Origin of the sequence: Mucilaginibacter sp. (assembly GCF_035492695.1) — a bacterium.
Taxonomy (GTDB): Bacteria; Bacteroidota; Bacteroidia; order Sphingobacteriales; family Sphingobacteriaceae; genus Mucilaginibacter.
On sequence record NZ_DATJJC010000002.1, the window covers coordinates 1 to 108,026 of the forward strand.

The window sequence follows — 108,026 nt, forward strand, 5'->3', positions numbered from 1 at the left end:
CTTTTATCTATAATAAGGAAAACGAGCTTAAACTCGGCATAAGCCCAATCCAAACCACCGCTCACAGGACCACACTCAATATCACCGCAACCGATCAAAACAATAAAGGCAAACAAGGCACCTTTTCAGTAGCCGTCATCAGCGAAAGCAAAGTACAGCCCGATGAAAACGAAGAAAGCACCATCATCAACAACCTGCTGCTCACCTCGGAACTAAAGGGCTATATCGAACAGCCCAACTATTATTTTACCAATACCAATGAACAAACCAGAGCAGCTTTAGACAACCTGATGCTGACCCAGGGCTACCGCAGATATGAATGGAAACAAATACCGGATACCGCCAGCAATACAACAATCAAATATCAACCCGAACGGAGCCAGGAGATCAGCGGCATCCTGACCGCCCCCGGCGGTAAACCGGTACCTAACGGCAAAGTTACCCTTGCCGCTATCAAGGAAAAGATATTCAGGGACACCACGGCCGATGAAAAAGGACACTTCACTTTCAACAACCTGTACATCAGCGATACCACCACGCTGGTACTACGGGCACGGAAGGCCAACAAAGGCAGCAATGTACTGATCAAAGCCATACCACCGGATTACCCGGGGTTAGAACCCACGAACAACATAGAAACAATTGCTAATACCGATACCCTAAAAGCACAGCAACAATACAAACTATATCAGCAGGAGCAAAAAGATTATATCTACAGGAATGGCAAGACCTTGAACACTGTTACGATAAAAGGTTTAAAAAAGAAGAAGGAGCCTGACCTGCAATTTTCTTCTAACCTGAATGGAGCCGGCCGTGCGAACCAGGTGATTATGTATGATCAACTGGGAAATTGTATTGATCTGGCCGACTGCCTGAACGGAAAATTGTTAGGCGTAACTTTTACTACAGATGGACACGCCCGCAATTTGCGTAGTAAAAGTCTTGGCAAATCTCCAAATATGTCCATTATTATTGATGGGATCACGTTGGATGCAGATAATGCATCTCTGAATGACATAAATCCCAACGATGTATATAGTATTGAAGTATTGAGGAGCGGAGCATATTTAGCCATTTACGGTTCAAATGCGCCTGGTGGCGCCTTAGTGATAACCATGAAACACGGCAATGTAGGCACCGCCTACTTTAGCCAAACGCCGCCTAATGGTATTGTAACCATAAAGTATGGTGGCTTTCACAAAACCAAAGCTTTTTACCAGCCAAAATACGCACCAAAAGCCGATAGCCCCGAGAGTGCCCGCACTACCATTTACTGGAACCCCAATATGCTTACCGATAAAGATGGCAATGCATCGCTTGAATATTTTACGCCGGATGTAAAAGGAACTTACCGGGTGGTGATAGAAGGTATTGATGACGATGGTGATTTGGGCAGACAGGTGTATAAATACGAGGTAAAATAACAATAATATCATTTTCGTTTTGAAAATGGAGTTATATATTTTGACACTTGCGTACGGGCAATTTTATATATTTGTCGCAGAAGTTGCCATACTTTGAACAAGGAGTGGTAACCTTATTGCCGAAATAGCTCAGCTGGTAGAGCAATTCATTCGTAATGAATAGGTCGCAGGTTCGAATCCCGTTTTCGGCTCTTTTTATTTACTTGTTATTAGCCTGCAATCGCTTGCTCTTTAGTTTGCTGGCTTACAGTATTCGCTGCATCAGCTGATGGCAGCGTAAAAAAGAAGTTGCTACCCTTTCCTGGTTTGCTGGTCACCCAAATGGTGCCGTTGCTTTTTTCGATAAGGTCCTTGCAAAATAATAGCCCCATACCTGTGCCCGATTCATTGTGCGTACCGGTTTTGCTGTTTACCTTGCTTTTGAAAAGTTTTTTGGATTGTTCGGCCGTCATTCCCTCACCGGTGTCTTTGATGCTGATGAGGACGTTATCCCCGTCGCGTTTTGCCGAAACTTCGATCACATCCTTATCTCGCGAGAATTTGATAGCATTGGTGATCAGGTTACGCACCACTATCCTTACCGAATCCGGGTCGGCACAGGCATTCAGTTCCTGCGGAACGCTGTCTATCAGCGTTATCCCTTTGCCCTGCGCCTGTTCATAATAATGTTCAGTTTCGCGCGCTACAATTTCTTTCACCGGGAAGCATTTTGCGGCACGGTCAAAGTTCTCCATCTGGCTGTTGATCCAAAATAACAGCGTATCGAGGAAATCAGATGTGTAATCCAGTTTTTTCAATACATCAGGTATCATGCTCAGCATTTCTTCATGCGAGATCGAATCGTCCTGCAGTAAGCCAAACAGTCCCCGCAAGGTGCTCAGCGGAGCCCGCAGATCATGCGCAAGTATAGCTATCAGCCTGTCTTTTAAGATGTTCAGGTCATTAAGCTTAGCCGCCTGGGTATCCATGTCGGCTTTTTGTTGTAATATTTCGGAGTTCTTGTGTGCAAGTACCGAACTTACCCGCTGCTGTTTCCGCTTTTCGTTATAATAGATGCCTGTGATAACTACCATTGCCATGATCACAACCAGGAAGATCATAATAGTAAGTCGCTGTGCGCGCGAATTTTGTTTGTACAGCAGATCTTTTTCGTGCTGCTGTTCGGCCAGCAAACGCTGTTTAACAGCAAAGCTAAGTTCGAAATTGTAAGAGGTAAGTTTTTGTATGCTTTCGTTGTCCTTCAGCTTAGTTTTCAGATCAAGATACTCATTCAGTGCCTTATAGGCGTCGTTTATTCTGCCCAGGCCCGCCAGCGTTTTATTAAGTTCCAATGCAGCGTTTACCCTGATGGACAAGTTGCCCAGTTTGACGCCTATCTGCTGCCCTTTAACCGCGTAAGGATAGGCCGTCCGGTAATCCTTTTGCATGTTGTATACCGTTGCAAACCCTATAATGGCATAAGCCTGGTTGTATACTATTTTATATTTCTCGGCTATACGCAACGAGGTGTCCAGGTAGCTTAGCGCTTTTGGAAAATCCTTTTTGTAAGCATAACACAAACCAAGATCGGTATATACGGAACTCAGGCCGTCCTGGTCGCTTTGTTTCTTTGCTATGTTATTTGCTTTGTTAAGATAAACGATTGCTTTTTCATAATTATGCTGGGCAACTAAAACCTCGCCTATGTTTTCGTTCAAAATTCCCAATACCTGTAAATGATCGGTTCCCTCGTACATAGCAAGCGATTTTTTGTAATATTCAAGTGCATTGGGATACACCTCCATATTCTGTAGTATTACCCCGATATCGTTATACAGATCAGCCGAAAACTCACGATAATGGTTCTTCACGGCTATAAAAAGACCTTTGTAATAATAGTCAAGCGCCTCAGACAGTTTTCCCTGGCTAAAATAAACGATGCCGATATTCTTGTAACTATCGGTTAAGGCGTACTCATCATTTGCCTGCTTATTAATGGCCAGCGCCATGTTCAGGTATTTCAGCGCTTGCGAATAATCAGCCAGGATATTGCACATGCGCCCATACTGCAGGTAACACGCTGCTAAACCCGCGTTATTGTTTAATTTCTTATAGATAGCGATCGCCTCATCAAAACATTTGACAGCCGACTCCGACTTGCCCCTTACGTAATCCACATGGCCTGCCTGCACCAACCCGTCGGCAATGCCGGTTTCGTAGTTTATTTCCCGGGCTATGTTTATTGCCTGGTTGGCGTAATAAAATGTAGTATCCGGGTCGGATGAGAAGCGCGCAGCGGCAAGTTTGTTTAGCCGGTTTACGGTCGACGTGTCATTTAATTGTTCACCTGCGGCGAAACCGCTGGTTACCGCAAGCATCAATAATAACGATATAAAATATTTCAATACAGCCATCAATTTGCAATTCCTTTATACGATGGCATGGCTCATTAAGTTTACAAATATTTAATAATATGGTGTACAAAAATAGCGGCGGGACGAATCATAGGTGCTGGTTCACAAATTGTTGCAATACCAGGGCGTGGTTGTGTTCGGTGTCGCTGGCAGCAAATAACAAAGTTACTGTATCGTGCTTGCGGGTATCCGATAAAAGCTCGCCGATGGCAGGCGATCTATTTAATTCAGCGAGATAAGCCGGTACAAATTGCGCCCATTTTTCGGGCTGGTGATTAAATCGTTTCCTTAATTCGGTAGATGGCGCCACCTCTTTCATCCATTTATTTATATGCGCATTTTCTTTTTTTATTCCGCGTGGCCACAGGCGGTCAATCAATATACGGTAACCGTCGGATTCTGAGTAAGGATCATAGATCCTTTTTATATTGACATTTGACATACTGAACAGATCAATTTGTTAAATTTACAACTAACGATATTAATTTTGCTGATTTTGTACTGAAACCGATGCCAAAAGAAGAAGTAAACGACCTTGTGAAGTTTCTGCTGCCTTACCCCGACAAGGTAAAGGCCGCGGCGCTATGGCTGCGCGAATTTGTATGGGACCTGTATCCGCAAACCAACGAATTGATCTACGATAACTACAACGCGGTAGCTTTTGGCTGGTCGCCTACGGACAAGGCGGGGGATGTTTTTTGCAGCATAGCGGTTGCAAGCGATCATGTGAATTTTGGCTTCAATCGCGGTGTGGACTTCCCCGATCCGCAAAAGGTTTTAATCGGCAATGGCAATCAATACCGCTACCTGCAGGTTAGGGAAAAAGATGATTTCCCCGCAGCGTACATAATACAATTGCTTGATTCTGCCTATCAGAATTCAATAGCAAGAATGAAACCACAGAAAAAGCCAATTAGCGGACAAACTATTGTAAAATCGATCTCACCTGTAAAAAGAAGGCCAGGATTTAGTTAACCAGTGATCGGTCGATCAGTGGTTAGTTGTTTCCTAAAGAAAAAGAATGTTATTTAGCATATCATTATACCAGTTAACTAATCACCAGTTAACTAATCACTAACCCCATGGACCTCGAATTCAATAAAAATGAAGATATAAATAAACAGCTTGTTTTTGAGCTGAACACGCGCCTGAAAAAGGTTTATGAAGGTGGCGGGGAAAAAGCAGCGGCTAAACAAAAGGAAAAAGGCAAAATGCTTGCCCGCGAGCGTGTTGCTTATCTGATAGACAATGATAAACCATGGCTTGAGGTAGGTGCGTTGGTAGCCGATGGTATGTATGCCGAGCACGGTGGCTGCCCTTCGGGCGGTGTAGTATGTGGTATCGGTTATGTTTCGGGCAGGCAATGCGTAATTGTGGCCAACGATGCTACCGTAAAGGCCGGTGCCTGGTTCCCCATCACCGCTAAAAAGAATTTAAGGGCACAGGAAATATCCATAGAAAATAAACTGCCTATTATTTACCTCGTCGATTCGGCCGGGGTTTACCTGCCCATGCAGGACGAAATATTCCCGGATAAAGAGCACTTCGGCCGCATTTTTCGAAACAATGCCATCATGAGCAGCATGGGTATTGTCCAGATAGCCGCTATTATGGGTTCCTGCGTGGCGGGCGGGGCCTATCTGCCCATCATGAGCGACGAAGCCATGATTGTTGAAGGTACGGGTTCAGTTTTCCTGGCGGGATCGTATCTCGTCAAATCGGCCATTGGAGAGGACGTGGACAACGAAACACTTGGCGGCGCCACCACACATTGCGAAATATCGGGGGTAACCGATTACAAGCAACCCAATGATAAGGCCTGTCTCGATTCTATCCGCAATATCATGAGCATGACCGGCCATTCCCCGGAAGCGGGTTTTGACCGCATCAAATCTGCGGCCCCAAAGCTGGATGAAAAGGATATCTATGGCATATTGCCCGATACCCGCGACAAGCCTTATGATATGCACGATATTATCCTTCGCCTGCTGGATGATTCGCAATTTGAAGAATATAAAACAGGCTACGGTCAATCTATCATCTGTGGTCTCGGCCGTGTGGATGGCTGGGCGGTGGGTATTGTGGCTAACCAGCGCAAGGTACTGAAATCGAAAAAAGGCGAGATGCAGTTTGGCGGGGTGATCTATTCCGATTCGGCGGATAAAGCCACCAGGTTTATTATGAATTGCAATCAGAAGAAAATACCCTTAGTTTTCCTGCAGGATGTTACCGGCTTTATGGTCGGCAGCCGCTCCGAGCAGGGCGGTATCATTAAGGACGGCGCCAAAATGGTGAATGCGGTTTCCAATTCCGTTGTGCCGAAATTTACTATTGTTATTGGTAACTCCTACGGCGCAGGCAACTATGCCATGTGCGGCAAAGCTTATGATCCACGTCTCATCTACGCCTGGCCCTCGGCCAAAATAGCGGTTATGGGTGGTTCGCAAGCGGCCAAAACCTTGCTGCAAATACAGGAATCAGCGATGAAAGCAAAAGGCGAGGTGGTAGACCCCAAAAAGGAAGCCGAACTGCTAAAACAAATAACAGATCGTTACAATTCCCAAACCACGCCATATTATGCTGCGGCCCGGCTTTGGGTTGATGGTATTATCGATCCCCTCGAGACCCGAAAAGTAATATCGATGGGCATTGAAGCAGCAAACCATGCACCGATAGAGAAGCAATTTAATGTGGGGATAATACAGACGTAGATTAGTAATCAGTTAACTGGTGATTGGGGTTGATATAGTGCTTAAAAGTGAGTATTTATCCCAAAATCTTTTTGATCCGCTTAACCACGGTTCAAATTCGTTAACTTCATTCCTTCATTCAATACCCGTGTATGCATCACCACATCTATCGTGAATTGATCACTGCAATAGGAGGGCTGCTTTTTATTATGATCGGCATTACCCGCCAGCGAGAACGTATGCGTTTGATACGCTCAGGCAAAAAGGCTGAAGGGGCCTTGCTGTACACCACGCTTATCATTGCCGGGATGTGCCTGCTTGTTTTTGCTGTAGGCCTTTTCATTTACGAATCGGGTCATTATCACGTTTAAATTAAATTTCTATCTTTCCGCTTATGAAAAAATTGTTGTTGCTTTCTTTTCTGCTGCTTCATATAGCTGTCTATGGGCAAAAAATACTAAAAGTTGAAAAAGTTACTGACGCTTGTACACATATCACCGGTAATAATTTTATTGGCGTAATTTTTTCTAAAGAATACTCTCATCAATATTTGAGTCCAATAAGGTTCTCAGGAGTGATTTATGCGGAAGATGATAATGTTTCTAATAGAGATGTTCTTGATAAATATCAAAGATTTTCAGCAGATACTTCCGATATTCTTTTGAGTGAAACTTTACTTCAGGCGAACTTAAGGAAGGTAAATAAAAAATTAGGTTCACCCAAATATTGGCGAGGGCCGATAGTGTACAAGCATTTGGAAAAATATGCAAGACAATATTTCGGATTCCTTAATGAAAGAAACGAAAAAGTAATTTTTATATATTCTTACTGGGACTATGAAAAGAACGAAAAGCCTTATTTTGACGACACCTTTCATTTCGTTTTTGATGGTGGAAGCTATTTTTGGCAAATTAAAATCAATTTAAAAACGCACCAATTGTATGATTTTGGTGTTAACGGATCAATATAAAATCGATAGTTTTCACCATGAAAAAACTGCCACTGCTGCTGCCGCTGCTGCTAACCTTAACGGCATCTGCCCAAAACGCCAAACAGATACACCAAAAAGCTATCCTGGTGGATACCCACAACGATGCTTTATCCAACGAACTTATCACGAAGGCCGACCTGACCAAAAGGCAATCCACCGGCAACCTCGACTTGCCGCGTGCTAAGGAAGGCGGATTGGATGTGCAGGTGTTTTCTATTTGGTGCGGTGGCGAATATGGCAAAGGCAGGGCCTTCAAAATGGCCAACCGCGAGATCGACTCGCTATATGCGCTCATAGGCCGTAGTAAAGGAAAAGCGGTACTGGTGCGCAATGCTTATGAACTGCAATCTGCCGTAGCTAAAGGTCAGTTTGCTGCCATGATAGGCGTAGAAGGCGGCCACATGATAGAAGACAGGATGGATTACATTGATGCCCTTGCCAAACGCGGCATGAAGTATTTGACTTTAACGTGGAACAACAGCACATCGTGGTCCACCTCAGCCGCTGATGAGACGCATCATATGGATTCACTCAAACGCGCCGGGCACGTAGGTTTAAGCGATTATGGCAAGCAGATCGTTCGTCACCTGAACGACTTGGGTGTGATGGTGGATGTATCGCATGTAGGCGAACAAACTTTTTACGATGTTATCGCCACAACCAGCAAGCCGGTTATCGCCTCCCATAGCTGCGCCTACACGCTTTGCCCAAACCAGCGTAATATGAAGGACGCACAGCTAAAGGCGCTGGCCAAAAATGGCGGCGTAGTATTTGTGAATTTTTACAGTGGTTTTGTGGACAGCGAGTACATGCACAAGGAGAGCCAGTTTTTGCGCGACCACCGTGCCGAGCTCGACTCACTTGAAAAAATATACCACGACGCCGACCTGGCCAAGATAAGGCTGGACGTGATCTACCAGGCCGCGTCGGACAAGATTCGCCCGCCGCTGAGCCTGTTGATAAAACATATCGATTATATTGCAAAGCTGATTGGGGTCGATCACGTGGGTATAGGTTCAGATTTCGACGGCGCCGAATCCTATCCTTTGGGTATGAACGACGTAACCGATTATCCGAAGATAACTGACGAACTATTAAAGCTGCACTACAGCGAAGCTGATATTGATAAAATATTAGGTGGCAACTTTATCCGCGTGTTGAAAGCAAACACAGGCAAATAGTGTTTACAACTATGTGTGCTGTGCAGAACTTTACGGCTGCCTGACTAATAAAATCTGCTTTTTTAGTAAATTTGTACTCATTTTTAAATTCTGATGTCACAAGAGAACGAACACGTAAAATGCCTGATCATAGGTTCTGGTCCCGCGGGTTATACAGCGGCCATTTATGCCTCCCGCGCCGATCTGAAGCCTGTTTTATATACTGGCCTGCTTGCTGGCGGACAGCTTACCCAAACTACCGAAGTGGAAAATTACCCCGGTTACCCTGATGGGATAATGGGCCCTGCTATGATGGAGAATTTCGAAAAGCAGGCTGCACGCCTGGGCACCGATATCCGTTTCGGCTATGTAAGTTCAGTTGATTTTTCTAGCACACCGCATAAGGTAGTTATTGACGATACAAAAACCATCCTGGCTGACACCGTGATCATTTCAACGGGTGCCTCGGCCAAGTGGCTGGGTTTGGAGTCCGAACAAAAATATAATGGTTTCGGCGTATCGGCTTGTGCCGTGTGCGATGGTTTCTTTTTCCGTGGTCACGATGTAGCCATCGTTGGTGCCGGCGATACCGCTGCCGAAGAAGCCACCTACTTAGCTAAATTGTGTAAAAAGGTATATATGCTGGTAAGGCGCGACGAATTCCGCGCCTCCAAGGCCATGATGCACCGGGTAATGCATACACACAATATCGAGGTGATCTACAATACCGAAGCAAAAGAGATCATCGGCGACGGCCAGGTAGTGACAGGTGTGAAAGTGTTTAACAACAAAACTAACGAAGAAAAAGTATTGGATGTAACCGGTTTCTTTGTGGCTATCGGTCACCATCCTAACACCGAGATTTTCAAAGGCTGGATAGATATGGACGAGAATGGCTACATTATTACCCAACCCGGTTCAAGCAAAACCAATATCGAAGGTGTTTTTGCCTGCGGCGATGCACAGGACCATGTTTACCGCCAGGCGGTAACCGCGGCAGGTACCGGTTGCATGGCTGCTATAGATGCCGAGCGTTATTTAGCTGCGAAGGAACATGCTATTCCCGCATAATTAGGTTTTGGAACATATAGTTTGTAATTTTATAAAAAACATTAAACTATGGGAAAAGGTGATAAGAAATCAAGGAAAGGTAAAATTGCAATGGGTTCGTTCGGTAAAAGCCGGCCGCACAAGCTGAAAAAGCAGGAAGAAGCAAAGCCTGAAAAGAAATAAGCGACAAGCCACTCGCATTGCACGGGTGGCTTTTTTGTTTCGCTTTTTTTACAATAGATGAAACACTATTTTTTCAAAATCCGTTAACTTCACCACCTTGATTAAAAAACTGGTAGCCCGCTATGTATAAAACTATTTTTGCCCTGTTCCTAACCTCTCTCGCATTTACTAATATAACCGCCAATGCGCAGGATAACGACCCGAATATGGGTATTGTTCCCGCACCTGTTTCGGTAAAGAAAGCTACCGGCCAGTTTGTGCTGAGCCAGGAAACGGTATTGTATGCAGATAGTAATACCAAAGCGGTAAGCTTTTTTACCGATTATATTCAAAACAGGCTTAACTTGCGCACACAGCTTAAAATAGGCGATGCGGGCAGCGCAGCCAACAGCATAGTACTTACCGCAAAAGGGACTGAAGGCCTGCCCGAACAGGGCTATCGTTTAACCATCACCCCGCAGCAGATCATTATTGCCGGGAAAGGCGCAGGCTTGTTTTACGGCATTCAAACCGTATTGCAATTGATACCTGCCGAAAGGACCGCCTCCATCAAAATACCTTGCGCGACGATAGAAGACTATCCGCGTTTTGGTTACCGCGGTTTGATGCTGGATGTTTGCCGCCATTTCTTTTCAGTCGAGTTCGTTAAGAAGATGATCGATGTAATGGCCTATTACAAGCTGAACAATTTTCATTGGCATTTGACCGACGACCAGGGCTGGCGTATCGAGATCAAAAAGTATCCGAGACTGACTGAAATAGGCAGCCAGCGCGCACAAACTGTTATCGGTAATTATCACGACCGCACCCCGCAGCAATTTGATAACACCCCTTATGGCGGTTATTATACACAAGATCAGATTCGCGATGTGGTAAAATATGCCGCCGACCGCTATATCAATATCGTTCCGGAAATAGAAATGCCCGGTCATTGCATGGCTGCACTGGCTGCTTACCCCGAGTTAAGCTGTGATCCGTCCAAGGCGTATAAAACCTATGAAACCTGGGGCGTGGTAAAGGACGTTTATTGCCCGTCGGATAAAACTTTTGATTTTTTACAGGATGTGTTGACAGAGGTGATGGACCTGTTTCCCAGCAAATACATCCACATCGGCGGCGATGAGGTACCCAAGGATGCGTGGAAAAATTCTGCCTTCTGCCAAAAACTGATCAAAAAGTTGAAGCTGAAGAATGAGGAAGAACTGCAAAGTTACTTCATCCAGCGGGTGGAAAAATTTGTGAATTCCAAAGGCCGCAGTATCATAGGCTGGGACGAAATATTAGAAGGCGGATTATCGCCAAACGCTACAGTAATGAGCTGGCGCGGCGAAGCAGGCGGTATCGCGGCAGCAAAACAAAATCATAATGTGATCATGACACCTGGGAGTGGTGGTTTATACCTCGACCATGCGCAGGCGAAGACCGGCGAACCGGTAGGTATCGGTGGTTTTACGCCATTGAGCAAAACCTACAGCTACAATCCTACACCCGCCGCGCTGACGCCCGATCAGCAAAAGTATATTGAAGGCGTACAGGCCAACCTATGGACAGAATATATCCCGACAGAGTCGAAGGTAGAATATATGTACTTCCCCAGGGCGCTTGCGCTGGCCGAAGTAGCCTGGACACCGCTTGCGAATAAAAACTTTAAGGATTTCTCTGAGGTGCGACTTCCGGCACAGTTAGCCTTTTTAGATAGGAATAATTATGACTACCGGGTTCCCGCAGCTATAGGCGCTTGCGATACGGTTACATTTGGTTCACAAATGAGCGTTCAATTAAAACCATCCGTAGCCGGTGCCAAAGTATTTTATACGATAGATGGCTACGCTCCGCGCGAAACAGATATGGAATATCGAATGCCAATGACTTACGATGTGCCGGCAGGCCAATACCGCGACCTGGAAACGATCGTTATCACTCCTTCAGGAAAACGCAGCCGTGTCACGCACTCGGTGATGTATAACAAAGCGGCCCTGGCGCCTGTGGCTTACCAGGGTACAACGCAGGGGTTGAAATATCAATTACTTCAGGGCACGTTTGACAACACGGGCGAATTTAAAGACGCGGCAGTTATTGACAGCGGCGTGGCCAAAAACTTTAATATTGCAGAATTGCGAAAGAATAAACCGTCATTCGGCGTAATATATAATGGATATTTGCGTATAGATACCGACGGTGTCTACCAGTTCTCGACCAAATCGGACGATGGCTCGGTCTTAACCATCGACGATCAGCCAATTGTAAACAACGATGGAAAGCATCCGTTAATGGAACAGGGTGGCGCCGTAGCATTGCAAAAAGGCTATCATAAATTTACTTTGAAATATTTTGACATAGGTTCGGTTAGGGTGTTGAAGGTATACATGACCATGCCCGGTAAACCCAAAAGTGAGTTGTCTCCCGAATCGATGTTTAACTAAAATATAATATGACTGCAAAGTTCTGCTTATCGGGGTTAACAGGTTTTTTGCTGATAGCCGCCGGCTGCACCCATCAAGACCAAAAAGCGGAAACGCCGCCTGTGCCCGCCAAAAAGCCCGATTATGTTGCGCCTTTTCGCTACCATAAGCTGGTCGAGGTTTCGCCTGGCCAGGATTATGATATATTAACCTGGGGCAGAGGATCGGCCACCGCAGGTTCGTTCCTGATCCTGCACTCCGATTCATCAGGTAAAAAATACACAACCACTACCGGTGATATTGATGGAACTATTGTCGACGTTTATAATTCAGATATGGACCTCGATGGTAACCCCGAGATACTGATACACGCACGCGGCACCGACAGTACCAACTACGCCACTATTTACGCCTTCGAATTTAGTGGCAGTAGAGCCAATAAGCTTGATTTTCCGAAGCTAACCAAATCGCAGAGAAAGGGTTATAAGGGGGCCGACAACTTTTATATCAAAGAAGGAAAATTCATGCGCGAATTCCCCATCTTCGACGGCACCGGAAACGATGCCAAAGCTACCGGCGCAAAACGCGTACTGGAATACGGCTTGCGCAATAACGACTTCACTGTAAAACAGTTAAGCAAGGATTCGGCAGATAATAAATCCAATAGCCCGACTCCGGTTGCTGCAAAAACCAACTCCGATCAAAAGAAAAACAATTCTTCCAAATCAGAGAAAAAATCGTCGAAGAAGAAAACCACTGAAAAGTCGGGGAAAAAGAAGAAAAAGCATCATTCGTGACGGATACATTGAATTTCGTACTTACCGGCAGATGTGCCGAAGGGCAAACGGATTATGGTGACTCAATAGAGTTCAACCAATCATCTCCGTCATCTCTTTCGCGTTCCAAACCCCAACGGCATCATAGTCATTGTTAAAATAAAACCAGCCCTCTCTTTCTTTTTTGTCGCCCTTAACCGCCTCAACAACTTTCTGCAAAAAATCTTTTGAGTACGGCGAACGATACAAAACCGGCACACCGTGAAACCGGTAATAAACCGACGGCGTATTTTTGATCACATCATCCGGCAGCAAAGGATGGCTTTGCCCGCAAAAGGTGATGTTATGTTCGGCTAAAGTTTGATAAACATCCTTACGCCACCAGCTTTCATGCCTGAACTCTGTTACATTGTTAAACGATGGGTTTAGACTTTTGATAATACGATCCAGCCGTTCTTCATTATAACTAAACCTTGGTGGCAACTGGAATAGTACCGGTCCCAATTTTTCCTGTAACCCATCGTTTATAGTTCCATAAAAATCGGATATCATCCGTGCGGTGTCGTGAAACTGTTTGAAATGGGTAATAGCTTTCGGGGCCTTTACCGAAAAACGAAAGTCGGCAGGTGCTTTATTATACCAGTTTTGCAAAAAGGACAATTGCGGAAAACGGTAAAAAGTGACATTCAACTCTATTGTTTTAAAATGTTCACAGTAATAGCCAAACCAGTTTTTAATGGCCATTTTCTCTGGATAAAACTTCCCGCGCCAATCCTTATAATGAAACCCCGAACAACCGATATGCCATTCCATGTGAAATAAATAGAATACCTGTATCGTTTGTTTTATTTGATATGCATTTGCACATTTGCATATCTGCACATTCGCACATTAATAAATGCAATTCCTATATCCGGCCTTCCTTTTTGCACTCGTTACCCTTGCTATACCGGTTATCATACACCTGTTTAATTTCCGCAGGTATCAAAAGGTATATTTCAGCAATGTGCAGTTTTTAAAAGAGGTTCAGGAACAGCAGGCATCCCGCCGAAACCTGAAAGAACGACTCATACTTGCCTCGCGTCTATTGGCACTTTTATTCCTGGTATTGGCTTTTGCCAGGCCATTTATTCCGGGTAAAAATGTAGCGAATGCCGGAAAGCAGCATGTGGTCAGCATCTTTGTCGATAATTCTTACTCCATGCAGGCGCTCAACCGCGAAGGCAGCCTTATCGACGAAGCCAAACGCCGCGCCAAGGAGATCGCGTCGGCATATAGTATAAATGACAGGTTTCAGTTGTTAACGCAGGATTTTGAAGGGAAACACCAGCGTTTATTAAGCCGCGACGAGTTTAACGACGCGGTGGATGCCGTAAAGATCAGCCCTGAAAGCCGGGGCTTGCAGCAGGTGGTGGACAGGCAGCAAAATTTGCTTGACGAGCAACACGGCGCCGTTCGTTCGGCTTATATCATATCCGACTTTCAAAAAAATATATCGGGCGATAAGACGGTTAAAACTGATAGTTCGGTTCATTACAGTCTTGTTCAGCTAAAGGCAAGCGAATTGCCCAATGTGGCGGTCGACTCGGTTTGGCTGCTTGCTGCGGTACATCGCCCCGGCGATGGCGAAAAGCTGGTTGTGAAGCTGCACAACTATGCGGGTGAGAAGGCGGAAAAGATCCCGCTGAAACTTGTCATCAAAGGCACTCAGAAAGCATTGGGTAGCTTTTCTGTCGATGCCCGTTCGGTACAAATAGATACCCTGTCCTTCTCAGGCTTGCAAAGCGGCTGGCAACAGGGCGAGATACAACTGCAGGATAACCCGGTCACCTTTGACAACCAGTTCTATTTCACCTTTAATGTGACGCAGCAGTTGCCAATCCTTTTGATCGATGGCGGCACGGTAAATCCTTTTTTGAAAGCTGTTTTTGATACCGACCCCTTTTTCGCCGCAAAAAGAGTTACAGACGGAAACGTTGACTACGCCGCGCTGAACACTTACCCGCTTATCATTATCTCCGATGTGAAAACACTGTCAACAGGGTTGGCACAGCAATTAAAAGCTTATGTGTCAAAAGGCGGTACGCTGGCGATGTTCCCGGCCGCTGATGCAGATTTAGTTAACAACAAAGCCTTTCTGCAATCCGTAAATGCGGCCTGGCCTGACAAATTGGTAGAAGGGCAGGTGAAAATTTCGGCCATCAATCTGCAAAACCCGGTATTCAAAAATATCTTCGAGAACTTCCCCCAAAATCCGGACTTGCCTTCTGCGAATAAGTACTACCAGTTAAGCTCAACCGCAAGGGGCGAAAGCCTGATGCAATTGCCTGGCGGACAGCCGTTCTGGTCGGGCTTTAGCAACGGTAAAGGCAAAGTGTATGTGTCGGCGGTTCCGTTGGACAACGATTACAGCAACCTGCAGCGTCATGCGCTATTTGTGCCTATCATGTTTCGCATAGCCCTTTTAAGCGGACACGATCAGCCCCTGTTCTATACATTAGGGAGTGATGAAAGTATTGCTGTGCCGCCGGTGCAGCTGAGTGAAAAACAATTGCTGAAGTTGACAAAGGGCGATCAGTCCATAATTCCCGATGCACGGCAGCAGGGGGGAGGCACCGTTTTATTTATATCGGATCAATTGCAGGAGGCCGGCAATTACGATTTGAAAAAGCAGGATAGTACCATTGCCGTGCTGGCGTTTAATAATAACCGAAGCGAGTCGGACATGAGCTATTTAGCCTCATCCGATCTGAAAGCTTTATTCCCGCAGGCTGGCAGTGTTTTGCAGCCGGGACAAGCCTCGTTAAAGGGCCAGGTGGCCGAAATAAATTTTGGCCTGCAATTATGGAAACTTTGTATAATTTTGGCATTGATCTTTCTGGCTGCGGAAATATTACTTGTCAGGTATTATAACCCTGGTAAACAGCGGTTTCCGCAAACAGCGTAAGTCAAAGTATATTCCATCCCAAAACAGCGCAAATGAATTTGCTTATTAAATCCGCGACCATCTCCGACCCGGGTTCACCCTTTTACCAGCAAGTTGCCGATGTATTGATCGAAAAAGGGCAGATCGTGAGGATCGCCAAAAAGATCAGTGCAGACGTTGAAACTTTTGACGCCCGGGGAAAACATCTTTCACCGGGTTTTTTTGACCTCAATTGTAATATCGGCGAACTTGGCCTCGAAACCAAAGAGGATCTGAAAACCGGTACCCAGGCTGCGGCGTCGGGCGGGTTTACCGGCATCGCCCTTATGCCTAACACACAACCCCCGGTACATTCCAAGGCCGAGATCGAATATTTAATGAATAGGGCTAAAAACAATCTTGTAGATGTGTATCCCCTGGGCGCAATATCGCACAAAAGGGAAGGCAAGGACCTGGCCGAGATGTACGATATGTACCAAAGCGGTGCAAAGGCGTTTACAGATGGCAACCGCCCGGTACAGGATGCGGGCCTGATGGAGCGTGCACTGCTTTACACCAAGGGTTTTGAGGCGCTGGTGCTATCCTACCCCGAGGATACCGCAATAGCAGGTAAGGCCAAAGTGCACGAAGGCGAAGTAAGCACGCTGCTGGGTATGAAGGGGATCCCTTCGCTGGCTGAGGAACTGATGGTGGCCCGCGACCTTTACCTGGCCGAATACACAGGTTCAAAAATACATTTCACAACCATATCCACCGAACGGTCAGTTTCGCTGATCAAAGAAGCGAAGAAAAAAGACTTGCCTGTAACCTGCGATGTTGCGGTACACCACCTGCTGCTTACTGATGAAGCCCTGATGGGCTTTGATAGCCAGTATAAAGTAAAGCCGCCGCTGCGTACCAAAAAAGATGTGAAGGCGCTGCTTGCGGGCCTAAAAGACGGCACCATTGATGCCATTACCTCGCAGCATACACCGCACGAAGTGGAATTTAAAAATGTAGAGTTCGAGGTAGCTGAATTTGGGATGATAGCCTTACAAACAGCCTTTTCTATTGCGCTGGCGGCTGGGCTGTCTGTAGATGCCATTATTGAGAAGATGGCCATTAACCCGCGAAAGATATTGGGTTTGGATGTGCCGGTGATAGCCGAAGGCAGCGAAGCTAACCTGGTTATTTTTGATGAAAGTGCGGAATGGACGTTTGATAAGACGAATAATCGATCAAAATCATATAATTCTCCCTTCATGGGGCAAAAACTTAAGGGTTCAATTTTGTTAACTATAAATAACAACAAGCTATTTAAATCCTAAAACAATGATCGACCCAAAAATTGAGTCAGCCATACAGGCAGCCCTGGCCGCTTATTCAAAATACAATGATTTTGACGCTACCAAATTGAGCCGCAATTTTTTCGAAGTATTTTCTTCGCCGGAAGATTTTATGCGAAAAGTTGATATGCTTGACGAGGTTTTTGATGAAAACCCTCAGTTCGAAGCTATGCGCGAGGTGTTCTTTGACCTCTTGCTGATCAATTTCTTTAGTGAGGATGTAAAAAAGCTCGAAGATGATTACTTGGAAACCAAGGAGTGGGAAAAGATCGAAGAGCAAACACTCGACCGCGGTACGGAGTTGCTGAACTTGCTGCTATATTTAAATGAATGCGAAGACGAGGACATTGAGCCCGAACTGGAAGATTACCTGAAAGAGTTTTTACTGGTTGATGAGGACGAGTTCCAGGACGAGCACCGCATTTACGAACCGGTGATCGTAAACCAAGTACTGATGGAAAGCCCGGTGGCTGAAATTGGCCGCGTGGCGCAGCTTTTGCCTGCCGATTCGGAGATAAAGGAAATATTTTACCCGATGATGTGTTTTTTCCAAAATACAGCGCCGTCAGCCGCCGACAGGGACGAGATCGCAAAAAATGCTGTTGATAAGGGCTTTGATATGGCAGTAATTGGTATATTAGGGTCGTTCATATAAACCTAAAACACGATAAAATGGAACAGCTAAAACCAAATCCCACAAAAGTTGCAACTAAATGGGCGCTTATTAACCTCCTTGTGTCAATTGTACTTACCTACATTATACAGTTCGTAAGTACCGATCCTAACTCGCCGTTAAAGTACTTAGGGTATCTGCCTTTTATCATCTTTTTAATACTGACACAAAAGGAATTCAGGGACCAGCAGTCTGGCTATCTAACCTTTGGAGAAGGCTTTTCTGCTGGCTTTAGGTATGCCGTGTTCACCAGCATTTTACTGGCACTGTTCACATATGTATACCTGGCCTTTTTAAGTCCTGAGATCATGCAAAAGGCTGCAGAGCAAGCACGTGCACAGATGGAAGCCAAAGGGATGTCGAGCGAAGATATTGACAAGGCGATAGGTTATACCATCAAGTTAGGGCCGATAATTGGAGCATTTGTCTTGGCTATAATAGATACCATCATCGGTATTGCTGTTGCCCTGGTGGGCGCGGCTATCTTTAAAAAGGAACGTTCAGCTTACGACCCCGAGCCTCCTGCCGACCCAACAGTTTAATGTGAGATAAAACTCATAAAAAAAGACGCCGTGAAATAACCGCGGCGTCTTTTTTGTTAGTGGATATTTTACTTATTTATGAAAGCTCTTTAAAATATCATTGCCGAAGGCAAAAACCATTAAGCCTATCAGCAGCACAAACCCGACGATCTGTGCCTTCTCCAGGAACTTATCGCTTAAGGGTTTGCCTTTGATCATTTCTATGATCAGGAACACCGCATGCCCGCCATCCAGCGCAGGTATTGGCAACAGGTTCATCAGTGCAAGCACCATCGAGATAAAACCAGTTAAACTCCAGAATTTATACCAGTCAAAGTAACCTCCATATAATTTGGCAATACCTATTGGACTCGAAACGGCATTCTGTGCTTTCACTTTGCCGGTAAATATTTTTTTCAGGCCCTTCGCATTATTGGTAAAGTTTGTCCAGGCCTTTGACGCTCCGACCGGTAATGAAGCGAAAAAGCTGTAATTCAGGGTGTCTTCCTTCGGAAACAATTCTTTTATCGGCCTGTAAAAACCTACGCGGCCGTCTTTGTCAACCACGATTGGCAGTTGCATCGTGTTATTCGCACGTACCACTGTTAATATTACCTTCTTATTTTTGTTCGAATCCAGTTTGTCGCGAAATTGGTCAAAGAAGACTACTTTCTGTCCATCAACTGCTGTAATACTATCTCCCTTTTGCAGCCCGGCTTTTTTTGCATTGCCGATAACAGAATCAACGCTAAACTTACTACGGGGCAACATGCTGATAAAATCTTCGATGCCTGCCTGCCCTTTTGCCGATATATCGTTCAATATATCTCCCGGCACCGTAATGTTCAATCGCTCTGTGCCACGCTGGATGTTCAGTACAGTATTGTCAAGAAATACTTTTGGGTTAGTCAACTCCTCGAAATGCTTTACGGGCTTTCCGTTGATTGATATAACCTGGTCTCCCGCTTTAAGCCCAATTTTCTTTCCGATAGACCCCGGCACTATGCCATATTTCGCACTGCTCATCGGGATATAAGTATCACCATATTTGATCGTCAGCATCCAGAAAATAAATATACCGACGAATATATTTACGGTGATGCCCCCAAGCATAACGATCAAACGCTGCCATGCCGGTTTCGAGCGGAATTCCCAGGGTTGCGGCGGGCCTGCCATCTGCTCCTTATCCATCGACTCGTCTATCATGCCCGCTATTTTAACATAGCCGCCCAGTGGAAGCCAGCCCACTCCGTATTCTACACCTTTATAATTGAATTTGACCAGGCTAACGCCCCATGCATCAAAAAACAGGTAAAATTTTTCGACCTTAATGCCAAACGCACGCGCCGCCAAAAAGTGTCCAAGCTCATGTAAAATAACCAAAATTGAAAGGCCCAGCAGCAGCTGCCCCACCATTATCACTATGCTCATCCTTTATTTATATCAATTTGTAAAAGTCCTTAACGGTATTTTATCTATTAAATTTTGCGCAAATATGCGCGTTTCCTTATCAGTATTCAAATAGTCGCTTAGCGATGGATCGGTTTTAAAATCAATCCGCTTCATGCACGCTTCAATTATGTCGCTCATCGCCAGGAAGCCTATTGCGCCTTTCAAAAACCCGGCCACGGCTATTTCATTGGCCGCATTGACAATGCAAGGCATGTTTCCGCCCTGTTTTATCGCCTCAAAAGCTAATCCCAGGTTGCGGAATGTCTTTATGTCAGGCTTTTCAAAGGTCAGGCTCGGGTATTGCATAAAGTCGAACCGTTTGAAATTGTTCCTGATACGGCCGGGGTAAGCAAGCGCGTATTGTATGGGCAGCTTCATATCCGGCAAACCCATTTGCGCCTTTATCGACCCATCGTGAAACTGTACCATCGAGTGCACAATTGACTGCGGGTGCACCACCACCTCTATCTTTTCCGGCTCAATATCAAAAAGCCACTTGGCTTCTATCACCTCCAAACCCTTATTCATCAGCGAGGCCGAATCGATGGTGATCTTCGAACCCATAACCCAATTTGGGTGCTTTAAAGCTGCTTGCGGCGTAACATCACCCAAAAACTCCAGGTTACGCCCCCTGAACGGCCCGCCCGAGGCGGTCAGTATCAGTTTTTCTATTGTATTACCCTCTTCACCCTCAAGACACTGGAAAATGGCCGAATGTTCCGAATCAACCGGTAATATGTTGATCTTATTTTCCCTGGCTAATCCTGTGATCAACTCCCCTGCAACAACCAGCGTTTCTTTATTTGCTAACGCGATGTCCTTCCCTGCCTTTATCGCATTAATAGTAGGCTCTAATCCGGCAAAACCAACCATGGCCGTCAGCACCATATCTATTTCCGTATCGGTAACTATTTCCTTTACAGCTTCGATACCTGATAAAACCTTTACCTCAGTCCCAAGCAACGCATCTTTGACGCGTTCGTAATACTTTTCGTTACAAATAATGGCATAAGCAGGCCTGAATGTTAAGGCCTGTTGTATCAATAGTTCTGCATTGTTTTGTGCGGTAAGTACATAGGCGCGGAACAGCGTTGGGTTTTCGCCGATCACTTCCATGGCCTGCGTACCAATGCTGCCGGTAGAACCTAATATTGCTATGTTTTTGATGGCCATAAATCAAGTTGTCATTGCGGGGAGGGACGACGAAAATCCCTTAGCTGTGCATCCGAAGTGATTGCCGCGCTATCTCTCGCAATAACAAGTGTTTAAATAATGTATTGTTTCAGTTCTTCCGCTATCTTCCTGTCATTAGAAAGTCTCGGAACCTTATTCTGTCCGCCCAATTTACCCTGCGCACGCATGTAATTAATAAATGCGTCTTTTTGAAGGCTTTGGATGATCAAAGGTTGCAAAATGTTACCTTCTGCAAGGTCAAAATAATAAATATTTTTCTTTTGCAGGGCCTTATCCACTTTTAATGCAAACGCCTTCATATCCGCAGGTTTTTTGCCAAACTCGATGAACCACTCATGGTAGGGCAGTTCGCCTTTCGGCGGATTTACCTGTGGCGCTACCGTGAACTCCACTACATCTACACCTTCTTCATTGGCAACGCTCATTAGTGCCTGTTCGACTTCTTCGCCTATCACATGCTCGCCAAAGGCAGAGATATAATGCTTGATGCGCCCGGTAACCAAAATACGGTAGGGGTTTTTAGATACAAATTTGATCGTATCGCCAATACTATATCCCCACAACCCGGCAGTGGTGTTCAATATTAATGCATAGTTTTTGTTCAATTCTATTTCTTCCAGCCACAGCCGGTCAGGATTGTCGTTAAAAAACTCGTCTGCAGGTATAAATTCATAAAACATGCCCGCATCGGTGAGCAAAAGCAGGCTTTTATCTTTTTGCGAATCCTGGAATGCGATAAATCCTTCCGAAGCAGGGTAGGTCTCGATGGAATCAATACCAAAGCCGATACTTTCCTCTATCCGTGCGCGGTATGGCTCGTAATTTACGCCGCCATAAACAAATAGCTTAAAGTTGGGGAATATGTCTTTGACCTTTTTACCTCCCGTTTTTGCACTCAACCGGTCAAAATACATCTGGCACCAGGGCGGTATGCCGGATATGAGGGTCATATCCTCTTGCAGTGTTTCTTCTACAATGGCATCTACCTTTTGCTCCCAATCCTCGATGCAGTTGATCTCGAAACTTGGCAGCCTGTTCTTTTGCAGGTATTTTGGAACCAAGTTAGCCACTATGCCCGATAGCCTGCCGACAGAAATTCCCGCTTTCTTCTGCATCACCGGGCTGCCCTGCAGGAATATCATTTTGCCGTTCACAAAATCAGACTTCCCGGTTTCATGAATATAATTGAGCAACGCATTCCGGGCAGCTTTTATATGTTCGGGCATGCTTTCTTTTGTAATGGGGATATATTTAACGCCAGAGGTAGTGCCCGACGTTTTAGCCAGGTATTCAGGTTTGCCCGGCCAAAGAATGTTTTCTTCGCCTGCTGTTATGCGGTCGATATAAGAGCGCAGATCCTCATAGTCCCTTACGGGAACATTTTTTTTAAAGTCCTCATAATTTTTGATGCTGCCGAAATGATGATCCTTACCAAAGACAGTATCTTTTGCCTGAGTAATAAGATAGTCAAAAGTCTTTTGTTGCAGCGCAACGGAGTCGACGCGGACGCGGTCGATATCCCTGCTCACCCACGACGCAAAAACCCGGCTCAATGCAGCTTTTAAACCCATAATTATTTTGTTTCGGCCAGGTCGTCGTCCACGTCCTGGTGACTGTAAATGAGTTTACGGTAGGCAACAACAAGTATAATGTTTACGAAAGGAATTACAAACAGCATTCCTACCAGCGTAATAGAACCTATGAATACCATAGCCTCTATAATGACAAATAACAGCAGGTATTTTAAAAAATTGCCTCTTATCAACTGGAAGCTCTGGATAACTGATTCGAATGCACCAGACGAATCATCTACAATGAAACATGCGCAGATAGGAAAATAGAAAAGGAAAAAGAACTGGAAAAAGCCACCAACTACAATGCCCAATATATTCTGTGTCCATCCCTCATCCAATGCTTTTATCGCATTGGTAAGCAATACCGAAAGTGTGCTCACCATAATAAGCAACAGCAAATAACTGTATTGCATACGGATCGTTGGTACAATATCACTAAACTCAAAATCATAGTACTCTTTATCGATAAGCTGAAAGATCAGCTTAACAAACCCTAAAAAAATAAAGCTGACGCCGATAAGCAACACGACTATTCCAATTGACGTTGCCAGGTTCCCGTTCAGAAAAACATAAATAATAAAGGCAAGTGCAACTACACCCAAAAAACCGAGCAGCGCAAAAATAGAAATAACTGAAAAATTCTTTCTCAGAAGATACCAGGCAGTTTTTAAGGTGTCTGAGACAGAGAAGGGATGGTACATACTCAGCTATGATCTTTTTAATATAACACGCTTCCAAAAATCCTGCATAAATCCTAATCCGTAGGCTATCAGTTGAGTAAAGGCAGCAATGACGCTCAAAAATGCAACTTTTAACGTTTTGTTTTTCAACCACCCATGAAAAAATATCAACAAAGTGAATATGACGTAGATAATATCAAAGGCAATGCCCAGCGGCAAATAGAAAACATTTAAAATCAAAGTGACCGCAATGCCCAGCGAAAAAAGGGCGGGGAAGAAGTGAACCCATTTTAGCTCCTGCGGGAAGAATTTGTAAACATTGATACGCGCCCGGCCAAAAAAGTGAAGCTGCTTATAAAACTGCAAAAAATTGGTGCGCCGTTTATGGTATACTTTGGCATCGGGTATCAGGCCTATCTTGAAGCCTGCGGAATGGATGCGTATGCTGTATTCAATATCTTCGCCCGATCGGGTGATGATAAAGCCTCCCACAGTTTCCCAAACCTTGCGCGATACGCCCATGTTAAAGCTGCGCGGATGAAATTGCCCGATACCTTTTTTATTACCCCTGATGCCACCTGTGGTGAAAGGAGAGGTCATGCTGTAGCTGATAGCCTTTTGTACCGGGGTGAAAGAAGAGTGTGCATCATCCGGTCCTCCATAGGCATCCAGCCAATTGGTTTGCAGGTGTTGGTTAACAACTTCAAGATAATTCTCCGGTATCAGGCAATCCGAATCGAAAATGACAAAATAATCGCCTTTGGCGCGTTCGAAACCAAAGTTCCGGGTAAAGCCCTGTCCCTCGTTATGTTTCTTAAAATAATGGACATCTAATTTGCCGGAAAAGCTTTTGACGATCTCCTCCGCATCATCCTTTGAGCCATCCTCTATTACCAGTACTTCAAACTGCTTATAAGTTTGCCGTGTAAGTGTTTCCAGCAATTCCTTGATTTCCTGCGGTCGGTTGTATAATGGGATGATGATGGAGAATAGCATTTCAGATGTGCAAATTAGTAGATGTGCAGATGTGCAAATATGCTAATTGCTTAGTTTTTTTGATCAAGTAAATTGAAAGTTATGAGTTGATGTCAACATTGACATATTCATCCGCACATCAAATCCTCTCTTCAACCTGGTAATGATTGCGTTCGTGCGAGTTGCGCGAAACCAGTTCGGCTATAAAACCGGTCAAAAACATTTGTGAACCTATGATAATTGCTACGATGGCGATATAAAATAAAGGCTGTTCTGTAACATCACGGGTTATTTTGATGTGGTGCGATATGTCATAAAGCTTTTGCCACAATAACCAGATGGCAATGATCAAACCTGTAAGGAAACTGAGAGTGCCCAGTGTGCCAAAGAAATGCATGGGTCTTTTGCCGAATTTTCCCACAAAAAATATCGAAAGCAGATCGAGAAATCCATTTACAAAGCGACTCATCCCAAACTTGGTTTTGCCGTATTTGCGGGCACGATGCTCCACTATTTGTTCGCCGATCTTTGTGAAACCAGCCCATTTGGCTATCACGGGGATATAACGGTGCATTTCGCCATACACCTCTATGTTTTTAACTACAGTTTTACGGTAAGCTTTCAATCCGCAGTTAAAATCGTGCAGGTTTTTTATGCCCGACATCCGGCGGGTGACCGAGTTAAAAAGCCTGGTCGGTATTGTTTTGGTAATAGGATCGTAGCGTTTGGCTTTCCATCCCGATACCAGGTCGTATTTATCCTCCGTAATACGGCGATACAATGCTGGTATTTCATCTGGACTGTCCTGCAGGTCGGCATCCATAGTGATCACTACATTGCCGTTAGCAGCCTCAAAACCCACATTAAGCGCAGCCGACTTACCATAATTGCGGCGGAACCTGATGCCTTTTATAAAAGGGTTGTTTGCCTGTAATTTCAGGATCATATCCCATGAACCGTCGTTGCTTCCGTCATCCACCAGGATGATCTCGTACGTAAAGCCATTATCAAACATCACTTTGCTTATCCACGATGTCAGCTCGGGCAACGATTCTACTTCGTTATAAAGAGGTACTACTACTGATATGTCCATTTACTGTGACGAGGAGTTTTTCCAAATCAACCGCAAAAATATAAAATTAAGTTGATTGGCTACAGTCCGAAAGTCCGCAAAGACCGGAAGTCTGCATAAGTCCGAAAGAATCAGAAATACTTTCGGACTTATGCAGACTTTCGGACTTTCCGACTAAAATTTTTATCTTGCCCTTCAATTAAAAATCTTCTCAAAAAATATGAAACGGAATAAGATCGCCTTATCACTCCTGTTGTGCGGCTGCGCATTGGTTGGCCAGGCACAAAACGACAACAAGGATGCCGGCAAATACGACCAGCATAAAGTTTTTAACCCTTTGTTTTACTTCGGTAAAAACGACGAGTACCGTACGGCTGCGGGTGCGCCCGGCGCAAAATACTGGCAAAACCGTGCCGATTATAAACTGAATGTAACACTGGACACTGCTAAACACCGCGTTAGCGGCACAACGCTCATCACCTATACCAATAACAGCCCGGATGCCCTGGGTTTTTTATGGCTGCAGGTCGACCAGAATATTTACAAGGAAAATTCGCGGGGCGAAGCCACCAGCCCGGTAGAATCGGGCAGGTTCAATAACAAGAGTTTTACCAATGGGGATGAAATACAGGGAGTTTATATTGTAACCAAAGATAAAAAAGGCGAGAAAACTGAAAAGGTGGATTATATTGTGACCGACACCAGGCTTCAAATAAAGCTGAAAGACGCCTTAAAAGCCGGTGGATCTGTTATCAGGATCAGGATCGATTATGCTTTTGATGTACCAGAATACGGAACCGACCGTATGGGCCGCCAAAAAACCAAAAATGGCTGGCTATATGAGATTGCCCAATGGTACCCTCGTATGGAGGTTTATGACGATGTTTCGGGATGGAATACTATCCCATACATGGGCGCCTCCGAGTTTTACCTGGAGTATGGCGACTTTGATTACACTGTTACCGCGCCGTCCAACCTCGTAGTTGCAGGCTCGGGCGAATTGCTGAACGCTAAGGAAGTGCTAACCCCTAAAGTGATAGCGCGTTTGGCCGTGGCTAAAGGCAGCGATAAAACGGTAATGATAAGGGATTCCGTTGATCTGAACGATGCCTCTTTTCACCCACAGAAAGCTAATCTAACCTGGCACTTCTTCTGCAAAAATTCGCGCGATGTGGCATGGGCTGCATCAAAAGCATTTTTGTGGGATGCCGCGCGCATTAACCTGCCGAGCGGCAAAAAGGCGCTTGCCCAGTCCATATATCCTATCGAAAGCAAGGGTATGGAAGCTTATAGCCGCAGTACCGAATACGTGAAAGGCTGTATCGAGCTTTATTCGAAGGAGTGGTATGAATATACATACCCGGTTGCTACCAACGTTGCCGGTATTGTTGGCGGTATGGAGTATCCGGGCATTGTGTTCTGTAGTTCAAAAAGCCGTTCAGGCGGGCTATGGGAAGTAACCAACCATGAATTTGGCCATAACTGGTTCCCGATGATCGTCGGCTCTAACGAGCGTAAATACGCGTGGATGGACGAGGGCTTCAACACCTTTATCAACAAGGTAGATACTAAAGTATTTAACAACGGTGAATACTACCAGCCGGAGGATGCAGAAAAAACTGCTCCGGCTATGTTCGCGGCCGACGCTGATGCTATTATGAACGTGCCGGACGTAATACAGGCAAATTACCTTGGTTATGCAGCTTATGAGAAACCGGCTATGGGCCTGACAATACTGCGTGAGCAGATATTGGGCGAAGAACGGTTCGATTATGCTTTCCGCACTTACATCAAACGCTGGGCATTTAAGCACCCTACACCATTTGACTTTTTTCATTCGATGGATAATGCAGCAGGTGAGGACCTGAGCTGGTTTTGGAACGAGTGGTTTATGACCACCTGGAAGGACGATCAGGCCTTGAAATCAATAGATTACGTGGATAACGACCCGGCCAAAGGCGCATTGATCACTATTGAGAATAAAGAAGAGATGGCCCTTCCCGTAACTATAGAGGTAAAGGAAGAGAACGGAAAAACATCACGGGTAAATTTACCTGCCGAGATATGGCAGCGCGGTGGTACCTGGACATTTACTTATAAATCAACGTCAAAGATCGTTTATGCATTGATCGATCCGGATCATGTCCTGCCGGACGTCGACCCGGAGAACAATGCCCTTAGCGGTGTTGCGATGGACAAAAACGTTACGGCTGCTGCTATAGTTAAGTCGTATTTTGATGCGGTAGGCGGCGAACAAAGGGTGAAAGATATTAAAGACCTGACAACCAATGCGGAAGGTGAAGTACAGGGCATAAAAGTGATAAGGGTTAACCGGTATAAAATGCCCGGTAAGTTTTTGCATGAAGTTACGGTCCCCCAGTTCAACAACCTGGCTCTTTTACATATTATGATCGATGGCGACAGCATCAAATATGTGCAGCAGGGGCGTGCGCAAAAAATTACAACTGAAAAGTCTGCTGTTAAAGCAAGATATAAGTTGTTCCCTGAGCTTGATTTTGATAAACCAGGCTATACGATGACGCTGGACGACAAGTACAGCGTTGTTGACGGAGCCCTTACCTATTTACTTACGGTGAAAGGGCCGGATGGCTTAAGTGTGAAATATTTTTATGATCAGAAGTCGGGCCTTAAGGTACAGCAATATGCAGATGCACCTAATGCTACCCACATGACGTTTAAAGACTATCGCGATATTAATACGGGCGTTAAGATACCATTCTCCGAATCGAACAATATTGTAGGCGCGCCTATAGTTTATAAACTTACCAGCGCGACCGCGAATACCGGGTTATCGGACGATATTTTTAAGTGATAATTTACAATTAATTAATGCAGCAAGACTTGCGAAGTTTTTAAAACTCCGCAAGTCTTTTTTTATGACCTTTATTCGTACCTCAAAGCCTCGATCGGGTCAAGTCTGGACGCTTTTTGTGCAGGATAGTAACCAAAAAATATGCCTGTTACTGCGCAAACACAAAACGAAAGCAATACTGATGATTCTGAAATAATCGTTGGCCATTTTAGCGTTAACGTTACGATCTGCGAGGACGCGATACCTAATAATACCCCGATAATACCCCCGGTTATACTTATCAGCACTGCTTCCATCAAAAACTGCATCAAAATATCCTTGCCTCGCGCACCGATGGACATGCGCAAGCCTATCTCTTTCGTTCGTTCAGTTACTGAAACGTACATGATGTTCATGATGCCGATTCCGCCAATTACGAGCGAAATCCCGGCTACTACAGTAAGCAAAACGGTAAGCAGCCCGCTTGTCGAACTTAGAGTCGCAATAAGTTCCTGCTGGGTGCGGATAGTAAAATCGTTATCCTCGGCGGCTGTGAGGCGGTGCGAGTCGCGAAGTATTTGTGTCATTTCTGCTACTGCGGCATCAGTAACATTTTCATTTGCTGCTGAAGTGTATATATTGCTGTAATAAATAGTGGCCAATATGCGCTTCTGCACGGTTGTATAAGGCGCTATCAGAATATCATCCTGGTCTTGCCCAAAAGCATTAAATCCTTTCGGGCTTAATATTCCGATAACCTGGAATGGTATCCTGCCAAAGCGGATCACTTTACCTATAGGGTTCTCGCCATTGGGAAACAGGTTATCCACAACGGTTTGCCCTATAAGGCATACCTTTGCGGCGGTTCTGACGTCGTTTTCTGTAAATGCGATACCGTCCTTTAAGGTCAGCTTGCGTATATCCAGGTATTCAGGCGCCACCCCAGACATTTGTGTAGGCCAGTTAAGCGCGCCATAAATAGCCTGTCCGCGAGAAGTTACCGCGGGTGATATCTCCGAAATATATTGTGCATTTGCTTTCAACGCCGTAATGTCTTTGATGGTAAGCGTTTGGAAACTGCTGCCGGCAATACGTACACCGCCATTCAGGTTGCTTGCGGGCTGCACGGTTATCATATTGGTGCCCATGTTGGATAATTGATCGTGTATGCTTTGTTTTGATCCCTGTCCTATAGCAACCATAGCAATAACAGAACCAACACCGATGATAATTCCAAGCATGGTCAGAAAGGCCCTCAGCTTATTTCGCTGTAGTGCCTTTAATGCTATTCTTATCAGGTTAATTAAACTCATAGTTCCTTATGCCTCTCAAATCACTAATTCAATAAATTATTAATTCAATAATTATCAATAGTCTTCCGTAACCGGCAAACTCTCCAATACTTCTTTGGCCGACCGTTTGTTCTCGTTCCTTGTATCCTTCTGAATATGTCCGTCGCGCAGTTGTATCGTCCGGTTGCTGAATGAAGCGATGTCAGGCTCGTGCGTTACAAAAACAATGGTTTTCCCCTGCTTTTCATTCAGTTCCTGCATCAGCGCCATTATTTCATACGAGGTGCGGCTATCCAGGTTACCTGTAGCCTCATCCGCCAGTATCATTACCGGCTCGTTTACCAAAGCCCGCGCTATGGCTACCCGCTGCTGCTGCCCGCCCGACAACTGGCTGGGAGTATGATCGTGCCTGTCGGCCAACTTTACTGATTCCAGTGCATGAATGGCCCGTTCCCGGCGTTCGGCTGCACTTACTTCCTTATTATACAAAAGCGGGAGCTCCACGTTTTCAAGTGCGGTTGTTCGCGGTAGCAGGTTATATGCCTGGAAAACAAAACCTATTTTGTGATTACGCAACTGCGCCAATTCATCGCGCGATAATTGTTTCACGTCAACCCCGTCGAGGAAATAATTTCCGATGGAAGGCTTATCGAGGCACCCGAGTATATTCAGCAAAGTAGTTTTACCCGACCCGCTGCTGCCCATAATGGTCACAAATTCGCCTGCATTTACATCGAATGATATGCCGCGCAAGGCGTGTACGGTTTCGCTGCCCATGACAAAATCGCGCCGCAGTTCTTTTATTTCCAATATTTTCTTGCTCATCGGCTTCGGCCTCCTCCGCCGCGCCTGCGTTGTGGCAGGAACGGACTGCCACCAGGCGAAGCTGATGCGTTTGCACCCGCTATTCCGCCACCGCTTATCCCGGTGGCCACGCTGTCCGCAGCGGTCAATCCCGATAACACCTCAACCTGCGTGTTGTCATTCAGGCCAATTTGTATCCTTTTTTGTACCAGCTTTTTGCCCTGCACCACCCATACCAATGCATGTTGTTTTGGCACGCCCGTGGTATCCTTGCGGCTTTTCGCCGTATGTGATACCTGGTTTGCTGCCGGATTGCCGGCGGTACCGCCGCCGGTGTTTCGTTTGCCTTTACGGGCTACCCTGCCTACTATCTGGTAATCCTTCATCAGGGATGAATCTGGTATAAAAGCGAGTGCCTTAGCGGGTATTAATAGTGCGTTGTTTACTTCTTTAGTATAAATAATAATATTGGCTGTCATTCCCGGCTTTAGTTTCATGTCATTATTTGGCGCATTGATAACCGTTGTATAAGTTACCACGTTGGCCGATACCGAGGGATGTAGCCTTATTTCCTTAACCGTACCCCCAAACTGGTCGTTTATAAAGGCGTCTACCGTAAAGCTGGACCTGTCGCCCGGTTTTACATCGCCAATATCTGCCTCATCTACATTAGCCTGTACTTCCATTTTTGTTATATCCTTGGCTATGATGAACAGGGTAGGGGTGTTAAAACTCGCTGCTACAGTTTGCCCCACACTGATATTCCTGTTAAGTATAACCCCATCGATAGGCGAATAGATGTCGGCATAGGAGAGGTTTTTTTCCGCCGACCGCAGCTGCGCCTTTACGCTTTCCACACTGGCTTTGGCAGCTGCGTAAGTATTTACCGCGCTATCGTAATCGGCCTTGCTTATCGCGTCCACCTTGTACAACTGGCTTTGCCGGTCGAAATTGTTTTTTTGGAAAACCAGCTGGCTCTGCGCATTTTGAAGGTTACCCTTGATCTGGTCGACCGTCGCCTGCAACAGCGATTTATCCAATTCGGCCAGTAATTGACCTTTCTTAACCTGCGAATTAAAATCCACATAAAGGTTTTTGATAATACCCGATACCTGCGAACCCACTGTTACCGTATCCTCCGGTTCTATTCTGCCGGTGGCGGTAACGCTTTGCGCAATATAGCCGCGGGTAGGCTTTTCGCTCACCAGTTTTACAGGCTCCCCGATTTTATGGAAGAAGAATATCCATACCAGCGCTGCCGCAATAACGATGATTAAAATAATTATGATCCTTTTATAGCTGCGTTTCATGATAGCCGTTGATTATAAGGTGACAGGTATGCCCCTGTAAAAGTCATATATCTTTTGTGTTAATAGTAAGTTGTATTTGGCCTGGATAACTGCCTGCTGCGCCTGCACGAACAGCGTTTTTTGCAATAGGAAATCGACCGTGTTCGAGGCGCCGATCTTCAGCTGCTCATTGGCGATACGGTAACTTTCCTGGTTGAATTTGTATTGTTCCTGCGCAGCGTCGTACTGGCTCTGTGCATTCTGAACGTTAATATATGCACGCTCGACATTTTGCGATAGCACTACCTTGGTATTGTCGAAATTCAATTGTGCCTGGTCTGCATTGATCTTTGCTTCCTCCACCTGTGTCTTTACCTGCCGCCTGGTAAAAATGGGTACCGATAGTGTAACCCCCAGTTGTTGGTAAAAATTACTGCCGAGTTGCGAAAAGTAGCCGTTGCCACTGGTGTATTGCGACCCTAACCCTGCACCTGCGCTAAGCGTTGGCAAATAACCGGCTTTTGCTTTTTTTACATCATATTGCGCTATTTGTAAGCCTAACTGGCCATTCTTTATTTCAGGTCGGTTTTTAAATGCCGTATCCTGCGCAGCCTGCAATGGAGCCAGGCTGGTGTTAAATACTACGGTATCTGGTTTGGCAATATCAAAATCGGCATTTGTTGGAAGCAGCAGTAATTGTTTTAATGTCAGCAGATCAGTTCTTTCCGTATTGATGGCCGATGTCAGGTTGTACTTATCGGTTGAATTTTGCGCCTGCAACTGTATCAGGTCCTTACGTGCCACACTACCCACGTTGAAGCGCTGCTGTTCCAGCTTTACCTGGGCAGTTGATGTATTGACCACCGAAGTATCTGAGATGATATTTTCCTTGTCAAGCAATACAGTCAGGTAAGCCTGGGTTATTTGCAGGGTGATATCATTTTCCTGCTGGATGATATTCAGGTTTGCCGATTCGACCTGCAGATTCTTTTGAATAATATCGTTATTAATGTACCCCCCGTTAAAAAGGGTAACATTGGAGTTAACCGAATATTGACCCGAAGAAGTAATGCCGGAACCGCCACCGGTTACCACACTGTTGCCATTTACAATAGCAACGTTTCCCTGCTTGTCCTGGTGGATAAAATTCTGCGAAGCCTGGCCCGTGAGGTTCGGCAGCCGCGAGGCCTTTGACAGCAGGTATTCCTGTTGTGCAGTCAGCTTGCTTAAGCGCAGCGAGTTGATCTGGATATTGTTCTTTTTGGCATACTCTATACACTGTGCCAAAGACCAGCGCAGCGGCTTACCAACCAATGTGCTGTCCTGCGCAAATAGCACGCCTGCTTTTGCTGCAAATAATATGATTATAATAAATATTTTTTTCGATGGCATAAGCAGATCGGTTTACCCTGTGCCCGGGTAATGATTTCATTTTAAAGTATATAACTGAAAAATTGTTTTTAGTGGCATAATATTGCCATGTAATAATTTGATTACTTAACCGCTATGAAAATCATTATATTATTAGTTTATCTTGTAGATGAATATGAATACCCGCAATTTATTATTGTTAAAACCCTGCGGATAGGCTATATTTAACACATAATGATAACCAGGACCTTTACACTTTTTATTGCCCTTTTTGTTTCGGGAATTGCTTTTGGTCAAAAGGCCGACTCTATCTTAAAAAATGCGGCAGCTACCTATTATTTCAAAAGAGGGCTGCCGATTGCAGAAAAGGACAGTGCAGAATTTGTGCGTGTAATTTCGACCGGAATCGATAGTGCGAGTAAGGGGTTATATATAGTGAAAGACTATTATCCTAATGGGAAGCTGATGATGACAGGTATGTCGATAACAACCGCTTATAACCTGAAAAGACAGGGCGAGTTTATAAGTTATTACCCTAACGGTAATATTCAAAGTACCAGGAGTTATTCAAAAGATACCCTGAAAGGCACTCAAACCTACAACTACCCCAACGGCAGATTATATCATTCAGATTTTTATAACACCGAACGAAAACGATTTGAGATAATCGAATTACGCGATTCGACAGGCAAAGTATTAACATCCAATGGCAACGGTACGGCCATTATGTTTGATAGAAAATTTAAACTGGTATTGGGCGAAGGGCCGGTCGTGAATGGCATTCGCGAGGGCGAGTGGCGTGGCGCGGTAAACGACTCAGTAACGTATGTGTGCCTATACAAGGACAACAAGGGGACCACTGGTAAAAGTTTTGAAAAGTCAGGCGTGGTACACGAGTTTAAAGAAGCTGAAATACAACCCAACTATCCGGGCGGACTGGACAAATTTTATACCTATTTGTCGCGTAACATCCATTACCCTAAGATCGCAAAGAAAAATGGAGTAGAGGGCAAGGTGTTTCTTTCTTTTATTATCGAAAAAGACGGAACTTTAACCAATATAAAGGTATTACGGGGCATCGGTTCCGGCTGCGACGAAGAGGCGGTACGTGCGTTGCAAGAGTCACCGAATTGGAGTCCCGGTTATCAATATGGTATGGCGGTTAGGGTACAGTATAATCTGCCCGTCGGTTTCGCATTGAAAGAGTGACCATTTACCTGGCCGATAGTGTAATGCCGTTATTATTCACATCTGCCTGGTAAAGCACATAACTGCCTTTTTCATCCTTTTTCGGCTTTATTGTATTCGAATGCTTTCCCTGTTCAATATGCACCCATTTCCAATCGGCAGGTACATAAGTCTTAAGCGTGAGGGGGAGATAGTATTGCGTTTTATCAAGCGCATGCGTCAGCGTTACCTTTATTTTTCCATTATTTTCTGATGAGGTTACTTTAGCTGCCTCACGCTCGCGCATGTAGCGCGTAGCGTCGCCAAACGTTGCCACCCAAAGTTTATCCTGTTTGCTTTTGATATATTGAAAATACTGATCGAGCAGGCTGCTATTGAGCGCTTCGTAGCCCAGGCTGTCCACACCATGAAACACCAGCACCAGCCACGTGTCATTACGGTTGTAAGCGGTGTCTACCCACGATTTCATTAACGGCAGTGGTGTTTTGGTTGTTGCACCACGCTGCCATTGTACATAGTCCTTATCGTTTGGTCCCGGCGTTTTCCGGCTCGACCGGTCTATTTCCTTTAACCACGGCTCCGGCATCCGGTTGCGTAACGACGGATATATTTTGTAAGCTACCTGCATTACTCTTTCGTTCTCGTAGCCGTAGGGCACCTCGGCCGAAAATGTATATTTCGCACCCATTTGTTTCAGTATCTCTTCTTTGCTTTTTTCCAGTTCGTACTTAATATTCGCTTCGTCCATTCCGGGCATCGTAGCATGGGTAATAGAATGGCTTGCTATTTCGTAACCTTTGGCGGCATCTTTCCTGAAATCGTCCCAGCTCGATCCAAGCGCCTGTGTATATTCAGGGCAGGGCCCATAGCCCTTCGGGAAATCACCGTGGCGTACCTTTGCATATAGCGAATCCATCAGTTTGAATGCCTTATCCTTCCTGCCCGAATCATACATGCCGCCGGCACGGGTATGGTAGGAGATAGTGCCCTTGTACCCGAGATAGCCCGCTGCCGAGCATCGCTCCAGAAAATTCTGATCGCTTGTGGGTATAGTAGCCGACTCTTTTATAATATCAGCTACGGGCCTTCCGATAAAACGCCCCTGGTACTTTGAACCTGTTATTGGGCCGGTGATGACAAAGAAAGTTGCTGGCAGCTTTAGCCGTTCCATAACGGGCAGCGCACGTGTAAACTGGTGGCGCGACGCATCGTCGTAAGTAAGTGATACGGCACTGTTCTTGCCATATTGCCATTCGGTAACGGTAGTGGTACCGCCTGCGGCAGTTTGTGCCAGGCACGGAGCAGAAATAAGGCATGTAATAAATGCCAGGTATACATACTTGCAATTCATGATCAAAAGCGGTTTATAAGATCAAATATAACCGATTGATCGCCTGTATAAAATTATAGTGGGATTGTTACAATAGCCGGTTGGTTCTTACAAATGAAAAACCATGCCAACTCTTCGTCCGTCGAAGGTGATCGGGTGCTTTTCGAGGAAATTTGCAAGTTTGGTGCCATTGGTCTTTTCGGCGTGGTACATCAGCCCGTCAAACAGCAGCAAAAAACCGCCCTGCAGCAATATCGATTCGCCATATCCCTTCATAATGGGCGAATTGCGCGAATCGCCGGTAAGCTTCAGGTAAAGCCCGGTACCTATATAAGCGACATCAAGACAGCCGTTGACGAAGAATATCTTTTCTATCCTTTTTTGCGCCTCCAGGGTTTCGGCCGCGCTCAACTTTTTGTTTTTGTATTTTTGTGTGCCTGTATAACCTAAAACAGCGGTTACAAAGTCGACGCTGCCCCATATTACATTCATTTGGTAAAAATACCTGGTCTGCGGATCGGTGGATGATGTCCAGCCGATAGCGCTCACGCCTGTATTTGCAATTCCCCAGGCTCCCAACACTTCCATGCCGGTGGAAGTTATCCTAACGCGGTTAGCATTGTAAGTCTTGAGCGAGTCCTGCTGGGCGAAAGCGTGATAGCTGAAGAAGATCAGGAACAGGGTACAAAGTTTTTTCATATACGAATATACGGTTGGTTAAAAATAGTTAAATATTAGGTAACACGTTTAACCTTTTACTGATTTTTGCACTATTTGGTTTTAACCAAACGGTCAATTATTTCTTGTTCAGTACCGGTGAACGGTCCTGGCGACTCCATCTTTAAACTTGCCATTGCCGCGGCGAATTCTCCTGATTGCTGTATGTCCATGCCTTTCGTTCTGCAATACAGGTAGCCTGCCATATAAGTATCGCCACAGCCTGTTGCATCTTCCACTACTTCGGGCCTGTAGGCAGGGATATTATAAAATACACCGTCGCTATAAATGGTCGACCCCATACTGCCGTTGGTAATAACAATTTCTTTCACCCCCCAGCCAGCTAATATCAAGGCGCCTTTTTTAATGCCGCTTTCGCCTGTTAGTACGGCCATTTCCGCCTCGTCTGCTTTCAGTATATCTATATATTGCAAAGCTTCCTGCTTTTCGGACCAGCCCACCGGGTATACCTTTTGATTTTCGACCTTGCGCAGGTATCCCTGTGCATCCAGCGAAATTTTCCCTTTGCCGGCTAACGATCTGATAAAATCAGTAGAAATGTCATCTGCCAGCAGCGGGCCCAGGTGATATATTTTAGCCTCAACTCCATTCATTTGCTGAATGCTGAACGGGTCGGCCTGCTGTAAAACATTTTGCGTGCGGTGGTCCTGGTCTTCGGCATAAATGTTCTCAAAATAAACGGTATGACTGCTTGGGTAGGCCCATATTTCAATGCCTTTTTCCCGCAATTCATCAACATAATGCATTTCGCTTTCGGCTACCGATGTGATCAGTAAATAATTTGCATCAAGGTTTTGCAGGGCTGATGAGAAGTAGAACGCAGTTCCCCCCGCCATATGCAATTCCGCACGCGTTGTAACTACTTTGTCTAATGTAATGTGCCCTACACAGCAGATATCGTACATATTTTACAGTAATAAATTGGGAAAGATAAGGAATTTGAAATTAAAATACTTTAATCCCTCAAAACCGGAGCTATTAAGCGATGGGCGCCTCATTTAAAATATTGGTTAAAATACCGTTAAAACACCCGTTTTTTTTGTCTTTTAAACTCCTTAACTTCATTTTATTATCCATGTTCAACTGATCGGTTTATTATAGCTGATAGCGAGCAACTTATAAAAATGACTGCCCAAACCGTTTCAACTTCGCCTGGCGAAACTATTTTTAAGGTTCTTTTTGAATCCGCTCCGGGTCTGAATCTTGTCCTATCGCCCAATCTGATCATCTACGCTGTGAGCGATGCTTACGCAAATGCAACCATGACGAAACGCGAAGACATTGTAGGTAAGCATTTATTCGAGGTATTTCCTGATAACCCCAATGATATTAAAGCGGACGGCGTGTCTAATCTGAGGGCCTCCCTCAATTCGGTACTTCAAAACAAGACAGCACATATAATGGCCATACAGAAATACGATATAAGGCGGCCTGACGGAAGTTTTGAGGAAAGGTACTGGAGCCCGTATAATAAACCGGTACTTGGCCCGGACGGACGGGTTATTTTTATTATTCACCGGGTAGAAGATGTTACAAATTTTGTTAGCCTTCAGAAAGAACAGTCAGAAAAGGAAAAAATGACGGATGATCTGCGTGCCCGCGCGGTGGAAATGGAGGTTGAGATAGTAAAAAGGTCGGAGGAAATACAAAAACTTAATCAAGAACTCGAACAAAAAGTTGCTGAACGTACCGTAGAGTTGGAGAGCGTAAACAAGGTTATTTTGGATTACAAGTTTGCGCTCGATTCGTCTTGCATAGTCGCAGTAACTGATCAGAAAGGTATAATACAGCATGTAAACGATAATTTTTGTAATATATCGAAATACAGCAGAGAGGAGCTGATAGGCCAGGACCACCGTATTATTAACTCCGGGTTTCATCCCGGGGAATTTATCCGTAACTTGTGGGTAACCATAGCAAAGGGCAATATCTGGCGGGGCGAATTAAGGAACAAAGCAAAAGATGGAACCTATTACTGGGTTGATACAACTATAGTTCCGTTCCTTGATGAAAAAGGTAAGCCATATCAGTATGTTGCTATCCGCTCGGATATTACATCGCGTAAGGAAACAGAAGATCATCTTAAAAAAAGCTTAAAAGAAATATCCGACTATAAATACGCACTTGACGAATCGTCTATAGTTGCTATAACCAATCAAAAAGGTATCATTCAGCATGCCAATGATAATTTTTGTAAAATATCAAAATATAGCAGGGAAGAATTGATCGGGCGGGATCACCGAATCATTAATTCAGGCTTTCATTCAAAGGATTTTATCCGCAAGCTTTGGGTTACCATTGCCAACGGTAAGATTTGGACGGGCGAATTAAAAAACAGAGCTAAAGATGGCAGCTATTATTGGGTTGATACCACAATAGTACCTTTTCTGGACGAGCATGGAAAGCCTTACCAGTATGTAGCTATCCGCGCGGATATAACCGGGCGCAAATTGGCGGAAGAAGAAAATATTAAATTGAACCAGGACCTGGAGATAAGGGTAAAACAGCGTACCGAGGAACTGGAGGCTTTTTCCTATTCCATTTCGCACGACCTGCGCGCCCCGCTTAGGGCGGTAAATGGATACGCCAGGATTTTGGAAGAGGATTACGCGGGTAGCTTTGATAATGAAGGAAAACGCCTGCTTAATGTGGTGCAGGATAATGCCAGGAAAATGGATACGCTGATCAATAATATGCTTGCGTTTTCGAAAGTAGGGAAAAAGGAGATAAACCGGTCAATGATCGACATGTTATCGCTGGTGGAAGATGTACGGGCCGACTTAAGCAAAGATCAGGATTGTAAAGCGAAAATAGAGATCAGCGAACTTCAGCCAGCAATAGCGGATCGCAACCTGATAAACCAGGTATGGGTGAACCTGTTATCAAATGCGATAAAATATTCAGCCAACACACCAGTTCCTATAATAAAGATCAGTTCTGAAAGAAAGAAAGATGAGATCGTTTATTCTGTTGCTGATAATGGCGCCGGGTTCGATATGCGGTATGCAGATAAGTTGTTCGGCGTATTTCAACGTCTTCATTCATCCGAAGATTTTGAAGGTACCGGGGTTGGGTTGGCCATCGTTCACCGCGTGGTAACCAAACACGGAGGTAAGGTATGGGCCGAAGGTGAAGTGGGGAAAGGGGCCATTTTCCGTTTCAGTTTGCCTGTTGAAAAATTAAAATTGGTTTAGCATGCTCGCTCCAACGCCGCATCGCAATTAAAGCGAACAAAAAAGCCGGTCGTCTTTCAACGGCCGGCGTGGGTTATTATGGATTACTGATGTGCTATTTCCAATCAGCCCAGGCGCTCTGAGCTGCCCAGTTGCTGGTGCCTACCGCTCCGCGATAAGCTGTCTGAACAAAGAACGCGCTCGAGAAATCGGTTCCGGTAAAATCAGAACCACTCAGTGCCGGGGAACCATCGGCTGGTGTAAGGTCAGGCGCGCCTGTGGCATACATAGCTGTGAGTTTCATATCTGCTGATGCGGTGATAACGGTATTTTTATTAACGCTGTTGGTTTCAAAGATTGTCATTTCCGGGTCGGGTACCGCTATTACTGCACCCTGGTCCCAGGCAAATGTGCGGGCAAGCGTATCTGATTGTACCAGGTTACTCCTGAACTCAGCATTATCGTCGGCCAATATCACCGGTCTTGTCCGTGGGCAGGTCATAAATGCACCTTCCGAATATTCGGCAACTACCGAATTCCTGATTGCCAAACGTGTTCCTTTACGCATGTAAACCCCCATGTTAATATTGGTCTTAGTCGCATCAATACCCTCCGGCCCAATAATGGTCATGTTGGATACAACAGGGCGGGTCAATGGTGTGTTGGTCGTAGGAACTTCATCGTTGTAGCTTTCGAAACCGTTGGCGCGAAGGGCCTGGGACGAAGCGTGCGTACGGTAACCGATCAAAAATTGAAGGCTGCCCGTATAGCCCAGGTCAAAGTCAAAATCATCATCGCCGGCATTATAGCTGATGAGGTGTGTGGCATTTACCGTTCCGCCTACAAACTGGAAGCTATCGTCGTTCGAGTACTTAACCATCACATTGTCGATCTTGGTGGCCGAACCCACACTGGCCAGCAGCAACCCGCTTGCTTTATCAACTACCCATTCATCTTCGGCCGGCGGGTTAATACCCCCTGTGTATTCGAGCCTGAGGTAGGTGATCGAACCCGAATTGTCTCCGGCATCGCTGCCTCCATATTTTGTATCGTCCGAAACATTCAGCCCCATAACATTTCCGGTAACGGTATTAGTAGGTGCTTTGCCCAACAAAATGATCGCTCCCCAATCGCCTGGTGCCGGCGTTGCTGCTGCTGATGTAAATACCACCGGCTTGTCAGCAGTTCCGTTAATAAATAGTTTCGAACCCTGGGTAATTACCAACACGCTTTTGTCGGCCGCCGCGTCATTTTTTTGCACACGTACCGTAATGCCCGCCGGTATGGTTAAGGTTGCGTTATTTTTAACATAAACCTGTCCTTTTAAAAAATAGTCTTTGCTGGCGTCCAATGTCTGATCCGCGGTAATGGTTCCCTGCAGCGTATCAATTTTACGCGAACTATCGCCGCCGTTCCCGTTAATGTTGTCCTTCTTACATGCCGCAAAAAACACAACTGCCATAAATGATAGCAAGGTAAATTTTTTCATTGTTTTGGTGATTATTTTAATGGTAACCCATAAAGACTAATAAAGTTTCCTTCAAGTTAAAAATATTCTCAAACACGTAGGTTTTGAAAATTTTAAGTTAATCGGCGCAGCGAATTCGCGGCGACCGTTTTTATTATAGATTTGCATTTATGAAACGTGTTTTTGCTTTTTTTAGTTTGCTGATGACCATGTCGGTCGCAGCCTTTTCACAGGATAACCCGATAATCCAGGGCTGGTATGCCGACCCTGAGGGCACCAAATATGGCGATACCTACTGGGTATTCCCCACCTATTCAGACGCTTATAATAAACAGGTGTTTTTTGATGCCTTTTCATCGAAAGATCTGAAACATTGGGAAAAACATCATGATGTATTGGACACGGCCAGTGTGAAATGGGCAAAACGCGCTATGTGGGCACCGGCAGTATTAGAAAAAGATGGTAAATATTATTTCTTTTTCGGTGCGAATGACGTTCACCAGGGCGAAGTTGGGGGCATTGGAGTAGCTGTTGCGGATAAGCCTGAAGGCCCATACAAAGACCTTTTGGGCAAGCCTTTGATCAGTGATATTGTAAACGGAGCGCAGCCCATCGACCAGTTTGTTTTTAAAGATAAAGACGGCTCTTACTATATGTACTATGGTGGTTGGGGACATTGCAACGTTGTAAAGCTGAAAAATGATTTTACGGGTATCGAACCTTTTGCAGATGGTAAGTTGTATAAAGAAATAACGCCGGAAGGTTATGTAGAGGGACCATATATGCTATATCGCAACGGCTATTACTACTTCATGTGGTCGGAAGGGGGCTGGGGAGGGCCGGATTATAAGGTAGCTTATGCTATGTCAAAATCGCCGCTCGGGCCATTCAAACGGCTGGCTACAGTATTGCAGCAGGACCCGGCGATAGCAACCGGGGCGGGGCACCATTCCGTGATCCATTCGGCAAGCGACGACAAATACTACATCGTTTATCATCGGCGCCCGCTTGGCGAAACCGGAGCAAATCATCGTGCGGTATGCATCGATCGGCTGTTTTTTGACAAAGACGGGCATATACTACCGGTGAAAATGACGAAGTAGCGCTAACTATATAAGTTGTATTCTAAAAATGCATTTCTGAATTTGCCATGCGGGTCATATTCGGCTGCGAGTTTTTTGAAGTCGTCCAATTTCTCGTACCGCGATTGTAACACTTTTGGCGCTATCGTAAATATTTTGCCCCAATGAGGGCGCGGGTTAAAAGGTGCAAGTTCTTTTTCAATCAGAGGCAGTAATTTCATCACCGCTTCAGTCTCCTGTTTCCATGTAAAATGAATAGTAACCGAAGTTTGGTTATGACAGGGACTCATCCAAAGATCGTCCGCAGCTATCGTTCTAATCTCGGTGATGAACAGGTGCGGCCCGATCTGTTTAGCCAGCCGCGACACGGCCCCGATAGCCTCCACGGCATGCTTTAGCGGCACAAAATATTCAGATTGCAGCTCCTTGCCACTGCTGGGGGTAAAACCCATTTTAAAATGAGGCAGGCGCTCGTACCAGGGGCCAGGCACGCCCATCTGGTCTGTACAGCTTTCTGCCGGATGATCGATAATTGGGTGAAGATTTTTTGTCGCAGCCTTTGCACCGTAAAACTCCGGCTGGTTTTGCTCTTTATCAGTTCCTATTTTGCTTTTTATCCAAACTTCGTTGATACTGTCGTTTTGCCAGTCAGTAAACAGGCTCACGCTATATCCGGCAGACATGATCGGTTCAAAATGCTGTTTTAGTTGAACCATCGGAAGCTTCAGGAAAACGCGCTGCGCCACCTGGTAGGTGGGCTCAATTTTCAGGGTCACTTTCGTTATCACACCCAAAGCGCCTAAGCCAACTACAGCAGCATTAAATTTGTCACCATCTTTTTCTTTTGACAGATGGGCAATGCTGCCGTCTGCTTTAACAATCTCCAAGGCTGTAACTGCCGAAGCTAAATTGCCGTTTTTGATACCAGAGCCATGCGTTGCGGTGGTTATTGATCCCGCCACGGATATGTGCGGCAGCGATGCAAGGTTATGCAGCGCAAAACCTTGTTTTTGCAAATAAGGTGCAAGTTCGCCGTATTTGATGCCGCTTTCAACTGTCACGGTATGCATTTTAGTGTCCAGCGCGACCACTTTATTCATGTCACGTGTACAAACAAGATCATCTTTGCTGTCAGCAATTTGATTGAAACAATGACGCGTTCCTAATGCTTTCATTTTAGGAAGCTTCTCAACCAGTTGCTGAACTTCGGCAACAGTTTTTGGATATTGCACATTGCCGGTGCCATAAGTAAGGTTGCCCGCCCAATTTTTTAAGCGCTCCTGTTTGTCCGAAAATGCCATACTGCTCAAAGGTGCTAAAAAAGGTGCAGCTGCCAAAGCCGCGCTCATGTGTATGAATTTTTTTCTTTTCATGGTGCTATTTGTCGATCAATTTAAGCCATTGCTGTACAATTTGCTGTAGCATTTTTTCATTTGCCTTTACATCGGCCATCTCTTTAAAAACATGTGTGCGCCGCCCATCTTTATAATCCCCTTCTAAAAAGCCGGTGGTATCGTTCACCTTTGCGCCGCTTGGGAAAACCAGCATAATGCGGCCCTTGAATAAATTGAAAACAATTATCTCGCGTTTATATTCTTTTGGGTCGAAGGGCTTCATGTCGCCGGTATAGTAAAAGCTGGGATTGTTCCATTTTATCCGCTCGCCGACTTCAGGGTCAGCTGCGAGGATGATCTGTCTTAATTCCTGGATGATCTCCCCCAAGCCGGGTTCCAGTTTTTGAAGGAGGGCGGTTACTTCTTCCTGATCAGTCAACTTGGGTTTTACCACGATAATATTCCGAATGAGGTAATAATTGGTTATTCTAAGATAAACAATCCGTCGCAACAAATTTGAGCGCGAAGCATTAAACGCGTAAATTTGTTCATACCATTCAATCGGTATTCCCTTAATATGAAAATTGCTTTGGCTTCGCCGCCCTTTCCTAAATCATTAAAAGATAGCTTGTACCAGGTTGAACTGCTGATGAAAGACGCGGCAAGCCAACAGGCTGAGATTGTTTGCTTCCCTGAATCTTATGTTCCTGGTTACCCGGGCATGGGTTTTAAAGCTGAAAAATGTTCGGCTGAACAATTGAGTTCAGCATTAAATAAAATTTGCACGGTAGCGGCTGAAAATAATATCGCGGTTATCATCCCTATGGATTGGTACGAAGGCGATAAACTTTTGAATGTTGCGAAAGTAGTTTCCAATACAGGCGAAGTTTTAGGTTACCAGGCAAAAAATCAGCTTGACCCTACTGAAGATAGTATTTGGACAGCCGGTACTACGCGCCATATTTTTGAAGTGAACGGTATAAAGTTCGGCGTTACAATATGCCATGAAGGTTTCCGATATCCCGAATCTGTCCGGTGGGCGGCACAGCGCGGGGCGAAAATTGTTTTTCATCCGCATTGTACAGGCAGTGATTCTGCCGGCCCCGAACTTAAAGAATGGGGGCATAAAGACAACCCCTACTACGAAAAAGCAATGATGATGCGGGCTATGGAAAATACCATCTATTTTGCCGGCGTAAATTATGGCTTCCGTTACCCGGAATCAGCCAGTTCGGTCGTATCACACGACGGCACCTGTTTGGCATATCAAACTTACGGTCAGGCCGGGGTTATTGTAGTGGATATTGACACCAAAAAAGCAACCGGGTTGCTTGCAAAAAGGTTCAGGAATGAACTGTATATGTTGTAAATAGGCATAGAAGCTACCGCGGAGGGTGCTTATTTTAAAGAAATATCAAATACCCGTATACCACGACCAACCCGCCTGTATATCGCCATTGGCATCCACAAACTTATCGGTTACTACAATGCGATGCACATACTTAACGCTCTTATAGCCAATTTGGGTTTCCACTCTAAGCCTTAGCGGCGCGCCATGCTGAACGGGAAGGTCTTCGCCATTCATGCTGTGGGCCAATATCGTTTGCGGATGAAAAGCGTCGAGCATGTCGATACTTTCAGCATAGTTATCGTAGCCGTACAAGCTTACGCAGCAAGCCGCGGGCAAAATGCCGGCGTGCTGTAACACGGCACTCAACGGCACCCCGCTCCACTCGGCAATAGCGTTCCAGCCTTCTTCGCAGGTATGACGGGTAATTTGCGTGCGTTGCCCCAGCTTTTTAAGGTCATCAATACTATATTTCCCCGGTTTGGACACTTTGCCTTCAACAGAGAGTACAAAATCCTTAAAATTATTTTGCTGCAGGGCGTGGTAATGCTTGTTATAGGAGAACTTGATCTCCGGGTTGGCAGGATTAATAGTTCCCGTAGCAGGAAAAGAAGATATGTCGCTCTTTTGGTATTCCTTAGCCAGCGACTGGCCAGGCAGCAGCGTACGTTGGGCTATATAGGTAAACGCATCGCCCATGCACAGGATGTTGCCGTACGTTGGCGGCAGCGGTTTTTTGAAACAGCCGGTCAGCAGCATGCCACCAACGGAGGTTAGCCCGGCATAGATCGCTTTACGCCTGTTGATCAGTCTTTTTCCCATTTTGTTTCCCAATTGTAATTGCCAATATATTTCGTTTGAATCCCGACCGCACCACCATAATTATATGCACCAGCAGGAATAATATCAGTGCAACGGAAGCAAAAAAATGAATAGTACGTGCAGATTGCACCCCGAAAAACATTTTTGTAAGGAACGGATACCCGGCGGTTATCGCGGGCGACATCGTCATGCCTGTTAGCGCTATCAAGGGCAGCAGGAAGAAGATCACACCAAAATAGGTGCATCGCTGCAACAGGCCGTATTGCGACCGGTTTTCAGCAGAAATATGTTTGCGAAAGTGATCTGTAAGATCATGCCAGAGCAAACCGGGTTTAAGCTCTTTGATGCGCGGCCAGATGTTGCGCCTGAAATGCCCGCTGAAGAAACCCGCCAGTAAATAGATAACACCCGTTATCACCAGGAACCACGCAGCGAGAAAATGTGTACTGCGACCCCAGCCGTTTTGATTGAAAATATCATAAGTCCGGCCGGCGCTTACCGGCGAATTGGCCGTCTTAAAAAAAGGTTCGCTTTTTTCCCAGCCGCCATGATGATAGTTGCGGCTGATAGGCAATTCGAACAGGGCAGGGGTGAGGTCGTTCCCAACTTCGCCCCAATATAGCCTCGGGTGCGACATCAGGATAACAAACCCGCTGAATGATAATGCCAGGAAGCTCAGCGTGATAACGAAATGGCTGCCTTTAACCCAGCGTTTGTGGCGAATGCTTTCCATCCTGTTGCTTATAAAACACTGAATGTAAGTAAAATTCGTAATATAACAAATGGCTTGGCCTCTATCATAAGACGGCTGGTTATCGGCATCATTCTTAGTGTGTATAGCTCCATAAGCCATGTTCACGCAAACGCCGCTTGCCAAACAATATTAAGCTTTAAAAAGCTGTTATACAGGATATATTTCAACACACTAAGTACTAAAAGTGGCCCATTTTTACACTTTCCGTGAACAGGACTAAAATTACTGACTGATATACAGTAAGTTGTATACTGATATCTTCTTATCGAAAATAATCGCTGAAATACATCAAATGCCTTTCTGGTCAAAATTGGCCCGTTTTGAGACAGGATCAGTCCGGAACAAGCCAGTTTTTACCCCTTGGTGTATTTGTTTTTTGTGAATTTATGAATTTGTTTTTTTGACTTAGTGTAAAGTGTGTGCGATACTCGCCCGGAAAGATACCGGTACATCCAGGCCAACAGCTCAATTAAGTTTTCGCGATTTTCAAAGAACTGATTATTACTGATGCTTAGTAGCCCGTTCCCAATTATAATAACTCATGTCAAACCCTTCTAAGTAACTGATTTTCCAAACGTTGTTTTCTTTTTTTGCTTTTGTTTTATAATAGAAGCCGTCACCCCAGGTCCATTTAAAGGTAGCTTCAGATTTGTTTAATCTGATATTGGTAAGCGTCAATTTTTCCCAATAATTATCAGGATAGTCTTGGCAATTGCACCATTCATCAACATCATCTTCAAATGAGGGAAGCTCTCCCTCAGCCCATGACGACGAGCCGTCATGCAGCTCTTTGTCCATACGTTCGGCAATTTTGCGATAGTCGTCCAAAAAGTCGTTCGCGAACAAACCGGTTGCTTGTAGTTTCGTTACTGCATTATTATTTGCATTCAAATCAATGCCCGAATAGAATGTATCCCGCGGGTTTTTCTTCACCGGGCTGAAACCGCCGGCACGCGTGGTATCTGTTTCATGCCACTTATACATTGCCCTAACCAGCTTGGTTAGTTGTATACTATCATCGTTTGCTTTAGAAATCGGGAGGTTGATAGCTACGCCGACGCTATCTGGTTTTTTTGATTGAACATTTTTGCCTGTCTTATTACCATTGGTACAATTTGCAAGTAAAACAATACCTTGCATTAGAAGGAAATATAAGGGGAGTCGATTCACGCAAGCTTAGGGTTTGTCTCTTAATACCAAAACACTAATATATACTTTTTCGAATAGCTAATGATGCGAAATCAGATAGGCGTGTCATTCCATCCTCACATTCACCGTCATTCCCGGTTTAACCACTATGATGACATAGGATGCTTTATTTCCCATTTCATCGGTTTCATTTTTCACCTGGTATAATACGCTGTTGGCGTACGCTTTACGGTAATTGCCGTAAAACATTGCTTTCCATTTAATGGCCCGTTTGCCATGATTACTCAATACAGATCGTTGCTTATTAAGGTGGCTCAGATCGATAGCGCTGTTCAAAACTCGCAAATGTTTAATGACTGCCGATCCGGGGCCGTTTACTCTGAACACGGTACTGATAGTGCCCGATCGCGCATCAGGCGTAACACCCATCAAGCCGTGGACAATACCTTCGATCACGCTAAACGATACTTCAGGGTACTCGCGGCGTGGCGTGGCAGGGTCCGAAAGGTAAAGGATGCATTTTCTTGCTTCGTTCCACCGCCCGTTTTTATAAAACAGGTAAGGGTAATAGGAGGTGTTCTCAATATTCGCATAGTTGGCAGTCATGTGTGCCACCGTTTTTTTCAAGCGCGCCGTATCCTGTAAAGCATCAAACCAAACCAGGAACGTTTCGCTTGGGTCCTTTGCAAATTTGCCATTGTCGCCATACAGGGTATTGTATTGCCCGGCCCGTGCATCCCACCAATCATTTTCAATGTGGCTGCGGTAGGTTTCGGCTTTCGCTGCATAATAAGCAGCTTCCTTTTTCATGCCTTTACAGGCAAGGATGTCCGAATAGGTAAGCAGACCGCGGTACAGCCCGGCAACCAGGTCGATGCCTGTTTTAAGATTGGGTATGCCTTCGGAATAAGACGGAAGTCCACGGCAGGTGCTGAACGCATCCTTTTCGTTTAAAGGGATATCCTTGTTTGGATGGATGGGCCTTGTCAGCAGCGAGTCGGCAGCAAGCACCCACCGGTCTATGTAATTTTTAACTGTTTTTTGCTGAAAATTAACAAAGGCCGCATCGTTTATATAACGCTTATCGCCCGTCCATAAATAAAGGCGCCAGGATGCATATAAAACATCAAAATTGGCCGGGAGGTTGTACCAGAATTCGCGGTCGTTACGGTAATCTTCGGGAGCGGCTTTGCCCCATTTGTTAATTTCCCAATAGGAACACCAGTCTTTCGAAGCCGATATGTTTTTGGCGAAAAGGCCAAACATATTACAGTTTTCCCGGCTTAATCCCAATATTTCGGCCCCGATGCATTGATGGGAAACATCGCGCATGCAAAAGGCATACCGCGATGGTAATGCCGCTTCATACCAGGGGCCAGCCGGGTCGGTGCTGTCGCCTTTATAGTGCATGGCCATATCTTTGGCCCAGGCAAAGGCCCGTTCTAAGTTTTTGTCGGACGAGGTGAACGAGACGCCGGTGTTTTGCGCCCGCGAGGAAATGGAAAGTACAATAAATAGCAAAGCAAAACTGCTTTTTTTGAAGATGTGGGTTGGCATAATCCAGGCTGTATCGGGCCGCAAAATAACAAAAGCCGGTCGTTTCCAACCGGCTTCTAAATATTTTTGAATCAGCTTTTGCTATTTCTTTTTTACATTAATGGCAGACAATCCTTTTTGACCCTGTTCGGTTTCAAAAGTGACCATATTGTTTTCCTTCAACGGCTCGGTTAAAGCGTTAATGTGCACAAAAATACTTTCCTGCGTTTGCAGATCCTTGATAAAACCGTAGCCCTTCGACTCGTTAAAGAAACTTACCACGCCATTTCTCATGGTGCCGGGTGGCAAGTCTTCCTGCCGGGCAACGCCAACCTGTATATCTTCGGCATTAACCTTTATCCTTCTTGACGGGTCGGGAGGCGTTGAAGTAATATTCCCATACTCATCGGTATAGGCCATCATATCCTCCAGGCTTTTACCCTTGCCGGCGTTAGCTTTTCGTTCTTCGGCTCTTTCCTTTTTTTCCTTGGATTTTTTTTGACGGGCTTTTTCCCGTTCTTTCTTACTAAATGTTTCTGTTGATCTTGCCAATTCTGCTTATGCTTTTTTTACGTTAACCGCGCTCGGACCTTTTTTACCTTCTTCTACATCGTAACTAACCTGGTCGTTTTCACGGATCTTGTCGATCAGACCGGTAACGTGTACAAACACTTCCTTGCCACCATTGGCAGGGGTAATAAAGCCGAAGCCTTTTGACTCATTAAAAAATTTTACTGTTCCTGTTGCCATTATTTTATTTGTTAAGGTTGCAAGGTACATTTAATTATTGTGACTAGCAGAACTTTATAAAGGAAAGTAAAATTTTTATCGGAAATTGTTTAATTACCGTGGCTGGTTAACTGAAAATATTAAAACGGCAAAGCCCCTAATGGATTGGACGCTTGGCATTCGTGGCGAACCCAGCCTTAAATGGCTGGCGAATTTATCGCATAATTTATTATACCCGCTAAAAACGCCTGTTCAAGCATCTTTCGCTTGAATACACCAATTTTGAGCGTCTACGCTCATGTAAAAGTGAATTTCGCAAGTGTGGACATTTGCCCGGTAGGTTTCCGTTAAGCGCAGATGCTTAACCGGGCGGGTTTCATTGCATATTCAGGCCAATTTCCCATCAACTCAAATCACAGGTTTACCGGCCACCCACTTTCGTAACAGCTTTTTGTTTGTGGTTAAGCTGCCGATCATAAAAAATTTATTGGCGCTTAGCGCTTTGGATACGTTTATTTTTTCCTTTATCACGCCTTCCTTTTTAACATAATTGGAATGGAAAAAATAACATCCGGTGCTGTTTTTGATAATATAACCCGTATGAAAATCAAGCCCGATAATGAAAATAGAGTTAGCAGGCTGTTCAGCTAAATAACGATTCAATTTATTAAGGCTATTGAATGATTTGATCCCCACGCAGAGTTTTTTGATCATATCTCCGGAACGAACTTCAGCAAGCCCTATGCGGTCGATCTTAAAGCCAAGGTCGGTTAAGGTATTGGTTACAAAGTACCCGCAGGCAATGCTTCCTGTTTTAGGTTGCTGCGTGGTGCCATAAAAATCCCAGGGTGTACCTGACCAATAGTTATAAATATCCTCGTCTATCAGTTTGAACAAATAATTACCAATATCCTTTGTTGGATGGTTGATCAATAAGTTTTTGTAGCTATTTACGCTCTTTTTGAAGTCGTTATAAGCAACTTCATTGTGGACAGTTGTCGGCCGGTTTTGATAATTGCTATTGATAAATATTGTAGTAACAATGGCGCTATAAAGTAAAGTTGACTGTGACAGGTTCATAAATTGTAATAGGTGAAAGGTAAGCTATCCCGTGCATGAAAAAATATTTCCGCATCCGTTCAGAATAATAACGTGGGTAATGGCATTTGATTGTACAATAGCATAAACAACAAAGCCCGATATTTTCATACCAGGCTTTTGTACTCAGAGCGGGAATCGAACCCGCACTCCTTTAACGGGAACCTCGATTCAAATCGGGGCGTGTCTATCTTATAATTATTATATCCCGGAAAATCCCGCAAGCAATTTTTCCATATAAACGCGACTTTTCATGGACTTAATATAAAGTTCCGGTGAATTTGCCTCGCCTTTAGTATCGTATTGTTCATAATGCTTTAAAACCCATGGGCCTTTATTTTTCGTCGCTTTGACTTTTCCGGTATTATGCCTTTGTAACCTTGCTTCCAAATCCGCAGAATGCCCGATGTAATATCGGCCGCTCTTTTCAGATTGAAGTATATGGGTGTAAAACATAAATAGGTTTTAATAACAAAACCCGATACGCCTGTATCGGGTTTGTACTCAGAGCGGGAATCGAACCCGCACTCCTTTAACGGGAACAGGATTTTAAGTCCTGCGTGTCTACCAGTTCCACCATCTGAGCAGGTGTCGTCAGTGCCTGCAATTTTTATTCACCCCAAGCTGGTGATATTGTATTCAGTTCGTAAATCGAACCAGCATCCCTTTAACGGGAACCCCGATTCAAATCGGGGCGTGTCTACCAGTTCCACCACCCGAGCAGGCAGTATACCTTTTAAAAACAAATCCCTTCTTTTTGGTGGAAGGGATTGTGGAGCGAAAGACGAGATTCGAACTCGCGACCCCGACCTTGGCAAGGTCGTGCTCTACCAACTGAGCTACTTTCGCATATTCGCTAAACTACTTTTGCGCTTGCGGAGTGCAAATATAGAGAGAAATGGCTATTCTGCAAATGATAAATTTAAAAATTTTGATTTTCCTTGTTAAGTGGTTGATTTAGTTATTGATGGTTGCGTTTTCAAAAAGTTCATAAGTAAATCAACCACTCACCAAATCAGCTTAATCAACCATTTCTTTCAGAACATCAGAAATCAGGTCGCTCTCAAACCCCCGGCTCATGGCGTACTGCTGCAGCTTATAACGGCGTTTATAAGGGAGTTTTTCAGTTATTGTTGCCGATTTTTTCTCGATGATCCGGTTTAGCATCTGCAAGTAGTCGTCGCCATCGATACTGTTAAGCGCCTTTTTTATCAGCGGTTCCGAAACCTTTTTTAATTTCAAACCCTGCTTGATCTTAATTTTCCCCCAACCTTTCTGCCTGAATTTCCCGGTAGCATAAGCTACCGCAAACCGGGCCTCGTTCAGAAAATTATTTTCTATCAGCCGGGTAATGATATTTTCAACCTGGTTTGGGTAAAGCCCCCATTCGTACAGCTTATCCCGCACTTCCTGCTGCGAACGCTCCTGGTAGGCGCAATAATTTTCTGCCTTTGCCAGGCCAACTTTTTCGTCGGTTATTTTGTTGGGTTTGGGTTGGTCCATCAAAACCAAAATTCGTTAAAAATTCTTCTATTGGCAGAAATATAAGCAAATTCGTAGCATGCTAAGCAATCACTACCCGATAACAGCAGTCAAAGATATTATAGGCGCCGGCGGCACAATTGTAAAGGAAGATACCATAAGCGTATTGCTTACGGATAGCCGCCGGATAACCAACGCGGCAGAGGGATTGTTTTTTGCATTAAGCGGTCGGCGCAACGGCCACGAATTTATTGCCGAAGCTTACGCGGCAGGTGTGCGGAATTTTGTGGTTAAGCATCACACCGATATAAAAATGCCAGGGGCCAATTTCCTGCTGGTTGATGATGTGCTGGCTGCTTTGCAAAAATTAGCCGCTTACCATCGCAGCCGCTTTAAGCTGGAAGTGATAGGCATTACAGGCAGTAACGGCAAAACCATCGTAAAGGAATGGCTGTACCAGTTACTTACCCCGGATAAAAATACGGTGCGCAACCCCAAAAGCTACAACTCGCAGATCGGTGTGCCGCTTTCGGTATGGCAAATAAACGGGAACGATGAACTTGGGATCTTCGAGGCGGGCATATCTACCGTGAATGAAATGGATAAGCTGGAGGCTATTATAAAACCATCTATCGGTGTTTTGACTCATATCGGCCCGGCCCACGACGAGGGGTTTGAAAGCAGGAGGCAGAAGGTGCTCGAAAAGCTGAAACTGTTCAGGCACTCCCGCCTGCTGGTACATAACTATGATCAGCTGACCGGTTACGAAAAAGATATTCCTGTAAAAGAAAGGTTTACCTGGAGCACTAAATTTAAGCAGGCCGACCTATACGTATTTACCGAAACCGTTATCAGGCGCAACTTTTATTTACGGGCCATTTTCAGGGAGAAGGAGATAGAATGCCTGATCCCATTTATGGACGAGGCCTCGGTAGAGAACGCCATAGTTTGCTGGGCCACTATGCTGGCGATGGGCTACAGCCCCGCGGCGGCTGACGACAGGATAGAGCGCCTGAACCAGGTAAGCATGCGGCTCGAACTGAAGAATGGTATCAATAATTGTTCGGTAATTGACGATTCCTATAACTCGGATGTGCAGTCGCTGGAGATAGCCCTTAATTTTTTGAACCAGCAGAACCAGCATCCAAAAAGAACTTTGATATTATCGGATATATACCAGTCGGGTTTGCAGGACGATATATTGTACCGCCAGGTTGCAGACATGATCGAAACGAAGGGTATCAATAAATTTATCGGGGTCGGCGAGGCTTTGGACAGGTACAGGGATAGCTTCAACGTTCCCGAAAAATACTTTTATCCGGATACAAACACCTTGCTTCAGCGATTGAAGGAGCTGAAGCTTGATAATGAGACCATCCTGATAAAGGGATCGCGGAGCTTTGAATTTGAACGCATCAGCCAGGCGTTGGCGCTGAAGGCGCATGAAACGATATTAGAGATCAGCCTGAATGCTCTTTTAAACAACCTGAACTTTTACCGCGCAAAGCTAAAGCCGGGAGTAAAGGTGATGGCCATGGTTAAGGCCTTTTCCTATGGCAGCGGCACGTTTGAAGTAGCCAATATGCTGCAATATAATAAGGTCGATTACCTGGCGGTAGCTTATATTGATGAGGGTGTGGCGTTGCGTACTGGTGGAATTACCCTCCCGGTGATGGTGCTTAATCCAGAATCATCAGCTTTTGATAAACTGGTCGAAAATAAACTGGAACCCGAGATATTCAGCTTTGAACTGCTGGACGAATTTGTGAGATACGCACAAACAACCGGCCTCAGTAATTTCCCTGTACATATCAAGATCGACACGGGTATGCACCGGCTTGGCTTCGAGGAGCATGATATCGACATACTTTGCGACCTCCTCGAGGAAAACAAATACATAAGGGTGCAATCGGTATTCTCGCACCTGGTAGCCAGCGATGCCGAAGAGCATGATGAATTTACCCAAAAACAGATCAGCACATTTGAGCGGGCCTACAAAAAAATTGAGCGCGCATTGGGATATAAGTTTATTAAGCATATCGCCAATACATCGGGCATTACGCGCTGGCCACAGGCACAATTCGATATGGTGCGGCTGGGTATTGGCCTTTACGGGATAGATACGGCCCTTCCGCAGGGTGCAGGCGGTTTACAGCCCGTTGCGACGCTGAAAACAAGCGTATCGCAGGTAAGGAAAGTTCAGGCAAATGATACCATTGGCTATAACCGCAACGGTAAGCTGGCAAATGGCGGAAAAATAGCTACGGTGCGCATAGGCTATGCCGATGGATACTTAAGAGCTTTCGGAAATGGGGTAGGCAAAATGCTGGTAAATGGCGAATATGCGCCAACTGTTGGCAATATTTCGATGGATATGTGCACGCTGGATGTAAGCAATATCGATGTGCGCGAAGGCGATGAGGTAATTGTTTTTAATGAGGAACTGAGGATCGAAGAGCTGGCGCAGGAAATAGGCACCATCCCTTATGAAATATTGACCAATGTTTCGCAGCGGGTAAAAAGAGTGTATTTTTACGAATAATTACCTGCCGCTATGAGAAAAATATTCGGAGCACTGCTTAATTACTTTGTTAAAGGATTAATTATCGTTGTGCCTGTCGGCGCCGCAATTTTCCTGATCTTTTGGGCAGTATCCGGAATAGACAGCGCCCTTAACCTCAGCGGGTTTTTCCTGACAGATGCCAAGGGGCGACCTATTTATATACCCGGCCTGGGTATATTGAACGTTGTCATTATCATACTCATCGCAGGCATCCTGGTCACCAACGTAATAACCGACCCGATAAAGCGCTGGTTAAACCGCTGGATAGACCGCCTGCCACTGTTCAAATTCCTGTATTCGTCCATAAAAGACCTTACTGAAGCATTCGTAGGGGAGGAGAAGAAATTCAGCGAGCCCGTACTGGTCGAGATCAATGAGTTTGGGGTAAAGAAAATCGGCTTCCTGGTTCAAAAAGACCTTTCCAAATTAGGTTTGCCGGGTGATGTAGCCGTTTATTTTCCCTGGTCTTATTCTTTCGCCGGCCAGGTGATCATCATACCGTCAGAAAAAGTAAAGCCTATTGATAAGAGCGCTGCTGATATGATGAAATTTGTGATCTCAGGCGGCGTCAGCGGGCTGGATTGATGGGTTTTTTCTGAAATTCACAGCTGCAAGCCAAACGCTTATCAGCATTAAAACGGCTCCGAGTATATAGGGCGCGCCCGGGAAATATACCAGCGAGTTCTTCGCCGTAAAATACCTGAATACGTAGCTCATCAGCAAAGGGCCAATTACAATGCTCAGGCTCGAAATACTATTCAATATGCCCTGTAATTCGCCCTGTTCGGTTTTACTCACCTTGTTGCTGATGAGCCCCTGCAAAGCAGGACCCGACACGCCGCCAAGACAGTATGGAATAAGATATACATACACCTGCCATCCGTAGCTTGAAAAAGCCAGCAGGGTAAGGCCGAGCGCATACGATAGAAGCCCTCCAATGATGTTCATTTTCAGTCCGAATTTTGGTATCAGCCACCGGATAAGTCCGCCCTGTATACCTACCAGTAACACGCCGATGAAAAACCCGAGAATGCCTACGCTGTATAACTGCCAGTTGAATTTCTCGTAAACAAAAAATGACAGGATATATTCAACTGCTTTTTGCGCAATATAAACCAGGGTAAACGCCACCAGCAACCCGGCGAACGACCCATAGCGGCCGATGGTTCTTAGTGCACCAACCGGGTTGGCCCTCTTTAATTCGAACTTGCGGCGATGATGCTTATCCAGCGATTCAGGTAAAACAAAATAGCCGTAAGCTGCATTGATCAGCGCCAGCGCTGCTGCCGCCATAAAGGGGAACTTGATATTAATAGCGCCCAGCAGCGCCCCTGCCGAAATGCCTACGATAAACCCTAAGCCGGATGCTGCGCCTACCAGCCCGAAGTTTGACGAACGCTTATCGCCCTCGCTGATGTCGGCTATGTAGGCCGTAGCGGTCGAGGTAGTGGCGCCGGTAAGCCCTGCAATAAAACGGCCTACAAAAAGCCAGCCTAAGGTAGGGGCAAACGCCATGAACAGGTAATCGATCCCAAACCCAAAAAGCGATGCCAGTAACACGGGCCGGCGGCCATAACGGTCGCTCAGGTTGCCCATAAACGGCGAGAAAAGGAACTGCATGGAAGCATAAGTTCCGGTAAGCAGCCCGTTGTATTCAGAGGCTTCGGAATTACTGAAGTGTCCGAGTGTTTCCAGCAGTTTGGGGAGCACAGGTATAATAATGCCCAGCCCCAGCATATCCACGAAAATGGTGACGAAAATAAATCCAAGCGCTGCGGAGCGTTTTAACTTAGGCGTTTGATCCATGTTTGAGAATAGAAAACACCTTACACGACCGGATGTTTAAAATCATTAGTCTTTTTAAGTTGCGGGGCTAATATATGTTTTTAAGTATAAAAAAATTGTGACCCCAGTTCTGATTTTTATTAAACTGCACATTTTTAGAAAAATAAGCATCGAAAAATATTGTTTTAAGACAAACGTTTATTACCTTGACTATTATTTTAGTTATACGGTTCCCCCTTCCGCCGAAACTTAGCATCTTATAAACCTGTCGATCATGAAAAATCTCAAACTGTTATTATGGTTTCCTGCAGTAATTGTCGCACAAACGCTTTTTGCGCAAACAGGCGCGCATCTCAAATTAACATCCCAACAACCTGCCGCCGGTGAGAAGGTTAACTTTACCTACGACCCAACCGGCACTGTTATCGAAGGTCAGAAAAACATAGAGGCAACTGTGTTTTACCTGGACAACAAAGATGATCCGGCAATGGATATTGATCTGAAGCCTGATGGTAATTTTTTAAAAGGTGAATTAGATATTCCGCCCACAGCTAAAGCTTTCTTTATAAAAATTGAGGCTGGAGGAAAAATCGACGCGAATAACGGCAAAGGATATATTTATCCCGTTTACAAGGACGGCCAGCCTTGTGAGGGTGCCTATGCTACTGTTGGCTATGTGATTTCAAGCGGGCTGGGAAATCATTTCGCCCAAATCAAAACTGATGTTGATGTCGGCATCGAGTTGTTTAAAAAAGAATTTGCTTTACATCCGGCAGGCAAGCGCCAATATGAAAGTAATTATTATGGCCTGGTTGGCAAAAAGCCTGAGTATAAGCAGGAGATATTGAACGAAATTGTGCAACTGGAGAAAAGTAATGATGAAAAAGATCTGATGACTGCGTTAAAACTGTATTACGATTTGGGACAGGGCCACCAAGCAGAAGCATTAGCTAACAAGATAACTGATAAATTTCCAACAGGTACCATTGCCAGGCAAAATGCAGTAACCAAATTGTATATGGAAAAAGACCTTAAAAAGAACGACTCCCTGTACAATGTCTACATAACTAAATTCCCGGAGAATGCAGCAGAACCGTCTACTTCGCATGATGAAGCAACCGCCATTGTTGCCGGGGCCCACTTAAAGACGGGAGACATGGCCGGCTATTACAAATATGAAGCTATGGTGAAGAACAAAATGGAAGTGGCGGGCTATTTAAACAACGTAGCCTGGGACTGGGCTGTTGCAGGCAAGCATATGGCTGATGCCGAGAAAATATCCAAACAAGCAGTAGATATCATTACCAAATGTCTGGAAAATCCTCCTGCTTCGGCATATACTTCTGCTAAACAGGCCAGGAAAAATTATGAAAATAGTTATAATATGTTTGCCGATACCTATGCGTACATTTTATGGAAAGAAAATAAGTCGACAGAAGCCCTGCCGTATATGAAAACGGTATACGACCGTACCAGCGACGAAGAAAACTCGATAGAACATTACGCAGAGATATTGGGAGGCGCCGGGCAATACGCTAAAGCCATGGAGGTTATTGAGCATGGTTATAGCCTGGGGCAATATTCTGACGTTTACAAAACGGAGTTAAAAAAAGACTACATAGCTTTAAAGGGAAACGATAAAGGGTTTGACGCCTATGTGGCGCCAATGGAAAATAAGGCCAGGGCAAAAATATTGAGCGACCTGGCCAAAACTATGATCAATGAACCGGCGCCTGCGTTTGCTTTAAAGGATTTTGATGGAAAAACAGTATCGCTTGCCGATTTGAAAGGGAAAGTTGTTATAATCGATTTTTGGGCAACCTGGTGCGGGCCATGTAAAGCATCGTTCCCCGGAATGCAGATGGCCGTAAATAAATACAAGAACGACCCAAATGTGAAGTTTTTATTTATCGACACCTGGGAAAACGGCAAAGATTATGAACCAGGCGTTAAGAAATTTATCGCCGACAACAAATACACTTTCCATGTGCTTATGGACGAACAGAACGATGAAGGCCGGCAAGCCAAAATTGTAAGTGCCTATAAGGTAAATGGTATACCTACAAAGTTCCTGATAGATAAAACCGGCAACATACGCTTCAAGTATGTGGGTTATTCCGGTTCACCGGAGAAAGTGCTGGATGAGGTTACGAATATGATAACGCTAACCGGTAACCCGGAACTTGCTAAAGTTGAACCGGCGAAATCAAACCGCGGGAAATAGGTTATAAACTGGAAAGCCGGTAACTTATTTACCGGCTTCCCTGTTTTATCCAGGCTCTTAAAAATTCGGTTTCAATACATACTTATCGTAGAAACGGAAGATATGTTCAGTTGCTTCTTCGGCGGTATCGACCACGCGGTACAGGTTCAGGTCGTCGGGACTTATGGTGTGTTCCTGGTCAAGCATTTTTTCTTTCACCCAGTTAAATAATCCGCTCCAGTAATCAACACCGACAAATACAATGGGGAAACGCGCGATCTTACCGGTTTGGATAAGGGTGATTGCTTCGAATGATTCGTCCATCGTTCCAAAGCCGCCGGGCAGTATGATAAAACCCTGCGAATACTTCATGAACATTACTTTGCGGATGAAAAAGTAATCGAACTCTAGCAGCTTATCACGGTCGATATACTTGTTATGGAACTGCTCAAAGGGTAATTCAATGTTCAAGCCTACTGATTTACCCCCTGCCTCATAAGCACCCTTATTGGCCGCTTCCATAATACCAGGCCCACCGCCCGATATAACCCCGTAACCGCGTTCGGTCAACAGCCGTGCGGTGTCTTCGGCCAGTTTATAGTATTTGTTATCGTTATGCGTGCGTGCCGAACCAAATATGGAAACGCAGGGCCCTATTTTCGCCAGCTTCTCAAAGCCGTCCACAAATTCGGCCATGATCTTAAATATCTGCCACGAGTCGGTAACTTTTATCTCCTGCCAGTTCTTATTTTCAAATGCTTGTCTTATTTTTTCTTCACCGGTCATGCCCAATTACTGATTTATTGAATTACTGAATTATTGACTGTTGCTTTCCTGGTCGAGGTTGCCAACAGGCCGACAAATGTAATTAATCCGTTCACAATGATAAGCTCGTTGTCGAAAACATATCCTCCAAGCCATTCAGCAGAATGCATGCTTAAAAAGTAGCAAACCACCGGTGATATAACGCAAATGAATGGTGCCAGTTTGTCGTTTACCTGCCTGTTGCCCATAAACAGGCCGAAGGAATACAGCCCCAACAGCGGCCCGTAAGTATAAGATGCCACTTTGAATATGGCCCCTACCACTGCATCGTTGTTAATAGAGTTGAATATCACGATGGTCAGCAGCATCAATCCCGAAAGGCCGATGTGTACCAAATGCCGCGTTTTCACCATGGCCTTGCTGTTCAGGTCCTTCTTTTTATCGAACGCTAAAAAATCAACACAAAACGAGGTCGTTAACGCGGTCAGCGCCGAATCAGTAGTAGCGAATGTAGCAGCCGTCAGTCCAAGCATAAAAACTACTGCCGGTATCACGCCCAAATATTTAAGGGCAATAGTAGGGTATAAGTAGTCTGTTTTCGCTACGCTGATGCCATATTTTGCCGCGTAGATATACAGCAAAGCACCCACGCTCAGGAAGAATATATTGATGATGACAAATACCCCTGTAAAACTGAACATGTTTTTCTGAGCTTCCTTTATCGTGCTCATGCTCAGGTTCTTTTGCATCAAGTCCTGGTCAAGCCCCGTCATCCCTATGGTGATGAATAAGCCTCCAAGGAATTGTTTACTCAAATGCAGGTGACTGCCCAGGAAATCATTCACAAAAAATATTTTCGAATAGCTGCTGTTTTTGATGGCATCGGCGGCTTCAAAAACGTTCATGTTGAGGCTGCGGCAGATAAAGTAAATGGACAGGAATACTGACGAGACTAAAAAGAAGGTTTGCAGGCTATCAGTTATGATAATAGTTTTTAAACCGCCCTTAAACGTGTACGACCATATCAGTAGCAGGCATATCAGCACGGTAACCGCAAATGGCACGTGATAAGTATCAAAAATGAACTTTTGCAACACGATCACCACCAGGTAAAGCCTGAACGATGAGCCTATTGTCCGGCTGATGAGAAATATGCCGGCAGCCGTTTTGTAGCTCCATTGCCCTAAAGTATGCTCGATATAACTGTAAATGGAAGTCAGCTTCATGCGGTAATACAGGGGCAGCAATACGGTCGCTATAATGATAAACCCTGCTGCGTTACCCAGTACAAACTGGAAATAAGCAAACTGGTCGCCGGATGGGGCTCCTACCTTGCCGGGGACGGAAATAAACGTCACACCGCTCAGAGCCGTGCCTATCATCCCAAAAGCTACCAAATACCATTTGGAATTACGGTTAGCCACAAAGAAGGTATCGTTGTCCGATGATTTTCGCGAAGTGAGCCACGAGATAACCAGCAGCACCAAAAAATAACCAATAATGAATGTTAGCAGGATAGCGGGTGACATGCGTTATGTTTAGTCCGGAAGTTCGCACAAGTCGGAAAGTCCGGAAGATCAATATAAAATTAAAACTGTCATTTCGAACGATAGTGAGAAATCTTAAACGCCAAACTTGTTCTTCGGGCTGCCTTTATAAGATTTCTCCTCGTACCTCGTCGAAATGACAACGGTTTTTGTCTTGGGCAATTTATGGATAAAAAATAAATTCCAACCCAAACTTTCGGACATATGCGGACTTTCCGACTTGCGGACTATTCACTACATTCGCAACATGAACTTTTCGTCGAAGTTGCTGGAAAATGCAGTGGCCGAATTTGCCAAACTGCCGGGGGTGGGACAGAAGACCGCTTTGCGCCTGGTGCTGCATTTGCTTAACCAGGAAAAATTGGATGTGGAGCGCTTTAGCCATGCTATCAGCAAACTGCGTAACGAGATCCAGTTTTGCCGCGTTTGCCATAACATATCCGATCTGCAGGTGTGCGAGATATGCGCTTCCCCAAAACGCGACCATTCGATGATATGTGTGGTAGAAGATACACGTGACGTAATGGCTATACAGAACACCGACCAGTATAACGGGGTATACCATGTGCTTGGCGGACTGATATCGCCCATGGACGGAATAGGTCCTTCGGACCTGCAGGTGGACACTTTAGTTGAACGCCTTAAGGAAAATGATATTAAAGAGGTTATCTTCGCTTTAAGCGCGACGATGGAGGGCGATACCACCATTTTTTACCTGCACAAAAAATTAAAAGATTTCAACATAAACATCTCAACCATAGCGCGTGGCATAGCTTTTGGGGGTGAATTGGAGTACGTGGATGAGGTTACTTTAGGACGTTCTATCGTAACCCGTGTCCCTTACGAAAATTCACTGTCAAAGTAGGGCATGAAACTATCGGTCATCTTTATCAATCACAATTCGCGCAATGGGCTGCGTTTGGCGTTGAACACCTTGTTCAAGGCTAAAAGTAATGTCCCATTTGAGGTTATCGTAGTTGATAATGCTTCTGCCGACCGTTCCCTCGAAATGCTGTCCTTCGAGTTTCCCAAAGTTCAGATCATCGCCAACAGCAGGTACGAAGGTGTTTCGAAATGTTACAACAAGGCCATCCGCGCCGCCAGTGGCAATTACCAGTTGCTGTTGAGCCCTTACTCGCTGACTGAAAGCAACGTGCTTGAAAAGCTGTCCAATTTTATGGATCAGCATCCATTGATAGGCGGAGCAAGCATTCGGGCAGTCGATTACAAGGGTGATTATTTACCACAGTCGAGGCACAGCTTAAGTAATGCCTGGGCAAGGTTCCTGAAACTGGCCGGGCTTGCGTCGTGTTTCCCAAGATCTATTTCAAACGTGCATAGAAAAGCAGACTGGGTAGAAGAATTTGAAACATCGGAAATAGACGTGCTTTATGCCGATAATATGCTGCTGCGCAGATCGGCAGTAGAGAAGACCGGTTTCTTCGACGAACGTTTCAAACGCTATGGCCACAATATCGACCTGGCTTATCGCCTGCGGCAGCAAGGCTTTAAAACTTACTTTTATTCAAAAACATATATCATTCAGTTACCGGGCAAGGTTATCAGCAAATTTAGCTGGGATCGCATGAGCCATTTTTATGGCGCTATGTTTATCTTCGCAGCTAAATTTTTGTTTAAACTGCCTGTGATCAACATCCACGACATAGGCGAAATTTACCCTTCGCAGTATGAAATTGAATGATAAAGTAGTCATTATCACCGGGGCATCATCAGGGATAGGCAAAGCGCTGGCAATTGAGTTTGCAAGCCGCGGAGCCCATCTTGTAGTAGCCGCCCGAAACTACGTCGCCCTTTGCCAGCTCACCGAAAGCCTCATCAATAAATACCACATCAAGGCTGTGGCCGTGCAATGCGACGTAGCGGTTGAGGAAGACTGTAATTACCTCATCAAACAAACCATACTCACTTTTGGCCGTATCGATGTGCTGGTGAACAACGCTGGTATCAGCATGCGCGCGCTGTTTAATGATGTTGATCTGAAAGTGCTTAAATCCATCATGGATATCAATTTTTGGGGCACTATCTATTGCACCAAATACGCCCTGCCGCACCTGCTGAAAACCCAGGGCAGCGTAGTAGGGGTGTCATCAGTTGCCGGCTATAAGGGTCTGCCGGGGCGTTCGGGTTATTCGGCTTCCAAGTTCGCGATGAACGGTTTCCTGGAAGTGCTGCGGGTCGAGAACCTGCACAACGGCCTGCATGTGCTTACCGCCTGCCCGGGTTTCACGGCATCCAACATCCGCAACGTGGCCCTGGCCAAAGACGGCAGCCAGCAGGGCGAAACCCACATGGAGGAAGAAAAGCTGATGACCGCCGAAGAAGTAGCCAAACGTATAACCGACGGCGTAGAAAACCGCGCCCGCACCCTCATCATGACGCGCCAGGGCAAACTGGCCGTACTGCTCAGCAAATTTGTACCGGCCTTTGTGGATAAGATGGTGTATAAAACATTTGCAAAGGAGAAGGATTCGCTATTAAAATAAGACACGATTACAAGATTTACTTGATTTAGAGGAAACCCAACCCTCTTTATCGCTCGCGATAGAGAGGGTCGACCAGCGCAGCGTCGCCGGGGTGAGTAAAATAACCCGCGTTCGTCCGCTACACTAAGTGTTCACGCCGCCGCCCTTTGCCACCGTTACCTGCTTGTAAGTAGCTAATTATCAATTAATTGAAAATTTAAAATCTGAAAAAGTGCCCCATTTTTGCACATTTCGTGAACACGTGTTTAGGTATCCTCTTGTATATCAGTCATTTAGATTTTCGCACAATACACGCTTCCGGGCATGCTTTTTGGTGCTAAAATCCATAGAAATCAAAAAAAGGCCGAATTGAGCCTGATAAAGACAGGTTTAGACCGACGTTCGTTCACTAGGAGCCAACCCAAAAGGTTGTTCTCCAACAGAAAACGATGATATTCGCACCCTGTATTTTAAAATTCAATACACTTTGCCCGGAGACGTAAGTTAGCGTAAACCATAACATTTATATTCGTCAGGTTCGCGTAAGAGGACAACCCGGTGCGTATACTTTCTACACAAGTGCATTCCGGTTTGGTTTATACCCCGCCTGGAATAATCTTATCCTGGGCCAATTTTTCCAATACAGTCTTGATCGCTTTGTTTATCACATTATCATTTTCCATTGAAGTATAGGAATCAATTGAAACTTCAAGCTCACATTTCCATACCGGTTTTTGGGTATCCTTGTCAATCAGCGTAAATTCAAAAGTATTTGCACCACCGCCTGTTTGTGTCTGGTGTATCATCAATGCAGCCTCAGGGTTGTAAGCGGCAATTTTTTTATTGATATCTTCTTCTGATTCAAACGATAGCTGGTTACGCACGTAAGCATCGCAGGTAATGCCTTTAAGCGACAGGTTGTTTTTCAGACCTTCGGTAAAATTTTTGCAAAAGGTGCCGGCATCTTTATTGCAATCTGCCACGATATAGATTTTCTTTGGCTGCTTGTTATAATCTGCCTTTTTGTTTGAGGCGATGTTGACTGTTGAACAAGACTGGGACAACAATATAACAGCAACCAGGTATAAATAAGATCTTTTCATTTCCAGGATAATGGTTTACGGGTTTACGATTTTATCTTCAATAAATTTTTTAAATATTTCCTTTACGCCTTTATTTACAGCATCGTCAATTCCAAACTGACCGTAAACTTCAAATTCACCCTTCCACACGGGTTTTCTTGAAGCGCCGTCGATCAGGCTGATCTCAAATCTTCCCCCATCGACCATCCCGTTTGTCGAATGCACAACCTTTTGCTCGATAAGCATTACAGCATCCGGCGAAAAATCGTCTATCTTTTTGTTAATGTCCTCCTGGGTATCAAGCGACAGTGGGTCGCGGACATAATAGTTTGTTGTAACGCCTTTTTCTTTGAACCCGGCTTGCAAACCGACTAAAAAGCCGGCTGAAAAGTCTTTTGATTGCTTGGCACCGTTGAAAAAGATAAATATCTTTTTAGGCTGGCTTGTATAAGATGCTTCCTTGTTTGACGTGATCTTAGCAGTAACACACGACTGCAGGACAAAAGCCAATACTAAAATTGGCGTAATAGAGATAAGGTATTTCTTCATATTGTGAAAGGCGGTATAACGATCTGCTTGTGCAAAGCGGTTGCAAAATAAAATAATAAAAATCAAAAAAAGAAGAGTGGCGCAGTTTTATAATCCCTTTTTGGAGCCGACAACGCATTAAAAGGCTGCCGGAAAACTATTTTCAAATAAATTTGCGTAACTCACAAGTTACCCATAAGTTTGTGTAACTTCAAAGTTACTCATTATGGCAAAGCACATCAAACATCAATTCTTTTATGCTCACCCGGTCGAGACGGTTTGGCAGTATTTCATCCAACCCGAACTGTTAGAGCAATGGCTCATGAAAAACGATTTTCAACCCATCGTCGGGCGCGATTTTCAGCTTAGGGGAAAGCCCCTGCCCGGCCTCAATTTCGACGGCATCTTTCACTGCAGGGTATTGGAGATAATACCCTTTAAAAAGCTGGTTTATTCGTGGAAAAGCGGTCCGGGTGGGGGCGAGATCACGCTCGAATCCGTGGTTACCTGGCAATTCGTGCCAAGGGATAACGGCACCGAGGTATTCCTGCAGCACAGCGGTTTTGCGAAAAAGGAGAACCTGGATTTTTACAACGGTTTGCTGCACGGCTGGGTCGAAAAATTCCAGAATATCGAAAAACTTTTAAACGCTGCACAACATGGCCATACCAACGCTTGACGCATTCCAGGTTATCGGCGACCCAAGCCGGCGCAAAATGCTGATGCTGCTGTCGGAAGATAACCTCACCATCAACAGCCTGGCTGATAATTTCGACATGAGCCGCCCCGCCGTTTCCAAGCACATAAAAATATTGGAAACCGCCGGCTTTATTTCCATCACGGATATCGGCCGCGAACGCTATTGCACGCTCAAAAAAGATGGTTTCGACGAACTGCAGGCCTGGCTCGAATACTTCGACCAGTTCTGGGCATCCAAACTGAAAAAGTTAGAGAATTTATTAAACAGCAAATTACCAAACTAAAAAGCAACAGAAAATGGAAACACAAGATTTTAGCACCTCGTTTTCGGTAGATCAAACCCCTGCCGAAGTATTCAGCGCCGTTACCAACGTTCGCGGATGGTGGTCCGAAAGGATAGACGGCGGTACCAGCCGGCTTAACGACGAATTTACCTACCAGCGCTGGGACCTCCATAAATGCACTATGAGACTAACCGAAGTTATACCCAACAAAAGGGTAGTGTGGCTGGTGCTCGACAACTATTTCAGCTTTACACAGGACCAGTCCGAATGGGTAGGCAACACCATCGAGTTCGACATTACCGAAAAAGATGGCAAAACCCAGCTACGTTTCACCCAACGCGGACTGGTACCGGCCTACGAATGCTATAATATCTGCTTCGATGCCTGGACCAGCTACATCCAGGGAAGTCTGAAAGACCTGATCACCACCGGTAAAGGTCAGCCGAATCCAAAAGAAGAGTTACAGGATAGTTAAAGGGACGATTAGGGCGTATCTCCGGCGGCCTCAAATTTTGAGGCCCTAGGGGCCGGGCTATCCATTCATACGCCTGCAAGGCATTATCCGCTAGCCAGCGGACGGTATACATTCCTATCCCTTACGCGAATTACTCATTTTTGGTCCGCTGTTCGAAGTCAGAGACTTCGAACAGCGGTTGAACTTCAGATTTCCTCGCAATAGATATCAAGCAGGCGTTACATTGTTTGGGCGAGATTACGGACGCAGCTACTACGGATGATATGCTGGATAATATTTTTTTGAAGTTTTGTATCAGGAAGTAATTGCTTTATTAAAATTAGGTTACACTCAGTCAAAGAAAATATTTTTGATGTCATGCATATCAGTAGCGACATAATGTTGTGGCATTGCAGGGTTCATTCGATTAAATCTGTTTTTTGCCTGCTGTTTTAAATTGGAATTAAAGATAAAGTAATAGTTGCCGTGAATATTGGAAGGTTGATTTAAGGTAGATGTAGAACCTACTACTTTACCGAATAAATCTTGTTTTTTTAAGTTACTAAGATTTTTATAATTAAATCTGTACTCTACAAACACAATCTCTTGAGATGTTCCACTAATATCTTCCGCAACAAATGCTGAATCCATGGACTTAACAGGCGACCGCTTCTCTATTGACGCGACCTTACCTTCCACGCAGTCCATATTCAGCACAACTTCATCGCCAAGGAAATTTAAATTTTGATCGACGCACCCTTCATCAATTATTAATTGATTGATTGATTCCAGGCACTCCTCTTTATGGATCTGTTTGGCAAAATTTTCAGTGGCTTGCTTAGAGTATTTCATTAAATGCCATACTGGTTAATGCGATCAATTGCGATATTAAATGATGCAAAAATCGGATCGATTTCGTTACCGAGATGTTTATAGTTGTATTCAAAACTATAATCAGATTTTTCAGCTAAGTAAAAATTGACTTTGTCAAGGGAACCCTGTCTTTCGGAAATATAACGGATTGCACTAACCATATCCGGATTGTGAGACGCCAAGAAAAATTTGCAACCTATTTCTTTATTCAACATCACGATGATACGGGCATATTCTATAATCCACTGCGGGTGTAGATTCGATTCTGGTTCATCAATGATCATTAAGGTTTTATCTGTAATTGTGCCATTCTTTAACAAGAGTTGAAGGATTGAAAAGGATTTGAAGCCGGTAGCGACATCAATAAAATCAAATATTTTTCCGTCTGCCCGCTTGAATTTGAAATCATCGGGTGAATTAAACATCTCATCTACTATGACTTCTCCGGACAAAATATCTCGAGATATAATATCGGCAATATCGTGCGTGCGGCCTCCCGTCTTACTTAATAATTCAGAAAGGTCTTCCCAATGTATATTTTTACTTATATCCGCATGGAACATCATTGGAGAATCGATATAAACGACATTTTGAATATTATAGGGAATTGAAAGATGATCTATGTCTAGGGCAACAATTGGACTACCATATTCTAAAACTTCAAATTTTTCCGGTAAATCCCCCTCGGAAAATACATCAGCGAGTTCAGCGATAAAGACAGACGTTGGTCTAAGTGCTATAGCCATTTCAGCCTGATGAACTTCTTCCGCGATTAAGTCTTTAACTCTTGCAAACGATTCTTGTATATTTTCATCGCTTTCTTCGCCCGAATTTGTGACATCGGCAAGTATTCGCTTAACCCGTGCTTTTTTTCTTGACGCCATTAATGAAGTGTCGTCGGTAGTTAGATCGTAAAATTTGTTTTCTAATTTTTCGATAAGATCAGTCAATTTTCCGCCGATTTGCTCCGAACTCAATTCCCCTATTCTACTACGCCGAAATTCTTGTAAATCTTTACGCATAATATCAAACTCTTCGGATGAAGAGCCTATTCGGTTTTCTTGATGTATGATTTCACCAAGCCTCACTACATCACGCAAACTGGAAGCCAAGCCGCTGTTTACAATTTTTTCGTAATCAGCCACTGTTTTGTATAAGAAATAAAGTAGTTTGGAAATCGAACTTTTGCCGGAGCCGTTTTCACCTGCTGCTAAAGTTATGCCGTTGATAATGATATCGGCGCTTGCAATAGCTCGAAAACCTTTCACTGAAACCTGGATGTCTGGAACTTCAGTCATTGAAATTGGATTTTATTCCGTAAATATAGAAAATAGCATCAATATCAATGTAATTAGTCTAGTAGTCGATTTTCCAACCGCTGTCCGAAGTTTGCAACTTCGGGCTTTTATGTAGGTAGTCTGAAGACTACCGGCATACTTATTCGAAATCAGAGACTTCGAATAGCGGTATAATTTGACACAGTTTAAATTTCAGACCCAAACCAAAAGACATAAGTGCATTCAGAACAAACAACTGCTGTTGACCAGTCATTAAAAAACCCGCCCAAATTTCCTAAGGTAGTTTTTTTCCAAAAAAGATTGTTTGAGCATATAGGACAAATAAGTTGATGGCGTTTTACTTCCACCATTTGTGGTTCTTCTTTTTTAAAAAGATTCATTATTTTCTGTTTTTAATTTTTTCTTTACCCCGCGCATTAGGTTCATACCTCTGAAAATTTACGGCCCTTTTTAATAGGTAGTCTGAAGAGGAAACTATATAAATATTAGACTACCTTATTTTTCTTTGGCTGTCTTTTCTTTATTTTTATAAATGCAAATATTATTAGAATAACACCTACTAACTGTATAATATCCTTATAGATATTTTGATATTGTGGAAACCAATTCGGTATCACAAATAATGCAAGGCCAACCCATAAATTTGACTTATTGTGAATTTTCATATTCATAAAGATAATTCATTTTTCGACGTATCATCTTTTTTATCCACCCCATGGCTTCAGGCATTCGCTGTCCGAAGTTTGCAACTTCGGGCTTTTATGTAGGTAGTCTGAAGACTATCGGCTTATCCATTCGAAGTCAGGGACTACGAACAGCGGGAGAATTTAAATTGCGGCTACCCAGTTATTTACAACTTTTTTCTTGACATTTGTTCAACAAATTTCGGGACACTTGTGTGTATATTTGCACATTAAAAGATCCATAGTTATCCCTTTTTCTTGCCGGCATCAACAGTTTATTTGTATCTGCGCCATAAGCCTTCCGGCTTTTAAATACATTACAGGAGAGCGGATCTTAGGTAAATCATTAAAGATATTTATTTAAATGAGACAACTTAAAATAAGTCAGTCGATCACTAACCGTGAAACGGCTTCATTGCAGCAATATTTGTCTGATATCGCCAAAATTCCTATGGTGACACCACAGGAAGAGGTGATACTGACGCAAAAGATCCGCGAAGGTGACCAGGCAGCTTTAGAACGCCTGACGACAGCAAATCTTCGCTTTGTGGTTTCAGTTGCCAAACAATACGAAAGTTCGGGCCTGACCCTTGGCGACCTCATTAACGAGGGTAACGCAGGACTTGTAAAGGCAGCAAAGCGTTTTGACGAAACCAAGGGCTTTAAATTTATTTCCTATGCGGTGTGGTGGATCAGGCAGTCGATCATGCAGGCCATCGGCGAGCATTCGCGTATGGTTAGGATACCATTGAACAAGGTAGGCGACCTGAGTAAGATCAATAAAGCATCGTCTCAGCTGGAACAGCAACTGGAGCGTACGGCTACAACTGAAGAACTTGCCGATATTTTGGAAATGCCGGTTGAGAAAATTACCGCCGCATTGGCAAGTGGCGGCAAACATGTTTCGTACGATGCGCCGTTTTCGAGCGAAGAAGATAACACGTTGCTGGATGTGCTTAAAAATGATGCACCTTCAACCGACCAGGATATACTGGCCGAGTCTCTGCATGACGAGTTATTACGCAGTCTCCGGATTTTGGAGAAAAGGGACCGGGAAATCGTTGAAATGTCTTTCGGAATAAGCGGGCAGGCGCTAAGCCTCGAGGAAATAGGAGAGAAGTTTAACCTGACGAGGGAGCGTGTGAGGCAGATCCGGGATAAATCGCTGGAGCGGCTAAGACGAAACCCACGGTCAATGAAGGAACTCCGGCTTTATTTTTCTTAAAAAATCCTACGCTGGCGCACGCGTGCCGCGTGCGATCAAAATGCCCCCCCCCGCGCTGTCCGAAGTTGGAAGCTCCGGACGGCGCGTTTGTTATAAGGTTACTTTACCACCTCACTCACCAAAATAACAGGACTTATATTGGTATAATTTGCAAAATCTGCACGAATGGCACTTATATGCGGTCCGATAGCTGCCTGGTAATCGCTCAGGCTCTTCACATAAAAAATGCCGATAGCCATAAAAGGCAGCGGCTGGTTTGGAATACCGTTGGCAAGCCCTTTTTCAATGGTGTATTTAACTAAATTAGATCCTAAAAACGATGCTACCATAGGCATGTGCTTAGTTTCATAATACTCCATATTAAAGGTTTTACCTTCGGCATATGGGTACATGATGGATACCTTAATTAAGCCCTTTTCGACAACGGTCATGTTCTGCTTTTCTTGACCAAACGCGGCAGAACAAGCAGATAAAAGGAAAAATAATACAATTAGTTTCGGTTTCATAATTCATTCATTTAATTGGTGATATATTCATTTTGAGTATTATTACACAAATATTAACATATTGCCTTTATTAGTAAAACGCTATTTTTCTATTAGAACAATCGAAAAAACCGATTTAGAAATATGGAATTAAGACAGCTCAAATACTTTTTAAAAGCTAAAGAGTTATTAAATTTTACGGATGCTGCAAAAGCTTTGAACATCAGTCAAAGTACTTTATCACAGCAAATTAAGCAACTGGAAGATGAATTAAATGTTCCATTGTTTAACCGCATTGGCAAAAGAATTACGCTTACCGAAGCCGGTGATCTGTTTAGTAATTACGCTTCGCAAAGCATAAACAAAGCTAATGAAGGGTTATTGCTTTTACAGGATTTGAAAAATTTGAATACAGGGAAAATAACCGTCGGTGTAATTTACTCCATGCGAATTCTGTTTGCCAAAATATTGATACAGTTTGCTGATCAGTATCCAAATATCAAAATCCAGGTTGTATTTGGCACCACCAAAGACCTTCTCGAAAAACTTAATTTACATCAATTCGATTTTATTTTGACATTCCATGAAAAACCTACCAATGCCCAGCTGAAATATCAAACACTTTTAAAATCAAATATGGTGTTGGTAACGGGCAAAAAGTCGCCCCTGGCGCAAAAAACCAATATATCACTTAACGAGGTGGCCGCGCTGCCATTGGCTTTACCTTTCAGCGGTTACAGTACCATACAGTTTATTGAGGAGTCGTTCAGTCAAAGAAATCTGACGCCGAACATTTGTATGGAAATAAATGACATACCTACTTTATTTGAAATTGTAAAAACAGGCCATTGGCATACTATATTGAGCGATACCAGTGTAAACGATCCCGGTGTAGTGGCTATTCCCATTGATGGAAAAAATATGAGGCGAACTATAATGATCATTTCTCTCAGGGAAGCCTACGAGAAGAAGGCTGTGAAAAAATTCCATGAGATGCTGACTAAAATGTAAATTTCTCTCGCGCTGTCCGAAGTTTGCTGCTTTGGACTTTTATATACCACTTCCCAAAATCGCTTCGGAAAATAATTTCGTATATCCTGGTATGATAAATTCGTTTAACCGTTATTTACTTTTAATTATAGCATTTTCTCTTATGATCAACTTTTCGTCGAAGGCCCAGGGTTCAAAAAAATCGTTGGAAGTGGGGGATATGATGCCCGCGTTTTCATTGAAGGACCAGGATGGCAACACATTTAACAGCGCCGACCATATTGGCAAAAGCATGATGGTGATCTATTTTTATCCGAAGGACGAGAGTATGGTTTGTACCAAAGAAGCCTGCGCTTTCCGAGACGACTTTGACGATTTTACCAAAGCGGGCGCCAAAGTGATCGGTATTAACGGCGGCACCGTAGCCAGCCACAAGGCGTTTGAGCAGCATTATAAACTGCCCTTCACGCTGCTAAGCGACCCCGGCGATAAGGTTTACAAGTTATTCGGTGTAAAAGGCAGCCTCTTTTTCACCGGCCGCAAAACTTTCGTTATTGACCTGCATGGCAAAATTGTTTACACCCACGACGCCCTGCTGGAAGGCAGGGCCCATGCCGATGAGTCGTTGAAATATATAACGGCGGCCCATAAATAGAACAGCTTGAAACGTGCAGTTCAAAAAGAAGTAAAATAGGCAGGGGGCTGTGCGATACCCGCCCAGGGCGGGTATCGCACAGCCCTATTTCGTCGCCATTTAGGCCGACACGGTTATAAACGTAGTGGTTTCACCCCGCCAATTCTCTTAGTTTCGCCACAAACCGCTTAACATCCTCTTCCGTGTTATCAAAACTGAAGATCAGCCGGGCCTCGCGCCGTTCATCGTTCCAGTAGTAAAAGCTGGCGAAGTCCTGCATTTTCTCGTGCAGTTCGGGCGAGATATTCAGAAAAGCCGCGTTGGTTTCCACCGGGTAAGCCATTTTAACGGGTTGTATTCCCGCAATTTCCTGCTCAAAAAGTTTGGCCAGTTTATTAGTGTGCTCAGCCATGTCCTGCCACAGATTATCTTTTAACAGCGCCTGGAACTGTATGGCAATAAACCGGTTTTTAGAGGCCAGCTGCATGCTTCGCTTTAAATTGAACTTAAGCGAGGCTGCATTGGCGGGGCTAAAAAAGATCACCGCTTCGCCCATCATCATGCCGATCTTAGTTCCGCCCAGGGTTAACACATCCACGCCAACTTCCGCGCTGATCTGTTTTAGCGAAACACCTAAATAAGCTGCTGCATTATAAAATCGTGCGCCGTCCACATGCAGCAGCATGTTATTGGCGATGCAAACAGCCTTAATTGCCTTCAGCTCATCTACGGTGTATACCGTACCGTATTCTGTGGGCTGCGTTAACGAAACCACTTTTGGCTGCGGGTGGTGCACATCGCCTATGCGTTTTACGGCAACCTTCAGTTCATCGGCCACTATCTTTCCATTATGCGATTTAACCGGGTATATCCTGCAGCCTAAAAACGATTCCGGCGCGGTCGACTCATCCACATATAAGTGGGCCAAATCTGCACAAAAGATGGAATTAAACCGGTCGAGCATACAGCTCAATCCAAAATTGTTGGCGCCGGTGCCGTTAAAAGTAAAATATGCTTCGATGTTTTCGCCGAATATTTGCTTGAACAGGGCCACGGTGCCTTTGGTAATTTCGTCGTTGCCATAGGAGGCCGCGTTGCCAGTATTGGCCGCGATTAAAGCCTCCATCATTTTAGGATGAACGCCGGCATAATTCTCGCTGGAAAAATTGATCTTTTTGAAAGGTTCCATGGCGCTATTTAAGCTTATTTTTCAAGAAATCCATAGCCGAATTTAAAATAACATCGCCGCCTTCGCCGGGCCTTTGTTTGGTCACGTCGACGGCAATGCTTGGGTTGAACAGCTCCCGCGGTGTGCCGTTCACATGGTAAAGCCTTTCTTCCGAAATATTGAAACCGATCTTGGTATTCGGCATCTCAAAGCTATACACTGCGCCATTCAGTCGCGCCAGTTGCGTGCCGATAACGGTTGCCCGTCTCATACCGTCGAATGCTATCGTAATGCCTTCTGAAATACTGCCAGTCCAGTGATCGGCCAGTATAACCACAGGTTTCAGGTATGGGTTCTTTCGCGGCGAAACGATCTCCACCCAACTGCGTTTAATGCCCGTTTCCAGTTCTTCGGCATACAATTCGTGCTTCTGATAAAAGTGTTCTTTATCGATGAACCGGCCCAATATTGCCCGTGCCACGGCCGTGTTGCCACCACTGGCGGTCTCCCGCATATCGATGATGAGCGCTTTTTTATCCATCATGGTATTCAATACGCTGTCGAATTTTGGTATCAGGGCATTATCGTACAGGAAGTTGTTGATGCGGATGTAACCCATTTCACCCAAATCCTTAGACTCCACCATTTCCGCAAAATGAATATTATCCAGCAGCATACCGTCCTGGTCGGGATAGAAATCCTTAATGCCAGCGGCAGTTTTCAGGGTGATCTTCCTTTTGGTCTCATGGTCGCCGTTTAAAGCCAGCCTTAATGCGAAGCTTTTCGACTCCGCATTTACCGTATGGCCGAGGAAAGGCAGGATGGCTTCCTTAACCGGCACATCGTTGACAGCAATTACCTCCATGCCGGCCACGATCCCAACCTTCTCTGCACCATAACCTTTGCGCACTTCGGTTATTACCGGTTTATCGCCCGAAAATTCCGCCCACATATCAGCGCTGGTAGGTACTAATCTCCTGGATGTTTTGGTGTTGGCGCGTAACCCGCAATGATGATCGTAAAGCTCATACATCGCCCTTTCCAGCACCGCAATAAAACCATTGCGGCTAGTTACGGTATCTACCTGTTTGCTGTAAATATCCCTCAGCTTGGGCCATTCGATATGCCTCTTCTCAAAATAGCAATAATTGCTGTCGATGGTGTTCCAGAAATAGGTAAAGTCTTCCTTGTATTGTTTTGAGGTGAAGTTTTGTGCGAAAGCGCTTATCGAACTCAATAAAAGTGCTGCTAATAATATTTTTTTCATGATCTGTCTGCTTCGGCTTGTTTATTTTAAGAAGCTGAGACAAAATTACAGGGGAAAAAGCGGAAGCTATTGTAAGATATTGCAAGTGGTGCCGGGATAGTGGGCATTTACCCATTTCCGATTGCCCTCTTTGCGCCAAAGGCGGAGAGAGGGCCGACAAGTGGCTTAGCGATGTCGGGGCGAGTTTAAACTGCTGGTGCATCAGCGTCAATGCCGCTACGTAGACTCACCCGACCTTCGCTACGCTGGGTCACCCTCTCTACCGCGAGCGGTAAAGAGGGTTGAAAGAGCTGGAGGTATCGTTACCCGCCCGTATAAGCCACCGGCGATATCCCCGTAAATTTCTTAAAATGATTACAGAAATGCGCCGTATCATAAAATCCCAGGTCGATAGCTACACTAAGCAGGTCGTGCCCCTGGGTAAGCATAACCTTGCTTTGCTCTATACGTTTCAGGATGAAATAATTATTGGGTGTCAAACCCGTCTGGAATTTGAACAGGCGCAGGAACTTGTATTTATCAACACCAAACCGCCGGGCGGCGTCCTCAAGGGAAAATTTGGAGAAATTCTCCTCTTTCAGGAAGTTCTCAAACAAAGTATAATTATTTTCTTCGCCTATCCTGTCCGAACCGTGCTTCAGTGCCAGTTGGTTTAGCGTGTTCATCAGCCCGGTTTCAAAATCCGGGCCGGCCTGGCCGCTGATCAATAAAACCCTCAGGTTATGCAGATCGGCGAACAGCCCTGCATCATCTATTACCTTGCTGTTAAAACAAACCGGTTTACCGCCATTGCAATAATACAGGAACTCAGCCGAAACATAAAAGGTGAAGAAAGTAACGCTGTCATCCTTCCCGAATGGGTTGGCATGTATCTCGCCGGGGTTGGTAATTAATATGGTTCCGGCTAGCGCATTGGCGGCTCCATCGTTCAGCCTGGTTTGAAAAATGCCCTTATAAACGATAGAAACATTAAAAGTGGGATGAAAATGAAAAGGGAAGGAGCTGTTGTGGTTGAAGGTGTCGAGCGCCTCCAGTCCGTCGCATAACGATAGCTTATAGTATTTGGAACGGGATGCACTCATTTCTCCAGGACATTTTCTTACGAAAATAAATAATATCTGTCAATACAGTCCCGGAAGAAACTGCTTTTGGTATAGAACCGGCAAACCTTATGTTTACTGATCCAGGATATTTTTACCCCTTTTTATTACAATAGCAATAATAAAGGCTAAAGGCACAGAAGTGATAATAACACCAATGATGGAGTATGCATTCATGGCTGGTTTTCTTTAGGTTAATAGTAGGTAACAATAATTAATATTAAATTTACATATAACCGTTTGTAAATACCATACGTAGTTTTACGCAATTTGACGTGCTTGCCCGCGTAGTATTACCTTCGCGCTGTTATTTTGTGCCGAAATTCACCGTATCTGCACCACGCCGTCGGCAACTTTTGGAAAGATGACGAACATTCGTGCATCATGCCCCGGGATGATATATTTAGGGTCCGAAGCCAGGGTTTTCATGCGTTTCATTGCTTTTACATAGCCGGCCGGGTCCAAAGTACCGCCAACAGAGGCAGGTACCATGTGTTCCAAACTGTAGTAGATCCAGATATTGTCAGAAGCAAGGATGATCCTGTCCTTACCCGTTTTAACCCTTACATACTGCGAGTTATAGGTGTGCCGCGACCCGGTGTAAACCGTGATACCCGGCATCAGCTGCTTATTATCGCCGCCTACAAGAGTTACTTTGCCGGCAGTGTTTAATTGTTTCATTTTCATGATGTCGCGTTGGTTATAACCCGAATTGCTGTCGGGCTTTTCAGGGAGCGCGCCGATAAAATAATTGTAATCATCCTTTTGTATCCAGATGTGCGCGTTAGGGAACAAGCCGATGCCGTCGATATGATCCCAATGGGGGTGACTGAGGATGATATCGGTAATATTTTCGGGGCGGACGCCGATCTTCATCAGCACCGAATCGGGCCTTACATAATTTACCGGGTCAAATTCTTTGGCTTCGGGGATATCGCTTAAAAATCCTGCATCAACCAAAATATTTTCGCCATTGCTGCCTTTGATCAGCCAGATCACAAAATCGACCTTTACGGTTTTGTCCTTCGGCCCGTTTAACGACCATACCGATATAGGTGTTGGGTTTCGCACCTCGGCGTACCGCAGGGCATACACTTTGTAGGTTGGCGCTTGTGCATAGGTTTCGGTTGTAAATGCACACAACGCGAGAAGAAGTATAGTGATCTTGTTCATTGTACGGTTTTTTAAAGATAGCAATTTGCTGTTTCCGTACTAAAACAAAAAAGGGGCTGACGCCCCTGGAATGCTTGTGTCGTATTCGCCGTCAATTCTTTATGCGGAAGAAGCGTTTTACCTCCATGTAATTATTGATGTTGATATGATTCCTTACACCTACCAGCATGCCGCCGGGTATAATAATATACCGGAATTGTAATGCAGGGTTTATACCGATGGTAGTTGAATTGTCAAAGGTGAAACGTGTAATAATAAAATGCCCTACCCTCGGCAAAAAGCTCATGGTACTTTGGCTACCGCCCGCAATGCTTGTGTAAGGCAATGGGATAATACCCGATCCGTAAGTGAAATATACCTGGAACACAGCGTTATCCAGGTAAGCCTGGGTAATGGCCGGCGCCACCAGGTCGGCCGCATTCAGGTTACTGCCGTCTACAGTGGTATCGCGGAAGTTTTTTGCCACGTTCCAGCCGGAATACAGCACATTACTGCCTTGCAGCGATACTGCTGTGCCCCATCCTGTGCTTATTTTCGGGCCGTATAATAAATAATTCACCTTGTCCAGGTAATAGTCGCCGATGTTGCCCAATGAGGCACTTGGCGCACCACTGCCATTTAATATCTGTGTGCCCGCTGCGCCGGTAGCTCCTGTGGCTCCGGTCGCGCCGTTCGTTCCATTCGTTCCATTAGTTCCGTTTGTTCCATTCGCGCCGGTGGCACCTGTTGCGCCCGTTGCTCCGGTCGCTCCTTTGGCGCCATTAGTGCCGTTGGTTCCATTAGTTCCGTTCGTGCCATTTGCGCCTGTTGCGCCCGTAGCACCTGTGGCTCCGGTAGCGCCTGTGGCACCGTTGGTGCCATTAGTGCCGTTTGCCCCGTTAGCGCCCGTAGCACCTGTGGCCCCGGTAGCGCCTGTTGCACCATTAGTTCCGTTCGTTCCATTTGCGCCGGTGGCACCTGTTGCGCCGGTAGCACCTGTTGCACCAGTAGCACCCGTGGCGCCTTTCGCCCCGTTGGTGCCATTTGTTCCGTTAGTACCGTTAGCACCATTAGATCCATTAGTGCCATTGGTACCGTTAGTACCATTTGCGCCTGTTGCACCCGTTGCTCCATTGGCCCCGTTGGCGCCTGTCGCACCGGTAGCACCTGTAGCTCCCGTCGGTCCGGTTGGACCGGTTACTACTACCGTACCGCCTGTTCCGCCACCCACGGTAACAACCGGCCCTGTGGGCCCTGTTGCTCCGGTCGACCCGGTGGCGCCTGTTGCCCCTGTTGCTCCTGTTGCGCCGGTAGCGCCGTTTGCGCCATTCGTGCCGTTGGTGCCGTTTGCACCGTTTACGCCATCCACACCGTTGGTTCCGTTGGTTCCATTGGTACCGTTAGTGCCGTCTGCGCCGTTTGCGCCATTAGCACCTGTCGCTCCTGTTGCCCCGGTAGCACCTGTTGCGCCAGTAGCACCGGTGGCACCAGTCGCCCCAACCAGCGAAAAGCTGCTATCCCAGCCAGTCTGGCTTTTCGGGCCGTATAACAAACCTGTTGAAAGGTCTAAATAAAAATCGCCTGTATTGCCTGTCGCCTCGCTGGGGGCGCCAGTGCCGCTATAGATCACCGTACCGTCGTTCCCGGCGGGACCGGCTATGCCGGCTGTACCCTGTGCGCCCGTAGCGCCGGTAGCACCTGTAAGACCCATTGGGCCGATTTCTTTTTTACAGGAAAAAATCGTCAGGGTCAGTAAGATCAATAGAAGGGCGTAATTTTTCTTTTTCATGGCTAAAAACTAAAGAGAGCAGAATAATTCACTTTATTCAAATACATCGCAGAGCTGTTTCAAAATCAAATGGTTAACGGTTCCTTTTACGAAGAAAAAGCACTAAGGTTGCACGTTTTTTCATTTTAGTTAATAGTTGGCAAATTGTTTAATTGGTAATTATATTGCAGCGCAGTTTAACGCAGGCAGTGTTATCCGGGCACCATTTTTAGCAAATTTGATTGTGGAGCAATTGAGCTTTTTTGAACCGCCGGGGCAGGGTATCCTATTACCCGAGGACCTGCTGGATTATCATCCGCATCTTTTTGACGGCGAAGAGAGCGGGCAGTTGCTTCAATTGCTGATTGATACCATCGACTGGAAGCAGGAGGAAATTAAGATGTTTGGCAAAGTGCTCAAAACGCCCCGGTTAACGGCCTGGTACGGTGATAAGCACTACACTTATTCGGGGATAAAGCATTACCCGGCCCCCTGGACAGCCGAGTTGCTGGCGATCAAACAACGGATCGAACCTATCGCTGGTACGCATTTCAACAGCGTTTTGCTAAACTATTACCGCGACGCCAGCGACTCCATGGCATGGCATAGCGACGATGAATACGAACTGGGCAAAAACCCGGTGATAGCATCTGTTAGCTTCGGACAGGAGCGGCGTTTCGATATCCGGCACAAGCAGGAAAAAGGGCGTAAATATGCTATCGGACTTGGAAACGGATCCCTGTTGGTGATGAAAGGCGATTTGCAGCACAATTGGGAACACCGCATAGCCAAATCGGCCCGGGCCATGCAAGCACGTATAAACCTGACCTTTCGGGCGATCAATTAAAAGTAAAGCCGAATTGTATGTTTAGCCCGATTGAGGCCGGCGCGCTGTTGCCAAACCTTGCCGGAAGGGACATGGCCACAAAGTAGTTGATATCTTTGGTGCGGGCATACACCTTGTTGAAAACCGGTGTAAAGCCGTAACGGCCCGAAGTTTCAAACGCCAGGCGGGTAATAATGGTGAAGCCATGCTGAAAGCGGAACATGGTACCCGGGTCGAAAAGAATGTTGCTGGTTTTGCTAACGCCCTGGCCCGATTTTATGGTTGGCGTAAATTCATAGCTGAAACCAAATTTATCGCTGTAAAGCACATTTACGCCTACCGGGAAGCCAATGCTGGTGGTACCGTTAAAATTGTAAATGGTTTCATCTTTATTGACGGTGACTATGGGGAGAATAAAACTTACATATCCTACAACCTTAGGATAGGTGGTTTTAGCCTCTTGCTGAAAGGTTGCAGACGCAGGTATTTTTGCTGTGTCCGGGTTGCTGCGCTGCTGCGCAAATAAAGTTTGCCGGGAAAGGAGGCAGGCTAAAAACGTAATGATGAGTAAAAATTTTTTCATAAAAGTGTTAAGTTGAAGACTGGTACAAACCAACAAGACCGTTATATTTTCAAATATATAACGATAATCAGTAAAAAAAAACCACCTTCAAATTTTAAGGTTTTTTGTTTCCGCTTCCAAAAAAGCGGCAAATCGCTGGCGCAGGCCGCGGTGATATGCTATGAGTTCCTGGGCTGCTGCTGTTAATACCGAGCCGCCGCCTTTTTCGCCGCCTGCGTGTGGTATCACCACCGGCTGCGCTGTATGGGCGTTCAGATGATTGATAAGGTCCCAGGCCTTTTTATACGACATTTTCATTTCTTTCGCCGCATTGCTTATCGATCCTGTTTCGCCGATCCGCTCTAATAATTCTATCGGCCCGGGGCCCAAAAAGCGTTCGCCGTCACCTTCTATCCATAATGCCCCGTTAACTTTTATCCGGATATCTTTTCGCAGGATATTTTTCGCCGCTGTGTCCATAACTGCCAGGTTTTAATATGTCAAATGTATAAAGGATGATGGAAATAGTGAATTTGCCCGGCATAATTTCATCCATCGTGCCTGCAAAGCATTACCAACGGTTTTTGTTTCTGATCATTTACTCTAAATAAGAGTGTGTTATAGCCTGAGGCTCTGTGAAATAAAAAACCGGGGCGGGGCTGTCAGCGTAGTTTAATTAACTCCTGATTAGTCACCAATTATCTAAAAACAACCATTTTATGAAATCAGAAATTACAGAAACATCCGGCAGAATAAATTTGGCCAGGCGGTCATTTTTAAAATACGCAGGGGCGGGGGCCGCTACGGTGGGCTTCCTGGCAGTTGCATCATCATGCAAAAAATTAGACGGCGCGGCCCCAAGGCCGCTCGACAGTACCGGCGGCGGTATCGACATCGGCAGCGGAGACTACGGCATCCTGAATTATGCTTTTGCATTGGAGCAATTAGAGGCTGCGTTTTACATCCAGGTGGTTAAAACTCCCTACTCGGGCATGTCTGACAACGAAAAGGAGTGTTTCAGCGTCATTAGGCAGCACGAAGTTTGCCACCGCGAGTTTTTTAAGGCAGCCCTTGGCAGCAACGCTATACCGGATCTGACGCCCGATTTCAGCAAGATCGATTTCACCAGCCGCACTTCGGTAATAGCCACCGCCAAAGCTTTTGAAGATTTGGGTGTGCAGGCATACGACGGGGCAGGTTACCTTATTCAAAATGCGGATTACCTTACCATTGCTGGCAAGATCGTATCAGTCGAAGCCAGGCATGCGGCTTATATACGCAACCTGGTAACGTTTGGCGACTATGCAGGTACCGATGTTGTGGATATGAACGGGTTGAATAAAGCATCGTCAATAGCCGAGGTATTGCCAATCGCAAATACCTTCCTGCAAACAAAGGTCAGTGCATCACATTATGGTTACACCGCTTAAAAACTTATGATCATGAATTTATTTAACATAGTAGAAGAAATTGAAAAAGTTGATCCTGAGTTTAACGAACGGGTAAGCCCGCGACGTGACGCGATCAAAAATATTACCAGTTTTGGCTCTAAAGTAGCTGTTGCTGCATTACCCTTTGCACTGGGCGGCCTGTTTAAAAAAGCATACGCTGCAACCCCGGCTGCTGCATCGGTAACCGATGTATTGAATTATGCATTGACCCTGGAATACCTGGAGTCGTATTTTTATAACCAGGGCACGGCCGCTGCAGGCCTTATCCCGGCAAGCGATAAAGCATACATTGCTGATATTACAGACGATGAAAATGCGCACGTAAAATTCTTGCAGGATGTTATCAAACAATTAGGCGGAACACCTGTCGACTCCCCTAAATTCGACCTTACCGCCGGAAACGGCAGCGGCAACGGACCTTTCAAAGATGTTTTGACCAATTATCAAACATTCCTGGCTGTGTCTGAAACTTTTGAGGATACCGGTGTAAGGGCCTATAAAGGTGCCGCGCCTTCTCTGTTGGGCAACCAGGTAGTACTTACCGCTGCACTTTCCATTCACGCTGTTGAGGCGCGCCATGCTTCGGCAATACGGTACCTGCGCACTATCCGCGGCTACGAGGAGATCGCTGTGTGGATAAACAGCACAGCCGGGCTTGGTAATGATACGGGTATAGCCCTGGTCAATGGCAATTATAAAGGCGAAGATAATGTGATGCAGGGTGGCTTAGATGTCTCCAAACTGATGGATTCAAATGGGAAACCGATAGGTCAGATCGATGCTTCCGCAGCCTTTGACGAGCCGCTAAGCATGCAGGATGTGCTTGACTTGTTAGTTGGAAGCTTTATCGTCCATTAGTAATAAGTTTTTTTAAAAGACGAAAGCCCGGTAATGCCGGGCTTTCCTATTATTGAGCAATTGGTTTCAAAAATCAGCGGAAAATGACAATCCCAATGAGCCGTTATCGAACGAGGGCGAAAGGAGTGCGTTCTTATACCTGCTTTTCTTTCGCCGGTTATGCTGTTCGGCTTTCTCGTCGCCATGGGTAAGCCAGTTACGAATGGCCGGGTATACAAGGTAGGCCGCTTTGGTTGATAATATGCCTAAACCTGCTCCTGCAACCACGTCGCTAAACCAGTGATCGCGGTTGTACATCCTGAAAACTCCGGTTGTTGTAGCAATACTATAGGCCAGTACGCCATATAATGGCGATTTTGCGTCGTATTCCTGCGCCATAAATTCGGCCCCCATAAACGCGGTAGCCGTGTGCCCCGACGGGAATGACAGGTAATTTGCACCGTTTGGCCTTAACCTGTGCGTGAAATGCTTGGTTGCGAACGCTGTTATACCGAGTATAGATGCCGATAAACCCAGCAAGGCCGACCTGTCGATAAACGTATTCTTGCCCCGAACACCGGCCAGGTTCAACCCATACACAATAACCACCGGGGCAAATTGGAAATAGCTTTCGGCGGTACTATGAAAATTCGGGCTTGTTTTAGCCACCTCGCCGCGTATATAATAATCAAAACGCCGTATAGGATGCACCGCAAAAGACAAGCCTCCATAAGCTATCATGGCAGCAGGCGGTACCAAACTCAACGGATTACTGTGTAGTTTTTTAACCGTGTCAGGCGCGGTTAACAAGTCTTTTTTTATCGTGTCGCCCAAGTTCTTTTTGGTCGTATCAGTTACTTGTTTTTGGGCATGGGCACTCAAAGCCGCGAATAACGATATGATCAGGAATAATTTTTTCAAAGCAGGTAAGTGTAATTATTAATAAATTTTCAATCTACAATCGCAGTACGGCATATTTTGTTTTCGATTGTTTAACAATTAATTAACGCAACCTAACTAAACAATCTGTATAGAAAATGAAATTTTGATAAAAACAAAAAAGCCATCTGCTGATCAGCGGATGGCTTTGATAATTTAGTAAAGGGTATTAAGAGAGCAGTATCCCTTTAACCGTATCCAGTATTTTGAATGAATCGGCAGACGTTGGCGCCTCAGCATAAACACGCAGCACGGGCTCGGTACCTGATGGGCGGATCATTACCCAGGTTTCATCTTCAAAGAAAAACTTGAACCCGTCCATGTCCTCGGTTCTGGCAACTTTCAAATTGCCAAAGCTGGTGTATTTCCCGCTTTTACTGTTGCTGATGATCTGCTGTTTTAGTTCTTCCGTAACATGCAGGTCGTAACGCTCAACAGCAAATTTGCCTACAACATCGTATATTTCCTGCACCAGCTCGCTTAACGAGCGGCCTGTTTTGGCGATGAATTCCCAGATGATCAAACCTATCCAGATACCATCACGCTCGGGAATATGGCCCGCAACAGCAATGCCGCCCGATTCTTCGCCGCCAACCAGGAACGGATTGCCCGAGTTAACGATCAGGTCGCAAATGTATTTAAAGCCGATCTTGGTCACGGTGTTCTTTAATCCGTAAGCATCGCACAGCTTCTGTATCTTGCTGGTACAGCTAAAGGTTGAATACACCTCGCCGGTCATGCCTTTTACCTTGTACATATAATGGATAAGCAGCAGCAGGATATGGTGCGAATCGACAAAATTACCGTCCTGGTCGTATAAACCGATACGGTCGGCGTCGCCGTCGGTAACCAAACCTGATGCAATTTCGCCTTCCGACATTTTGATAATATCTTCGAATTCTTTCAGGTTACGCTGTATAGGCTCTGGCGCCTGGCCCGCAAAACCGGGATTGTGGTCGCTGTGGATACGGGTAATGTCCGGGAAAAGGCGTTCCATTACATTCATGCCCGCGCCATACATCGCGTCGTATGCCCAACCTAAACCACTGGTGCGGATAAGTTTCAGGTCGAAGTTGTTTTCCACATGGGCCACATACATATCTTCCAGGTTCACAAATTCAACCAGTCCGTCCTTCTGATAATCAGCAATTGATTTCAGCGTAAGATCGATCGTGTCCGGAATTTGTGATTCTACCTTTTCAATATCATCCGGTGTGGCCGGGCCGCCGTAGTTGGCTTTTATTTTGTAACCGTTATAGGCCGGCGGATTGTGGCTGGCAGTAATGATAATACCTGCCGATGCATTCTTTCTAACCGTACCCAGCGAGATCATTGGCGTTGAAACAAAGGCATCTTCAGCGCGAAACACTTTCACGCCCTGCGAGGCCAGCACCCTGGTTGTGATATCGGCAAATAGGGGCCCGGCAAAGCGTGGATCGTTACCCACAACCGCCGAAGCATCCTTAAATTCTTTCTTTAGCCACAACGCGGTTGCGTAGGCCACTCGTTTTACATTTTCGACTGTAAAGTCGTCTGCGATAATGGCCCGCCATCCGTCGGTACCGAATTTTATTTTGATCATTTTAGATATATGGTTGTTAAAAATCCTATTTTTAGCGCCTCAAAATCAATACAAGAATATCAATCATTTGTGGTAAACAGAAACAAAAAATGAAAGTTTTAAAATTTGGCGGTACATCGGTGGGCAGCCCTGAGAGGATGAAAAAACTGCTGGATATAATAAATGCTGCCGAAAGACAGATCGTGGTGCTTTCGGCGGTATCGGGCACTACCAATAGCCTGGTCGAAATAGGGCAGGCCTACCTGGCCGGCGACAAGGCCGTGGCTGCCGAACTGATCAAAAATTTAAAAAGTAAGTACGAAGTATTTATTAAAGACCTTTTTGCCAAACCTGAATACCTGCAACAGGGCAGGGAAGTGATCGATTACCACTTCGACCTATTGTCCAATCTTTCAAACGACTTGTTTACCAATATCGAAGAAAAGATCATCCTGGCACAGGGCGAACTGATCTCGACCACCTTATATCACGTTTACCTAAAGGAAGCTGGCGTACCGTCGGTATTGCTGCCGGCACTCGATTTTATGAAAATCGACGAGGATAACGAGCCGATGGTGGACTATATCACCGCGCACATTACGCCGCTTTTAGATGCACATCCCGATAATAACCTGTTCATCACGCAGGGCTATATCTGCCGTAATTCATTCGGTGAGATAGATAACCTTCGCCGCGGCGGCAGCGACTATACGGCATCATTGATAGGGGCAGCCATCCGCAGCGAGGAAGTTCAGATATGGACCGACATCGACGGGATGCACAATAACGATCCGCGCATCGTTAAAGGTACCAAACCGATTGCACAGCTATCATTTGATGAAGCAGCCGAGCTGGCTTATTTCGGCGCAAAGATATTGCACCCGCAAAGCGTGTTCCCGGCACAGAAGTATAAAATACCGGTTCGCCTGCTGAATACGATGGATCCAAAGGCCCCCGGCACTTTGATAACCAACGACAGCGAAAAGGACAGGATAAAATCCATCGCCGCTAAAGACGGGATCACGGCTATCAAGGTGCAATCCAGCCGCATGCTGCTGGCGCATGGCTTTTTGAGAAGGCTGTTCGAGGTTTTTGAAAGATACCGTACCTCGATAGACATGATCACCACTTCGGAAGTTGCCGTATCGCTGACTATCGACGATACTACTTACCTCGCCGAGATCGAAAAAGAACTGCTGGGCTTCGGCACGGTGGATATCGATAAAGATCAAACCATTATTTGTGTGGTGGGCGATTTCGGCGCCGAAAAGCACGGCTATGCCGCGCGTGTACTGGAGGCAGTGAAGCATATCCCGATCAGGATGATATCGTACGGTGGCAGCGATCATAACATGTCCATACTGCTCAATACTTCGGACAAAACCGAAGCGTTGAGAAGCTTGCATAATCGTTTATTCTAAAAAAAATCGTCATGGCGAGCGGTAGCGTGGCCATCTCTGCACATGCAATTAAGGGTGCTTTCCGGGGCACAGTCAGAGATTGCTTCGTTCCCCGCAACGACGCCTTAATTAAAGGAAATGTTCGACTTAGATACCATATCCCGCTTTGAAAATATAGAAACCCCGTTCTATTATTACGACCTGGGGTTATTGCGCCAAACTTTGCAGGCCTGCAAAACGGCTGCCGACAAATACGGTTTTCATGTGCATTATGCCATGAAGGCCAATTTCAATCCAAAAGTGCTGGAAGCCGTTCAATCCTACGGATTTGGCGCCGACTGCGTTAGCGGGAACGAAGTAACTACGGCCATTGCCAATGGTTTTGACAAAAGCAAAGTGGTTTTTGCCGGGGTAGGGAAGTCGGACAAAGAGATCAATATCGCCCTGGATGCTGATATTTTCTGCTTCAATGTGGAGTCGGTACAGGAGCTGAATATTATTAACGACCTGGCGAGAGCTAAAAACAAAACTGCCCGCGTGGCCATCCGCATAAACCCGAATGTAGACGCGCATACGCATCATTTCATTACTACAGGGCTGGATGAAAATAAATTCGGCATCAATAGCTGGCAGTTAAATGATGTAGCCGAAACGCTGCGTAATTGCAAGAACCTGCAGTTTGTAGGTATTCATTTTCACATCGGCTCGCAAATAACCGATATGGAAGTTTACCGCAGCCTGTGTATACGCATCAACGAGATGCAGCAGTGGTTCGAAGACCGCGGCTTCCAGGTGAAAGTATTGAATACCGGCGGCGGCCTCGGGGTTGATTATCATAATCCCGATACCAACAATGTCCCCGATTTCGGGAGCTATTTCAAAGTATTCAGGGATTTCCTGAACATTAAGCCCGGCCAGGAAGTACATTTTGAACTCGGTCGCGCATTGGTTGCACAATCTGCGGCCCTTGTTTCAAGGGTGCTGTATGTGAAAATGGGACAAAAGAAAAACTTCCTCATCCTTGATGCAGGGATGACGGAATTGATCAGGCCGATGCTCTATCAAGCGTATCAGAAGATAGAAAATTTAAGCCGGAAGTCAGAAGCCGGAAGTCAGAAGTCGGATATCTCCGGACTCAAAACTCCGGACTCAAGACTCAAATACGACGTCGTTGGCCCTATTTGCGAAAGCACCGATTGTTTCCAAAAGGACGTGGAACTGCCTGAATCGTTCAGGGGAGATATCTTCGCCATTCGCACCGCCGGGGCTTACGGCGAAGTAATGGCATCGCGCTATAACCTGCGGGATGCGATACAGAGCGTGTATTCTGAATAGTTAAAACTTTACCCCGGCCCTTATAAAAAACGCATTCCCAACTTCAGCAACGGCAAAAAATCGCTTTACGTTAATAAAATAGCTGGCCCTTGGCACAAGGCTGCGGAACAGGCGCGTATTAAAGTCGGTATCGCTGTCGTACCGCGGATCGTTCAAAATATTTTTGCCGAAACTGGTTCCCAAAAACCCCCTCAGCCCGTGCACGATCTCCGGGTCCTGCCCGTGAAATACAAACTCCGTTGTCAGCCCGATGGTGAACAGATCGGTCCTCGCATCGACGACATAATCGGCATTATTTACCACCTGCTTCCTGAAATCCGCATACGCACCAAATTCATGACTGTAAGCCGCCTCAAAGCCAAGATACCGCCAATCCAGGTTGTCATATTTGGCAAGCAGGTTGGCCGACAGCCGCGCCCCGTATGCGCCAAAAAACTTATCCTTAAAATCAGGATTTGGCTCATTGCTGTCGCTTGATCTTTCATAATTCCCCGCCACACCAAACACCCCCCAGGCAAAATTCGCATTATCCGATTTGAAGCCCTGGCTGTAATTCAGTTGTGCACTCACCTGCGAGTTTATATAAGTTGGGTCCGAATAAACGTTAAGGCCTGCTGAAGCATAATTAGCTATCTTTTCTTTACTAAATGATGCGGGTTTTGGCATATAGGCAATATCCTGGTGGTAAAGCGCCGGGGCGTAAACGTGATTACTGCACGAACTGTATATCACGGCCGGGCAAACCAATATGACAAGGAGTTTAAGTTTCATAAAGTAGGTTACGTATGCAAACCGCAATATATAACAATTGCATATTCTACTTTTAAATTAATATCTAAATTGCTTATGTTTACGCCGCCGATAACAAGTGTATGTTTAACAGTTATTCGCTTTTAGTCTGGCAGCCAGTTTATACACCATTTTTTAATTGATACGTATGGATCAATTTGTCATCGGGGTCGATTATGGCACCGATTCAGTTCGTTCAGTTGTTGTTAATGCAGCCGATGGAAAGGAAGTAGCATCATCTGTCTTTAATTATCCCCGCTGGCAGCAGGGTATGTATTGTGACGCTGCCCATAACCGGTTTCGGCAGCACCCGCTTGATTATGTCGAGGGGCTCGAACAAACTATCAAAGATTGTATCGCGAAAGCCGGACCTCTGGTAGCGTCGTCTGTCAAAGCGATCTCGGTTGATACCACTGGCTCAACCCCTGTGGCGGTTAACAAAGCCGGTGCGCCGCTGGCCTTAACGCCCGGTTTCGAAAACAATCCTAATGCCATGTTCGTGCTTTGGAAAGATCATACCGGGGTGAAGGAAGCCGGCGAGATCAACGATCATGCTGCAAAATTCGATATCAATTACCTGCAATATGTCGGCGGGATATATTCGTCCGAGTGGTTTTGGGCTAAGCTGCTGCATATATTAAGGGCCGATGAAAAGGTGCGGAAAGCCTGTTACACCTGGGTTGAACATTGCGATTGGATACCTTTTTTGCTTACCGGGGGCACAAAGGCCGACGATATCAGGCGCGGACGTTGTTCCGCAGGGCACAAAGCCATTTGGTCAGAAGCATTTGGCGGCTACCCGCCCGATGATTGGTTTTCGTCGCTCGACCCTTTATTAAAAGGATATGCTGCAAATCTCCCTAAAGAGACTTATACCTCGGATACTTCAGCAGGAACGCTGAGTGCAGAATGGGCGCAGCGGCTTGGTTTACCTGCCGGTGTTATAGTTGGCGTTGGTGCTTTTGATGCACACATGGGCGCGGTAGGCGGGCAGATAGAGCCATACCATCTGAGTAAAGTGATGGGCACTTCCACCTGCGATATGCTTGTAGCCCCGAAAGCTGATTTTAAGGACAAACTGGTGAAAGGTATATGTGGCCAGGTGGATGGTTCTGTTATACCGGGCATGATAGGCCTTGAAGCGGGGCAGTCAGCCTTTGGCGACACCTATGCCTGGTTCAGGAAACTTTTGGAATGGCCCCTGCAGTTTATTGATGATAAAGAATTGCGGGAAAAAGTTTCTGCGCAGATCATACCCGAATTAAGCCGGCAGGCCGCTGCTTTGCCTTTGGATGAAGATGCGGAACTGGCTATCGACTGGCTAAATGGCCGTCGCACGCCGGATGCCGATCAATTATTAAAGGGTGCTATAAATGGGCTTAGCCTGGGCAGCGATGCACCGCGCGTTTTCCGCGCATTGGCCGAGGCTACCTGTTTTGGCGCCAAAGCCATCGTTGAGCGATTTGAAAGCGAAGGCGTCCCTGTTAAAGGTTTGATAGGCATAGGCGGCGTGGCAAAAAAATCGCCCTACATTATGCAAATGATGGCCGATGTTATGCAAATGCCTATCCGTATCCACCAGTTTGAACACACCTGCGCATTGGGGGCGGCCATGTTTGCGGCTACCGCCGCAGGCGTCTACACCAATGTGGAAGCAGCTATGGCGGCCATGGGCGGAGGCTTTGATAAGGAGTATTTCCCGGATCAGTCGAAGGCATCCTTATATCAAAAACGCTATCAGCGCTATCTCGAACTGGGTAAATATATCGAACAGGAGACAAATAAATGAGTAAATACCAGCATATCCGCGAAGCAGCTTACTACGCTAATATGGAATTGCCGAAGCTGAATTTGGTTATATTCACCTTTGGCAATGTGAGCGCCGCCAACCGCGATCTTGGCGTATTCGCCATTAAACCGAGTGGTGTGCCGTATGCCGAACTTACGCCCGGCAAAATGGTTATAGTAGATTTTGACGGAAATGTGGTAGAGGGAGATCTCCGCCCTTCATCCGACACCAAAACCCATGCGGTTTTGTATAAGCATTGGGATATAGGCGGCATTTGTCACACGCATTCCACTTATGCTACCTCCTGGGCTCAGGCGCAGCGCGATATACCCATATATGGTACAACCCATGCCGATCATAAAACGGTAGATGTACCCTGTGCACAGCCGATGGACGATGAAATGATCAAAGGCGACTACGAATACCAGACCGGTTTCCAGATCATGAACTGTTTGAGTGAAAGGAAACTTGATTACCGCGAAGTGGAAATGATACTGGTTGGCAATCACGCGCCTTTCACCTGGGGAAAAAGCGCCGATAAGGCTGTTTATAACAGCGCAGTGCTGGAGTCGATAGCGCAGATGGCCTACCTTACCGAACAGATAAACCCCGATTGCGCGCGCCTGAAAGAATCGCTCATTAAAAAGCATTATGAACGCAAACACGGACCGGATTCCTATTATGGGCAATAATTATTTGATCATGAAACGGACGGCATCCGTACTTCTTCTCTTAACTTATTTCGCGGCAACGTCGGCACAAACCCGGCCGGCGGTCGCCGCAACGCCTCCAATGGGTTGGAATAGCTATAATTGCTATGGCTCTGCCATCCACGAAAACGAGGTAAAGGCCAACGCCCGTTATATGGCGCGGCATTTGAAACAATATGGCTGGCAATATGTGGTGGTGGATTTTTTGTGGTCCTATGATAATCCACCTGGAAGCAATATCGGTAACCCTTTTCAGAAAAATCTGGACGACGGATCATTTATCCCCTGGCTTACCATGGATAAATGGGGCAGGCTGACACCCCAACCAACCAAGTTCCCGTCTGCATTTGGAGGCAAGGGGTTCGCCCCGCTGGCAAAGTATGTTCACGCGCTGGGTTTAAAGTTTGGCATACATGTAATGCGCGGCATACCCAGGCAGGCAGTATGGGCACGATCACCGGTGCTGGGCGCCAAAGGTATTACCGCCGATATGATAGCCGATACCAATTCTAAGTGTTCGTGGATGAATCACATGTATGGGCTGGATATGGCAAAGCCCGGCGCCCAGGCTTACCTTAATTCCCTGCTTAAATTATATGCTGCCTGGGGTGTCGACTTTATTAAGGTAGATGATATAGCCAGGCCCTACAGTGCATCGGAAATAGAGGGTTACAGCAAAGCCATCGCAAACTGCGGGCGCCCGATGGTGCTCAGTATATCCCCGGGCGAAACTCCTTTTAAGCAAGCCGTACATTTAAAGCAGAACGTGAATATGTGGCGCATGGCCGATGATTTCTGGGATAATTGGAGCATGCAATTAAAAATGTTCGATTATGCAAAGCAATGGGAAGGCACAGGTGGCCCCGGGCACTGGCCCGATTGCGATATGTTGCAAATTGGCAAACTATCTAAACGTGGCCCGGTAGGGCCCGAACGATACAGCCGTTTTACCGAAGACGAATTGTACACGCACATGACCTTTTGGTGCATTTATCGTTCCCCGCTTATACTGGGCGGCAACCTGCCCGAAAACAGGCCGTTGGAAGTCAGGCTGTTTTCAAATGCAGAAGTATTAGCGGTTAACCAGCAGGGCGCCAACCCGCGCCAGCTCTATAAAAGGGACAGTACAATGGTTTGGTATTCGCATCTAACCGGCAGTAAAAATATTTACGCGGCATTGTTCAATCTGAGCGATCATCCGAAAGAAGTTGACATTGATTTTGACGATCTAAATATGAACGGCAATGTCGGTGTAAGGGATCTTTGGAAAAAACAGGATTTGGGGTCTTTCAAGAAAAGTTATAAGCATAAGATCAATGCCCATGGTGCTCTGCTACTAAAGCTTTCAACCAACGATAAACTGAGCAGGAAATAATTACATCGGTACTCACAAAAATCATTTTAATAAAGACAGGAATTTATAAAAGCAATATGATCAATCTAAAAGACTACGAAGTCTGGTTCGTCACCGGCAGCCAGCATTTATATGGCGAAGAAACGCTTAAACAGGTAGCGGAGCATTCACAGCAAATTGCAAAAGAGCTGGATTCGGCATCGCAGATTCCGGTAAAAGTTGTTTTTAAACTGACGGTAAAATCGCCGGAAGAAATATACAGCATTTGCCAGGAGGCTAATACAGCAAAAAATTGTATCGGCATCATTGCCTGGATGCATACCTTTTCGCCGGCCAAAATGTGGATAGGCGGATTGAAGATATTACAGAAACCAGTTTTACACCTGCATACCCAGTTTAACCGTGATATCCCATGGGATAGCATCGACATGGACTTTATGAACCTGAACCAAAGCGCCCACGGCGACCGCGAGTTCGGTTTTATGATGAGCCGGATGCGGATGGAACGGAAAGTGGTTGTAGGCCACTGGCAGGATAGCGAAACACTGGAACAGATCAATACCTGGACCCGCGCTGCCGCGGGCTGGCACGATTGGCAGGGTGCGCGTTTTGTCCGTTTTGGCGATAATATGCGTTATGTGGCGGTTACCGATGGTGACAAGGTAGAAGCCGAGATGAAATTCGGTTATTCCGTAAATACCCATGGCGTCGGCGACCTGGTAAAAGTGGTTAATGCCATAAGCGATGGAGAGATTGATCAACTGACTGCCGAATATGAAGACCGCTATGCAGTTGTAGCTTCTTTAAGAAAGGGAGGGGATCAATATAACTCGCTTCGCGAAGCTGCTAAAATAGAATTGGGATTAAAATCTTTTTTGCACGACGGCAATTTCAAAGGCTTTACGGACACCTTCGAGGACCTGCACGGCCTGGTGCAACTGCCCGGTATAGCTGCGCAAAGATTGATGGGGCAGGGCTACGGCTTTGCTGCGGAAGGCGACTGGAAAACCGCCGCATTAGTTAGGGCTATGAAAGTTATGGGCAGCGGCCTGAAAGGCGGCAACGCTTTTATGGAAGATTATACCTATCATTTCGACCCTGCAGATCCGATGGTGCTGGGTTCGCACATGCTGGAAATTTGTGAGTCCATAGCCGACGGCAAACCCAAATGCGAGATACACCCCCTTGGCATCGGCGGCAAAGCCGACCCGGTGCGACTGGTATTTAATGTAGCTGGCGGACCGGCGCTGAATGCATCAGTAATTGACATGGGCAACAGGTTCAGGCTGCTTGTGAACGAGGTGGAAGCCGTAGCGCCGAAACACGATCTGCCCAAATTACCTGTTGCAAGGGTATTATGGAAACCATATCCCGATATGAAAACCGGCTGTGCCGCGTGGATATTGGCAGGCGGTGCCCACCACACTTGCTACAGCCAGAATTTGACATCAGAACATTTAGGCGATTTTGCCGATATGGCAGGCATCGAATGTGTGCTTATCGGAAAAGAAACCAATTTGCGACAGCTAAAAAATGAATTAAAATGGAGCGAAGTATATTACCGGTAATCCTGGTAACTGATCACAAGTCAACTAATCACTAGTCTCAAAATGCACGCTATTATATTCGACCTTAACGGCACGATGATCAATGACATGGATTATCATACCCGTGGCTGGTTATACTTGTTGAATAACGTTCTGGGCGGTAATTTTACCTGGGACGAAGTGAAACCGCAGATGTACGGCAAAAACCAGGAAGTACTTGTCCGGATGTTTGGCGCAGGCAGGTTTACTGATGAAGAAATGGAACGGCTTTCTATCGAAAAGGAAAGACGCTACCAGCAGGAATTTTTTCCTGATCTGAAGTTGCTTCCCGGCTTGAACGGGTTCCTGGAGAAAGCTTATCAACAGGGCATCCCTATGGCTATTGGGTCCGCCGCCATTCCATTTAATATCGATTTTGTGCTCGATAATCTAAATATCAGGCATTATTTTAAAGCTATCGTCAGCGCCGACGATGTATTATTGAGCAAACCCAATCCCGAAACATTTCTAAAATGCGCCGAACTGCTCAATGCCGACCCAACCGAGTGCCTGGTTTTTGAAGACGTGCCGAAAGGAGCGGAAGCTGCGCTAAATGCCGGAATGAAAACCATTATACTTACCACCACACATCAGCCGGAGGAGTTTAACGGCTTAGACAACGTACTTCACTTTGCTAACGACTTTGAGGATGAATTTTTAAGCCGGTTATTGGCGTGAATATTATTGCTTGTATTATAAATATTTATCCATACCTTGCCGCCTTTAAAAATTAATTTATAATGAAACAAGGAACAGTAAAATTCTTTAATGCAACAAAAGGTTTTGGCTTTATCGTACCTTCAGAGGGTGGCCAGGAAATATTTGTTCATTCTTCAGGCCTGATTGACGAAATTCGTGAGAACGATAAAGTTCAATTCGAGGTTGAAAGCGGCCGTAAAGGTCCAAATGCGGTAAATGTAAAAGTTATTTAATCATAAATAATACCATTGCAATCGTATCAGTCCCGGCAAAAACCGGGACTTTTTTCGTTTTAAATACCTTGCTATGTACCAGTTAAAGGTTTTTTAACAGAAAAGTTAAACACTATTCATAACTGCTTGTTAACTTTAATTATACACTTGCAAAAACTATACATCATGAAAGATTCAGCAAAAATAATAGTAGCGCTTTTGGCCGGCGCAGCGGCTGGTGCCGCGGTGGCCTTGTTATTGGCCCCAAGCAGCGGTTCGGAATTAAGGGACGACATCGCCGATTATGTGAACGATATCACCGGTTCCATCCGCAATAAAGCCGAGTCGGCAGCGAATAACCTGCGCGAATATGGTAACAGCACACTGGACAGGTCAAAGTCTAAATTCAGGAGCACAGTAAACGACCTGGCAAACCTGAAGGAAGATGTGGCCGATAAGGTAAGGTCGCGGTCGAACAATGTGGTTGAGGCCGGCAAAGAAGCCATTGGTCATGCAAAGTCGCGCGTTAAAGGCGCAGCTGATGACCTTAATGATTCGATACAAGGCGCTTAATTAACACAGCACCCATCTAAAAAAGAAAAGCCCGCGGCAACCGCGGGCTTTGTTGGTTTGAACAAACACACCTGTTCAAATTTTATTTAGCAGTCCAGTTATTATTACTTTCGTCGGCGTCCATAAATATTCCGCCGTCTATCTTAGCCGATTTAATGCTCTTATTATTTTTGAAGCTGATGGTGGCGTGCTCCTGATCTTTCTCCCAAACGGCAGACGTTTGATGGATGCGGCCGGTGGTACCGTCCGAATAAGTCAGCACCAGGTCGAACGGTGCGGCGAAGCCTCCGATATTCTGCACATCGAATTTATAGCCTGCACCTATTTTTGTTACGTTTTTAAGCGCAAGGTCGATATAGCCATTGGTAAAGAACCAATTATTGAAGAACCAGTTCAAATTTCTGCCCGATCCGCTGCTCATCGAATTAAAATAATCCCATGGAATAGGGTGTTTTCCGTGCCAGTTGCCCATGTAAGTATGCAACGCTTTTTTGAAAAGGTCGTCGCCAAGCATATCTTTCAAAGCCAGGTAGCTTAACGAAGGTTTACCATATTCATTATTGCCAAGCCCGCCTCTCAATTCGGTACCCTGGGTAATTATCGGCTGGTCTTCTGCGGTCGACGGGTCGTGTATCCAGCCTGTTATCCTGAATTGCTTATATAAATTTTCAGCTTTTTCCTTGCCAACCTCGGCAGTGCCTATCAACAACTCCAAAGTAGTTGCCCAGCCTTCATCCATAAAGCCATAACGGGTTTCGTTAATGCCCATGTAAAAAGGGAAGTAGGTATGCGCTATCTCATGGTCCTGCACCAATTGGGCAAAACTCAGGCTGCCGGTATGGCTGTCGTTTACCATCATCGGGTACTCCATATCAGCAAAACCCTGGAAGGCGGTCATTTTTGGAAAAGGGTAGGGTACACCCGGCCAGTTGTTGGAAAACCAGCTTAGCGCATTCCGGCCAAACTGAACAGAATGATGAAAATCCATTGATTTATCAAGAAACGCGGCTTGCATGCTTGCCCTTCTGCCCGTGGCCTTATCAACTACCACACTGGCTGCGTCCCAGTCGTAATGATCGCTTATACCTAATGCTACATCCGTTATATAGTTTGCTTTCCAGGTCCAGGTATTCATTTCGTCCTGGGCCGTTATTTTTTTACCCGCCAGGTCTTCAGGAGTAGCTATGTGAATAGTTGAATCGCTGGTCATCGACTTTTCAAGCCTTTCAGCATATTCGGGCTGCAATACTTTGTTTGGATTTTGCAATGTGCCCGTAGCCCAAACAATAAAATTCTTTGGGACGGTAACGTTCAGCGTATAATCGTTAAAGTCGTTATAAAATTCAAGTGCATCTACAAACTCTGTGCGGTCCCAGCCCACATAGTCATCATAAACCGATACCCTTGGGTAAAAATAAGCCAGGTAAAACGAAGTGGAATCGATAACCCCCTCGCGACCGCCACCGGTAACCAATTGGTAATGCCAGGCCACGTCAAGTTTCACCGAATCATGCGGCATTAGCGGTTTCGAAAGGCTAACATACTGGTTTGTAGTACGGGCCTGTTTGTTATTCCAGTTTTTCTTTTCGCCATTTACTTTAAATTCATCCACCTGTATGCCTTCAGCAAGGTAATCTTCGGTCGTCCCCGAAAACCGGGCTGCGCCTGGCCTGTGTATGTTCATTATAAGCTTGATATTAAGCCTTTTCAGGGTGTCCGGACTGTTGTTGATATAGGTGATCTGCTCGGTGCCGGTGACATCTTTTTTTGGAGGAGCAACAGTTATGGAAATATTGTAGCGGCCAAAGTTTTGCCAGTAGTTTTTGCCGGGCTTGCCGTCTGCAGAACGGGTGCCGTTGTGGTATGCCTTTTTTATATCGCGCGGCATGTAAAGTTCCTGCGCATTGGCCTGTATGATTAATAATAAAAATAAGGCCGATAGAATAGTAGATCTTAACATCATCGTAATTTTGGGGCAAATTACATATTATTCGCAGACAAACACATGTGCCAAAATCAACAATGTATACCTGCCGCGCTGGCGGCGCTTTGTAAATAAATGGTTACAAATATTGCATTAAAGCCGATAATTCTGTTACTTTGGTATAGTTATTTTAATAGGGGTATTAAATAACTTTTCTAAAGCCGGATCCATGGGGTCCGGCTTTTCTTTTCAGTCAAATCCGCTTATTCCAATACCTTTTGCGCAAGATACTCTTCTGATATCAATGTGAACAGCCTGTCGTTGTCAACGTTTTCGTCGCAGCATTCTTTTAATAATTGCTTTATCCGTTCGTCGCCCATAAACTGGTTGATGAGTTGGAGCATCCGGAAGGAGGTAAGGGCCAGGTTTTCTATCATGCACATATACAGGATGATGTCCATATCGTTCATGATCTTGGTTTTTCCGGAATGGTTACCAAATTGATAGGCTTCCTCTATCACCGCTTTTACAACCTCGCAGCCATCATCCGATGCTTTTGAATCAAGTATATTGTATATTTCATCTATCCGCGCCTGTTGTTTTTTTGAATCATCAAGCGCCTCCAGTATGGCCAGCTGCATGTTATGAAATGAAGCGATCTCGGCCAGCGGCGGGAGGTGTCTGATCAGGTACCCTTTGGTACAGTTTACCCTGTTTAGTTGATGGATGAATAATTGCTTAAGATCGGCTTGACTCAGAAATTCATTTATTTCGGTTTTCATAGTTTCATAGGTTTTTGTTCTATAACACCATAATTCCAATTAAGTTCAAATTTTTAGCTCGTGATGATTAGGAGTACCGGCGATTTGCATTCCTCCCATCTTTTTTTGACTTTTAATAAATTCATCTTTACATTCGCCATATCATCAGTGTGCCCGCACACACCCTAAATTAAGACAATGAAAAAAGCTATTTTCATACTATTATCCCTGTTTTGCACTGCTTGTTTCGCACAGCAAATAAAATACACCGTTGGCAATAACGAATGGGATGCGGATTCGCTGGGGAATCAGCGGGTGGTATTGTCGGTCGGCGCCAAGGAAAATAACGTGGCAAAAGCTGTCATCGAATGGCGAAGGAACGATACACATCCGGAAGACAAGCAGCTATTTGTTGTTGATGCCAATTCAAATAAAAGGATATTCAACGTAAAAATTGAATCTATAACACGCGAAAGCGATACTATCTTCTTCCAGCCTTCGTCCGGCTCAAAATATTATGTTTATTATTTACCTTATAAGATAGACCGGAAGTCGAACTATCCGAATGCCAAATACTTAAAACCACAGGAAACAGCCGACCCTGCCTGGCTCCGGAGCATAGCAGAAACAAAGGATATTCCATTGGCAAAAGTCGAATCTATCCAGGCTATTAATGCCTTTAATAGTTTTTACCCGATGGAGGTCATTGCCACAGGATCGGAAGTAAAGGCACTGAAGGGCAAATACCCGTCAAAAAAATACCTGGTGTTTCCCGAGGACCGGATGCACCCCATCAAAATGAAGCACGACCTGCCGCAGCGCTGGATATTGAAGGGATTGACAAGCACATTTAACGGCAAGGCTGACCGTGGCGAAAACTATGCTTACCAACTTGGTATCTACCCGGTTTCGCGGGATATGAAAAATGTTAAGATTACCTTCTCCGGTCTGAAAAGTGCAAACGGTACTATTTCGTCCAAAGTTATGTCGTGCCTTAACACCAATGGTATCGATTATAAAGGAAATCCTTTTACAAAACAGGTGGATGTTGCCAAAGGCGATGTGCAAGCCATGTGGTGTTTGGTAAATATTCCTCCAAGTGTGCCGCCGGGTATTTATACAGGCTATGCGACAGTCGGCGCCGAAGGATTACCGTCAACACGGATTAACATCAGCCTGAAAATTGAAAATAAGACCGCTCTAAACGGTGGCGTTGATGAACCGCAGAAACAAACCCGCCTGTCCTGGCTTAACTCGACCATGGCGCAAAAAAATGATGTCATCAAACCCTACATACCATTAAAGGTTGAGGGGCAAAGCATAGCTCTTCTCGGTCGCAGGGTGATACTGGACAATAGCGGGCTCCCCAAAAATATCGAGACCTTTTTTACTCCGGAAATGACGGAGATGACCGGTAAACCTAAACAGGTGCTAAACCAACCCATCAGCTTTATGCTGGAAACCAAAAATGGGGAAAAGGTGTTATGGAAGCCGTCGGCGGTTAAGTTCACCGAAAAAACGGCCGGAACCGTAAAGTGGCAGGCACAGAACACCCTTGCCGGTTTGCAGATGGATGTTACCGGTTCAATGGAATTTGATGGTTTTATAGCCTACACGATGAAGGTAACTGCCTTGCAGGATATCAGCTTCAACGATCTGCGCCTGCATATCCCGATGAATAAAAAGGCGGCCACTTATATGATGGGGCTAAACTTGAAAGGGGAGAAGCGCCCTGAAAGCTACGATTGGAAATGGGATGTGGCCCATAAGAACCAGGATGGCGCATGGATAGGCAGCGTTAACGCCGGCTTACAGTATTCGCTGCGCGACGAGCATTATGTCCGGCCGCTTAACACCAACTTTTACCTGCAACGCCCGTTGTTGCTGCCAACTTCGTGGGGGAATGATAATAAGGGCGGGATCAGGATAACCGAAGCCGACAGTACCGTTTGGGTGAACAATTACAGCGGCACCCGCACTATGAAAAAGGGCGAAGTGTTGTATTATAATTTCAACCTGCTGATAACGCCGTTCCATACCATCAATACCAATTTCCAGTGGGCCACGCGGTTTTATCATAAGTATAATAACCTGGATACGATTAAAGCGACAGGCGCCACCGTGGTCAACATTCATCACGGAACACCTATCAATCCTTACATCAATTATCCTTTTATCGCGCATGATGCCATGAAGGCCTACATTGACAAGGCGCACAGTAAGGGCTTGAAAGTGAAGATATACAACACTATACGCGAACTATCCAACAGCGCCTACGAACTTTACCCGCTGCGCAGTTTGGGTCATGAGGTCTTCTCACCGGGCAAGGGCGGCGGTTATTCCTGGCTGCAGGAGCATTTGGGGGACGATTATATTGCTGCCTGGTATGTGCCTGAATACAAGGATGCTGCCATCATCAACAGCGGGATGAACCGCTGGCATAATTACTATGTGGAGGGGATGAACTGGCTGGTGCAGAATGTGGGTATCGACGGCATTTACCTGGATGACGTGGCATTTGACCGGGTTACGATGAAACGGATCAAGCGTGTACTTACCGCTGATGGACACCCCGGTATCATCGATCTGCATTCGGCTAACCAATATGACAAAGCGGACGGCTTTAACAACAGCGCCAACCTGTATATGGAGAATTTTCCTTATTTGAACCGTTTGTGGTTTGGCGAATATTTTGATTATGAAAAAAACTCGCCTGATTTTTTCCTCACCGAAGTATCGGGCATACCTTTCGGGCTGATGGGCGAAATGCTGCAGGGCGGGGGGAATCCGTGGCGGGGCATGGTGTACGGCATGACGAACCGCATGCCCTGGAGCGATAATGCCGACCCGCGCCCGATATGGCATGTTTGGGACGACTTCGGCATGCAAAACAGCAAAATGATAGGCTACTGGGTGGATGATTGCCCCGTTAAAACCAACAACCCTGAAGTATTGGCGACAGTTTATAAAAAAGATAAAAGCGCCCTTATAGCTATTGCCAGTTGGGCGGCCGATGATGTCAATATCAAATTGCAAATAGATTGGAAAGCGTTAGGCATCGATCCGCCCAAAGCGACTATCACTGCACCGGAAGTAATGAATTTTCAGCCCAAAGCTGAGTTTCAAGACGGGCAGGATATTAAAGTTCAAAAAGGGAAGGGGTGGATGATTGTTGTGAGAGAACACGATTAACAAATTATGTGATTTGATTCATAAAGACTCTATCTTGTTAATCGATCAAATCATTTAGTCGTGTCCAAATCTACATCCGGCTTTTTGCCACCCTGCGGGCGTTCAAAAAAGATATTCCGTGGCGTATAATTATTAAAGAACCCGCAATTCTTTAAAAAGAAGGACTGCCCTTTAACACCGCCCGCGTAATCCATGCGGTAACCTTTGGCGCCGGTATTATCTGCCGTAAAACGCGCTTTGGTTAGTTCGATCCATTTACCATTACTGTCACATATCCATTCGTTATTGAATTGTACCTCGCGGGTTTTGGTGCCTTGTTCCGGTTCAAAATTTTCGAGAAAGGAATGCAGGTGCTTCAGGTAAGTATCGGTTTTTGGCCTGCTGAAACTGGCGATCAGTTCCCATTTACCGGTTTCGGGTGCAAAAAAATATGCAGTATAGGTTGTGCGCCCTTTGCCGTCGGGTTTAGCGTGCACCAGGAACTTATAGGTATTGCCCGCCTTCCACATAAAATTCATATAACTCTGCCCGCCTGAACCCTCGTTGCCGAACTCGCCCGTGTGCACGTTGCCGCCTTTTTTTAACATGATGATCTTTTGATCGTCGGGTATAGACTTGGGGTCATCCGTATTAAACGGGCTCCAGACCGAAAACAGGATATGTCTTTCCGTTGGCGAGTTTACCTGCATCCCAAAATAGCCCTCCGCAAAACCGCAGGCCATAAAATAAGACCCTAAAACGTCATTTCCCTTCGGAACGGTTACCTCGTTATAAAACCATTCGGCATTCACCCCGTCTGGTACAGTATAACCCAGGTGAACAGAAGGACCGCGACGGCCCCAGTAAAAGAACTCGCCTTCGTTGTTCTTTACAAAATTCATTTTGCTTTTAGCCGCTTCGCCTGATACTGCAATGCCCGCTACATCAGCAAAAATATCGCCCGTTTTTGAAATGCCTTTTAGTTGGAATTTGACATAGCCTGTATCTCTTATCACCCAATCGCCCACGTAAACGTCTCTGAAACCAACGCCCGATGTCGTAATAGTTTTGCTGATGCCTAATGCACTAATAGATATCGAACTCCTGCCTTTCGGAATGGACATATGCAAATAAACAGTGAGTTTGCCGGTTCGCCCAAAACGTACATAGGAAGCGAACCTAGCTTTGAGCGAGCTCCAGTTTACAATACCATCCTTGCTGATATTACCACCGATAGTGTCTTTATCCGTCCGCCACGCGTTACCACCAAATGGTATCAGAGCAAGCGTATCAATGGTTTTTTTTGACCTCCCAAAAGCATAACCTGTTGAGATGGTCATCAGCAATGCACAGATGACCGATACTGCTGTTATCCGGTTGCTATATCTTTTTACAGGTGTCATATCAAGCTTTTAAGCGTTGCCAGGTTTTGGTGATGATTTGCTCCAGTAATTCAAGGTCTTCTTCCAATTTTGCCACCAACGCCAGCTGTGCCCGCGCACGCTGCAGGTTATGACGGGGAGAATTTATTTTGAAATAATGATCGCCCTCCAGGTAATCGGTCAGAAAGCGCACAGCCTGAATGTAGGGCAGCAGCAGAACACCCTTTATAAGCGAATTTACCTCGGTTTCGGTCAAAAATGGTTTCGCTTCCTGCAGGAAACCTTTGGTGTATGCTTCAAACAAATGCATATTCAGGCCAATATGGTCCGGGCCTTCCTCGTCTTCGGCCGCAGTATTGATGATGGTGCGTATCGAGTCACCAAAATCGTAAGCAACGTATCCCGGCATTACCGTGTCCAGGTCTATTACGCATTGCGCATTATCATTTTGGTCAAGCAGGACATTGTTAAACTTCGTGTCGTTATGCACTATGCGCAGCGGTAAAGTTCCCGCCCGGCCTAAACGTAATATTTCACTCATGGCATTGCTGCGCTCCTGAATAAACCCGACCTCAGGAACGACATCTTTCAATCGCCCGGCTTTATCTTCATCCATCGCTTTTTGAAGGTTCGCCAGCCGGAATTCAATATTATGAAAATCGGGTATGGTATCCTTTACCAGGCCAACGTCCAGATCGGCAAGCAAGGCAAGGAAACCCCCGAAAGCTTTGCCACCTTCGAAGGCTTGCTTTTCGGTGTTCACCATATCGTAGCTCTTGGTGTTTTTCAGAAACGTAAATACACGCCAGTAGTTGCCGTCATGATCCTGAAAATAAGGATCGCCGCTTCGGGACTCAATAATGGTGAGGACATTGCTGTCAGACCTGATCTTTTGTTTTAAATGCCGGGTAACATTCACCAGGTTATTCATCAGCAGGGGAACATTCCGGAAAACGTGGTGATTGATGCGCTGCAGCAGGTAATCGCTGCCGTTTACATCGGTATTTACGATACGATAGGTATCGTTGATATGGCCCGAGCCAAATGGTTTTACCGATGCGATAACAGCGTCGATCTTAAACTCCGGAATGAGACTGTAAATTTGGTTGTCTGTCAGCGAATTGGTACCCATCAATCTTTCAAATATCGGGAAAACAGGCGTAAACTTTTACGACGGATAAAAAAAAGTATGTATGCCTGTAAAGTCGCCATCTTTTTCTATTTTCAACACTTGTATGAGGTGGAGTTTTATTTTGATCTTTTTCCAGTTTAGTTTTTTAGCGACGGCAGTAGCACAAGCATCAAACCCCCAGGTCCATATTTCTCCTAAACCTTCGTGGATAGGCCAGTATAAAAATTACGATAAGAGACCCCCTTCCCGTGCAATAAATGATGGCTACTTTAATGCGTTAACCGACTTCCAGATCAATGTGGATCAAAAGCAGGCGTACCGCCATTTCATCCGCGAAATAGTGTCAGGTACCGGCATTCAAAACGGTTCGCAGATCAGTGCCGACTTTGACCCGTCCTACGAGCGCCTTGATTTTCATGAGGTAATTGTCTGGAGGGATAATAAACCGCAAAACCGCTTGCGGATAGGCGACTTTAAATTACTGGCTGACGAGCAGGATTTTTCAAGATTTATATACCGGGGTGGTTATTCGGCTAACCTGATATTAAGTGACATACGAAAGGGAGACCGGATCGAATACTCATATACCATCACCGGCAGAAACCCCATATTCGATGGAAAGTTCAGCAGGAATATTTATTTGCAGAATGACAAAATAATTGCCCATCAATACATTTCTATTGTCGCTTCTTCATCAAGAAAGCTGAACATGAAATTTTTCAATAAAGCAGCAAAGCCTGATATCACGGAGACAGGGGGGCTTAAAAGATATACGTGGGAGAGTTTCCAGGTTGAACCGGTCATCGACTTCAGCAATGAACCGGCTTGGTGCAATCCGTATGATTACGTGCAGGTAAGTGAATATAACAGTTGGTCGGACGTTACCAGCTGGGCCTATAGCATAAATCAGCCTGCAACAAATATCAGGGGCGAACTGGCTGACGTAACTGGAGCACTCAGGAAAAAATACGGCGCGGATAAGGCAGGCTATTTTCGCGAAGCTGTGCGGATGGTCCAAAACGATGTCAGGTATATGGGTATCGAGATTGGTGAGTATTCGCACAGGGCAAACCGGCCCGAAAAAGTTTACGCGCAGCGCTACGGTGATTGTAAGGATAAGTCACTGTTGCTTGTTTCTATGCTGAAGGCGGGCGGAATAGAAGCGTATATGACATTAGTGAATGCCGACCTAAATGATAAGATCGACCAATTCATCCCAACGTCCGGAGCTTTTAATCACGCGGTTGTTGTTGCTATTATAGACGGTAAGCAGGTTTGGGTTGATGCAACGATATCAAACCAGGGGGGCGACGGAACAGATATTTATTTTCCTGATTATGGGAAAGGGCTTATTCTTAAACCGGGTAATTCGGAGCTTTCAGCTATACCGGTTTCTCCAACCGGAAGGGTGGTTTGCCTTGAGACCTATACGGTTAAGGATGAAAATTCGAAAGTGAAATTCGACGTAAGCACCACGTACACGCGTGAGCAGGCCGACAGGCAAAGGGACAAGATAGCGGAAGCAAGTATGACGGAAACCGAAAAAAGTTACCTGGATTATTATTCAAAAATATATCCCAAAATTGAGGCGACCGATTCGATCAGGGTAATCGACGACCCGCATAAAAACGTCCTGACGATGATCGAAAGTTATACGATAGGTAATTTTTATAAAAAAGATTCGATTTCGGGCAAATTGACAGCTGATTTTTATGCCAACTATATTAGCGATCTGCTGCCATCACTATCCAACCAGGATAAAAACCCGGTAAGCGTAAGTTACCCTTATGCCATAGATTATACTATTAAAGTAGTTTTGCCCGGCGGATGGAACATTACAGATGCAAGTAATTCGATAGACCGGGATGCCTACAAGTTCGCATCTCATTATTTTGTAAGCCAGGACACGCTTTCTCTTAATTATCAATTTAATTATCTTAAAGATTTTGTTGCGGCCAACAAACTATCCCAATTTAAGAAGGATATCACGACGCTTAAAGATAATGGGCTGGGATATTCAATACAGGCAAATATGGCCAGCCCGCCTTTTATCCTGAATAAATGGCTGCTTATTGCCGCGCTTATATTTTGCGGGGGGCTGGTTGTGCTTGCGGTCAAACTTTATCAGGTGGAAACGCCTCCTATTGTCTTTACGCCCGGTTCATATTTTGTGCCGATAGGTGGTTGGCTCATCCTGGTAATGATAGGGCTCATAATAACGCCGTTGACTGCGTTATATGAGTTGGGGGGCGAGCATTATTTAAGTTTGACAAAGTGGAACGCCCTTATGAACGGCAATAAAAGCATCATATTTAAGGCTACGCTGGTATATGAAACTTTTGGGTACGTTTTTATTGGATGTTATTCAGCATTTTGCCTCGTCTTGTTTTGGAACAAGCGCGACATATTGCCTAAATACATCGTCGGTTACTATTTAGCAGTAGCTGGGTTTTATGTTATAGATTACTTTTTCGCACTTGCTCTAGATAGTCCCGTGGACCAACTCGAATCGTCGATTCTCAGGTCAGTTATTGCCGGCGGGATTTGGATATCTTATTTTAAGCGTTCAACCCGGGTCGAACACACTTTTATTGTGCCCTATCCGCATGGTAATTACAGTTTTGAAGAAGAAGCAGGTAAAGTATAACTACCAGATTACTTTTCCAGGATAAAAGTAACATTCGTCCAGTTAGCCGATGTGGTGGTAGCCTGCAGGCATTGTTTGATCACCCAACCTTCGTCCAGGTACTTGTTAACGTCTTTTATTTCGTAAGCCGAATGACGATTGGTAACGGTTTGTTCGTAAACATTAATATTTACTGTAATTACTTTTTGTGCCATGTATCCGTAGGTTTGTAGCACAAATGTACAAATTAAACCCTTTCCAACAGCGGGGCAGAGGATAAAGGGTGATAATGGCGGCTTATTACCAGTTCCAATATCTGTTTGGTATTATCAGGATAATCAACACCTATAACCTTACCGTTCTCAAGCCAGTTTAATATAGTTTCGTTATGCTTGGGTTTCAGGCTTTTTATTACTGGTATACCCATTGATTTGAGTGCAGCTGCATTTAATTGTTGTTCATACTGCCCCTTCATCGGGATCACCAGAAGCTTCTTCCCCAGGAAAAGAGCCTCCGCCGGCGTTTCAAAGCCGGCTCCGCAAAGTACCCCGGCTGATTGCGCCATGCTTTTCACAAACTTTTCGTTGTTGATGGGCTGTATTGAAATATTTTTGTGTTTTGATACCTTTTTGTTGTGTTTTGAGAAAACATCCCATTCCACGTTTTTAAACTCCGATAGTCTTTCTATCAGGCGCTTGTCGTCATAAGCAGGCAGGTAAACCGTGTAATGTCCCTTGTTGGCTATCTTTTGTTCACGCACCTGCTTTCGTATAACGGGGGTAAATATATTTTCCTCGAACCGTTTAAAGTGGAAACCATATTGCGTGGTTGTTGGGGCGTAATTTTTCAGGATGAGTTTGCCTATCATATCCGATTCGTCGGGCCTTGGCACATCTTCGCTCAATACAGCAGCCTGGTGGCTCAATCCGATACAAGGCTTGTTTTTCATATAACATGCCCAGGCCGAAACAGGTTCAAAATCATTGATCACCAAGTCATATTCTTCTACGGGTACCTTATTTACTTCCTTCAGGAATTTGCGGAAACTGGCCTTATAAAAGGTTTTCCAAATATCCACGCCGCCTGATTTGCCGAATATAAATCCAAAGCC

98 protein-coding genes, 3 tRNA genes and 1 pseudogene are annotated in these 108,026 nt (G+C 45.3%); 47 read left to right on the top strand and 55 right to left on the bottom strand.

Features of this window, described 5'->3' with window-relative positions; genetic code table 11:
• Positions 1–1,424: TonB-dependent receptor plug domain-containing protein (locus tag VL525_RS00030; RefSeq protein WP_325381998.1), on the top strand; the 1,424-nt coding region annotated here is incomplete at its 5' end.
• A gap of 118 nt (positions 1,425–1,542) precedes the next feature.
• Positions 1,543–1,615 (top strand) — tRNA-Thr (locus tag VL525_RS00035).
• An 18-nt stretch (positions 1,616–1,633) separates the two neighbouring features.
• Here VL525_RS00035 and VL525_RS00040 read toward each other — a convergent pair.
• Both VL525_RS00040 and VL525_RS00045 read right to left on the bottom strand, forming a co-directional pair.
• A complete protein-coding gene (locus VL525_RS00040; RefSeq protein WP_325381999.1) occupies positions 1,634–3,817 on the bottom strand; it encodes a tetratricopeptide repeat-containing sensor histidine kinase in 2,184 nt (727 codons plus the stop codon).
• A gap of 88 nt (positions 3,818–3,905) precedes the next feature.
• Positions 3,906–4,259: a DUF488 domain-containing protein gene (locus VL525_RS00045; RefSeq protein ID WP_325382000.1), complete on the bottom strand. Its 354-nt coding sequence runs from the start codon at positions 4,257–4,259 to the stop codon at positions 3,906–3,908.
• Positions 4,260–4,327: 68 nt separating this feature from the next.
• On the opposite strand from VL525_RS00045, the gene VL525_RS00050 reads away from it, so the two are divergent.
• The 9 genes from VL525_RS00050 to VL525_RS00090 all read left to right on the top strand — a co-directional run bounded on the left by VL525_RS00050 (position 4,328) and on the right by VL525_RS00090 (position 13,090).
• Entirely contained in the window at positions 4,328–4,792 is a 465-nt protein-coding gene (locus tag VL525_RS00050; RefSeq protein WP_325382001.1) for a DUF1801 domain-containing protein, read from the top strand.
• Between the two features lie 107 nt (positions 4,793–4,899).
• A complete protein-coding gene (locus VL525_RS00055) occupies positions 4,900–6,528 on the top strand; it encodes an acyl-CoA carboxylase subunit beta (protein ID WP_325382003.1) in 1,629 nt (542 codons plus the stop codon).
• A gap of 131 nt (positions 6,529–6,659) precedes the next feature.
• A complete protein-coding gene (locus VL525_RS00060; protein ID WP_325382005.1) occupies positions 6,660–6,878 on the top strand; it encodes a hypothetical protein in 219 nt (72 codons plus the stop codon).
• A 23-nt stretch (positions 6,879–6,901) separates the two neighbouring features.
• A complete protein-coding gene (locus VL525_RS00065; protein WP_325382007.1) occupies positions 6,902–7,477 on the top strand; it encodes a hypothetical protein in 576 nt (191 codons plus the stop codon).
• Between the two features lie 17 nt (positions 7,478–7,494).
• Positions 7,495–8,679, top strand: a complete 1,185-nt coding sequence (locus VL525_RS00070; RefSeq protein ID WP_325382009.1) for a dipeptidase — start codon at positions 7,495–7,497, stop codon at positions 8,677–8,679.
• 93 nt (positions 8,680–8,772) lie between these two features.
• Positions 8,773–9,729, top strand: a complete 957-nt coding sequence (trxB, locus tag VL525_RS00075) for a thioredoxin-disulfide reductase (RefSeq protein ID WP_325382011.1) — start codon at positions 8,773–8,775, stop codon at positions 9,727–9,729.
• 48 nt (positions 9,730–9,777) lie between these two features.
• A complete protein-coding gene (locus tag VL525_RS00080; protein WP_325382013.1) occupies positions 9,778–9,891 on the top strand; it encodes a 30S ribosomal protein THX in 114 nt (37 codons plus the stop codon).
• Positions 9,892–10,013: 122 nt separating this feature from the next.
• The gene (locus VL525_RS00085) at positions 10,014–12,314 is read left to right on the top strand and encodes a family 20 glycosylhydrolase (RefSeq protein WP_325382015.1); all 2,301 of its coding nucleotides are present in this window, start codon (positions 10,014–10,016) and stop codon (positions 12,312–12,314) included.
• 8 nt (positions 12,315–12,322) lie between these two features.
• Positions 12,323–13,090 carry a hypothetical protein gene (locus VL525_RS00090; protein WP_325382017.1) on the top strand — a complete coding sequence of 256 codons (768 nt, stop codon included), beginning with the start codon at positions 12,323–12,325 and terminating at the stop codon, positions 13,088–13,090.
• A 72-nt stretch (positions 13,091–13,162) separates the two neighbouring features.
• Here the strand turns inward: VL525_RS00090 and VL525_RS00095 are convergent, their stop codons facing one another.
• On the bottom strand, positions 13,163–13,882 hold the full coding sequence (locus tag VL525_RS00095) for a DUF72 domain-containing protein (protein WP_325382019.1): 720 nt from the start codon (positions 13,880–13,882) through the stop codon (positions 13,163–13,165).
• A gap of 85 nt (positions 13,883–13,967) precedes the next feature.
• On the opposite strand from VL525_RS00095, the gene VL525_RS00100 reads away from it, so the two are divergent.
• From VL525_RS00100 to VL525_RS00115, 4 genes are read left to right on the top strand one after another with little or no spacing between them, the layout of a single operon-like run.
• Positions 13,968–16,016 (top strand): BatA domain-containing protein, encoded by a 2,049-nt coding sequence (locus tag VL525_RS00100; protein ID WP_325382021.1) that lies wholly within the window; start codon positions 13,968–13,970, stop codon positions 16,014–16,016.
• A gap of 32 nt (positions 16,017–16,048) precedes the next feature.
• On the top strand, positions 16,049–17,302 hold the full coding sequence (locus tag VL525_RS00105) for a dihydroorotase (RefSeq protein ID WP_325382023.1): 1,254 nt from the start codon (positions 16,049–16,051) through the stop codon (positions 17,300–17,302).
• A 4-nt stretch (positions 17,303–17,306) separates the two neighbouring features.
• The gene (locus VL525_RS00110; protein WP_325382025.1) at positions 17,307–17,975 is read left to right on the top strand and encodes a hypothetical protein; all 669 of its coding nucleotides are present in this window, start codon (positions 17,307–17,309) and stop codon (positions 17,973–17,975) included.
• A 17-nt stretch (positions 17,976–17,992) separates the two neighbouring features.
• Positions 17,993–18,535 (top strand): DUF4199 domain-containing protein, encoded by a 543-nt coding sequence (locus tag VL525_RS00115; RefSeq protein ID WP_325382027.1) that lies wholly within the window; start codon positions 17,993–17,995, stop codon positions 18,533–18,535.
• Positions 18,536–18,607: 72 nt separating this feature from the next.
• Here VL525_RS00115 and rseP read toward each other — a convergent pair whose 3' ends face one another.
• From rseP to VL525_RS00145, 6 genes are all read right to left on the bottom strand, one after another.
• Positions 18,608–19,945, bottom strand: coding sequence for an RIP metalloprotease RseP (gene rseP / locus VL525_RS00120; protein ID WP_325382029.1), 1,338 nt, complete (start codon positions 19,943–19,945; stop codon positions 18,608–18,610).
• A 12-nt stretch (positions 19,946–19,957) separates the two neighbouring features.
• Positions 19,958–21,139, bottom strand: coding sequence for a 1-deoxy-D-xylulose-5-phosphate reductoisomerase (locus VL525_RS00125; RefSeq protein ID WP_325382031.1), 1,182 nt, complete (start codon positions 21,137–21,139; stop codon positions 19,958–19,960).
• A 92-nt stretch (positions 21,140–21,231) separates the two neighbouring features.
• The gene (locus VL525_RS00130) at positions 21,232–22,731 is read right to left on the bottom strand and encodes a GH3 auxin-responsive promoter family protein (RefSeq protein WP_325382033.1); all 1,500 of its coding nucleotides are present in this window, start codon (positions 22,729–22,731) and stop codon (positions 21,232–21,234) included.
• A gap of 2 nt (positions 22,732–22,733) precedes the next feature.
• Positions 22,734–23,435, bottom strand: coding sequence for a hypothetical protein (locus tag VL525_RS00135; RefSeq protein WP_325382035.1), 702 nt, complete (start codon positions 23,433–23,435; stop codon positions 22,734–22,736).
• Between the two features lie 6 nt (positions 23,436–23,441).
• Positions 23,442–24,410: a glycosyltransferase gene (locus VL525_RS00140; RefSeq protein WP_325382037.1), complete on the bottom strand. Its 969-nt coding sequence runs from the start codon at positions 24,408–24,410 to the stop codon at positions 23,442–23,444.
• Between the two features lie 118 nt (positions 24,411–24,528).
• Entirely contained in the window at positions 24,529–25,482 is a 954-nt protein-coding gene (locus VL525_RS00145) for a glycosyltransferase family 2 protein (protein ID WP_325382039.1), read from the bottom strand.
• Positions 25,483–25,681: 199 nt separating this feature from the next.
• Here VL525_RS00145 and VL525_RS00150 point away from each other — a divergent pair, with 199 nt between their 5' ends.
• On the top strand, positions 25,682–28,294 hold the full coding sequence (locus VL525_RS00150) for a M1 family metallopeptidase (protein WP_325382041.1): 2,613 nt from the start codon (positions 25,682–25,684) through the stop codon (positions 28,292–28,294).
• Positions 28,295–28,365: 71 nt separating this feature from the next.
• Here the strand turns inward: VL525_RS00150 and VL525_RS00155 are convergent, their stop codons facing one another.
• The 4 genes from VL525_RS00155 to VL525_RS00170 are packed head-to-tail and all read right to left on the bottom strand — an operon-like array spanning position 28,366 to position 33,050.
• Positions 28,366–29,586, bottom strand: coding sequence for an ABC transporter permease (locus tag VL525_RS00155; RefSeq protein ID WP_325382043.1), 1,221 nt, complete (start codon positions 29,584–29,586; stop codon positions 28,366–28,368).
• Between the two features lie 54 nt (positions 29,587–29,640).
• Positions 29,641–30,390 carry an ABC transporter ATP-binding protein gene (locus VL525_RS00160; protein WP_325382045.1) on the bottom strand — a complete coding sequence of 250 codons (750 nt, stop codon included), beginning with the start codon at positions 30,388–30,390 and terminating at the stop codon, positions 29,641–29,643.
• Entirely contained in the window at positions 30,387–31,679 is a 1,293-nt protein-coding gene (locus VL525_RS00165; protein WP_325382047.1) for an efflux RND transporter periplasmic adaptor subunit, read from the bottom strand. Before VL525_RS00165 ends, VL525_RS00160 begins: the two co-directional genes overlap by 4 nt.
• 12 nt (positions 31,680–31,691) lie before the next feature.
• Positions 31,692–33,050, bottom strand: coding sequence for a TolC family protein (locus tag VL525_RS00170; protein WP_325382049.1), 1,359 nt, complete (start codon positions 33,048–33,050; stop codon positions 31,692–31,694).
• A gap of 213 nt (positions 33,051–33,263) precedes the next feature.
• Here VL525_RS00170 and VL525_RS00175 point away from each other — a divergent pair, with 213 nt between their 5' ends.
• Positions 33,264–34,238, top strand: a complete 975-nt coding sequence (locus VL525_RS00175) for a TonB family protein (RefSeq protein ID WP_325382051.1) — start codon at positions 33,264–33,266, stop codon at positions 34,236–34,238.
• Between the two features lie 4 nt (positions 34,239–34,242).
• Here the strand turns inward: VL525_RS00175 and VL525_RS00180 are convergent, their stop codons facing one another.
• The 3 genes from VL525_RS00180 to VL525_RS00190 form a co-directional block, all read right to left on the bottom strand.
• Positions 34,243–35,568 carry a polysaccharide deacetylase family protein gene (locus VL525_RS00180; RefSeq protein WP_325382053.1) on the bottom strand — a complete coding sequence of 442 codons (1,326 nt, stop codon included), beginning with the start codon at positions 35,566–35,568 and terminating at the stop codon, positions 34,243–34,245.
• A gap of 87 nt (positions 35,569–35,655) precedes the next feature.
• Positions 35,656–36,246: a DUF6992 family protein gene (locus tag VL525_RS00185; protein ID WP_325382055.1), complete on the bottom strand. Its 591-nt coding sequence runs from the start codon at positions 36,244–36,246 to the stop codon at positions 35,656–35,658.
• A gap of 71 nt (positions 36,247–36,317) precedes the next feature.
• Positions 36,318–37,190, bottom strand: coding sequence for a PfkB family carbohydrate kinase (locus VL525_RS00190; protein ID WP_325382057.1), 873 nt, complete (start codon positions 37,188–37,190; stop codon positions 36,318–36,320).
• Between the two features lie 219 nt (positions 37,191–37,409).
• On the opposite strand from VL525_RS00190, the gene VL525_RS00195 reads away from it, so the two are divergent.
• The gene (locus VL525_RS00195; protein WP_325382059.1) at positions 37,410–39,479 is read left to right on the top strand and encodes a PAS domain-containing sensor histidine kinase; all 2,070 of its coding nucleotides are present in this window, start codon (positions 37,410–37,412) and stop codon (positions 39,477–39,479) included.
• Between the two features lie 94 nt (positions 39,480–39,573).
• Here VL525_RS00195 and VL525_RS00200 read toward each other — a convergent pair whose 3' ends face one another.
• Positions 39,574–40,947 carry a hypothetical protein gene (locus VL525_RS00200; RefSeq protein WP_325382061.1) on the bottom strand — a complete coding sequence of 458 codons (1,374 nt, stop codon included), beginning with the start codon at positions 40,945–40,947 and terminating at the stop codon, positions 39,574–39,576.
• A gap of 149 nt (positions 40,948–41,096) precedes the next feature.
• Between VL525_RS00200 and VL525_RS00205 the strand changes: the two genes are divergently transcribed.
• Positions 41,097–42,029: a glycoside hydrolase family 43 protein gene (locus VL525_RS00205; protein ID WP_325382063.1), complete on the top strand. Its 933-nt coding sequence runs from the start codon at positions 41,097–41,099 to the stop codon at positions 42,027–42,029.
• Between the two features lie 2 nt (positions 42,030–42,031).
• Here VL525_RS00205 and VL525_RS00210 read toward each other — a convergent pair whose 3' ends face one another.
• Together VL525_RS00210 and VL525_RS00215 are read right to left on the bottom strand one after the other, a co-directional pair.
• Positions 42,032–43,381, bottom strand: a complete 1,350-nt coding sequence (locus tag VL525_RS00210; RefSeq protein WP_325382065.1) for a D-arabinono-1,4-lactone oxidase — start codon at positions 43,379–43,381, stop codon at positions 42,032–42,034.
• Between the two features lie 4 nt (positions 43,382–43,385).
• Positions 43,386–43,781, bottom strand: coding sequence for a DUF1801 domain-containing protein (locus VL525_RS00215; RefSeq protein ID WP_325382067.1), 396 nt, complete (start codon positions 43,779–43,781; stop codon positions 43,386–43,388).
• 138 nt (positions 43,782–43,919) lie between these two features.
• Between VL525_RS00215 and VL525_RS00220 the strand changes: the two genes are divergently transcribed.
• Positions 43,920–44,711, top strand: coding sequence for a carbon-nitrogen hydrolase family protein (locus tag VL525_RS00220; RefSeq protein ID WP_325382069.1), 792 nt, complete (start codon positions 43,920–43,922; stop codon positions 44,709–44,711).
• 45 nt (positions 44,712–44,756) lie between these two features.
• On the opposite strand, the gene VL525_RS00225 is transcribed toward VL525_RS00220, so the two are convergent.
• The 11 genes from VL525_RS00225 to VL525_RS00270 form a co-directional block, all read right to left on the bottom strand.
• Positions 44,757–45,512 carry a molybdopterin-dependent oxidoreductase gene (locus tag VL525_RS00225; protein ID WP_325382071.1) on the bottom strand — a complete coding sequence of 252 codons (756 nt, stop codon included), beginning with the start codon at positions 45,510–45,512 and terminating at the stop codon, positions 44,757–44,759.
• On the bottom strand, positions 45,484–46,245 hold the full coding sequence (locus tag VL525_RS00230) for a cytochrome b/b6 domain-containing protein (protein WP_325382073.1): 762 nt from the start codon (positions 46,243–46,245) through the stop codon (positions 45,484–45,486). Before VL525_RS00230 ends, VL525_RS00225 begins: the two co-directional genes overlap by 29 nt.
• Positions 46,246–46,767: 522 nt before the next feature.
• Entirely contained in the window at positions 46,768–47,406 is a 639-nt protein-coding gene (locus VL525_RS00235) for a hypothetical protein (RefSeq protein ID WP_325382075.1), read from the bottom strand.
• Positions 47,407–47,520: 114 nt separating this feature from the next.
• Positions 47,521–48,972 (bottom strand): hypothetical protein, encoded by a 1,452-nt coding sequence (locus VL525_RS00240; RefSeq protein ID WP_325382077.1) that lies wholly within the window; start codon positions 48,970–48,972, stop codon positions 47,521–47,523.
• Positions 48,973–49,053: 81 nt separating this feature from the next.
• Positions 49,054–49,503 (bottom strand): cold shock domain-containing protein, encoded by a 450-nt coding sequence (locus tag VL525_RS00245; protein ID WP_325382079.1) that lies wholly within the window; start codon positions 49,501–49,503, stop codon positions 49,054–49,056.
• A gap of 6 nt (positions 49,504–49,509) precedes the next feature.
• A complete protein-coding gene (locus tag VL525_RS00250; protein ID WP_325382081.1) occupies positions 49,510–49,701 on the bottom strand; it encodes a cold-shock protein in 192 nt (63 codons plus the stop codon).
• A 387-nt stretch (positions 49,702–50,088) separates the two neighbouring features.
• Entirely contained in the window at positions 50,089–50,760 is a 672-nt protein-coding gene (locus VL525_RS00255; RefSeq protein WP_325382083.1) for a hypothetical protein, read from the bottom strand.
• A 219-nt stretch (positions 50,761–50,979) separates the two neighbouring features.
• Positions 50,980–51,234, bottom strand: coding sequence for a GIY-YIG nuclease family protein (locus VL525_RS22790; RefSeq protein WP_414684717.1), 255 nt, complete (start codon positions 51,232–51,234; stop codon positions 50,980–50,982).
• A gap of 45 nt (positions 51,235–51,279) precedes the next feature.
• Positions 51,280–51,364 (bottom strand) — tRNA-Leu (locus VL525_RS00260).
• Positions 51,365–51,551: 187 nt separating this feature from the next.
• Positions 51,552–51,627: transfer RNA gene (locus tag VL525_RS00265), tRNA-Gly, on the bottom strand.
• A 171-nt stretch (positions 51,628–51,798) separates the two neighbouring features.
• Positions 51,799–52,281, bottom strand: coding sequence for a regulatory protein RecX (locus VL525_RS00270; protein ID WP_325382085.1), 483 nt, complete (start codon positions 52,279–52,281; stop codon positions 51,799–51,801).
• 58 nt (positions 52,282–52,339) lie between these two features.
• On the opposite strand from VL525_RS00270, the gene VL525_RS00275 reads away from it, so the two are divergent.
• Complete coding sequence (locus tag VL525_RS00275; protein WP_325382087.1) at positions 52,340–54,802, top strand: bifunctional UDP-N-acetylmuramoyl-tripeptide:D-alanyl-D-alanine ligase/alanine racemase; 2,463 nt, start codon at positions 52,340–52,342, stop codon at positions 54,800–54,802.
• 12 nt (positions 54,803–54,814) lie between these two features.
• Positions 54,815–55,408, top strand: a complete 594-nt coding sequence (locus VL525_RS00280) for a DUF502 domain-containing protein (RefSeq protein WP_325382089.1) — start codon at positions 54,815–54,817, stop codon at positions 55,406–55,408.
• On the opposite strand, the gene VL525_RS00285 is transcribed toward VL525_RS00280, so the two are convergent.
• The gene (locus tag VL525_RS00285; RefSeq protein WP_325382091.1) at positions 55,382–56,629 is read right to left on the bottom strand and encodes a TCR/Tet family MFS transporter; all 1,248 of its coding nucleotides are present in this window, start codon (positions 56,627–56,629) and stop codon (positions 55,382–55,384) included. The genes VL525_RS00280 and VL525_RS00285 overlap by 27 nt on opposite strands.
• Positions 56,630–56,882: 253 nt before the next feature.
• Here VL525_RS00285 and VL525_RS00290 point away from each other — a divergent pair, with 253 nt between their 5' ends.
• Entirely contained in the window at positions 56,883–58,832 is a 1,950-nt protein-coding gene (locus VL525_RS00290; RefSeq protein ID WP_325382093.1) for a TlpA disulfide reductase family protein, read from the top strand.
• Between the two features lie 57 nt (positions 58,833–58,889).
• On the opposite strand, the gene VL525_RS00295 is transcribed toward VL525_RS00290, so the two are convergent.
• A complete protein-coding gene (locus tag VL525_RS00295) occupies positions 58,890–59,597 on the bottom strand; it encodes a TIGR00730 family Rossman fold protein (protein ID WP_325382095.1) in 708 nt (235 codons plus the stop codon).
• 14 nt (positions 59,598–59,611) lie between these two features.
• Complete coding sequence (locus tag VL525_RS00300; RefSeq protein WP_325382096.1) at positions 59,612–61,105, bottom strand: sodium:solute symporter; 1,494 nt, start codon at positions 61,103–61,105, stop codon at positions 59,612–59,614.
• Positions 61,106–61,370: 265 nt separating this feature from the next.
• Here VL525_RS00300 and recR point away from each other — a divergent pair, with 265 nt between their 5' ends.
• Genes recR through VL525_RS00315 form a run of 3 tightly spaced genes read left to right on the top strand, consistent with a single transcriptional unit; the run spans position 61,371 to position 63,627 of the window.
• Complete coding sequence (gene recR / locus VL525_RS00305; protein WP_325382098.1) at positions 61,371–61,988, top strand: recombination mediator RecR; 618 nt, start codon at positions 61,371–61,373, stop codon at positions 61,986–61,988.
• A 3-nt stretch (positions 61,989–61,991) separates the two neighbouring features.
• Positions 61,992–62,825: a glycosyltransferase family 2 protein gene (locus VL525_RS00310; RefSeq protein ID WP_325382100.1), complete on the top strand. Its 834-nt coding sequence runs from the start codon at positions 61,992–61,994 to the stop codon at positions 62,823–62,825.
• Positions 62,812–63,627, top strand: a complete 816-nt coding sequence (locus VL525_RS00315; protein ID WP_325382102.1) for an SDR family oxidoreductase — start codon at positions 62,812–62,814, stop codon at positions 63,625–63,627. Before VL525_RS00310 ends, VL525_RS00315 begins: the two co-directional genes overlap by 14 nt.
• Before the next feature lie 575 nt (positions 63,628–64,202).
• Here the strand turns inward: VL525_RS00315 and VL525_RS00320 are convergent.
• A complete protein-coding gene (locus tag VL525_RS00320) occupies positions 64,203–64,709 on the bottom strand; it encodes a hypothetical protein (RefSeq protein ID WP_325382104.1) in 507 nt (168 codons plus the stop codon).
• A gap of 15 nt (positions 64,710–64,724) precedes the next feature.
• Complete coding sequence (locus tag VL525_RS00325; protein WP_325382106.1) at positions 64,725–65,237, bottom strand: hypothetical protein; 513 nt, start codon at positions 65,235–65,237, stop codon at positions 64,725–64,727.
• A gap of 205 nt (positions 65,238–65,442) precedes the next feature.
• Here VL525_RS00325 and VL525_RS00330 point away from each other — a divergent pair, with 205 nt between their 5' ends.
• The 4 genes and pseudogenes from VL525_RS00330 to VL525_RS00345 all read left to right on the top strand — a co-directional run.
• Positions 65,443–65,895 carry an SRPBCC domain-containing protein gene (locus VL525_RS00330; RefSeq protein ID WP_325382107.1) on the top strand — a complete coding sequence of 151 codons (453 nt, stop codon included), beginning with the start codon at positions 65,443–65,445 and terminating at the stop codon, positions 65,893–65,895.
• Complete coding sequence (locus tag VL525_RS00335; RefSeq protein ID WP_325382109.1) at positions 65,876–66,199, top strand: metalloregulator ArsR/SmtB family transcription factor; 324 nt, start codon at positions 65,876–65,878, stop codon at positions 66,197–66,199. The genes VL525_RS00330 and VL525_RS00335 overlap by 20 nt, the downstream gene beginning before the upstream one ends.
• A 13-nt stretch (positions 66,200–66,212) precedes the next feature.
• Positions 66,213–66,674 (top strand): SRPBCC domain-containing protein, encoded by a 462-nt coding sequence (locus tag VL525_RS00340; RefSeq protein ID WP_325382111.1) that lies wholly within the window; start codon positions 66,213–66,215, stop codon positions 66,672–66,674.
• A 182-nt stretch (positions 66,675–66,856) separates the two neighbouring features.
• A pseudogene (locus VL525_RS00345) lies at positions 66,857–66,979 on the top strand (hypothetical protein); the annotation flags it as partial.
• Between the two features lie 25 nt (positions 66,980–67,004).
• On the opposite strand, the gene VL525_RS00350 reads toward VL525_RS00345, so the two are convergent.
• From VL525_RS00350 to VL525_RS00360, 3 genes are all read right to left on the bottom strand, one after another.
• Positions 67,005–67,505 (bottom strand): hypothetical protein, encoded by a 501-nt coding sequence (locus VL525_RS00350; RefSeq protein WP_325382113.1) that lies wholly within the window; start codon positions 67,503–67,505, stop codon positions 67,005–67,007.
• Positions 67,505–68,824, bottom strand: a complete 1,320-nt coding sequence (locus VL525_RS00355; RefSeq protein WP_325382115.1) for an AAA family ATPase — start codon at positions 68,822–68,824, stop codon at positions 67,505–67,507. Before VL525_RS00355 ends, VL525_RS00350 begins: the two co-directional genes overlap by 1 nt.
• Before the next feature lie 185 nt (positions 68,825–69,009).
• The gene (locus VL525_RS00360; RefSeq protein WP_325382117.1) at positions 69,010–69,204 is read right to left on the bottom strand and encodes a hypothetical protein; all 195 of its coding nucleotides are present in this window, start codon (positions 69,202–69,204) and stop codon (positions 69,010–69,012) included.
• Positions 69,205–69,871: 667 nt separating this feature from the next.
• On the opposite strand from VL525_RS00360, the gene VL525_RS00365 reads away from it, so the two are divergent.
• Positions 69,872–70,732, top strand: coding sequence for an RNA polymerase sigma factor RpoD/SigA (locus tag VL525_RS00365; protein WP_325382119.1), 861 nt, complete (start codon positions 69,872–69,874; stop codon positions 70,730–70,732).
• Between the two features lie 98 nt (positions 70,733–70,830).
• Here VL525_RS00365 and VL525_RS00370 read toward each other — a convergent pair whose 3' ends face one another.
• Positions 70,831–71,238 carry an EthD family reductase gene (locus VL525_RS00370; protein ID WP_325382121.1) on the bottom strand — a complete coding sequence of 136 codons (408 nt, stop codon included), beginning with the start codon at positions 71,236–71,238 and terminating at the stop codon, positions 70,831–70,833.
• 123 nt (positions 71,239–71,361) lie between these two features.
• Here VL525_RS00370 and VL525_RS00375 point away from each other — a divergent pair, with 123 nt between their 5' ends.
• Together VL525_RS00375 and VL525_RS00380 are read left to right on the top strand one after the other, a co-directional pair.
• Positions 71,362–72,228: a LysR family transcriptional regulator gene (locus VL525_RS00375; protein WP_325382123.1), complete on the top strand. Its 867-nt coding sequence runs from the start codon at positions 71,362–71,364 to the stop codon at positions 72,226–72,228.
• Positions 72,229–72,370: 142 nt separating this feature from the next.
• Complete coding sequence (locus tag VL525_RS00380) at positions 72,371–72,862, top strand: peroxiredoxin (protein WP_325382125.1); 492 nt, start codon at positions 72,371–72,373, stop codon at positions 72,860–72,862.
• Positions 72,863–72,992: 130 nt separating this feature from the next.
• Here the strand turns inward: VL525_RS00380 and VL525_RS00385 are convergent, their stop codons facing one another.
• From VL525_RS00385 to VL525_RS00405, 5 genes are all read right to left on the bottom strand, one after another.
• Complete coding sequence (locus VL525_RS00385) at positions 72,993–74,030, bottom strand: threonine aldolase family protein (protein WP_325382127.1); 1,038 nt, start codon at positions 74,028–74,030, stop codon at positions 72,993–72,995.
• A gap of 4 nt (positions 74,031–74,034) precedes the next feature.
• Entirely contained in the window at positions 74,035–75,276 is a 1,242-nt protein-coding gene (locus VL525_RS00390; RefSeq protein ID WP_325382129.1) for a S41 family peptidase, read from the bottom strand.
• A gap of 302 nt (positions 75,277–75,578) precedes the next feature.
• On the bottom strand, positions 75,579–76,358 hold the full coding sequence (locus tag VL525_RS00395; protein ID WP_325382131.1) for an AraC family transcriptional regulator: 780 nt from the start codon (positions 76,356–76,358) through the stop codon (positions 75,579–75,581).
• A gap of 342 nt (positions 76,359–76,700) precedes the next feature.
• Positions 76,701–77,549, bottom strand: coding sequence for an N-acyl homoserine lactonase family protein (locus tag VL525_RS00400; RefSeq protein ID WP_325382133.1), 849 nt, complete (start codon positions 77,547–77,549; stop codon positions 76,701–76,703).
• 91 nt (positions 77,550–77,640) lie between these two features.
• Positions 77,641–79,317, bottom strand: a complete 1,677-nt coding sequence (locus VL525_RS00405) for a hypothetical protein (RefSeq protein ID WP_325382135.1) — start codon at positions 79,315–79,317, stop codon at positions 77,641–77,643.
• Between the two features lie 223 nt (positions 79,318–79,540).
• Here VL525_RS00405 and VL525_RS00410 point away from each other — a divergent pair, with 223 nt between their 5' ends.
• On the top strand, positions 79,541–80,143 hold the full coding sequence (locus tag VL525_RS00410) for an alpha-ketoglutarate-dependent dioxygenase AlkB family protein (RefSeq protein ID WP_325382184.1): 603 nt from the start codon (positions 79,541–79,543) through the stop codon (positions 80,141–80,143).
• On the opposite strand, the gene VL525_RS00415 is transcribed toward VL525_RS00410, so the two are convergent.
• Together VL525_RS00415 and VL525_RS00420 are read right to left on the bottom strand one after the other, a co-directional pair.
• Positions 80,136–80,705 carry a hypothetical protein gene (locus VL525_RS00415; RefSeq protein ID WP_325382137.1) on the bottom strand — a complete coding sequence of 190 codons (570 nt, stop codon included), beginning with the start codon at positions 80,703–80,705 and terminating at the stop codon, positions 80,136–80,138. The two genes, VL525_RS00410 and VL525_RS00415, sit on opposite strands and share 8 nt — an antisense overlap.
• A gap of 87 nt (positions 80,706–80,792) precedes the next feature.
• Positions 80,793–81,164, bottom strand: a complete 372-nt coding sequence (locus VL525_RS00420; protein WP_325382139.1) for a ModE family transcriptional regulator — start codon at positions 81,162–81,164, stop codon at positions 80,793–80,795.
• 239 nt (positions 81,165–81,403) lie between these two features.
• Here VL525_RS00420 and VL525_RS00425 point away from each other — a divergent pair, with 239 nt between their 5' ends.
• Both VL525_RS00425 and VL525_RS00430 read left to right on the top strand, forming a co-directional pair.
• Positions 81,404–82,114 (top strand): ferritin-like domain-containing protein, encoded by a 711-nt coding sequence (locus VL525_RS00425; RefSeq protein WP_325382141.1) that lies wholly within the window; start codon positions 81,404–81,406, stop codon positions 82,112–82,114.
• A gap of 12 nt (positions 82,115–82,126) precedes the next feature.
• Positions 82,127–82,993 (top strand): ferritin-like domain-containing protein, encoded by an 867-nt coding sequence (locus VL525_RS00430; protein ID WP_325382143.1) that lies wholly within the window; start codon positions 82,127–82,129, stop codon positions 82,991–82,993.
• A gap of 66 nt (positions 82,994–83,059) precedes the next feature.
• On the opposite strand, the gene VL525_RS00435 is transcribed toward VL525_RS00430, so the two are convergent.
• Both VL525_RS00435 and VL525_RS00440 read right to left on the bottom strand, forming a co-directional pair.
• Positions 83,060–83,893 carry a phosphatase PAP2 family protein gene (locus VL525_RS00435; RefSeq protein ID WP_325382145.1) on the bottom strand — a complete coding sequence of 278 codons (834 nt, stop codon included), beginning with the start codon at positions 83,891–83,893 and terminating at the stop codon, positions 83,060–83,062.
• A 187-nt stretch (positions 83,894–84,080) separates the two neighbouring features.
• The gene (locus tag VL525_RS00440; RefSeq protein WP_325382147.1) at positions 84,081–85,493 is read right to left on the bottom strand and encodes a phosphoglucomutase/phosphomannomutase family protein; all 1,413 of its coding nucleotides are present in this window, start codon (positions 85,491–85,493) and stop codon (positions 84,081–84,083) included.
• A gap of 89 nt (positions 85,494–85,582) precedes the next feature.
• Here VL525_RS00440 and VL525_RS00445 point away from each other — a divergent pair, with 89 nt between their 5' ends.
• Complete coding sequence (locus VL525_RS00445) at positions 85,583–86,893, top strand: aspartate kinase (RefSeq protein WP_325382149.1); 1,311 nt, start codon at positions 85,583–85,585, stop codon at positions 86,891–86,893.
• Positions 86,894–87,010: 117 nt separating this feature from the next.
• Entirely contained in the window at positions 87,011–88,207 is a 1,197-nt protein-coding gene (gene lysA / locus VL525_RS00450) for a diaminopimelate decarboxylase (protein WP_325382151.1), read from the top strand.
• Here lysA and VL525_RS00455 read toward each other — a convergent pair whose 3' ends face one another.
• Entirely contained in the window at positions 88,208–88,978 is a 771-nt protein-coding gene (locus tag VL525_RS00455; RefSeq protein WP_325382153.1) for a hypothetical protein, read from the bottom strand.
• A gap of 166 nt (positions 88,979–89,144) precedes the next feature.
• On the opposite strand from VL525_RS00455, the gene VL525_RS00460 reads away from it, so the two are divergent.
• The 7 genes from VL525_RS00460 (at position 89,145) to VL525_RS00490 (ending at position 95,919) form a co-directional block, all read left to right on the top strand.
• Positions 89,145–90,785 carry a ribulokinase gene (locus VL525_RS00460; RefSeq protein WP_325382155.1) on the top strand — a complete coding sequence of 547 codons (1,641 nt, stop codon included), beginning with the start codon at positions 89,145–89,147 and terminating at the stop codon, positions 90,783–90,785.
• A complete protein-coding gene (locus VL525_RS00465; RefSeq protein WP_325382157.1) occupies positions 90,782–91,477 on the top strand; it encodes an L-ribulose-5-phosphate 4-epimerase in 696 nt (231 codons plus the stop codon). The genes VL525_RS00460 and VL525_RS00465 overlap by 4 nt, the downstream gene beginning before the upstream one ends.
• A 10-nt stretch (positions 91,478–91,487) precedes the next feature.
• On the top strand, positions 91,488–92,870 hold the full coding sequence (locus tag VL525_RS00470; RefSeq protein ID WP_325382159.1) for a glycoside hydrolase family 27 protein: 1,383 nt from the start codon (positions 91,488–91,490) through the stop codon (positions 92,868–92,870).
• 56 nt (positions 92,871–92,926) lie between these two features.
• Positions 92,927–94,417: an L-arabinose isomerase gene (araA, locus tag VL525_RS00475; RefSeq protein WP_325382161.1), complete on the top strand. Its 1,491-nt coding sequence runs from the start codon at positions 92,927–92,929 to the stop codon at positions 94,415–94,417.
• 42 nt (positions 94,418–94,459) lie between these two features.
• Positions 94,460–95,113 (top strand): HAD family phosphatase, encoded by a 654-nt coding sequence (locus VL525_RS00480; protein WP_325382163.1) that lies wholly within the window; start codon positions 94,460–94,462, stop codon positions 95,111–95,113.
• Between the two features lie 62 nt (positions 95,114–95,175).
• Complete coding sequence (locus VL525_RS00485; protein WP_147033440.1) at positions 95,176–95,367, top strand: cold-shock protein; 192 nt, start codon at positions 95,176–95,178, stop codon at positions 95,365–95,367.
• Positions 95,368–95,532: 165 nt separating this feature from the next.
• The gene (locus tag VL525_RS00490) at positions 95,533–95,919 is read left to right on the top strand and encodes a YtxH domain-containing protein (RefSeq protein WP_325382167.1); all 387 of its coding nucleotides are present in this window, start codon (positions 95,533–95,535) and stop codon (positions 95,917–95,919) included.
• Between the two features lie 82 nt (positions 95,920–96,001).
• Here VL525_RS00490 and VL525_RS00495 read toward each other — a convergent pair whose 3' ends face one another.
• Positions 96,002–97,882 carry a M1 family metallopeptidase gene (locus VL525_RS00495; protein ID WP_325382169.1) on the bottom strand — a complete coding sequence of 627 codons (1,881 nt, stop codon included), beginning with the start codon at positions 97,880–97,882 and terminating at the stop codon, positions 96,002–96,004.
• A 224-nt stretch (positions 97,883–98,106) separates the two neighbouring features.
• Positions 98,107–98,625, bottom strand: coding sequence for a DUF892 family protein (locus tag VL525_RS00500; RefSeq protein ID WP_325382171.1), 519 nt, complete (start codon positions 98,623–98,625; stop codon positions 98,107–98,109).
• Between the two features lie 177 nt (positions 98,626–98,802).
• Here VL525_RS00500 and VL525_RS00505 point away from each other — a divergent pair, with 177 nt between their 5' ends.
• Positions 98,803–101,796, top strand: coding sequence for a glycoside hydrolase domain-containing protein (locus tag VL525_RS00505; protein ID WP_325382173.1), 2,994 nt, complete (start codon positions 98,803–98,805; stop codon positions 101,794–101,796).
• A gap of 50 nt (positions 101,797–101,846) precedes the next feature.
• On the opposite strand, the gene VL525_RS00510 is transcribed toward VL525_RS00505, so the two are convergent.
• Together VL525_RS00510 and VL525_RS00515 are read right to left on the bottom strand one after the other, a co-directional pair.
• Positions 101,847–103,178, bottom strand: coding sequence for a DUF3472 domain-containing protein (locus VL525_RS00510; protein WP_325382175.1), 1,332 nt, complete (start codon positions 103,176–103,178; stop codon positions 101,847–101,849).
• Position 103,179: 1 nt separating this feature from the next.
• Positions 103,180–104,289 carry an aminoglycoside phosphotransferase family protein gene (locus tag VL525_RS00515; RefSeq protein WP_325382177.1) on the bottom strand — a complete coding sequence of 370 codons (1,110 nt, stop codon included), beginning with the start codon at positions 104,287–104,289 and terminating at the stop codon, positions 103,180–103,182.
• A gap of 103 nt (positions 104,290–104,392) precedes the next feature.
• Between VL525_RS00515 and VL525_RS00520 the strand changes: the two genes are divergently transcribed.
• The gene (locus VL525_RS00520) at positions 104,393–106,936 is read left to right on the top strand and encodes a DUF3857 domain-containing protein (RefSeq protein WP_325382179.1); all 2,544 of its coding nucleotides are present in this window, start codon (positions 104,393–104,395) and stop codon (positions 106,934–106,936) included.
• Positions 106,937–106,944: 8 nt separating this feature from the next.
• On the opposite strand, the gene VL525_RS00525 is transcribed toward VL525_RS00520, so the two are convergent.
• Together VL525_RS00525 and VL525_RS00530 are read right to left on the bottom strand one after the other, a co-directional pair.
• On the bottom strand, positions 106,945–107,130 hold the full coding sequence (locus VL525_RS00525) for a hypothetical protein (RefSeq protein WP_325382181.1): 186 nt from the start codon (positions 107,128–107,130) through the stop codon (positions 106,945–106,947).
• Between the two features lie 32 nt (positions 107,131–107,162).
• Positions 107,163–108,026: glycosyltransferase family protein (locus VL525_RS00530; protein WP_325382182.1), on the bottom strand; the 864-nt coding region annotated here is incomplete at its 5' end.

Excerpts from the sequence above, each read along its gene's own strand:
- VL525_RS00195 (WP_325382059.1), top strand. The coding sequence starts at position 37,410 with ATGACTGCCCAAACCGTTTCAACTTCGCCTGGCGAAACTATTTTTAAG.
- VL525_RS00445 (WP_325382149.1), top strand. The coding sequence starts at position 85,583 with ATGAAAGTTTTAAAATTTGGCGGTACATCGGTGGGCAGCCCTGAGAGG.
- VL525_RS00495 (WP_325382169.1), bottom strand. The coding sequence starts at position 97,882 with ATGATGTTAAGATCTACTATTCTATCGGCCTTATTTTTATTATTAATC.
- VL525_RS00270 (WP_325382085.1), bottom strand. The coding sequence starts at position 52,281 with ATGGACCAACCCAAACCCAACAAAATAACCGACGAAAAAGTTGGCCTG.
- VL525_RS00205 (WP_325382063.1), top strand. The coding sequence starts at position 41,097 with ATGAAACGTGTTTTTGCTTTTTTTAGTTTGCTGATGACCATGTCGGTC.
- VL525_RS00130 (WP_325382033.1), bottom strand. The coding sequence starts at position 22,731 with ATGGGTTTAAAAGCTGCATTGAGCCGGGTTTTTGCGTCGTGGGTGAGC.
- VL525_RS00510 (WP_325382175.1), bottom strand. The coding sequence starts at position 103,178 with ATGACACCTGTAAAAAGATATAGCAACCGGATAACAGCAGTATCGGTC.
- VL525_RS00315 (WP_325382102.1), top strand. The coding sequence starts at position 62,812 with ATGAAATTGAATGATAAAGTAGTCATTATCACCGGGGCATCATCAGGG.
- VL525_RS00100 (WP_325382021.1), top strand. The coding sequence starts at position 13,968 with ATGCAATTCCTATATCCGGCCTTCCTTTTTGCACTCGTTACCCTTGCT.
- VL525_RS00170 (WP_325382049.1), bottom strand. The coding sequence starts at position 33,050 with ATGCCATCGAAAAAAATATTTATTATAATCATATTATTTGCAGCAAAA.
- VL525_RS00350 (WP_325382113.1), bottom strand. The coding sequence starts at position 67,505 with ATGAAATACTCTAAGCAAGCCACTGAAAATTTTGCCAAACAGATCCAT.
- VL525_RS00500 (WP_325382171.1), bottom strand. The coding sequence starts at position 98,625 with ATGAAAACCGAAATAAATGAATTTCTGAGTCAAGCCGATCTTAAGCAA.
- VL525_RS00385 (WP_325382127.1), bottom strand. The coding sequence starts at position 74,030 with ATGGAACCTTTCAAAAAGATCAATTTTTCCAGCGAGAATTATGCCGGC.
- VL525_RS00360 (WP_325382117.1), bottom strand. The coding sequence starts at position 69,204 with ATGAATCTTTTTAAAAAAGAAGAACCACAAATGGTGGAAGTAAAACGC.
- VL525_RS00310 (WP_325382100.1), top strand. The coding sequence starts at position 61,992 with ATGAAACTATCGGTCATCTTTATCAATCACAATTCGCGCAATGGGCTG.
- VL525_RS00515 (WP_325382177.1), bottom strand. The coding sequence starts at position 104,289 with ATGGGTACCAATTCGCTGACAGACAACCAAATTTACAGTCTCATTCCG.
- VL525_RS00070 (WP_325382009.1), top strand. The coding sequence starts at position 7,495 with ATGAAAAAACTGCCACTGCTGCTGCCGCTGCTGCTAACCTTAACGGCA.
- VL525_RS00395 (WP_325382131.1), bottom strand. The coding sequence starts at position 76,358 with ATGAGTGCATCCCGTTCCAAATACTATAAGCTATCGTTATGCGACGGA.
- VL525_RS00400 (WP_325382133.1), bottom strand. The coding sequence starts at position 77,549 with ATGAACAAGATCACTATACTTCTTCTCGCGTTGTGTGCATTTACAACC.
- VL525_RS00465 (WP_325382157.1), top strand. The coding sequence starts at position 90,782 with ATGAGTAAATACCAGCATATCCGCGAAGCAGCTTACTACGCTAATATG.
- VL525_RS00490 (WP_325382167.1), top strand. The coding sequence starts at position 95,533 with ATGAAAGATTCAGCAAAAATAATAGTAGCGCTTTTGGCCGGCGCAGCG.
- VL525_RS00430 (WP_325382143.1), top strand. The coding sequence starts at position 82,127 with ATGAATTTATTTAACATAGTAGAAGAAATTGAAAAAGTTGATCCTGAG.
- VL525_RS00065 (WP_325382007.1), top strand. The coding sequence starts at position 6,902 with ATGAAAAAATTGTTGTTGCTTTCTTTTCTGCTGCTTCATATAGCTGTC.
- VL525_RS00455 (WP_325382153.1), bottom strand. The coding sequence starts at position 88,978 with ATGAAACTTAAACTCCTTGTCATATTGGTTTGCCCGGCCGTGATATAC.
- VL525_RS00460 (WP_325382155.1), top strand. The coding sequence starts at position 89,145 with ATGGATCAATTTGTCATCGGGGTCGATTATGGCACCGATTCAGTTCGT.
- VL525_RS00105 (WP_325382023.1), top strand. The coding sequence starts at position 16,049 with ATGAATTTGCTTATTAAATCCGCGACCATCTCCGACCCGGGTTCACCC.
- VL525_RS00190 (WP_325382057.1), bottom strand. The coding sequence starts at position 37,190 with ATGTACGATATCTGCTGTGTAGGGCACATTACATTAGACAAAGTAGTT.
- VL525_RS22790 (WP_414684717.1), bottom strand. The coding sequence starts at position 51,234 with ATGTTTTACACCCATATACTTCAATCTGAAAAGAGCGGCCGATATTAC.
- VL525_RS00175 (WP_325382051.1), top strand. The coding sequence starts at position 33,264 with ATGATAACCAGGACCTTTACACTTTTTATTGCCCTTTTTGTTTCGGGA.
- VL525_RS00525 (WP_325382181.1), bottom strand. The coding sequence starts at position 107,130 with ATGGCACAAAAAGTAATTACAGTAAATATTAATGTTTACGAACAAACC.
- lysA (WP_325382151.1), top strand. The coding sequence starts at position 87,011 with ATGTTCGACTTAGATACCATATCCCGCTTTGAAAATATAGAAACCCCG.
- VL525_RS00250 (WP_325382081.1), bottom strand. The coding sequence starts at position 49,701 with ATGGCAACAGGAACAGTAAAATTTTTTAATGAGTCAAAAGGCTTCGGC.
- VL525_RS00485 (WP_147033440.1), top strand. The coding sequence starts at position 95,176 with ATGAAACAAGGAACAGTAAAATTCTTTAATGCAACAAAAGGTTTTGGC.
- VL525_RS00415 (WP_325382137.1), bottom strand. The coding sequence starts at position 80,705 with ATGAAAAAATTTTTACTCATCATTACGTTTTTAGCCTGCCTCCTTTCC.
- VL525_RS00375 (WP_325382123.1), top strand. The coding sequence starts at position 71,362 with ATGGAATTAAGACAGCTCAAATACTTTTTAAAAGCTAAAGAGTTATTA.
- VL525_RS00180 (WP_325382053.1), bottom strand. The coding sequence starts at position 35,568 with ATGAATTGCAAGTATGTATACCTGGCATTTATTACATGCCTTATTTCT.
- VL525_RS00255 (WP_325382083.1), bottom strand. The coding sequence starts at position 50,760 with ATGAACCTGTCACAGTCAACTTTACTTTATAGCGCCATTGTTACTACA.
- VL525_RS00355 (WP_325382115.1), bottom strand. The coding sequence starts at position 68,824 with ATGACTGAAGTTCCAGACATCCAGGTTTCAGTGAAAGGTTTTCGAGCT.
- VL525_RS00235 (WP_325382075.1), bottom strand. The coding sequence starts at position 47,406 with ATGCAAGGTATTGTTTTACTTGCAAATTGTACCAATGGTAATAAGACA.
- VL525_RS00335 (WP_325382109.1), top strand. The coding sequence starts at position 65,876 with ATGGCCATACCAACGCTTGACGCATTCCAGGTTATCGGCGACCCAAGC.
- VL525_RS00050 (WP_325382001.1), top strand. The coding sequence starts at position 4,328 with ATGCCAAAAGAAGAAGTAAACGACCTTGTGAAGTTTCTGCTGCCTTAC.
- VL525_RS00155 (WP_325382043.1), bottom strand. The coding sequence starts at position 29,586 with ATGAGTTTAATTAACCTGATAAGAATAGCATTAAAGGCACTACAGCGA.
- VL525_RS00110 (WP_325382025.1), top strand. The coding sequence starts at position 17,307 with ATGATCGACCCAAAAATTGAGTCAGCCATACAGGCAGCCCTGGCCGCT.
- VL525_RS00200 (WP_325382061.1), bottom strand. The coding sequence starts at position 40,947 with ATGAAAAAATTTACCTTGCTATCATTTATGGCAGTTGTGTTTTTTGCG.
- VL525_RS00125 (WP_325382031.1), bottom strand. The coding sequence starts at position 21,139 with ATGGCCATCAAAAACATAGCAATATTAGGTTCTACCGGCAGCATTGGT.
- VL525_RS00290 (WP_325382093.1), top strand. The coding sequence starts at position 56,883 with ATGAAAAATCTCAAACTGTTATTATGGTTTCCTGCAGTAATTGTCGCA.
- VL525_RS00480 (WP_325382163.1), top strand. The coding sequence starts at position 94,460 with ATGCACGCTATTATATTCGACCTTAACGGCACGATGATCAATGACATG.
- VL525_RS00225 (WP_325382071.1), bottom strand. The coding sequence starts at position 45,512 with ATGGGAAAAAGACTGATCAACAGGCGTAAAGCGATCTATGCCGGGCTA.
- VL525_RS00140 (WP_325382037.1), bottom strand. The coding sequence starts at position 24,410 with ATGCTATTCTCCATCATCATCCCATTATACAACCGACCGCAGGAAATC.
- VL525_RS00240 (WP_325382077.1), bottom strand. The coding sequence starts at position 48,972 with ATGCCAACCCACATCTTCAAAAAAAGCAGTTTTGCTTTGCTATTTATT.
- VL525_RS00425 (WP_325382141.1), top strand. The coding sequence starts at position 81,404 with ATGAAATCAGAAATTACAGAAACATCCGGCAGAATAAATTTGGCCAGG.
- VL525_RS00145 (WP_325382039.1), bottom strand. The coding sequence starts at position 25,482 with ATGGACATATCAGTAGTAGTACCTCTTTATAACGAAGTAGAATCGTTG.
- VL525_RS00390 (WP_325382129.1), bottom strand. The coding sequence starts at position 75,276 with ATGAAAAAAATATTATTAGCAGCACTTTTATTGAGTTCGATAAGCGCT.
- VL525_RS00520 (WP_325382179.1), top strand. The coding sequence starts at position 104,393 with ATGAGGTGGAGTTTTATTTTGATCTTTTTCCAGTTTAGTTTTTTAGCG.
- VL525_RS00380 (WP_325382125.1), top strand. The coding sequence starts at position 72,371 with ATGATCAACTTTTCGTCGAAGGCCCAGGGTTCAAAAAAATCGTTGGAA.
- VL525_RS00115 (WP_325382027.1), top strand. The coding sequence starts at position 17,993 with ATGGAACAGCTAAAACCAAATCCCACAAAAGTTGCAACTAAATGGGCG.
- VL525_RS00160 (WP_325382045.1), bottom strand. The coding sequence starts at position 30,390 with ATGAGCAAGAAAATATTGGAAATAAAAGAACTGCGGCGCGATTTTGTC.
- VL525_RS00060 (WP_325382005.1), top strand. The coding sequence starts at position 6,660 with ATGCATCACCACATCTATCGTGAATTGATCACTGCAATAGGAGGGCTG.
- VL525_RS00470 (WP_325382159.1), top strand. The coding sequence starts at position 91,488 with ATGAAACGGACGGCATCCGTACTTCTTCTCTTAACTTATTTCGCGGCA.
- rseP (WP_325382029.1), bottom strand. The coding sequence starts at position 19,945 with ATGAGCATAGTGATAATGGTGGGGCAGCTGCTGCTGGGCCTTTCAATT.
- VL525_RS00150 (WP_325382041.1), top strand. The coding sequence starts at position 25,682 with ATGAAACGGAATAAGATCGCCTTATCACTCCTGTTGTGCGGCTGCGCA.
- VL525_RS00325 (WP_325382106.1), bottom strand. The coding sequence starts at position 65,237 with ATGAAGAAATACCTTATCTCTATTACGCCAATTTTAGTATTGGCTTTT.
- VL525_RS00285 (WP_325382091.1), bottom strand. The coding sequence starts at position 56,629 with ATGGATCAAACGCCTAAGTTAAAACGCTCCGCAGCGCTTGGATTTATT.
- recR (WP_325382098.1), top strand. The coding sequence starts at position 61,371 with ATGAACTTTTCGTCGAAGTTGCTGGAAAATGCAGTGGCCGAATTTGCC.
- VL525_RS00275 (WP_325382087.1), top strand. The coding sequence starts at position 52,340 with ATGCTAAGCAATCACTACCCGATAACAGCAGTCAAAGATATTATAGGC.
- VL525_RS00295 (WP_325382095.1), bottom strand. The coding sequence starts at position 59,597 with ATGACCGGTGAAGAAAAAATAAGACAAGCATTTGAAAATAAGAACTGG.
- VL525_RS00220 (WP_325382069.1), top strand. The coding sequence starts at position 43,920 with ATGAAAATTGCTTTGGCTTCGCCGCCCTTTCCTAAATCATTAAAAGAT.
- VL525_RS00505 (WP_325382173.1), top strand. The coding sequence starts at position 98,803 with ATGAAAAAAGCTATTTTCATACTATTATCCCTGTTTTGCACTGCTTGT.
- VL525_RS00330 (WP_325382107.1), top strand. The coding sequence starts at position 65,443 with ATGGCAAAGCACATCAAACATCAATTCTTTTATGCTCACCCGGTCGAG.
- VL525_RS00420 (WP_325382139.1), bottom strand. The coding sequence starts at position 81,164 with ATGGACACAGCGGCGAAAAATATCCTGCGAAAAGATATCCGGATAAAA.
- VL525_RS00045 (WP_325382000.1), bottom strand. The coding sequence starts at position 4,259 with ATGTCAAATGTCAATATAAAAAGGATCTATGATCCTTACTCAGAATCC.
- VL525_RS00040 (WP_325381999.1), bottom strand. The coding sequence starts at position 3,817 with ATGGCTGTATTGAAATATTTTATATCGTTATTATTGATGCTTGCGGTA.
- VL525_RS00370 (WP_325382121.1), bottom strand. The coding sequence starts at position 71,238 with ATGAAACCGAAACTAATTGTATTATTTTTCCTTTTATCTGCTTGTTCT.
- VL525_RS00210 (WP_325382065.1), bottom strand. The coding sequence starts at position 43,381 with ATGAAAAGAAAAAAATTCATACACATGAGCGCGGCTTTGGCAGCTGCA.
- VL525_RS00185 (WP_325382055.1), bottom strand. The coding sequence starts at position 36,246 with ATGAAAAAACTTTGTACCCTGTTCCTGATCTTCTTCAGCTATCACGCT.
- VL525_RS00090 (WP_325382017.1), top strand. The coding sequence starts at position 12,323 with ATGACTGCAAAGTTCTGCTTATCGGGGTTAACAGGTTTTTTGCTGATA.
- VL525_RS00280 (WP_325382089.1), top strand. The coding sequence starts at position 54,815 with ATGAGAAAAATATTCGGAGCACTGCTTAATTACTTTGTTAAAGGATTA.
- trxB (WP_325382011.1), top strand. The coding sequence starts at position 8,773 with ATGTCACAAGAGAACGAACACGTAAAATGCCTGATCATAGGTTCTGGT.
- VL525_RS00320 (WP_325382104.1), bottom strand. The coding sequence starts at position 64,709 with ATGAAAAGATCTTATTTATACCTGGTTGCTGTTATATTGTTGTCCCAG.
- VL525_RS00300 (WP_325382096.1), bottom strand. The coding sequence starts at position 61,105 with ATGTCACCCGCTATCCTGCTAACATTCATTATTGGTTATTTTTTGGTG.
- VL525_RS00340 (WP_325382111.1), top strand. The coding sequence starts at position 66,213 with ATGGAAACACAAGATTTTAGCACCTCGTTTTCGGTAGATCAAACCCCT.
- VL525_RS00405 (WP_325382135.1), bottom strand. The coding sequence starts at position 79,317 with ATGAAAAAGAAAAATTACGCCCTTCTATTGATCTTACTGACCCTGACG.
- VL525_RS00165 (WP_325382047.1), bottom strand. The coding sequence starts at position 31,679 with ATGAAACGCAGCTATAAAAGGATCATAATTATTTTAATCATCGTTATT.
- araA (WP_325382161.1), top strand. The coding sequence starts at position 92,927 with ATGATCAATCTAAAAGACTACGAAGTCTGGTTCGTCACCGGCAGCCAG.
- VL525_RS00230 (WP_325382073.1), bottom strand. The coding sequence starts at position 46,245 with ATGGAAAGCATTCGCCACAAACGCTGGGTTAAAGGCAGCCATTTCGTT.
- VL525_RS00135 (WP_325382035.1), bottom strand. The coding sequence starts at position 23,435 with ATGTACCATCCCTTCTCTGTCTCAGACACCTTAAAAACTGCCTGGTAT.
- VL525_RS00440 (WP_325382147.1), bottom strand. The coding sequence starts at position 85,493 with ATGATCAAAATAAAATTCGGTACCGACGGATGGCGGGCCATTATCGCA.
- VL525_RS00085 (WP_325382015.1), top strand. The coding sequence starts at position 10,014 with ATGTATAAAACTATTTTTGCCCTGTTCCTAACCTCTCTCGCATTTACT.
- VL525_RS00080 (WP_325382013.1), top strand. The coding sequence starts at position 9,778 with ATGGGAAAAGGTGATAAGAAATCAAGGAAAGGTAAAATTGCAATGGGT.
- VL525_RS00055 (WP_325382003.1), top strand. The coding sequence starts at position 4,900 with ATGGACCTCGAATTCAATAAAAATGAAGATATAAATAAACAGCTTGTT.
- VL525_RS00365 (WP_325382119.1), top strand. The coding sequence starts at position 69,872 with ATGAGACAACTTAAAATAAGTCAGTCGATCACTAACCGTGAAACGGCT.
- VL525_RS00095 (WP_325382019.1), bottom strand. The coding sequence starts at position 13,882 with ATGGAATGGCATATCGGTTGTTCGGGGTTTCATTATAAGGATTGGCGC.